80 protein-coding genes and 1 pseudogene are annotated in these 91,732 nt (G+C 50.6%); 22 read left to right on the top strand and 59 right to left on the bottom strand.

Annotation, left to right across the window (positions count from 1 at the left end):
- Positions 1–3,362 (bottom strand): beta strand repeat-containing protein (locus AC9UG7_RS07255; protein ID WP_509586068.1); only part of this gene is annotated, 3,362 nt, incomplete at its 3' end.
- A gap of 381 nt (positions 3,363–3,743) precedes the next feature.
- On the opposite strand from AC9UG7_RS07255, the gene AC9UG7_RS07250 reads away from it, so the two are divergent.
- A complete protein-coding gene (locus tag AC9UG7_RS07250; protein WP_509586066.1) occupies positions 3,744–5,693 on the top strand; it encodes a flagellin N-terminal helical domain-containing protein in 1,950 nt (649 codons plus the stop codon).
- A 59-nt stretch (positions 5,694–5,752) separates the two neighbouring features.
- Here AC9UG7_RS07250 and AC9UG7_RS07245 read toward each other — a convergent pair whose 3' ends face one another.
- The 16 genes from AC9UG7_RS07245 to AC9UG7_RS07170 form a co-directional block, all read right to left on the bottom strand.
- Entirely contained in the window at positions 5,753–7,381 is a 1,629-nt protein-coding gene (locus AC9UG7_RS07245) for a tetratricopeptide repeat protein (protein WP_509586064.1), read from the bottom strand.
- A 49-nt stretch (positions 7,382–7,430) separates the two neighbouring features.
- Positions 7,431–9,380, bottom strand: a complete 1,950-nt coding sequence (locus AC9UG7_RS07240) for a flagellin N-terminal helical domain-containing protein (RefSeq protein ID WP_509586062.1) — start codon at positions 9,378–9,380, stop codon at positions 7,431–7,433.
- Positions 9,381–9,532: 152 nt separating this feature from the next.
- Positions 9,533–9,919: a flagellar protein FlaG gene (locus AC9UG7_RS07235; RefSeq protein WP_509586060.1), complete on the bottom strand. Its 387-nt coding sequence runs from the start codon at positions 9,917–9,919 to the stop codon at positions 9,533–9,535.
- 121 nt (positions 9,920–10,040) lie between these two features.
- Positions 10,041–11,486, bottom strand: a complete 1,446-nt coding sequence (fliD, locus tag AC9UG7_RS07230) for a flagellar filament capping protein FliD (RefSeq protein ID WP_509586058.1) — start codon at positions 11,484–11,486, stop codon at positions 10,041–10,043.
- 53 nt (positions 11,487–11,539) lie between these two features.
- Positions 11,540–12,469, bottom strand: coding sequence for a flagellar hook-associated protein FlgL (gene flgL, locus AC9UG7_RS07225; protein ID WP_509586056.1), 930 nt, complete (start codon positions 12,467–12,469; stop codon positions 11,540–11,542).
- A 14-nt stretch (positions 12,470–12,483) separates the two neighbouring features.
- Positions 12,484–15,585: a flagellar hook-associated protein FlgK gene (gene flgK / locus AC9UG7_RS07220; protein WP_509586054.1), complete on the bottom strand. Its 3,102-nt coding sequence runs from the start codon at positions 15,583–15,585 to the stop codon at positions 12,484–12,486.
- Complete coding sequence (locus tag AC9UG7_RS07215) at positions 15,582–16,106, bottom strand: rod-binding protein (RefSeq protein WP_509586052.1); 525 nt, start codon at positions 16,104–16,106, stop codon at positions 15,582–15,584. The genes flgK and AC9UG7_RS07215 overlap by 4 nt, the downstream gene beginning before the upstream one ends.
- A gap of 13 nt (positions 16,107–16,119) precedes the next feature.
- On the bottom strand, positions 16,120–17,253 hold the full coding sequence (locus AC9UG7_RS07210) for a flagellar basal body P-ring protein FlgI (protein WP_509586050.1): 1,134 nt from the start codon (positions 17,251–17,253) through the stop codon (positions 16,120–16,122).
- Between the two features lie 20 nt (positions 17,254–17,273).
- Complete coding sequence (locus AC9UG7_RS07205) at positions 17,274–17,963, bottom strand: flagellar basal body L-ring protein FlgH (RefSeq protein WP_509586048.1); 690 nt, start codon at positions 17,961–17,963, stop codon at positions 17,274–17,276.
- Positions 17,964–17,983: 20 nt separating this feature from the next.
- Positions 17,984–18,769 carry a flagellar basal-body rod protein FlgG gene (gene flgG, locus AC9UG7_RS07200; protein WP_509586046.1) on the bottom strand — a complete coding sequence of 262 codons (786 nt, stop codon included), beginning with the start codon at positions 18,767–18,769 and terminating at the stop codon, positions 17,984–17,986.
- A 50-nt stretch (positions 18,770–18,819) separates the two neighbouring features.
- Complete coding sequence (locus tag AC9UG7_RS07195) at positions 18,820–19,587, bottom strand: flagellar basal body rod C-terminal domain-containing protein (protein WP_509586044.1); 768 nt, start codon at positions 19,585–19,587, stop codon at positions 18,820–18,822.
- A 22-nt stretch (positions 19,588–19,609) separates the two neighbouring features.
- A complete protein-coding gene (locus AC9UG7_RS07190; protein WP_509586042.1) occupies positions 19,610–23,950 on the bottom strand; it encodes a flagellar hook-basal body complex protein in 4,341 nt (1,446 codons plus the stop codon).
- 33 nt (positions 23,951–23,983) lie between these two features.
- A complete protein-coding gene (locus AC9UG7_RS07185) occupies positions 23,984–24,679 on the bottom strand; it encodes a flagellar hook assembly protein FlgD (protein WP_509586040.1) in 696 nt (231 codons plus the stop codon).
- Positions 24,680–24,698: 19 nt separating this feature from the next.
- Positions 24,699–25,127: a flagellar basal body rod protein FlgC gene (gene flgC / locus AC9UG7_RS07180; RefSeq protein WP_509586038.1), complete on the bottom strand. Its 429-nt coding sequence runs from the start codon at positions 25,125–25,127 to the stop codon at positions 24,699–24,701.
- A gap of 6 nt (positions 25,128–25,133) precedes the next feature.
- A complete protein-coding gene (gene flgB, locus AC9UG7_RS07175) occupies positions 25,134–25,517 on the bottom strand; it encodes a flagellar basal body rod protein FlgB (protein ID WP_509586036.1) in 384 nt (127 codons plus the stop codon).
- Positions 25,518–25,700: 183 nt separating this feature from the next.
- Positions 25,701–26,903 carry a LysM peptidoglycan-binding domain-containing protein gene (locus tag AC9UG7_RS07170; protein WP_509586034.1) on the bottom strand — a complete coding sequence of 401 codons (1,203 nt, stop codon included), beginning with the start codon at positions 26,901–26,903 and terminating at the stop codon, positions 25,701–25,703.
- 72 nt (positions 26,904–26,975) lie between these two features.
- Between AC9UG7_RS07170 and flgA the strand changes: the two genes are divergently transcribed.
- The 3 genes from flgA (at position 26,976) to flgN (ending at position 28,633) form a co-directional block, all read left to right on the top strand.
- Positions 26,976–27,749, top strand: coding sequence for a flagellar basal body P-ring formation chaperone FlgA (gene flgA / locus AC9UG7_RS07165; RefSeq protein WP_509586076.1), 774 nt, complete (start codon positions 26,976–26,978; stop codon positions 27,747–27,749).
- A gap of 133 nt (positions 27,750–27,882) precedes the next feature.
- Positions 27,883–28,200 (top strand): flagellar biosynthesis anti-sigma factor FlgM, encoded by a 318-nt coding sequence (flgM, locus tag AC9UG7_RS07160; RefSeq protein WP_509586032.1) that lies wholly within the window; start codon positions 27,883–27,885, stop codon positions 28,198–28,200.
- A 10-nt stretch (positions 28,201–28,210) separates the two neighbouring features.
- A complete protein-coding gene (gene flgN / locus AC9UG7_RS07155; protein ID WP_509586030.1) occupies positions 28,211–28,633 on the top strand; it encodes a flagellar export chaperone FlgN in 423 nt (140 codons plus the stop codon).
- Here flgN and AC9UG7_RS07150 read toward each other — a convergent pair.
- Genes AC9UG7_RS07150 through AC9UG7_RS07130 form a run of 5 tightly spaced genes read right to left on the bottom strand, consistent with a single transcriptional unit; the run spans position 28,610 to position 32,422 of the window.
- Positions 28,610–28,930, bottom strand: coding sequence for an EscU/YscU/HrcU family type III secretion system export apparatus switch protein (locus tag AC9UG7_RS07150; protein WP_509586028.1), 321 nt, complete (start codon positions 28,928–28,930; stop codon positions 28,610–28,612). The two genes, flgN and AC9UG7_RS07150, sit on opposite strands and share 24 nt — an antisense overlap.
- Positions 28,931–28,940: 10 nt before the next feature.
- Positions 28,941–30,065, bottom strand: coding sequence for a hypothetical protein (locus AC9UG7_RS07145; RefSeq protein ID WP_509586026.1), 1,125 nt, complete (start codon positions 30,063–30,065; stop codon positions 28,941–28,943).
- Between the two features lie 39 nt (positions 30,066–30,104).
- On the bottom strand, positions 30,105–30,776 hold the full coding sequence (locus tag AC9UG7_RS07140; RefSeq protein ID WP_509586024.1) for a type IV pilus assembly protein FimV: 672 nt from the start codon (positions 30,774–30,776) through the stop codon (positions 30,105–30,107).
- A 19-nt stretch (positions 30,777–30,795) separates the two neighbouring features.
- The gene (locus AC9UG7_RS07135; RefSeq protein WP_509586022.1) at positions 30,796–31,839 is read right to left on the bottom strand and encodes a hypothetical protein; all 1,044 of its coding nucleotides are present in this window, start codon (positions 31,837–31,839) and stop codon (positions 30,796–30,798) included.
- 40 nt (positions 31,840–31,879) lie between these two features.
- Positions 31,880–32,422, bottom strand: a complete 543-nt coding sequence (locus tag AC9UG7_RS07130; protein ID WP_509586020.1) for an LPP20 family lipoprotein — start codon at positions 32,420–32,422, stop codon at positions 31,880–31,882.
- A gap of 175 nt (positions 32,423–32,597) precedes the next feature.
- On the opposite strand from AC9UG7_RS07130, the gene AC9UG7_RS07125 reads away from it, so the two are divergent.
- On the top strand, positions 32,598–33,722 hold the full coding sequence (locus tag AC9UG7_RS07125; protein WP_509586018.1) for a sigma-54 interaction domain-containing protein: 1,125 nt from the start codon (positions 32,598–32,600) through the stop codon (positions 33,720–33,722).
- 81 nt (positions 33,723–33,803) lie between these two features.
- On the opposite strand, the gene AC9UG7_RS07120 is transcribed toward AC9UG7_RS07125, so the two are convergent.
- The 8 genes from AC9UG7_RS07120 to flhA all read right to left on the bottom strand — a co-directional run bounded on the left by AC9UG7_RS07120 (position 33,804) and on the right by flhA (position 42,219).
- Entirely contained in the window at positions 33,804–34,859 is a 1,056-nt protein-coding gene (locus tag AC9UG7_RS07120; protein ID WP_509586016.1) for a flagellar motor protein MotB, read from the bottom strand.
- Between the two features lie 2 nt (positions 34,860–34,861).
- Positions 34,862–35,722, bottom strand: a complete 861-nt coding sequence (locus AC9UG7_RS07115) for a motility-associated protein (RefSeq protein WP_509586014.1) — start codon at positions 35,720–35,722, stop codon at positions 34,862–34,864.
- Positions 35,723–35,833: 111 nt separating this feature from the next.
- On the bottom strand, positions 35,834–36,256 hold the full coding sequence (fliS, locus tag AC9UG7_RS07110) for a flagellar export chaperone FliS (RefSeq protein WP_509586012.1): 423 nt from the start codon (positions 36,254–36,256) through the stop codon (positions 35,834–35,836).
- Positions 36,257–36,347: 91 nt separating this feature from the next.
- Entirely contained in the window at positions 36,348–37,085 is a 738-nt protein-coding gene (locus tag AC9UG7_RS07105) for a hypothetical protein (protein ID WP_509586010.1), read from the bottom strand.
- Positions 37,082–37,834 carry an RNA polymerase sigma factor FliA gene (gene fliA, locus AC9UG7_RS07100; protein WP_509586008.1) on the bottom strand — a complete coding sequence of 251 codons (753 nt, stop codon included), beginning with the start codon at positions 37,832–37,834 and terminating at the stop codon, positions 37,082–37,084. Before fliA ends, AC9UG7_RS07105 begins: the two co-directional genes overlap by 4 nt.
- The gene (locus AC9UG7_RS07095; RefSeq protein WP_509586006.1) at positions 37,834–38,658 is read right to left on the bottom strand and encodes a MinD/ParA family protein; all 825 of its coding nucleotides are present in this window, start codon (positions 38,656–38,658) and stop codon (positions 37,834–37,836) included. Before AC9UG7_RS07095 ends, fliA begins: the two co-directional genes overlap by 1 nt.
- Complete coding sequence (locus AC9UG7_RS07090) at positions 38,651–40,084, bottom strand: flagellar biosynthesis protein FlhF (RefSeq protein WP_509586004.1); 1,434 nt, start codon at positions 40,082–40,084, stop codon at positions 38,651–38,653. Before AC9UG7_RS07090 ends, AC9UG7_RS07095 begins: the two co-directional genes overlap by 8 nt.
- A 32-nt stretch (positions 40,085–40,116) precedes the next feature.
- Entirely contained in the window at positions 40,117–42,219 is a 2,103-nt protein-coding gene (gene flhA / locus AC9UG7_RS07085; RefSeq protein WP_509586002.1) for a flagellar biosynthesis protein FlhA, read from the bottom strand.
- A 223-nt stretch (positions 42,220–42,442) separates the two neighbouring features.
- Between flhA and AC9UG7_RS07080 the strand changes: the two genes are divergently transcribed.
- From AC9UG7_RS07080 to fliN, 4 genes are read left to right on the top strand one after another with little or no spacing between them, the layout of a single operon-like run.
- The gene (locus tag AC9UG7_RS07080; protein ID WP_509586000.1) at positions 42,443–44,011 is read left to right on the top strand and encodes a flagellar hook-length control protein FliK; all 1,569 of its coding nucleotides are present in this window, start codon (positions 42,443–42,445) and stop codon (positions 44,009–44,011) included.
- Between the two features lie 25 nt (positions 44,012–44,036).
- A complete protein-coding gene (locus tag AC9UG7_RS07075) occupies positions 44,037–44,624 on the top strand; it encodes a flagellar basal body-associated FliL family protein (protein WP_509585998.1) in 588 nt (195 codons plus the stop codon).
- A 6-nt stretch (positions 44,625–44,630) separates the two neighbouring features.
- Entirely contained in the window at positions 44,631–45,629 is a 999-nt protein-coding gene (gene fliM, locus AC9UG7_RS07070) for a flagellar motor switch protein FliM (RefSeq protein WP_509585996.1), read from the top strand.
- 17 nt (positions 45,630–45,646) lie between these two features.
- Positions 45,647–45,997, top strand: coding sequence for a flagellar motor switch protein FliN (fliN, locus tag AC9UG7_RS07065; RefSeq protein WP_509585994.1), 351 nt, complete (start codon positions 45,647–45,649; stop codon positions 45,995–45,997).
- Positions 45,998–46,087: 90 nt separating this feature from the next.
- On the opposite strand, the gene miaB is transcribed toward fliN, so the two are convergent.
- Entirely contained in the window at positions 46,088–47,425 is a 1,338-nt protein-coding gene (miaB, locus tag AC9UG7_RS07060) for a tRNA (N6-isopentenyl adenosine(37)-C2)-methylthiotransferase MiaB (protein ID WP_509585992.1), read from the bottom strand.
- Between the two features lie 97 nt (positions 47,426–47,522).
- On the opposite strand from miaB, the gene AC9UG7_RS07055 reads away from it, so the two are divergent.
- Both AC9UG7_RS07055 and AC9UG7_RS07050 read left to right on the top strand, forming a co-directional pair.
- A complete protein-coding gene (locus AC9UG7_RS07055) occupies positions 47,523–47,906 on the top strand; it encodes a cupin domain-containing protein (RefSeq protein ID WP_509585990.1) in 384 nt (127 codons plus the stop codon).
- 257 nt (positions 47,907–48,163) lie between these two features.
- Positions 48,164–49,312: a carbonic anhydrase gene (locus AC9UG7_RS07050; protein ID WP_509585988.1), complete on the top strand. Its 1,149-nt coding sequence runs from the start codon at positions 48,164–48,166 to the stop codon at positions 49,310–49,312.
- Between the two features lie 101 nt (positions 49,313–49,413).
- Here the strand turns inward: AC9UG7_RS07050 and ffh are convergent, their stop codons facing one another.
- The gene (gene ffh / locus AC9UG7_RS07045) at positions 49,414–50,787 is read right to left on the bottom strand and encodes a signal recognition particle protein (protein ID WP_509585986.1); all 1,374 of its coding nucleotides are present in this window, start codon (positions 50,785–50,787) and stop codon (positions 49,414–49,416) included.
- A gap of 70 nt (positions 50,788–50,857) precedes the next feature.
- On the opposite strand from ffh, the gene AC9UG7_RS07040 reads away from it, so the two are divergent.
- The 6 genes from AC9UG7_RS07040 (at position 50,858) to AC9UG7_RS07015 (ending at position 57,660) form a co-directional block, all read left to right on the top strand.
- Complete coding sequence (locus tag AC9UG7_RS07040; protein ID WP_509585984.1) at positions 50,858–51,670, top strand: cytochrome C assembly family protein; 813 nt, start codon at positions 50,858–50,860, stop codon at positions 51,668–51,670.
- Entirely contained in the window at positions 51,667–51,888 is a 222-nt protein-coding gene (locus AC9UG7_RS07035) for a PP0621 family protein (RefSeq protein WP_509585982.1), read from the top strand. Before AC9UG7_RS07040 ends, AC9UG7_RS07035 begins: the two co-directional genes overlap by 4 nt.
- 5 nt (positions 51,889–51,893) lie before the next feature.
- Positions 51,894–52,463 carry a 1,6-anhydro-N-acetylmuramyl-L-alanine amidase AmpD gene (gene ampD / locus AC9UG7_RS07030; protein WP_509585980.1) on the top strand — a complete coding sequence of 190 codons (570 nt, stop codon included), beginning with the start codon at positions 51,894–51,896 and terminating at the stop codon, positions 52,461–52,463.
- Between the two features lie 244 nt (positions 52,464–52,707).
- Positions 52,708–55,626 (top strand): ribonucleoside-diphosphate reductase subunit alpha, encoded by a 2,919-nt coding sequence (locus tag AC9UG7_RS07025; protein WP_509585979.1) that lies wholly within the window; start codon positions 52,708–52,710, stop codon positions 55,624–55,626.
- Positions 55,627–55,756: 130 nt separating this feature from the next.
- The gene (locus tag AC9UG7_RS07020; RefSeq protein ID WP_509585977.1) at positions 55,757–56,965 is read left to right on the top strand and encodes a ribonucleotide-diphosphate reductase subunit beta; all 1,209 of its coding nucleotides are present in this window, start codon (positions 55,757–55,759) and stop codon (positions 56,963–56,965) included.
- A 182-nt stretch (positions 56,966–57,147) separates the two neighbouring features.
- The gene (locus tag AC9UG7_RS07015; RefSeq protein ID WP_509585975.1) at positions 57,148–57,660 is read left to right on the top strand and encodes a histone H1-like DNA-binding protein; all 513 of its coding nucleotides are present in this window, start codon (positions 57,148–57,150) and stop codon (positions 57,658–57,660) included.
- A gap of 52 nt (positions 57,661–57,712) precedes the next feature.
- Here the strand turns inward: AC9UG7_RS07015 and AC9UG7_RS07010 are convergent, their stop codons facing one another.
- The 8 genes and pseudogenes from AC9UG7_RS07010 to AC9UG7_RS06975 all read right to left on the bottom strand — a co-directional run bounded on the left by AC9UG7_RS07010 (position 57,713) and on the right by AC9UG7_RS06975 (position 63,263).
- Positions 57,713–58,597 (bottom strand): carbohydrate kinase family protein, encoded by an 885-nt coding sequence (locus tag AC9UG7_RS07010; protein ID WP_509585973.1) that lies wholly within the window; start codon positions 58,595–58,597, stop codon positions 57,713–57,715.
- A gap of 20 nt (positions 58,598–58,617) precedes the next feature.
- On the bottom strand, positions 58,618–59,166 hold the full coding sequence (locus AC9UG7_RS07005; RefSeq protein ID WP_509586078.1) for a DUF3426 domain-containing protein: 549 nt from the start codon (positions 59,164–59,166) through the stop codon (positions 58,618–58,620).
- A gap of 30 nt (positions 59,167–59,196) precedes the next feature.
- A pseudogene (locus AC9UG7_RS07000) lies at positions 59,197–59,301 on the bottom strand (zinc-ribbon domain-containing protein); the annotation flags it as partial.
- A 29-nt stretch (positions 59,302–59,330) separates the two neighbouring features.
- Entirely contained in the window at positions 59,331–60,227 is an 897-nt protein-coding gene (prmA, locus tag AC9UG7_RS06995; RefSeq protein WP_509585971.1) for a 50S ribosomal protein L11 methyltransferase, read from the bottom strand.
- On the bottom strand, positions 60,227–61,576 hold the full coding sequence (accC, locus tag AC9UG7_RS06990) for an acetyl-CoA carboxylase biotin carboxylase subunit (RefSeq protein WP_509585969.1): 1,350 nt from the start codon (positions 61,574–61,576) through the stop codon (positions 60,227–60,229). The genes prmA and accC overlap by 1 nt, the downstream gene beginning before the upstream one ends.
- 9 nt (positions 61,577–61,585) lie before the next feature.
- Positions 61,586–62,044 (bottom strand): acetyl-CoA carboxylase biotin carboxyl carrier protein, encoded by a 459-nt coding sequence (gene accB / locus AC9UG7_RS06985; protein WP_509585967.1) that lies wholly within the window; start codon positions 62,042–62,044, stop codon positions 61,586–61,588.
- 86 nt (positions 62,045–62,130) lie between these two features.
- Positions 62,131–62,673 (bottom strand): TlpA disulfide reductase family protein, encoded by a 543-nt coding sequence (locus AC9UG7_RS06980; RefSeq protein WP_509585965.1) that lies wholly within the window; start codon positions 62,671–62,673, stop codon positions 62,131–62,133.
- Positions 62,670–63,263 (bottom strand): hypothetical protein, encoded by a 594-nt coding sequence (locus AC9UG7_RS06975; protein WP_509585963.1) that lies wholly within the window; start codon positions 63,261–63,263, stop codon positions 62,670–62,672. Before AC9UG7_RS06975 ends, AC9UG7_RS06980 begins: the two co-directional genes overlap by 4 nt.
- Positions 63,264–63,342: 79 nt before the next feature.
- Between AC9UG7_RS06975 and mpl the strand changes: the two genes are divergently transcribed.
- Entirely contained in the window at positions 63,343–64,749 is a 1,407-nt protein-coding gene (mpl, locus tag AC9UG7_RS06970) for a UDP-N-acetylmuramate:L-alanyl-gamma-D-glutamyl-meso-diaminopimelate ligase (protein ID WP_509585961.1), read from the top strand.
- A 96-nt stretch (positions 64,750–64,845) separates the two neighbouring features.
- Here mpl and AC9UG7_RS06965 read toward each other — a convergent pair whose 3' ends face one another.
- The 4 genes from AC9UG7_RS06965 to rodA form a co-directional block, all read right to left on the bottom strand.
- Complete coding sequence (locus tag AC9UG7_RS06965) at positions 64,846–65,964, bottom strand: 3-deoxy-7-phosphoheptulonate synthase (RefSeq protein ID WP_509585959.1); 1,119 nt, start codon at positions 65,962–65,964, stop codon at positions 64,846–64,848.
- 205 nt (positions 65,965–66,169) lie between these two features.
- Complete coding sequence (gene tldD, locus AC9UG7_RS06960; RefSeq protein ID WP_509586074.1) at positions 66,170–67,630, bottom strand: metalloprotease TldD; 1,461 nt, start codon at positions 67,628–67,630, stop codon at positions 66,170–66,172.
- Positions 67,631–67,746: 116 nt separating this feature from the next.
- Positions 67,747–68,628: an NAD(P)-dependent oxidoreductase gene (locus AC9UG7_RS06955; RefSeq protein WP_509585957.1), complete on the bottom strand. Its 882-nt coding sequence runs from the start codon at positions 68,626–68,628 to the stop codon at positions 67,747–67,749.
- Complete coding sequence (rodA, locus tag AC9UG7_RS06950; RefSeq protein WP_509585955.1) at positions 68,625–69,779, bottom strand: rod shape-determining protein RodA; 1,155 nt, start codon at positions 69,777–69,779, stop codon at positions 68,625–68,627. The genes AC9UG7_RS06955 and rodA overlap by 4 nt, the downstream gene beginning before the upstream one ends.
- A 67-nt stretch (positions 69,780–69,846) precedes the next feature.
- Here rodA and AC9UG7_RS06945 point away from each other — a divergent pair, with 67 nt between their 5' ends.
- From AC9UG7_RS06945 to ruvC, 4 genes are read left to right on the top strand one after another with little or no spacing between them, the layout of a single operon-like run.
- Entirely contained in the window at positions 69,847–71,907 is a 2,061-nt protein-coding gene (locus AC9UG7_RS06945) for a ribonuclease catalytic domain-containing protein (RefSeq protein WP_509586072.1), read from the top strand.
- Positions 71,867–72,769, top strand: coding sequence for an energy transducer TonB (locus AC9UG7_RS06940; protein WP_509585953.1), 903 nt, complete (start codon positions 71,867–71,869; stop codon positions 72,767–72,769). The genes AC9UG7_RS06945 and AC9UG7_RS06940 overlap by 41 nt, the downstream gene beginning before the upstream one ends.
- Positions 72,770–72,771: 2 nt before the next feature.
- Positions 72,772–73,512 (top strand): monofunctional biosynthetic peptidoglycan transglycosylase, encoded by a 741-nt coding sequence (gene mtgA, locus AC9UG7_RS06935; protein ID WP_509585951.1) that lies wholly within the window; start codon positions 72,772–72,774, stop codon positions 73,510–73,512.
- On the top strand, positions 73,509–74,057 hold the full coding sequence (ruvC, locus tag AC9UG7_RS06930; RefSeq protein ID WP_509585949.1) for a crossover junction endodeoxyribonuclease RuvC: 549 nt from the start codon (positions 73,509–73,511) through the stop codon (positions 74,055–74,057). Before mtgA ends, ruvC begins: the two co-directional genes overlap by 4 nt.
- Positions 74,058–74,064: 7 nt before the next feature.
- On the opposite strand, the gene lpxC is transcribed toward ruvC, so the two are convergent.
- The 15 genes from lpxC to rsmH all read right to left on the bottom strand — a co-directional run bounded on the left by lpxC (position 74,065) and on the right by rsmH (position 91,731).
- Positions 74,065–74,988, bottom strand: a complete 924-nt coding sequence (gene lpxC / locus AC9UG7_RS06925; RefSeq protein ID WP_509585947.1) for a UDP-3-O-acyl-N-acetylglucosamine deacetylase — start codon at positions 74,986–74,988, stop codon at positions 74,065–74,067.
- A 9-nt stretch (positions 74,989–74,997) separates the two neighbouring features.
- On the bottom strand, positions 74,998–76,245 hold the full coding sequence (gene ftsZ, locus AC9UG7_RS06920; RefSeq protein WP_509585945.1) for a cell division protein FtsZ: 1,248 nt from the start codon (positions 76,243–76,245) through the stop codon (positions 74,998–75,000).
- Between the two features lie 166 nt (positions 76,246–76,411).
- Positions 76,412–77,641: a cell division protein FtsA gene (ftsA, locus tag AC9UG7_RS06915; RefSeq protein ID WP_509585943.1), complete on the bottom strand. Its 1,230-nt coding sequence runs from the start codon at positions 77,639–77,641 to the stop codon at positions 76,412–76,414.
- A gap of 16 nt (positions 77,642–77,657) precedes the next feature.
- Positions 77,658–78,479, bottom strand: a complete 822-nt coding sequence (locus tag AC9UG7_RS06910; protein ID WP_509585941.1) for a cell division protein FtsQ/DivIB — start codon at positions 78,477–78,479, stop codon at positions 77,658–77,660.
- A complete protein-coding gene (locus AC9UG7_RS06905) occupies positions 78,467–79,441 on the bottom strand; it encodes a D-alanine--D-alanine ligase (RefSeq protein ID WP_509585939.1) in 975 nt (324 codons plus the stop codon). The genes AC9UG7_RS06910 and AC9UG7_RS06905 overlap by 13 nt, the downstream gene beginning before the upstream one ends.
- Entirely contained in the window at positions 79,438–80,871 is a 1,434-nt protein-coding gene (gene murC, locus AC9UG7_RS06900) for a UDP-N-acetylmuramate--L-alanine ligase (protein WP_509585937.1), read from the bottom strand. Before murC ends, AC9UG7_RS06905 begins: the two co-directional genes overlap by 4 nt.
- Entirely contained in the window at positions 80,868–81,935 is a 1,068-nt protein-coding gene (gene murG, locus AC9UG7_RS06895; RefSeq protein WP_509585935.1) for an undecaprenyldiphospho-muramoylpentapeptide beta-N-acetylglucosaminyltransferase, read from the bottom strand. The genes murC and murG overlap by 4 nt, the downstream gene beginning before the upstream one ends.
- Positions 81,932–83,179, bottom strand: a complete 1,248-nt coding sequence (gene ftsW, locus AC9UG7_RS06890; protein WP_509586070.1) for a putative lipid II flippase FtsW — start codon at positions 83,177–83,179, stop codon at positions 81,932–81,934. Before ftsW ends, murG begins: the two co-directional genes overlap by 4 nt.
- 14 nt (positions 83,180–83,193) lie before the next feature.
- On the bottom strand, positions 83,194–84,690 hold the full coding sequence (murD, locus tag AC9UG7_RS06885; protein ID WP_509585933.1) for a UDP-N-acetylmuramoyl-L-alanine--D-glutamate ligase: 1,497 nt from the start codon (positions 84,688–84,690) through the stop codon (positions 83,194–83,196).
- A gap of 2 nt (positions 84,691–84,692) precedes the next feature.
- On the bottom strand, positions 84,693–85,871 hold the full coding sequence (mraY, locus tag AC9UG7_RS06880) for a phospho-N-acetylmuramoyl-pentapeptide-transferase (protein ID WP_509585931.1): 1,179 nt from the start codon (positions 85,869–85,871) through the stop codon (positions 84,693–84,695).
- Positions 85,862–87,274 carry a UDP-N-acetylmuramoyl-tripeptide--D-alanyl-D-alanine ligase gene (locus AC9UG7_RS06875; protein WP_509585929.1) on the bottom strand — a complete coding sequence of 471 codons (1,413 nt, stop codon included), beginning with the start codon at positions 87,272–87,274 and terminating at the stop codon, positions 85,862–85,864. Before AC9UG7_RS06875 ends, mraY begins: the two co-directional genes overlap by 10 nt.
- Entirely contained in the window at positions 87,271–88,761 is a 1,491-nt protein-coding gene (locus AC9UG7_RS06870; RefSeq protein ID WP_509585927.1) for a UDP-N-acetylmuramoyl-L-alanyl-D-glutamate--2,6-diaminopimelate ligase, read from the bottom strand. Before AC9UG7_RS06870 ends, AC9UG7_RS06875 begins: the two co-directional genes overlap by 4 nt.
- Positions 88,761–90,497, bottom strand: coding sequence for a peptidoglycan D,D-transpeptidase FtsI family protein (locus AC9UG7_RS06865; RefSeq protein WP_509585925.1), 1,737 nt, complete (start codon positions 90,495–90,497; stop codon positions 88,761–88,763). The genes AC9UG7_RS06870 and AC9UG7_RS06865 overlap by 1 nt, the downstream gene beginning before the upstream one ends.
- Complete coding sequence (gene ftsL / locus AC9UG7_RS06860) at positions 90,494–90,805, bottom strand: cell division protein FtsL (protein ID WP_509585923.1); 312 nt, start codon at positions 90,803–90,805, stop codon at positions 90,494–90,496. Before ftsL ends, AC9UG7_RS06865 begins: the two co-directional genes overlap by 4 nt.
- Positions 90,802–91,731, bottom strand: a complete 930-nt coding sequence (gene rsmH, locus AC9UG7_RS06855; protein WP_509585921.1) for a 16S rRNA (cytosine(1402)-N(4))-methyltransferase RsmH — start codon at positions 91,729–91,731, stop codon at positions 90,802–90,804. Before rsmH ends, ftsL begins: the two co-directional genes overlap by 4 nt.
- Between the last annotated feature and the right edge of the window lies 1 nt (position 91,732).

Genomic DNA, 91,732 nt, shown 5'->3' with positions numbered 1-91,732 from the left:
GCCGCCACTTGCTTGGTGGTCATCGCCGCCAACTGCGAAGTCGTCAAATTACCCACCTGGCCAGTCGTCAATGCCACCACCTGCGCTGTCGTCATCGCCGCCAGTTGTGCCGTCGTCAGTTTCGACGTTTGTAACGACGTCATGGCTGACACCTGATCTGTAGACAAGGAAGCAATCTGCGCCGTTGCAAAACCAGTCAATTGGGTTGAAGTAATGGCAATCAACTGTGCCGTGCTGAATGCATTGACTTGGTTGGTAGTGAATGATCGGATTTGTGCGGTTGAAAGCGTATTCAAACCTGATGTTTTCAGAACCTGAATTTGATTGGTGGTCAAAGACGCCAATTGCGAGGTTTTAAGGTTGGCGGCTTGGTTTGTCGTGATGGCAATGACTTGGTCCGTAGACAGTGCTGCAATTTGCGCAGTTAAAAAACTTTCGAATTGCGCAGAGCTCAGCGTCGCTAAATCACTGGTTTCTAAGCCAGCTAATTGTGAAGTAGTGAATGAAGCTATCTGGGTCGTAGCCAACTTAGAGGCCTGCATGGTCGTCAACGCAGCAACCTGGTCAGTGGTCAAGGCCGCCATATTTGTATTGCTGAGTTGACTCAATTGGCTGGTGGTCAAATTAGCAATTTGACTGACAGTGAATGAGATGATTTGAGCGCTTGTCAAAGCATTCAATTGCGCTGAAGTCAACGACGCAACATCATTGGTCGCCAAGGCAGATAACTGCGATGTAGTAAGTGCTCTTATCTGATTGGTCTTTAAATTACTGAATTGGTCTGTTGTCAAACCCACCAATTGATCCGTGGTTAACGAGGAAATTTGAGCAGTAGACAAGCCTGTCAGTTGAGCGGTACCCATGGCAGTCACTTGGGTGGTGCTCATCGATGACAGGTCTAATGTTTCAATGGCCACTAACTGCTTTGTGCTCAAAGCTGTCACTTGTGCGGTGGTGAGACTACTCACTTGTAGCGATGTCAGGGCAGCTACTTGCGCTGTTGTAAGCGATGAAATATTACTGGTGGTAATCGCAATGAGATCAGCAGTTTCCATTGCGGCGATTTGTGCGGTCGTCAACGCCACCAACTGCGAAGTCATTAAATTCGCAATCTGATCAGTACCCAGAGCAATCAGTTGCGCGGTTGTTAATCGAGCAATTTGTGACGTCTTTAAATTGTTGAGCTGAACCGTAGTTAAGGCAACCGCTTGGTCGGTAGTCAGTGAGGCGATTTGGGATGTTGTCAGTGAGGTAATCTGAGCAGTAGTGATAGCCTGTAAATCCCCAGTTTCCATGCTCGCCAACTGGGCAGTTTTAAAAGAGGACAATTGGATTGTCGTCAGATTACTAATCTGTTTTGAAGTCAACGATTGAACTTGATCGCTGCTCAAATTAATGATTTGTAGCGTACTTAAACTGACCATCTGATCAGTGGACATCACCATCATGTCGCTTGTTTCAATCGCAGCAATTTGTTTTGAAGTCAACGCCAGCACTTGCGCTGTAGATAAATTGGCGACTTGGTCAGTAGTTAGTGCGACTACTTGATTGGTAGTCAATTTTGCTATCTGTGCAGTGCTCAAACTGCTGATCTGATCAGTCGACAGCGTATACAGATTATCGGTACTCAAAGCTATCAGCTGCTTGGTAGTCAGTGCGGCCAATTGCGATGTTCCGAGTGAAACCACTTGATCGCTTGTCAAAACGCCGATTTGAACAGTTGTCAATACAGCTGTCTGGCTGGTGAGCAATTGACTGATTTGGTCTGTACTCAAATTGATGATTTGATCCGTACTCAAGACAGCAATTTGTGCAGTGGTGAATGCTGTGATTTGATCGGTAGAAAGAGCCACTAAATCATCAGTTCGAATTGCTACCACTTGAGCCGTAGTCAACGCTCGGACTTGATTTGTACTGAGTACTGAAAAATCTACAGTTTCCAGTGCGGCAATCTGTTTGACCGACATTGCCACAATCTGTGCAGTACTTAACTCAGCCACTTGATCAGAGGTTAGCGCCTGAATTTGATCTGTCGTCAGCACGGATACTTGTTTGGTACCCAGCACAGAAATCTGATCGGTAGATAAAACAGCTATATCACTGGTTTCTATGGCTGCAACCTGTTTACTTGTAAATGCAGAGACTTGCGCTGTCGTTAAGCTGGCGAATTGATCAGTCGACAAAGCAACTATTTGCGCCGTGTTCATCACAGCCAATTGACTGGTTTTAAAACCTACCAATTGATCTGTTGTCAAACTGGCAATCTGATCCGTTTTCATATTGCTGATTTGATATGTATTCAGCGCATTTAATTGCAAAGTGCTGAATTGCATCAAATCATCAGTTTCGAATGCTGCAACCTGTTTGTAAGACATTGCATTCAGTTGTGCAGTGGTCAGACCTGCCATTTGATCTGTGGTCAAAGACACGATCTCATTGGTGGTCAGACCTGCGATCTGTGCAGTCGTCATTGCAGCCAATTGGGCGGTACTCAGCGTGACGATGTCATCAGTTTCAATCGCAGCAACCTGCTTGCTGGTCAAAGCTGACAGTTGCAATGTTGCCAGTGAACTGACCTGGTCTGAGGTCAAGGCCGCTACTTGCTTGATGGTCAACGCGATGACTTGTGCCGTCGTCAAATTGTTCAACTGGTTTGTCGTCAAGGCTTGCACTTGATCGGTGGTCAGCACTGCCAATTGCGATGTTTTAAGGGCTGCAACCTGGCTGGTTCCCAAGGCAATCAATTGATCAGTGGTGAACGAAATGACCTGAGAAGTCTTGAATCCTTGGATTTGTGCCGTGGTGATTTCGGCCAAATCTTGAGTCTCCAGCGCAACGACTTGCTTGGTACTCATGGCATAAATCTGGTCTGTGCTCAGATTTTTAACTTGCAATGTTGTCAATGCAATGACTTGATCCGTCAATAATGCCGCAATTTGGTAGGTTGAGAATGCATTTAATTGGCTGGTGGTGATCGCCTGCAGGTCATCGGTCTCTATCACCGCCATTTGCTTGGCGGACAACGTGGCCAATTGAGTGGTTGCAAGCTTGCTCATCTGAGCCGTAGTCAAAGCCACGACTTGCGCCGTCGTGAGCACGGCCACTTGCTTGGTACTCATGGCATTCAACTGTGCACTGGTAAGCACGGGGACCTGATAGCTTGGATCAATTGCAGCAATTTGCGAAACAATCAATCCATACATTTGATCAACTGAGATGCTTTTGATCGTGTCCGTGGCCAAGTTGCTGATTGACGACGTGTTGATGGCTGCCACTTGCGCCGTCGACATCACAGCTATCTGTGCTGTGGTCAATCCTGCCATTTCAGTCGAAGTGGTTGCAGCAATAGTGGCTGTACTCAACGCTGAAATTTGCGTTGTCGTATAGCTTGATAAACCGCTTACACCAGTAACCACTTAAGTAACCCCTTGGTCCGGTCAAATGCCAGAACGTACTCTGGAATCGGAACTTGCCCACTATTCTTTAATAGTTACAACCTCCCCCTATAAACCACGTTCTCACTCTCAAAATATGCATTCATGTACCGATTTGTAAAGTGCTAAAAGTCTATGCAGTCAGCGGCAAAACATAGCCATTTTTTTGATTGAAAACGGCAAGAAATTGCCACTTTTTAATTTGTCAAGTTTTTTTTTCATAAAAGTTAAAGCTTGTAAAAACGACTCCGATTCTTTGGCTGTGGGGAGGCACAACCTCCATCTCTTTAACTCTTCAAAGGAAGTACCATGACTGTTGTAAATACGAACGTGAAGTCGCTGGTGGCTCAGGACTCACTCATGAAAAGCGGCCGTTTTTTATCCACGGCCATGGAACGTTTGTCTACTGGCAAGCGCATCAACTCTGCCAAGGATGATGCCGCTGGCCTGTCCATCAGCAACCGCATGGATGCACAAATCCGCGGCTTGACGATGGCTGTTAAAAACGCTAACGACGGCATCTCTCTGATGCAAACCGCTGAGGGTGCATTAGATGAAGTGACCAACTCTTTGCAACGTATGCGTGAACTCGCTGTGCAAGCAGTCAACGGCACCAACAACGCCCAAGACCGCGCCGCACTCGACGCCGAAGTTCAGCAGTTGAAGTCTGAAATCGATCGCACAGCCAAGACCACTCAGTTCAACAGCATCAATTTGTTAGACGGTTCTTACCAGAACAAGCTTTTGCAAATCGGTGACAAAGCCAACCAGACCCTCAAGATTGGTATCGCTGGCGCCAAAGTTTCTGATTTAGGCATGGGCACATCTGCAAATGCAGGCAATGTCTTCATCGGCGGCCGTATTGGCTACACACAATCCGGTGCTACTGTCGGTATCTCTACTTCTTTTGCCTCTGGCGGCAGTATGAGCCTGGTTGTGAACGGCACGGTTATTTCTGCCATCAAATCAAACACCAGTGGATCTAACAACTCGGTGTTGGATATCAATGACATCGTCGTCTCTATCAACAATTCACGTGCAGGCGTGACTGCAAGTGCTTTCAACGAATTTACCGCTGCCACTAAAGGCACAGGCATTATTTCTTCCGGCGCCTTCACCATTACAGTGACACCTCTTGATGGTTCAACCACTCAAACTGTCACGGTCACCAACACGGGTAGCATGCAAGAATTGGTTGACAAGATCAATTCACAAGGCGGCTCTAGCACCGTTCAAGCGCGTACCAACGATGAAGGCAAGTTGGTATTGTTCAATAAATCCGGCGCCACATTCTCCGTGACAGACACGACGGGCACAACTACGGTAGGTTACAACGCAGCTACTGGTTTCCTGAGCACGGCAACAAGCGTCAAAGGTATGTTGCGTCTAGAGTCGCAGACTGACAATCCGATTGCGATTGGTGTTCAAGGAAAATTGGGTACTGTAGGCACCATCACGGATGACGCAGCCAACTCTGCCTTGAAAACCTTGGGCTTGGTCCAAATCAAAGCGATTCGCAGCGGCACTTCTGCAACTGCATCCACAGCGGCCACGGAGACTTCCACAGAGGTGATGAAGGATGCTTATAGCTACGTGGGCTCAAGCATCACCACTTCAACCACCCAATGGATTGCCGGGGAGATCAAGATCAATGGTGTAGATATCTACCGCAACGGGCAAGATACCAACACCACGGCCAAGAAAGTGAATCTGATCAACAGCTTTGCTGACCAGACAGGTGTGTTTGCCAGCTATGGTTCCAACTCATCTGGCAATATTGCCATCACCTTGAACTCTGTCAACAACCGTCCGATCAGTGTGGACCTGGGCAACGATAACGTCAATTCAGCTTACGGTGGCTTTATTTCTCACGGACTGCGCTCTGTCAACGTCGGAGACGATTACTTCGACGCCACTACACCCACAGGCGCAGGAGGTTCGGGTTCTTCGATCACCGGTTTGAATGTACTGTCAGCTTCTTCGGCCACAGATGCGATCAAATCGATTGATAAGGCCATCGAGCAGGTCAGCATGTCACGTGCAGATCTGGGTGCATTCCAAAACCGCTTGATCGCCACGGTCAACAACTTGACCAATGTGGTGACAAACACTGAAGCGTCTAAGAGCCGCATCATGGATACCGACTACTCGAAGGAAACCACCAACCTGGCCAAGAGCCAGATCATTCAGCAGGCTGCAACAGCGATGTTGGCGCAAGCCAACCAGGCGCCGCAGATGGTACTGTCACTGCTCAAGTGATGACCGTCAGCCAGCCGGCTGAATAAGAAACCGGGATGCCAAAAACATCCCGGTTTTTTTTATGTCTTTTGCAGTTGCAACACAACCGAAGTGGCTTGACGGGCGGAAACTTGCATGTCGCCCCCAGACACTTGGTCTACAAACAAATGGATATCAGGGAAAAATGGGTATCTTTGGGTTCCAAATGACGTCCAATGGTATGCGTTAGCACACATTAATGTAGGAATTCCCAAAGCTCCACCAAACTGAGCGACCACGGTTCCAACTGAACACACCACGTCCAAGTTGGAGATGATGGCCACCACCGCTTCAAGATCAGTCTGCAAGTTGGTGTCTTCCCATCGAACAATACGGATGCCGTGCTGTTGTTCTATGGCCAGCAATTCATCTTCGCATTTTCCATATTGCAAATTGACTACGCAAATATCTGGATCTTGGAATAAAGCGTCCCAGTCGCTGAGTAAAGTGTAGGAATTGCCTCTGGTCGGGGAGACCACACCGCTACGCCAACAAATACCCACCAGTTTTTTATCACCGGCCAGTTCACGCAAGCGGCTGGCGTATTCGGCTTTTTTATCAGGGTCTGGTAGCAAATAAGGTGCTGATCGGTCGAAATCTTCTATGTGTTGTCTGTAAATGGCAGCCAAGCTGCCTAATGGAATCTGCAGATCAAAGTCGTCGTAAGGACTGTCGTGCGGGTAAACAGCCCGGTAAAGCTCATGCCGAACCTTGAATTGAGGAAACGATCTGGCCAGCATCTCTACCAGTCTTGGCTCACATTCCAAAATGACTTGACCATCAATGCCAGCCAACTCCGGCAGCATGGACCCGAACATGATTTCATCACCCAAGCCTTGCTCTCGCCAGACCAACAAACGCTTGCCCTTTAAAGGCTCGCCCTTCCAGCGAGGCACTTCAAAATTACGTTGCGGTCGACGCCCCCGGTTGGAATCTATCAGTGGACTAAAACCGTGTTCCAGCCTTTCCCAACCTTTCTCCAACTGCCCTAGTCTCAAATAAGCAAATGCAGTGTTGTGCAATGAGCCTATGCGACTTCGCTCTGGCATCAGTTTCCCGAACTTTTCAACAGTTTCGTTAATGACTTGGATTTTTCGCTCGTCATGATCGACCAGGCTGTTGGCAAGGTTTAAACGCGCAGTGAAATGCTGTGGATTTAAATCTACAGCTGTTTGAAAAGCAATATTGGCATCTTCATTGCGACTGACAGCATGCAGGCTTGCGCCCAAATTGTTGTAAGCGTCGGCATTGGTAGGTGCCAACTGAACAGTTTTAAGCGCAATTTCGATGGCTTTTTGGTTGTTTCCTTGGTTGGCATAGCATGAATGCAAATTAAACATCAAAGCAATGATTTCAGGCGTTCGTGACAGTTGATCTTCTAAAACCTCAATAGCAAGCTCTTCTTTTGCCCTGTTCATCAGGGACACTGACGTGATCAATGCGCCATTGGGATTGAGTGGCTGTAACCTGGTGGTTTCTCGACCTGCACTTTCGGCCAAATAAAAATCTTGGCTCTCCAACGCAGCCAAAGCAAGAATTTCATAAGCGTCACCGTTATCAGGCTCGTGCTTGATGACGGAATTGCAAAGCCGGATGCTCTCAGCATAATTTTTTCGATCGCGTTCTTTTTGTGCTTTGGCAAGCAAATGCAAATATTTATTTTTAATCATAAAAAAAGGGCTGAGATGACTCAGCCCTTATGCTAACACCCGACCCTGTTTATTTCAGCAGGGACAGTACCATCTGCGGCGCCTGGTTGGCTTGCGCCAACATCGCTGTTGCAGCTTGTTGGATGATCTGGCTCTTGGCCAGTTGCGTGGTCTCCTTCGAGTAATCGGTATCCATGATGCGGCTCTTAGACGCTTCAGTGTTGGTCGCGATATTGGAAAGGTTGTTGACCGTGGCGATCAAACGGTTTTGCACTGCACCCAAGTTGGCGCGCGACATGCTGACCTGCTCAATCGCATTGTCAATGGCCTTGATCGCATCTGTGGCAGAAGAAGCTGACAGTACATTCAAACCGGTGATCGAAGAACCCGAACCTCCTGCGCCCGTGGGCGTAGTGGCGTCGTAGTAATCGTCCCCGACGTTGATAGAGCGCAGTCCGTGAGAAGTAAAGCCGCCGTAAGCTGTATTGACGTTATCGTTGCCCAGGTCCACACTGATCGGACGGTTGTTGACAGAGTTCAAGGTGATGGCAATAGTGCCAGATGAGTTGGAACCATAGCTGGCAAACACACCTGTCTGGTCAGCAAAGCTGTTGATCAGATTCACTTTCTTGGCCGTGGTGTTGGTATCTTGTCCTGTGCGGTAGATATCTACACCGTTGATCTTGATTTCCCCGGCAATCCATTGGGTGGTTGAAGTGGCGATGGTTGAGCCCACGTAGCTATAAGCATCCTTCATCACCTCTGTGGAAGTCTCCGTGGCCGCTGTAGATGCAGTTGCAGAAGTGCCGCTGCGAATCGCTTTGATTTGGACCAAGCCCAAGGTTTTCAGAGCTGTGTTGGCTGCGTCATCCGTGATGGTGCCAGCAGTACCCAATTTTCCTTGAACACCAATCGCAATCGGATTGTCAGTCTGCGACTCTAGACGCAACATACCTTTGACGCTCACTGAAGTGGTCAGGAAACCAGTAGCGGCGTTGTAACCCACCGTGGCTGAACCCGTAGTATCAGCAACAGCGAATGTGGCGCCAGATTTATTGAACAATACCAACTTGCCTTCGTCGTTGGTACGCGCTTGAACGGTGCTAGAGCCGCCTTGTGAATTGATCTTGTCAACCAATTCCTGCATGCTACCCGTGTTGGTGATGGTGACAGTTTGAGTGGTTGTACCGTCAAGAGGTGTCACTGTAATGGTGAAGGCGCCGGAGGAAATAATACCTGTGCCTTTGGTGGCCGCGGTAAATTCGTTGAAAGCACTTGCAGTCACGCCTGCACGTGAATTGTTGATAGAGACGACGATGTCATTGATATCCAACACCGAGTTGCTAGATCCGCTGGATGTAGATTTGATAGCAGAAATAACCGTGCCGTTCACAACCAGGCTCATACTGCCGCCAGACAAGAAAGACGTAGAGATGCCGACAGTAGCACCGGATTGTGTGTAGCCAATACGGCCGCCGATGAAGACATTGCCACCAGAAGAACCCGTACCCATGCCCAGATCAGAAACTTTGGCGCCAGCAATACCGACTTTGAGCGTCTGGTTGGCTTTGTCACCTATTTGCAAAAGCTTGTTCTGGTATGAACCGTCCAACAAATTGATGCTGTTGAACTGAGTGGTCTTGGCTGTGCGGTCGATTTCAGACTTCAACTGCTGAACTTCGGCGTCGAGTGCGGCGCGGTCCAATGTGGTGTTGGTGCCGTTGACTGCTTGCACAGCGAGTTCACGCATACGTTGCAAAGAGTTGGTCACTTCATCTAATGCACCCTCAGCGGTTTGCATCAGAGAGATGCCGTCATTGGCATTCTTCACTGCCATGGTCAGGCCGCGGATTTGTGCATCCATGCGGTTGCTGATGGACAGGCCAGCGGCATCATCCTTGGCAGAGTTGATGCGCTTGCCAGTAGACAAACGCTCCATAGAGGTTGCAAGCACGCGACCGGATTTAACGAGCGAGTCCTGGGCGACCAGCGACTTCACATTGGTGTTGACTACTGACATGTTGTGTCCCTTTTCAAGTGTTTAAAAAATCACAAGCAGTAAGCTTGATGTTTCTTAAATCGGAATCAGGGAAAACTTCTTTAGGGCAAAGTGGCAAATATTTGCCGTTTTATTCAAAAAAGTGGCAAGGACTTGCCGATGAACTGATGTTGTTATAAGACCTTGTCAAACAACAAGCCCTTCATCTTCTCGATAGAGTGAGCCACGCGCACCACGACTTCCACAGGAATTTGTCGCACAACTTTGCCCGTGTTGTTGTCTGTGACCGTGATGACCGGACCACTGACAGCGGGATCCTTAGAGAAGCCCAAAGAACGACCAGAGTTATCAGCTAACTTTCTGAGTTCTGCCAACGCGTTTTCAACCTCTTGACGGTTACTCATCAAGGTATCCACCGATTTTTTGTTATTGCTGCTGATCTCAGAAAAGTTTGAGGCAACTTGCGCAGGCGCAGGTGTACTGGGTGGAGAGGCAGCACCAGCAGACAAGCTCAAATTAGGCTTGTTCTGAATAGGTTTTGATGAATTGATAGCGTCCACTTAGTCCTCTTTTCCAATAGGCCATTCGCCCGTGAAAGGATTTTCCACGGACTGTGAATCGGCAGGAAAAAAGATAACTTTAAAAAATAATTGCAGAAAGCGTCATAAATATTCTTAAGTATTACTTTTTGTAGGAATTCATCATGCCATCAAAGGTCGAAGTCAAGCTGGTTTGCATGCTCTTGGATTTACCCACCAAGGCTTCCATGGCGGAAAATTGCTTGTTGTAACGGGCCAATAAGGTCTGCATGCGCGTATCCAAGGTCGCAAGTTTGGCTTGGTAGCCCGTCACCTTCTTCTCATCGCTTTGACTGTTTTGTAACAGTGCGCCACTGGCAGACATGGTGGTGGTCAACCAGCTGGTCAAATCTGTTGCCACGCCCTTTCGGGTTGCGCCAAATTCGTTGGTTAATCCGCTGGTACCTGACAGCATGGTGGCCGCTTCATCGTAATACGCAGTGCTGTTGGTGGTGTAAGTTTTTTCGTCCAGTGTCAAAGAGCCATCGTTTTGCATCTTGACGCCCAAATCGCGCAGGCCGCGAATATGGGTGTTGCTGGTGCCTGAAGCTGTGCCAAACAACATTTGTTTCAAACTGCTTTGGATAGACTTCACGGTGGAATTACCCACCAAGGTTTTGCCAAAGTCAGGATCGCTTGACTTAGGGTCTGTGGCAGTCTTGATAAAGGTGTTCACATCATTGAACGCCGTGATCAAACTCTGGATATTGGCTTTCATGGCGCTGGTGTCGCGCGTGAGCTGAATAGATGAAGCCCCGACGGTCGACCCCAACAAATTCATTGTCAAACCTGGAACAATATCGGTCACCGTGTTTGAGGAACGGTTGTAAGTGATGCCATCAACCACTACCTGTGCATCCTTGGATTTTTGTAATGTGGTCGTCGGATTGGTATCAAAACCCAGACCACTGATTGACGACGTCATGGTGAACGAATTGCTCGCACCCGGCTGGCCGGTCACCATGATTTTGTAACGGTCGGCCGCACCCGCCACGCCCGAATCGACGACTTGCGCAGTCAAACCAACATTGGCTGAATTGATCGCGTCTTTCACGCCATCTAATGTGCTGTTTGAAGGCACAGTGATACTAACAGGAGTGGCACTACCCACCGTCAGGCTCAGAGTGAAATCTGTGCCTGAAATAACAGATGTGTTGTTGTCTGCGTAACCGCTTGCGGTGAGCGAGCGTTGCGCTCTGGCAATTTGATTGATAGTCACATCATGCTGACCTGGCAAAGCACTTGCATTCGTGGTGATATCGAAAGCGCTGGGTTGCGTATTTTTAACAGTCAGGCCAGCAAAATCCGTAGAGTCGTTCAGGTTGGCGACTTTCTTTTTCAGCTCAGACAGCACAAACATCATGCCGCCATATCCGGTGATTTCGGCCTTCACCCCATCTATCTTCTTGTTGATGAGATTTTCTTGAGGCGCGCGCTCAGCGGCAACCAAACTGGTAGCCAAAGACTTGACATCCATGCCAGACCCAGCCCCCAATGCAGAAATGAAATTCGGTGCTGGTGCCGTTGTGCTTGAAGTGGTGGTGGCCATAATTTTTTACCGTCTCATCATGAAGTCGTCTGATCTACTGAAAACTTGAGTCCTTAATTGATGTAATTGAATAAACTGAGTTTTGAAATCTTGGCAAAACTGCTTTGCGCTGACTCCAGAGCCAATTGATCCTTGTTCAGTTTCGTGATAGCTTGGGTGTAATCCAAATCTTGCACGTCAGACAAGGTTGACTTCAGTCGCAACAACATCTCGTCCAACACTTTGTTTTGAGAATCAATGATGTTTTGGTCCGTACCCAATTTGGCAGTGGCGTTGCTCAAGCCCTGATGAAGTTGATCGAGTTCACCCAGTCCACGCTGTATACCGACCCTGTCGCTGCCATTGACTGAGTTGATCAAGTCATCCATCGATTGGAAAAAACCTATACCGGTATTACCGCCTTTGCAATCGGCCCTGACCACATTGTGGAATGCGTCGGTACCCACCATGTTCAAACTCATTTGACGGCTGTCTCCGACGGCCACCTGCATTCTGCTTTGGTCACCGGCATACACAATGAGTCCTTTGGGGTCTGGTTTGAAAGGTATTTGACTTACCTTGCTGCCAGCAAAAAGATAATTTCCATTGGTGTCTTGTGAGTTGGCAAGACTGAGCATTTGATCGCGCAATTGCGTCATTTCCTGCGCAACGGTTTTTCGGTCAGCGGTGCTTAATGTGTCATTGGCGGCTTGCATGGCCAATTCCTTCATGCGGAACATGACATCGCTGGAATTGGTCAACGCGGTTTCTTCAGCACTCAAGCGCGTGCTGATGGTCTTCATATTGTCTTGGTAGGTTGTTTGACGTGCAATTTCAGTATTTAAACGCGTGACACCAGCGGCCTTGACAGGTTCATCGCTAGGCTTGGTGATTTGCATACCCGTGGTTAATTGCTCCTGGGTTTTAGCCAAGTTGGATTGAACGTTTGACAACATCTTGCTGGATTTGTCAAAAAACATGCCCGTAGAAACTTTCATATTCATGGTGGTGACCTCTGTTACCTGATCTGCACGATAGCGTCGAACAATTGCCCAGAGACTTGCAGAGATTTAGCAGCTGCTTGGTAAGCTTGTTGAAAACGGATCAAGTCCGCGGCCTCATCATCCAAGTTCACGCCTGACACCTTGTCGCGAGAGCTTTTGGCCTGATCATTCACCACTGTCAGGGCCTGCTGAGTGATCTTTGCCTGTTGGGCAGTGTTACCCACATCATTGACTTGATTGATATAAGTTTCAGACAAGGTTTTGCTGCCGGTCACTTGTTTTTTGGCCAATTCAGCCATCACCATCATGTTCTGGTTGTTACCCAAGCCATCGTGGTTGCCATCGATATTGAATACTTCACCTACCTTAGGAGCGGCTGAAAACTTGATTTGCAAGCCTTGAAAATTAACTTCAGGCTGAAGTATGGAAGTGTCGTAGTGGGCATCGGCCAATTCTGTGCCCGTCTTGGTGTCCACAATGACATACCGGTCGGCAGCAGTGAATTTGATTTGTAAATTTTGATTACGTAAATTGGTCGACGGGTCCAGGGGCGTGCCTGAGAAACCAGCTGCAATATCGGCTTTACCAGTTCCGGTGACAAACACTTGCACATCATCAGGAACTTGTCCTTTGATATAGGCACCGGTACGAAATCCGACCTGACTCAAGTCAAACGGTGAGCCCATTTGGCGCTTGTCTACAGGACCAAATTCACCAAACGAGAGGCGAATATCTGATTGATCAGGTGCGCCTAATCTGCGGGTGAGCCTCACCATGCCATACAAAGTGCTGTTGACAGGTGATAAATTCATCGAGAACGCATTGGCAGGTTTACCCTCTGCATTGGCGGGACCTAGCTTGATGGCGTCAACCTCATGCCCTGGCAAATTTTCCAACACCAAGTCCCCGTTTGATGCGATACGGGCGGTAACGCCTGTTTTGGGCGTGTTGACTTGTATAGCTTGAACCAAAGACTTGATGTCGTGGTATTGGGTGGGTAATGCATTGCCTGGTGCACGGCTGCCAATCACCACGCCATTGATTTGCAATTCTTCTTGCGGATTAATGCTTTTATTGGCTACCCGAACCTGGTTAAAAACCTGGGCATGCAACATATCGTTGATTTGCACAGGCTGATCCACTGTGTGGTTCGCTATCTTGGCTGGGTCACTGTATTTCACACCCTCTTGGTCATAACTCAAACCACGAATGACACCGGTGAGAATATTTTTATTGCCTGCCAAATCTACAGCTTTACCGCTGTAGTAAATCACTTCCTCACCAATTTTGATGACGCCACCTTCATCAGGCAACGCGTCTGCGTTTTTCAATTGAATGACGCTTGACTGAGTCGATATGGGATAGGACAGCGTCGCTTGGTCTGAACTGAATTGCGGATTGGCATCAATACCGGCATTCAACCAGTCTGCAATGTTTTGCGGGCTGAGCACCTCGCCTTGCTTGAGCGACAACGCACCCAATGCACCACCGTTCAGTGTCAATGCACCCTTAGGCACGACATCCATATCGTGTGTCGCCAAAATAGGGTTGATTCGACTGGTGTTGAGTGTCGCAGGGATCAATGTACTCGGTGCAGGATTTCCAAAAGGGTCAAATTGTTGTTCTAAAAGTGGACTGCCCTTTGCGCCATAAAACACATCCATGTTTTTATAAGCTCGGGTGCCCGATAGATTTAAATAGGCATCGCTGTAAGTGAGTTCGGGGCTGAACCCGTTTTGCGTGCTCAATATTTGGTACTTCTGATCTTCGGTCAACGTTTGACCCAGAAGGTGGCGTCCATCTTTGGTGAGTAACTGTAAATTTTGCCCCGGCTCCATGTTGTCAAGGTAGATAACTGGGGAGCTGGCGCCTGCGGCTATCGATGTGACAAACGCATTCTTGGAGGTACCGACTATGTTCACCATCAATGGATTGTTGGTGAATGGATTGTTCTGCAGGTTCGGGTTGCTCATGATGGTGTCGGGAGCGACCGATCCATCAAAATGAATATCGGCGGTGGTTTCACCTGGGTTGTTGATGCCCTGGCTGATGCGAAACAGTCCGCCTGTGCTGATGCGCATAGGGTCTGTGACCAATAATTTCAGACCGGCTGCAGGTTGTGAAGCGGTGGGATCAATTTTAAATAATGCAGTGCCTACATCGCCATAACCGTCAATACCAGATTGATGAATAGCGTTGACCTGATCTACAAATGTTTTGGCCAAAAAATCCAAGCCTTTTTTCGCAGGCTCCAATACTTGGCTGATGAAGGAGTTCAAACCACCCATGGTGCCACCGCTGGCGCCGGCCAAGGGCACAGATTGACCATAGGGATCTAACAATAAGTCGTTCTTGTTCAGACCGTCAGGACTGAATCCAATGGGATAGCTTTTGATGCCATTCACAACCACAGACTGTTTCATGGAGTCACTCAAGCTGACAGACACCACACCGTTTGGCGTGAATTCGGTTTTTATTCTTGAGAACTCTGACAACTGACGCAAGAGCAAGTCTCTTTTATCTAGCAATTCCGCCGGCTGCCCTTGCAACGTAGGTGAACGGGTCAATTGTTGATTGACCAAAGCCAATTGCTCGGTCAATATATTGACTTGCTGCGCATTGCTTTCCATGGCTTGGTGGGTTTCATCTTGAACCAGTTTCAACTGGCCGCACAGCTCAGAAAATCTCGAACCCAAGCCTTGAGAGGCGGTCACAAAACTGGTTCGCTGAATCACTGAAGCAGGATCAACACTTAAATTGCGTGCCGAAGTGAAGAAGTCGTCCAATGCGGAACTCAGACCAATGCTTTTGTCACCCATGATGTCCATCACACGCTGAGAATATTCCACCAGCGGTGTTTGGGTTGCCAAGTCAGTGTTGCTGTTGCGTAAGTTGGATTCTGCAAACACGTCGAATGAGCGTTTGACCGACTCATACAATGCGCCCGAACCGAAATAGGTATTGCCTTGCTTGATCGGAGACGATTCAACCAAATTGGATGTTTGGCGGGAATAGCCCTCCGTTCCGACGTTGGCAATGTTGTTACTGACTGTGCCCAGCGCACGCTGATAGGCGGCAACGGCCGAACTGCTGATGCCTAATAAATCAACACTCATGGCTCACCTCTGACAGGAGCCAAGGGCATGGATGGATTCATACGCAATGGTTTGAGCACCTGACGCTCAAGCGGTAGGGCTGCTTGAACAGGCTGCTGCAAGCTCATGGGCAATACCGGCTTATTCAGCGGCATCGCAGGTGCTGTCAACAAATTCACCTGCTGGCGCAAGGCCATCATGTCTGCGGTACTGGGTGCCGTTTGTTGTTGGCTTAATTGTTTGACCACCACATCTGCGAAACCAAGCGAATTTCGCTTGGCCATAGACATCGATAATTCTTTGTCGTACATGCCTTGAAAAGTTTCTTGCGCATTCGAATGCAACATATCGCTTTTCATGACGTCCGATGCTTCACGCATGGACTTGAGCATCATTTGGATAAACAATGCCTCAAATTGCTCTGCAGACTCACGCAACGCACCCTTCTCATTGCGCTGGGCTTTGCCGCGCAATTCACCCAAAGCGCCGAAGTCAGCGTATGACTTAGCGCTTGAGGCGGTAGGGTTGGTGATGTCAGCCATGTCAGTGGTTCGGTCAGATGATGATGAGTTCGGCGCGCAAACTGCCAGAGCTCTTCAATGCTTCCAAAATAGCAATCAATGATGAAGGGGTCGCGCCAATTTGATTGACGGCATCCACAATTTCACGCAGATCCACACCTGGCTTGAAGAGGAACATGGGGTTTTTGGGCTCAGTCACAGCTATATCTGCGTTTTGCACAGGTGTGGTTTGACCTTGGCTCAAGGCATTCGGTTGAGAGACTTCGTTCGTCGCAGTGATGGCGACTGAAATCGTGCCGTGCGACACAGCTGCAGCGGTCACCCGCACGGCTCTGTTGATGACCACGGTACCCGTACGTGAATTGATCACCACTCTTGCATTTGGTTCAGCAGGTGTGACCTCGACGTTCTCCAACATACCCATGAAAGTGACCCGCTGATTCAAGTCTTGGGGGGCTCGTACCGATATCGATGTGCCATCGAGTGCTTGGGCCACATCACCACCAAATTTTGAATTGATCGCTGAGACCATGGCGCTGCTGGTAGAAAAATCGTTGTCACGCAAGTTCAGCATCAAGTGTTCTGCTTTTTCAAAAGGTGTATCCACCATGCGTTCAACAATCGCACCGGCGGGAATGCGCGCCGCTGTTGGTACACCAATCGCTATCTTGGAGCCGGCTGCACCTGCGTCAATACCAGTCGCTGTCAATGCACCTTGTGCCAACGCATAAATTTCACCATCCACACCACGTAAAGCAGTCATGATCAGGTTGCCGCCACGCAAATTGGTGGCCTTGCCTATGGCAGAAATATTCACATCAATGCGCTGGCCAGGCTTGGCAAAACCAGGCAAATCTGCGGTCACCATCACCGCCGCTGCATTCTTGATGTCAATGCGACTGGCAGATGTCACTTGTTCGAAATCGGACATAGGTCCATCAATACGCACACCCATCTGCGAGAGCATGGCTTTCATGCTTTGGGTGGTGAAAGGCACAGAGGCGTCGTCGCCCGTCCCTTGCAAACCGACCACCAAGCCGAAACCAATCAACTGGTTGGAGCGCTGTGCAGCCACTGTGGCCAGATCTTTGATACGGTCAGCCCATACCGGCGTTGACAACGCACATGCGAGCATCAAGCAACTTGTTTTCAGCCATTTGTTTGTCATGTCTGTCAGCCTGTGAAAATTTAAAAGGGCCAGTATTTCATTAGGCCGGTCGTACCCCAACCAGGTTTGCTGGCACTGGCCAAATCACCTGAACCGCGGTATGAAATCTGGGCATTGGCCAGACGCAATGAATTGACCGTACCGTTGGGGCCGACATCCTGAGGGCGAATCACGCCTGCGACCTGAATCACTTCAGTGCCTTCAGATAAACCCAGTTTCTTTTCACCGCGAACCACGAGGTTGCCGTTGGCCAAAATTTCAATCACAGTGACTGTGATGGAGCCTGTCAAACTCGCTTTTTGATCAGCCGAGCCTTTGCCTGCGCTCTTGGTGGTGGAGGAATTCAGATTCAGTCCTGTGATGGGGCTATTGGCACCCACCCCGCCTATGAATTTGCTGAAAGAACTTGGCAAAGCTGTGTTTGAGGCATCTTTGCTGATGTCTGTGCCCTGGCTGCGTGCCGCTTGGGTGGATTCGTTCAACATCACCGTGATCAAATCGCCGACTTGGTAATTGCGACCGCGGCCGAACCAAGCATCGCTTTGACGATTTCCGTAAATGCCGCCGGTAGCAGGTTTGCTCTGGTCTTGCACCAAGGGATACACCGGTGCAAAGTCGGGTGAAGATGTCAGTGCGGGCAACATCGGATCGGGTTGTGCGCAAGCCTGCAATCCCACAATCACTGCCACAAGAGATAAGATTTTTTTCATGATGTCAGTTATCCGTTCGATCACAGGTTTTGGTTCAAATACTTCAACATGCCGTCGACTGCTTCGATGGATTTGGAGTTGATTTCATAAGCACGCTGCGTCTCAATCATGTTGACCATTTCTTCCACCACATTGACGTTGGATGCCTCCAACGAACCTTGGTTCAACACGCCGGCGCCGACTGTGCCGGGTTGCAGCAATTGCACTGGACCGCTGGATGCAGTGGCCGCCAATAAGTTGTTACCCAAGGGCTTTAAGCCACTCGGATTGATGAACTTGGCGATCTGAATCTGTCCCAACACTTGCTGGCCTTGGCCGCCAACCAGCTCCACCGACACCGTGCCATCCCGTCCAAGGGTCAAAGCAGATGCGTTATTGGGAATGGTGATGTTGGGCTCTAATAAAAAACCTGTGGAGGTGACCAGTTGTCCTGTTCCAGTCAGCTTGAACGCACCGTCTCGCGTGTAAGCAATCGTGCCGTCTTGTTGCTGAATCTGGAAAAAACCGTCGCCCATGATGGCAACGTCCAACGGGTTTTGGCTGTTGATCAGGTTGCCTTGAATATGTAATTTTTCAGTGGCCACCACTTTGGTACCGGTACCCAGCATCAAGCCGGTTGGCGATTGCGTGTTGGCCGTGGTTTGTCCACCCGCTTGGCGAATATTTTGGTAGAGCAAATCTTCAAAAACAGCACGGTCGCGTTTGAAACCCGTGGTTGATACGTTGGCCAAGTTATTCGATATGACGTTCATGCGCGTTTGCTGCGCGTCCAAGCCGGTCTTGGAAACCCATAAAGCTGCATCCATCGTCTAACCCCTGTTCTTCAAATATTCAATACATCACTGCTGACCCTGGATCAGTTGTTCAACTTCATCATGCTGGCCCCAGCCTGGTCGTTATCGTGGCTGGACTTGATCATGCGAACCTGTTGCTCAAACATACGGGACTGCTCGATCAGTTTCACCATGGCTTCTTGCGGATTGACATTGCTGCCCTCCAGCGCCTGTGGCATAACTGACACCTTCATAGGACCTGATGCAAAATCCGAGCCAGATGGCTTGTCATGCGCCTTAAACAAGCCATCCTCTCGCCTTGTCAACGGGGTTTGGCTGGCGTCTCGCAACATCAAGTTGCCGACCAGCTCCTGGGTTTGGATACCAGGCTGTGACGGGTTACTGACATACACCCCGCCATCGTCTGTGATGGATACTTTCAGGTTAGGCGGAACGGTGATCGGGGTGTTGCCCTCGCCCATGACAGGATGTCCATTACCGGTTTGCAGCACGCCATCGACGGTGACTTGCAAGTCCCCGCGACGGGTAAACGCTGTTTCACCGTTCGGCGCCTGCACACCAAGCACCGTGTGGTCATTCATGTGAATGTCCAGATCGCGACCGGTGGCGATCAGGGGACCCGGCTTCAACTGAATGAAGTCCATGTGCGCGGCTTGTGGTTGAAAGCTGGAATCGAAACCCTCGCCGCCAGCCTTGAACGCTTTCATCGAAACCTCGAATGAGCGTTTAAACCCAGTCGTGGTCATGTTGGACATTTCATTGGCCAACACTTGTCGTGCCAGACGCATTTCAGTGATTGCTGCAGATGAGTTAAAGGCTAGGCGTTCCATGTCGATTCTCTAAGGAGGGGCTTTACGCTCTGATTTGGATAATGGATTGGGTCAGCGTGGTACTGGTCTCAATCGCTTTGGCATTGGCTTGGAAGTTACGTTGCTCGGTGATCAAGTCCACCAATTCCTGCGTCAAGTCCACGTTGGCGCGTTCTGTGGCGCCAGATTTCACCGTGCCATAGCCTGCTGAACCTGCCTCACCGTACTTAGGCACACCAGAATTTGCAGACTTGTAATAACTGGTGTCGCCAATCTGGCGCAAGCCTGAGGGGTTGGAGAAATTCACCAACACCACCTTACCCAGCGATTTTTGTGAACTGTTGGAGTAGGACGCGTTCACCAAACCATCGTCACCGATGGACAATCCGACCAAGTCGCCTTCGGGCGCACCATCTTGCGATTGAGACAACACAGAGTACGGTGAAGACAGTTGGGTGGATTTGCCGTAATTGATATTGATTTTCAATGAGCCTTTGCCATCTGGCAAAAAGACTGTATCGAGTTGTGAACCTACTTTAGGAGATACCAAATTGCCTGAGGTATCAAATGTCAATTCACCTTTTTCCAGATAAACAGGTGACCAAGCTGGTAATTGTTTAAATCCAGAAGGCAGCACTGTTTCTTTGCCAAACTCATCAATGTACATCGCCACCGGTGAACCATTGACGGTTTCTGTATATTGGGTTGGCTTGATCCAAGTGGTTGTTTTTCCGCGGGTACCGTCTAAACTGGCCAATCCCCACTGTGCTGCACCAGACACTTTGATAAAGGAATTGCTGGTGGCCGATCCGGACGTAAAGGCAAGCTTGTTGGTTGCTTTATCGTAAGTGACCTTAACGCCTGAAATATTGCTGCCGGTCAAACCGGGAATATCTGCAGGTCCAGCCAAACGGTTGATGGCGTTTTGTAAAGCTGCCGTGAAACTGTCTATGGTGTAGTTGTCTTTGGGCTCAATATAAATCGTGCCCTTGACATCATCGACAGAGACGATAAATTTGTTGTTCGTGACGTCCACAGAGAAATTGTTATTGGGATTGATACCCATGGGGTTACTCATTAACAATGCTGGCTTGGACTCAATACCGCGAACTGCATCAATAGAAACACCTGTCGAGTAGGTGGTGGCGGGATTCAAACCTAAGCGGTTGGTGGCAAATACATTGCCCGTATTGATGACTTCAATACTTGATGTGTCGCCTGTGGTGCCAGATTTGAAATTGAATTTTTGGTTCACGCCGTCGTACTCGACCACCGCACCGAAACGTTGGTATTTAGGATCTCTCGCCCAGTTGTTACCGTTGGTATCAGGACTGCCATTGGTGCTGATGTATGTGGCTTCTGCACCCATGGTCAGGGTTCCAGCAATGCCCAGTTGGGTATTGATGCCGCCTTCGTTTTTACCAACGCCTACCGTTATGTTATTTCCAGGCAAAGGTTGAAAATTGAATTTCTGTGTGACTGGGTCAAAGCTGGCAGTGACTTGATTGACTGTCGGTAATGGTTTGATGTTGAGTGATTTGCTGCCATTAGATACCAATGATTGGTTGGTTGAACCCGGATTGATATTTAAGCTGAAATTTTTGATTTGCATGCCACCCAAGTCTGATATTTTCAAGTCTTTCCCATTGATGACTGAGACGGTGATTTGTTTGATTCTGGACTCTGGAAATTTGGTCGCGTCCTGAAGCGAGGTCAAATAATCTTGTATCTTGGTTTGCAATCTGTTCGCCAAATCATTCATAGGCGTATTGCTGATCGGTGTGATATCTCCCAACATTTGCGTGGGGAAGGTCGTATCGCCTAAAGTCAGGTTGAAGGATTTAAATTCATCGCCTAATGCAGACGTATCCATGGGATAGCTGACATTGGAGACTTGCAAGTAGCTCGGGTATACGGTTCCTGTGGAACTGGGTTCTTTGTAAAAACTGGTTTCAGCAGACCCCTTTTGAAGCCCCGCGTAATAGGTTGCACCTGGAAGCGTAGCGTCATAGCTATCGTTGGCATTGAGCTGCATTTTTCCAATGAAAAAACCTGCAGCAACAGCGCCAGCAGGCACTTTTTCTTCCATTTTCAAGCCGCCTTTGTCCCAGGTCACTTTAAGGTTCGCTGCACCTGGCACACCACCGAATGCCGTTTGCACTGCCGTTTGTATGCTGGAGGCAAACCAATCGGTGTCGCCAGGGTTGTTGGGATTGAATGTTGCATAACTGTGTGTGCCGTTGGCATCAGTCAAGTCAGGAAAAATCGCTGCTGAAAATGGAATAGTGAATGAAACTGGCGTGTTGGTCGGGCTGGGTGTGATGGACACATCCAGACTTTTGAAATGCGACAACAAACTTTCTTGGTTCAAACCCATTTCGAAAGGACTGGCTGCAAACGCAATGTTTTGCAGACTGATGGTTGAAGGCTCTGTCATCAGCGTTGGATCAAGCAAAGGAATGTCACCGCCGGTACGTGCCGTCAAACTCACGTCCCGAATGGGATTACCGCTGGTGTCTTTGAACACCAATTTCGTAGGGTCTGCGTCATCTACAGAGACTGTGACTTTGGTGACATCAAATAAGGCACCATCGTCAGTCAACGCACTTTGCAACTTGCTAGTCAGTTTGGTGGCAAACGTGTTGAGGTTGCCATTAGGGTCAATGTCAACGGTAGAGATATTGATCGGACTCAATCCATCGATAATGAAAGATAAAGCGGTGTAGTCGCCTTTGACAGGCGTAGTCGACAAGCCAACCAATGCTTTAGAGTTTTCAAATTTATTGGGCTTACCAATGCTGATGGCACTCAGTGTCAGCGAGCTCACAATAGATGCTGGGTCATTGCCATCTGTGATGCGAATTTCACCTTGTTTGGTGGCATCGTTATAGTTTTGTAAATTGACAGTGACTTTAGAGGCTGCCGCGTCTGTGTAACCCAATTCATCGACCAAATCCGCTTGAATGTTGCTTTGCAATGCACTGACCAGGTCTGTCATCGGCTTGGCGCCCAGTGTTTTGCCCAGATCGATTTTTCCTGACACTTGTTTGCCACCAATGGTGAATGCGTAGCCCTTGAACTCATCAGGTTGTGGATCATTACTGAACCCGACATTCGACAGCACACTGCTGCTTCCTTTGAGTTGGCTATTGATTTTGGCAACCACTTGCTCATAGGTCATGTTGTTGTCATCCAATTGGATGGTGCGGGTTTGCGTCAACGTGCCATCTTCGAGGGTAGAGGTGATTTGGAAATTTTGTTGCGCTTTGAAGTTAAACAATTGCTCATCACCGAATTTGCGGTTAATCACATTGGTCAGTTCTTTGGCAATTTGTTCACCATTCAGCACCAAATCATCATTGCCGTTTTTCAAACCAGCCAGATGCTCCAGGCCAATACTCACAGGTTTGCCTGAGCCGTCAATATCGATAGAGAACAAATCTTTCAAATCACTGGGCCTTAAGGTGGTGAAGTCAACCCCTGCCAAACTGCTCAAACCCAGCACACTTTCACCCGTCACGGTTGCGGCCAAGGATGTACGTAAATCTTTCAAGTCATTGAGCGCAAATTTTTGTGTCTTGACGTTCGTTAATAAATCAGCAACTTCATTTTCAGGTTTGAGTTCGCCGTACTTATTGACATACAGCGGTTGTCCATCTGAGTTGGTGGCTTGCTGCAAAGCGGCCGCGACCAAGGTGTCTCCCACATAGACATAGGTTTGCCATTTGTTGGTGGGGTCTGTTTGGCTTGCGTTTTGTGATTTGGCGTAATAAATAGTCGCCAGGTAACCGTTTCCGCCCTTGTCATACACCGTCATCGCTGTACTTTTGTTATAGGTGGCAGGGTCGTTGCGGTTAAACGGTTTAACGATCAAAGGCGCGTCTGCAGGGAAATTCAATCCGAGTTGGACTGAGCTGGTTTCTTTGGCCATTCCTACTGTTTTTTGTGGAATGGTGAGCACGTTCATGTCGTTGAGATTGGCCTTACCGGTTGAATCCACGGTTGCCGCCATCAAGCGTTGGCCAGCGGCGTTCACCACGTTGTACTGGTCGTTCATCATGAACGTGCCGTTGCGGGTAAAAATATCTTGAAACCCGTCAGCAGATTTCAGAGGGAAGAAACCCGATCCAGAAATAGCAAGATCCAATGTATTGGAAGAAAAATTCAAATTTCCTTGACCAAATTCTTGTGTCACACCTTTGAGCGAAACACCTTGACCAATGGTTGCACTGGCTTTTTGCAACGGTGATGTTGCAAAAATATCTCCGAAGTCTGCACGACTGCGCTTGAAACCCACAGTACTCGCGTTGGCAATGTTGTTCGATGTCACGCCCAATTGCGCGGTCGCTGCATTCAAGCCAGTGAGAGATGTAAAAAATGACATGTGTTAACTCCGTTGTATGCGTTGAGCAGATGATTAATAAGCGATGCGCTTGACGTCAGCCATGTTGACGCTCTTGCCGCCGTCCACTTCCAAAATCCAAGCGTTGTCCGCAGTACCGGCGTTGGATACGCTTCTGACGGTGGCCAATGCATTGACTGTCGGTTGCAAAGCTTTGCCCATGCTGCTGGCCAATACTTGCATGGTGTAAGTGCCGTCGGGCATCAGGGCGCCCGCATCGCTGTGACCATCCCAGGTGAGTTTCATGGTGCCCAGTGGTTGTGCACCAAATATCTGTTTACGTACCTGTTGGCCTTGGTCATTGAACACCACCATCTGTACGCCATCGGCGCCGGTCGGTAAGTCGACGTTCGCTTGAACGGGTTCACCGCCTAACAATGTCAAAGGACCATTAGGTACTGCGACACGGCGACCAATCAATGCAGCACCAGCCAGCATCTTGTCGCCGTCCAAACTCTTGACCATCGTCTCCATGCTGGTCTTCATGGAGTTGGTTGCTTCTAACTGTGAAAACTGAGCCAACTGCGCCACGAATGCCTCGTTTTTGACTGGATCTAAAGGGTTCTGGTTTTTCAATTGAGTGGTAAATAAAGTCAGAAATGCACCTTGATCCATGGCGTTATTGGTGGCCTTTACCTTGTTTTTGGCGACATAGTCTTCGTAGCTGACAATGCCGTTGGGCAAAGGTGCTTTGGCTGTAGTGGTTGTCATATCAAACTTCTTTCACGGTTCAAGATTTGGTGATTTCAAGGGTACGCATCATCAGTTGACGCGCTGTATTAACGACTTCAACGTTGTTTTGGTAAGAGCGTGAGGCGGCCATCATTTCAACCATCTCCTGCATTTCATTCACGTTAGACAAATACACATAACCCTTTTCATCTGCAGAAGGGTTTCCTGGGTCATAAATGCTGCGTATAGGGGTGGGATCGTCCACCACCTGATCCACTTTCACGCCGCCTAAATAAGGAAAACCTGCATTGGTAAATTCATCTTTGACCAAGGCCTTGAATACAGGTCTTTTTGCACGAAATGCTTCACCTTCGGTTTTCGCCACCGTGGACGCGTTGGCCAAGTTGGAAGCGGTGGTGTTCATGCGCACCAGTTGTGAATTGAGGGCGGTGCCTGCGATGCCAAACACACTGTCAAGTGTTCTCATGGTTTATCACTCCCCTTTCAAGGCTTTACGGATACCACTGATGCGGTTTTCCAAAAAATTCAATGTGGTCTGGTAATCAGCTGCTGCTTGACCGAACTGGGCCTGCTCGACGCTGATCTCTACGGTGTTGCCATCAAACGTACTGTTGAAAGGCACACGAAAGCGTTTGCCGTCATCAGGCTGCTCTTCCAATGCGGCGTAATGCTTGGCATGCGTGGCAGAGATGTACTCGCGACTGGTTTCTTTGAGCATGGCTTTGAAGTCCAGCTCTTCGGCTTTGTAATTGGGCGTGTCTGCGTTGGCGATATTGCGTGACAGCACTTCCAAGCGTTGGCTGCGTACGCCAAGTGCTCGCTCATGGATGCCTAATGCTCCGCTGAATAAGTCCATCACACCTCTCCCATGTAGTAGTAACCGCCGTTTTCACGACACCTGAGGCTCAAGTTGAGAAGCCTGCGGTCGATACTTGCAAGTTGTGTGCCATCTGTGTGTATACAGATGATGCGTACGTCATCCGATGAACGGGCGGCAACAGTTCACCACCTCGTTTTCATGTCGGCAAGGGCTTGCCGCTTAACGCACGTAATCCTGATTTAAATAAGCACCGATACGCAAAGCCTGTGTACGGCTGACAGCGTTAGCTTGAACTGGCAGGTTGACAGGAGACGGTGTGTTTTGCGCAACCATAGAGAAGTCATGCTTGCCTAAACGCTCGAGCGCATTTTGATAAAGACCTTGCATGATGGAATTGCGAGTGATGGGCGCAGATTTGTCACGGTTGACATAGAGTTGTGTTGCTTGCGAACCGGCAATATTCAAATTCGCATCTGGTGCTTTTTCGCGCCGCGCTGCCGGTGTCAATACTGTCAAGTACAAATCATCCAAACTGGTCGGTCCGCCACTTCTCAAACCGGTTTCATCAAAATACTTGGACACCATGTCCAGTTGTTCTAATACGCTGTGACCCAAAATAGCTTTGGGGTTGCTGCCAAAACCCGCGCTGGCTGCCCCGCGATCTGGGCCGTCGCAAAACTGGATGATGCCGTGGCATCGGTTGTTCGTCGCTTTCGGGTTCATGCCATCGCTTTCCATCAGCGTCAATCTGGCAAAGTCATCGGGTGCGAACTGGTAAGTGCGCGACATATTCAATATCTTGTCATACACTTTTTGTTTGTCTTCAGCAGGAATAAAACCTTTGGACACGGCTCTGTCGAGCGTCTTTTGTAACACTGAATGGTTGTGATTGGTATTCAAAGGCGATTTGTTCAACAAGGACAAGGCCTTGGGCTGGGTCGCTTCATTGGCAGACAACACGGTTTGAGCGCTGGCGGCCTGCGAAGCAGAGGAAGTACCTGTCGAGGCCAAGGCCTGCGGATTCAGCACCGATAAATTCAATCGCTGGCCTGGAAATATCCTGTCTGGGTTGCTGATGCCATTGCTGCGTGCTACTTCCTGGGCCAGTCTTGCGGCCTCGTTGAATGACACTGGGCGACCGATGGCCTGCATTTGGTTTTTCACAATGCCTGTCAGCGTGTCGCCGTCTTGAACAGCCACACTGGGCACACGCGGATTCAATATCGTCGAGGAATTGACACTGGCTCGGCTTTGCAGTTGCGCCAACGTCTGGGCAAAACCAATGCGTGCCACATTGGCTTCGACTGTTTGTCGCGCCGTCATGTTTGCACTATTAGGAATTGCAAAATTGGTCTTGACAAGTGCTTTAGGATCTATATTGAAGTTCATCAGGCGCTCAGCAGGTTGAAATTTGGTTGGCATCGAAATTGCATCGGGTATGAACCTGACGCCAAAAACGTCAAAACTTTCACACTCTTGGAGACTATCTTGCAAATGCTGTGCCGAACTTTTCAAACAGGAAAAAATTCTGGACTGATCGCCTTGGGCTGCGCTGTCTTCTTAATGGGGGCTGACTGGTCTGCAGCGGATGCGCAAAATGCGCCTCCTGCCAACGCCGGCTGGACGGCAGTAGAACAAGGTGCCCGCCAATTTGTGATGGACACCTACAAACTGGAAGCACCATTGGTGACCATACAGCCCATGGACAGCCGCATCAAAATAGAAGTCTGCAGCCAAGATATCGTGTTTGACCAACCTTATGGCAATAAGCAAAGCGTTCGCGCACGTTGTGCGCAACCTGCCTGGCAGCATTTTGTGATGGTGCAGGTCAAGTCAGGACTTGGCGCTCAAATTGCAACCGCCACTCAAACAAACACCGTCAACAAACTGGTGTGGGTTTCCACCCAATCCATCAAACGCGGTACTGTGGTGCAGCCCGGTATGTTCAAAAGCACTGAAGTCAGTGTGCCAGCCCAAGAAACCCGTTTTGTCAGCGATGAACGCGAATTGGTCAATACCGAGCTGTTGCGGGATTTGCCCGCCAATACACCGCTCAAAATGCAAGATTTGAAAGCCTCTGCTTTGGTTCGTCGCGGTCAACAGGTCACGGTTGCAGTGGGCGGTGAGGGAAAAGGGTTTTTGATCACCGTCAAGGCCGAGGCTCAACAAGATGGTCTACTGGGTGAACAAATTCGCTTGAAAAACCCTGAATCGGGACGATCTTTAACTGCTGTGGTGACGGGTGTCAACATGGCACGTGGCTTGTAAAAGAATACTAAAGAAACAATTAAAAATATGTTTAAAAATCTTTCAACCCGCCCTCAAGTTCAATATGCTCGCGTCGATACTAACGATGTCGAGTCATAAGTTTTGCACTCACCTTTGTTAACAAGGATTCAACATGTCTGATCCCATTTCCTCAAACCAAAGCAGAATTTCTAGCTCAAATTCAGCCTCTCGTACCACTTTGGACAAACTGAATAAAAAACCAGTGACTGTCAAAAGTGAATCCGGCACCGAAACCAAAGCGCCCGCCAAGACGCAAGGAAGCGATTCTGTGAACCTCAGCAATGTCAAAGATCGCATCGATGCTCAGCCTGACTTCGATCGCTCAAAGGTCGACGCCATCAAGGCCGCTTTGCAACAAGGCAACTACCCGGTCAATCCGCGTCGCATTGCCGAGAATTTTGTTGCACTTGAAAACATGATCAAAGGCTGAGTGAGCTCCTATGACTGACACCACAACGCTTGATCAATTTGAAACGCTGAAAGAGGCTGATGCATTGGTTGATCAGTTGGAAACATTGCTAGAACGCGAGTTTGAAGCATTGAAAGTTCAGGATCTGGATCAGTTTGAAATCCTTTTAAGTGGCAAGAACCATTTGCTGTCAGCGTTGACCCAGTTGACCGGGGTGAATCAATTCGCAGATGCAGACAAGCTAGGCCCCCACTGGAATGAATTCCGTACGCGCATGCTCAGTTGCAGAGATATGCACCGACGCAATGAAATTCTCATCATGCGCAAGCTGGATGCGATTCGCGGTGCACTGGAAAGCATGAACGTACAAAATCCGTCCAGTTCTGTCGAGATCTACGACAGGCTCGGACAAATCAAACGTATTCGTCGTTTAAGAAACTTTGCCGAAGTCTGAAGCCGTGGACGGTTTGCTTGCAGACTTCATTTTTTCGTCTCCGGGCTGCATGCCCTTGAGCCAATAGACCCAAGACAAAATAACAGCGACAGCTGTGTACATGTCCTGCGTGATCTCCTCGCCCACATCCAGCTTGCTGAGTAACGCCAATAGTTGTGGATCTTCAGCCACATAAATACCTTGTCTCTTGGCTTCCTGAATGATTCGGTGCGCCAACTCGGCTTCGCCTTTGGCTACGACGCGTGGCGTTTTACGCTGACCGTATTCCAGGGCAATGGCTTCAAAAGGTGTTTTCATGCTTGCATGCTCAGGCTCTCGTGTCAATCACAGAACCGCGGGTACCTGCGGATTCCACCGTACGCACCAAAGGTCTGGGCGCATTGAATATTTGAAATGACTGCAAATTCAAGCCAGCGGCACCAAGTTCAAGCCCGAGTTCACCGGCGCGTTGTTGGGCCATACCAGCGACTTCGCCACGCAAGGCCCACATCACCAGATCCACACCCGTACCTTGCGTGATGGTGGTGTTGAGCCAAATTTCACCTAATGAGGAACTGCGCGAATGAATATCCACTGTCAGTGGCGGTTCTTCTTGGTTGGGTTTGCGCGCGGGTTTTTGAAAATGTAAATCTACCGGTTCATGGTCTATGAATGGCAACACCACATGCAAAGATAACTCTGCATTGAGCCACTTTTGCGCACTTTGCACCTGAGCCGATTCGAGTTCACGCACCGCTTGCTCTAGCTCGCTTGTGTCCTCTTTCTCTGTACCTTCCAGTGTTTCTTGCTGAAGTCTGGCCATTATTTGCTTGATCGCACTTTTGGGATCATCTTGTGCAGGTAAGCCTTGAGCCAACAGGTTTTCAACACTTTGGGCTTGGGCGGACACCAGGCGCTTGAGCGTGGTCGGGTTCATTTGCGCCAGCAATGTTCGTTGTTGTAATAAGCGCTTGACCATGTCAGAAAATTCACTTTGCCCCCTGAGCAGTCCCATACCAAGGTTGGAGATCAATCGGGTAAAACTTTCAAATCCACCTGGTTGCGTCAACAACATTCCCAGGGTGGTATTGCCACGCATTTGCAAAATGCCGGCTTGTTGATTGAGACCGAAAGCAGCGGAGGCGGGAGTGGCGCTTGAGGTTTGTCCGTTGGGATAGGCCTGAATCAAAAAACCCCAGCCGCTGGCGTTTTGGGACACCCGCAAAAAAGGCTTGTCGCCCTCTTTCAAAACCCAACCGTTGGGCAATTCAAATGAAAAATCTTTCAACCACAAGCGTATGCGTTGATCACGGACCTCTGCGACAGCTTGCACAATTTGTCCGTCGCGCAATCCTAATTGTTGCGCCACAGGCGTCTGCACCCAAAGAGGACGTGCCTCCATTTGAACAGCCGGTACTCGGCTGCTCGCAGAAACCATATCGGGACCGAGCATGGGTCATGTCCTTTTATAACGACCCGTGTCGGTGGAACATCAGGGGTAGCGAACCCACCCGCGTTTCGGGTCTTGCAAACCCATATTGTGCCCTGAGCTGTGGGCAGCAGCGCCACCGCCGCCGGTCGGGTTTGCGGGTGTCACCACGGGAGCTGCGACAGGGGCTACACCGTTGGATGCGGTGACCGTAGACATCTCTGCAGCGGGTGCGACTGGCAGCAATTTTTTGGATAAATGAAATTGGTCTGGCATGGATAAGGTGGAGCCCATCACCAAAGATTTGGCATTGCCCTTGGGAAATGCCTTGGGGTTATTTTGAATCACGGCATCACGCAATACCTCTGTGCGCAAAGGACTGGCAGGATAAAATTTTTGAATGATTTTTTCCAAGGTATCACCAGAACGGGTTTTATAGCTGGCCATGTCTGGCAACCCGCTTAAGTCCTTGGCAGGAACCGCGGCGGGCTTGGCCGCAGGTATCTCCACAGACGTCACATCACGGGCAGACACAGCCTCGGTTTTGGACATATTTTTTTTCACTGCCTCTGGCTTGGCTTTTTCAGGGGCTTTGTTGGCCTCTTTGTCTATTAACGAAGCAGGGATTTCCAAAGGCGGTTGTTTAGAAGAATCATTGGCCGCAGCCACGTTTGCAAACCCGCTAGACAAGACTGCAATGAACAAGATAAACCGAAAAGCTTGAGACAACGACATGGAAAACTCCTTCAACAATTCAAGGCATATAGGGGACAGCTATCCATTGGGACGTGGTGCTGATTTTGGCCGAAGTTTTTAATTTCAGTTCGGCAGAAAATTCATTCACAGACACCACCTCAGCCATCGCTAAACTGTCGAATGCGCGCGGCTCCAAGGCACGTGAAGGCAATTGTTGTTTATCGGTCAACACCATGCTGGTACCTACCTTCAACCCGCTGCCACTGCCTCCGGCAATGCGAACCATATCATTGCGGACTTTCAAAACCTCAAATTGCGGCACGCGGCAAGACAACACACGCTCCATACCTTGGACCATGTACTGCAGTGCTGACTGGATTTGTGCAATCACCACTGGCTCCAAAGGACGGCTGCTACCAGGCACTGTTTGCGGCTGGTTGATGGTAATTTTCTGGTCACTTTCATACACTGTTAAACCTAGTGTGCGAGATGTCAGTTGCCAGTGAATATCGTATGTGTTCATTAAGTAAGCATTGTCTCGGCTAGGCGAGATACTTATTCTCAATAACCAAGGCACATGGTGCTCGCCTTGTCCCACCAACAGTCTCTCGTAGGTGTCACTCGCAGGCTTGCGGTCATTCAAGTGCCAGATACCGGATTGCTGACCTGCTGCGAACGCATGTTTACGAAGTTGAAATTCAATCTGTTGGGCTTCAAACTGAAATGCGACCGGCATTTGCACAGTTGTCAGGTCCCAGGTCAGCTGATGCCATACTGAAGCTCTGCCCGATTGTTTACAGCCGTTAGGTGGCAAAGGTTTGCTGCTTTCAACACTGAGGCCTCCGGCTTGAGAAGCTGGTTCCATGTCGCGGCCATAAGCCATGACCCGAATACCTCTGACTTCCATGCCTGTCACAAAGCTACTGGCTTCTCTCAGCACGCCGCGACCATCAATGAATGCGCTGGCTCTTACCTCTGTCGGACCTTCCATGGCACGCAACACCAAAGCTTGACGGATTGCATCCAATCGCTCTTCCGGGCTCAATACATCTGCCATGGCTGGACATGCCAGGCCGATGCAAACAGTCCCGATAAAACGCATGAAATATCGCATATCCATCACCACTTATTCAAACCGTGGATTAGCGATTGCTGCGGGATGCGACTTGGGTCAAATACAGCATACGCAGATCTTGCACTGCATTGCGGTCCAATGACAGCGTGGTTTCATACGTGTCGTCGCCCACAGGTGTGATGCTGACCAAGGTGGCACCATAAATCACACCTTCGACGCGGGTGCGGAAAGTGTCGTTCAATACGGTCATGTCCGCCACCGTGGTGGTCGCATCCAATTGTTGTCCGTAGACCTGTTCAGTCAGTGCACGGTATGCATCAAGTTTGGATGCACGAATGGCAAGCAATCGCTGCTGGGCAGGATTTTTATGGTTTTGGATACTGATCACGGCATATCCTGTAGCGACCATGGTTTCTTTACGCTCAAGCATGGGCGTGATCATGGACGCAGGTGCGGGCTCAGATGCGGTTTGCATGGATTTGGGTGAGGCCGCAGGCGCCGGAGAAGCCACTGTGATAACTGGTGCGGGTGCTGCGGCATAGGGGCGAATGGATTCGCAGGCAGTCAAAGAAGCCATCGCTACAAGGGTCAATGTCAAACGGTAAAACATGGTGATTTCCTCTCGATATGAAACATGGCATGACTGGCTCATCCAGACACACCTGTTTCATGGGGTACATGCGAAGAATCGACCGCTTGTGCCTGTTCTTTAAAAACTATTCTGCATGGGTCGAATACTTTTGGCGACTTGCCAGTATCGTGTCATCGGCGACAATCTATGTTGCATGAAGTCGCAATCATTTTTCATCGGTACCAGTCCCATTGCTCAAGCTTTGCGCCGCTTGGTCACGACCATCGCCAACTCGAATGCCACCGTGCTTGTGACGGGTGAAAGCGGCACTGGAAAAGAACTGCTCGCGCGGTCACTGCATGAACAATCGGACCGTGCAGGCAGCGCATTTGTACCCATTAATTGCTCAGCCATACCCAAAGATTTACTCGAAAGTGAACTCTTCGGACATCGCAAAGGTTCTTTCACGGGGGCTGTTGCCGATCGCGTAGGCCGGTTCGAATTGGCGCACGGGGGCACCATCTTTTTAGATGAAATCGGCGATATGTCTCTGGACATGCAAGTCAAATTACTTCGCGTACTGCAAGAGCGACTGATTGACCCGGTCGGCTCAACCCGACAAGTTCCTATCGACGTTCGTGTCATTGCCGCCACACATCGGGATTTAGAAACAGAAATTCAAGCTGGACGTTTCCGTGAAGATTTGTACTATCGTCTTAATGTGTTGCCAGTGGTGACACCACCTTTGCGCGAACGCAAACAAGACATTCCAGAGTTACTTCGTTTTTACGCCGAACACTACAAAGTCGGCCACAACCAAGCCGTCGGATTTTCCACTGAATTTTTAGAAGCCTTGGTGAATTACCCATGGCCTGGCAATGTGCGTGAATTGTGTAATTTGATCGACCGTTTCAGTACCTTGTATGCGGGACAGGTGCTGGACTTGCGAGCCATTCCCGCCAATTTATTACCTAAAGCACTGGTACCGGTGCAAACGGAAATGCTTGAACGCAATGGTCCTGCTGTCGCTCAGGAAATGACGATGCCACCTGAGGTGTTAGCAGAAATGCAAGCGGCAGAACAGGTCGATGTGTTGATGGACCAACCTGAGCCCATGGACAACGAGATCGAAAGCATCATCATGCTGGCCCAAGGCATGCCGCACCTTCCGCCCGAGGGTTTATCTCTCAAAGACCGTTTGGCAGAAATTGAGCGCAACATCATCGAACAAGCCTTAGAGCGTTCACAAGGAAACGTGTCGCGCACAGCCAAGTTGCTGAACTTACAACGCACAACTTTGATTGAAAAAATCAACAAATACGAATTACGTACCGCCTGATCGATTGATCGGCTTTGATTCAACGGCTTGATCATCGCCCTCGCACACGGCTCGTCAGAGCGATGTAGCGAGGGTAAAGATTTATTTAGGATCCTGGTTCAACACCGTGATGCTCATGCGACGGTTACGCGGATCGAACTTGTCTTTAGGATTGAAAGGGTCGGTGTCTGCCACGCCTTCGATGCGTTTGAAGCGTTCTTCCTTGATACCCTTTTTCTGCAAAATTTGACGCGTGGCTTCCGCACGATCCGCTGACAGCGACCAGTTGTTTTTACCCTCAGGGTTCTGGAACGGCACGGCATCGGTGTGACCGCGAATCGCCACCTGGTTGGGCATATCGGCCAACGATGCAGCAACTTCGCCGATCAACGCGGCTGCCTTGCCTTGCATACTGTTACCGCCACTGGGGAACATGGCGAAATCTGCCTTGTCAATGATTTCGATACGCAAACCTTCTTTGTCGCGGGAAATAGAAACCTGGTCCTTGATCTGCTCGAACTTTTTGTTCTCTGACAGTTTTTCCTTGATTTCTTTTTCCAGCTTTTCAAAGTTTTCTTTGTCTTGCTGCTCAGCGATTTCTTTTTTCTGCGCTTTGGTCAGTTTGTCAGGATCGTTGCCGCCCTCGCCCTGGCTCTTGCCCTCACCTTTACCGGTGCTTGCGTCCTTGGCTTCGTTTTCATTTTCTGGTGCAGGGTCGGTGTCCGGATTGGGTCCGCCCTCAGACTTTGGTGTCAATCGCTCAAGCAAACCGGTCTGACGCATCGCATAGGGAAAAGCATCTGGGTCAATGATGGAGCGGCCACCCAACACGCCGTTAGAGCCGGCCAGTTGACCGACAGGTGTCAAACTGTGGGAAGTAGGTTTGAAATAGTCAGCAATACTTTTGCGTTGATCGGCATTCGATGCGCCAAGCAACCACATCAACAAGAAAAACGCCATCATGGCGGTCATCATGTCGGCCAGCGCGATTTTCCAAGCACCGCCGTGGGCGCCGCCATGCCCGTCGGGCATTTTCTTGATGATGATGACCGGCGCCAGTGCCTCGGCAGCCTCGGGCGCCGCAGCAGGTGCTTCTGCTGGGGTGTCCGGCGCTGCGTCGTCGGTCGCTTCGGTCGGCTTGGCTTCTTCGTCAGCCATGTTTATTTGCCTCGCATGCCGTCAAATATTTCACCAAACGATGGTTGGTTATGGTGGTTGATCACCGATCGGGCGGCTTCAATCACCAATGGCATCGGGTGACCGTGCAAGTTGGCCACGATGAGTTGCTGCACACACTTCATCATCTCACCGTCTTCGTCAATGATTTGTGCAATACGCACGGCAAAAGGTCCGGCCACACCGTAGGCCAAAAACACACCCATGAAAGTACCGACCAGCGCACTACCGATCAAAGCACCCAAGACAGGTGGAGGTTGGTCAATTGCACCCATGGTTTTCACCACACCCAACACACAAGCCACAATGCCCAGCGCGGGTAAAGCACCTTCCATGTTGGTCCATACCGCTGCGTTCATCATTTCATGGTGGTGGTGGTTTTTAATCGAAGCCGTCATCACGTCTTCCACAGCGTATGGGCTGAGATTGCCTGAAGACACCACCATCAAACGGATGGTGTCACAAATTAGCGCCAACAGCGCATGGTCTTGTAACAAAGGTGGGTACTCGGCAAAAATCGCACTGGACTCAGGATTTTCAATATGCGGTTCAAGCGCCACGGCGCCTTCTGCTTTGAGCGTTTTCAATATTTTGGAGACCACCAAAATCACCGCCAAGTAATCGTCCTTGTGGTAGATGGGTCCTTTGAATACTTTGCCAGCCGAGCCGAAACCGGCTTTCACTGTGGCGGAGCTGTTACTGATCAATGAAGCAGCGACAGCCGCGCCACCAATCTGTGCAATCTCCCAAGGCGCTGCCTTGATCACAGGCGTCATATCGCCACCGTGCGCGACGAACACGCCGAACACTGCGACCATCAAAACTACCAGACCTACTGCTGCCATGTTCTTACTCCACTGTTAAAGCAAACGGGGTCTTTTGACCCCTTCCGCCCTTTCAAACTGTACGCTAGAGTAACTGAAAAAAATTCTCAGCCTTTCAGCGTCAATCCCCTATCAATTCAACGTCATGCTTGGCTGAGACGTGCGAGGTATCAATGCTGGCACTGTTTCCCAAGCGCTTCTTATTTCAGTCATCAATCCTTGAATTTCATCAAGGGCTTCCAAATCATTATGTGCATTTACGTGCAACAAACGCCGCGTGACATAGTCATAAAGTTCATTCAAATTCTTTGCCAACTCGCCGCCCTTTTCAAAATCCAAAGCACCTTGCAAACCAAGCACGATGCGGCTGGCGCGGGCAATGGATTTGTTTTTGTCGTCCAAACTCTTATGCAGGATGTGGCCTTTAGCGGCAGACATGCTTTCAATCAATCCATCAAACAGCATTTGAATCAGTTCAACACTGTTGGCCTTGGACACCCCGGTGCTGACCTTGACTTGACCGTAGGATTCGATGGCTCGCTGATTGGTTCTCATTTCATAGACTCCTGTGATTCAATATTTGACATTGAATGATTCGGAGCCATACAGCCTAACTTGAGAATGAAAATGAATTTGCATCATGTACTCACGCTAGAACAGGTTTGGCTTCTTGATTTACCGCTGATTCAGTCGGCGGTTCTGCCACAGCAGCGCTTTGCGCCAACGTGCTCAAATCAGGTTGCAAATACGGCGCAGGTTCTGCGACTTGTGCAGGCTCAGTCTGCTGCGCAATAGCTATCGCTTCCTCTGGTGGCGGCAACTCATCGTGAGCCTCATCCTCAGGGTAAATCAGCAAGGTGGCTGAATAGGCTTCAGTCAGTCCAACACCTATGCGCGCATAAATCATGGCCGTCACCTGATCCAACGACTGTTGAATACGCAATAAGTCATCCGGATTGTGTGCAGCAAAGTCCACACCCGCTTGGTAAATACTGGCGAGATGGTGCATCGGCAGCCATGACTCCAAGGAACCACGCGGGGTAGGAATCATGCGGTTATTGGTTGGCACGCCAGCAGTTCCTGCCTTGCCATGCTTGTAGCCTTCCATGAAGACTTGTTCAATATGCTGACGCAAAACCGGTTCATAGTGAGGCTTGAGGGTGCCTACAAATTTTGCGTCCACACCAGGGACTGGAATACCGCTCATGGCATCCCACAGGCTTTTGCCAGACAACTCTCCGAACAAGCCATCGTTATACGTTTGTGGCAGATCGGGTTTGGCATAACTTTGGTAAATCACATTCACTTTGTCAATGATGTAGAGAATCAAAATAAATACCAGCAACAAACCCCAAGCGAAAAAAAGCTGGAAGAAGCTGTTCATGCGACCCTCCTAGTGGGTTTACTCTCTGGCCCTTCCCCTACTTGCAGGGTTCCGCGTAATTTTTTCACCACCGAAGAAAGAATCTGACTGACACGCGATTCACTGACCTCCAGTACTTCGCCGATTTCCTTCAAATTCAATTCTTCGACGTAATAAAGTTGCATGACCAGTTGTTCGCGCTCAGGCAGCAAGGCAATGGCATCGGTCACCGCCTCCATGAATTCTGCTTCTTCCACCATCACATCCGGTTGGTGTGAAGCATCATCCGCAATGCTCATCACTTCCTCTGTCACCACTTCCAGTGAATATGTTTCAAAACGACGGGCCTTGCCCCGTTCTCTTTGAAAATCTTCCAAGTCCTTGCCCATGTACTCGGCAATTTCAGCCTGGGTCGGTGCACGTCCAAGTTCAGAGGACAGTGCGTGCAAGGTTTCGTTATGTGTCTTGTTAAATGCCACCGCCGATCTAGGTAGAAATGACAATCGACGTACTTCGTCCAGCATGGCACCTCGCACGCGACTGTGTGCAAAGTTTTCAAAATCTACGCCTTTGGATGCGTCAAAAACCCTTGAGGCTTCCAACAAACCCATCATGCCAACTTGTATCAACTCATCGAGCTCCATATAAGCAGGCACTCGAGCCTTCAAATGCAGGGCAACACGCTTGACCAAGCCGAGATGAGAAAGCACCAGTTCTTCGCCTTGGGGGCGATTCTGGCTGTACATCTTCATAGGGGATAAGGTACGCATCATTGATTCACACTGCTTTTAAGCAGGCGCTCCATGAAAAATTGCAAACCACCCGACGGATGGTCAATGGGTCTTAACTGAGTGCAAAGCTCTGCCAGACGACGGAAATCACGAGCTGCAGCTGTACCGGGTGCCATTTCCATGACTGACTGGTACTTCTTCAGGGCTGCAAGCACCATCTCATCACGCTCGATTGCAGTCAAGTAGTGAATGGACTCGTTCAAGAACCTGACGCATACATCATTGAGTCGCTGGTAGAGCTTCCAACCTTGGGTCTGGGTTTCCACCAAATTAGGAACCAAGTAAATTTCATCCAGATGCATTTCTTGGGTCATCACTTTGATGGTCCCGTAGGCATCTGCAATAGAAGATGGGTCGTCCTGCACCACCACAAAACGACGATGACAGGCTGACAAAAACGCCAACACCGAAGGTGAAATACCGGCGGCAACATCAACAATCAGATAGTCCACGTTTTTGCCCAAGTTACTGAACGCCTGGACAATACTGGCCGCTTGAATATGACTCAATGCCGCCAACTCCTGCATACCTGATGCACCTGGAATCAACTGAATCCCTTGTCGCGTTTTCAAAGTAATTTCTTCTAATGTTTTTTGGCCGGCAAGAAAATGGCTGAGGTTGTATTCGGCGCGCGCACCTAAAGCTATTTGCGCGTTGGCCAAACCCAGATCAGCATCGAACAACATCACATCGTGGCCTCGTTGCGCCAAAGCCACTGCCAAATTAATCGACACGGTGGTCTTACCCACGCCGCCCTTGCCGCTGGCAATGCCTATGACTTCAGTTGTTTTTTGATTACTCATTGACTGCCCCTGTGTGCTGTGCCGCCAGTCGGCTGATTCTTGCTGAAGCCATGGCCATGGTGCTGCGAAAATCTTCCTGCGCACTTTCGGCATTCGCGACGGAGAGTTGGCCTAATGCCAAACCAACCAGTTCATCTATTTGTAGTTGGCGGCTCCAATCCCCCATGCGGTCGCCACGGCTGACGTGACTCACACCGACATGACCTTCTGTCAATACTTGAATCAACGACCAAGGCTGAGTTGATTCATCAAGCTTGCTGATCATCAAACTTTGCCATTGGATATTTGGCGTTGACAATAAGCGTCGCAACAATGATTGGGATGCATCGGCAGGAATCACTACATGGAACTGCGCTGTTTGAGCGATCTCGGCTATTTCTGCTACCCGCTCTGCCATTTGTACACCTGGAGTATCTATCACTATGCATTTGCGCTGTCCATGCTCTTCTAGCAACAACTTCAACATGGTGATGTTGGTGGCGCGAAAACAGTCAACACCTGACTGTGCACTGAGCAACTGGGTTTGGTTCCATGCTCCGGCCCGTTGATCACTGAAACTGATGACAGCCACTTGTTCGCTGCCCAAAGTGACACTCGCTTGTTGCGCCATGCGCGCCACCATCAATGACTTGCCTGCACCTGAGGGTCCTGCCAACACATGCACCCCTGTATCTTGGACAGCGATATGTGTTTGCTGCATGGAATGACACAATTGGCGTCGAATTTCATCCATGGCAGGTTCAATTTCTTCAAAACTCTGAATGCTGTCAATCAATAACGCGCGCAAGGCTACGGGGATAGCGGCTTCTTGCAACGCATTTCTCAATGGATGCAGATGACGCGACAGACCGGCGCCTTGCCAGGCCATTTGTTGGCTGAGTTTGAATTCGCGGCGCAAAACAGACAGTTCTTCACGAACCATATCTACGATTTCTCGGCTGCGCAATTTGTCGCGTTCTTCTTGCGCCGCCATCAGTTTTTCAGTCAACCCTGTATCGATGACTTGCGCAGCGTCTTGTTTGGGATGGTTTGTTTCTGCCTCTATGGAAGCAGCTACCGCTGGGGTTTCTGCCACCAGCTTATTTTTCATAGTTGATGCCGCCACAAAGCCTTGCGATGACGGCGATTTAGGGGTTTTGGTTTTCTGCTTTTGGTTAGACATGGTTTGGTCAAGCACCTGTCCGAATGAAGAAGTGGTCTCTTCAAGCACTGGCTTGTCAGACAACGCATATGTTTTTTCAGTGGGAACAAACGCTTCTGCCACCGCCACTTCTGCCTCCAACGGTGCCACATCAACCGCGACGATCAATTCAGTTTGACCACGAACCTTGCTGCTCGAGATGACAAGCACGTCGGGGCCAAACATCGCCACGGCCTTTTCGTTGGCGGCCCGGGTGTCGCGTGCCATTATTCGTTTGAGTTCCATGATGTTTCTCTCAAGTCAGTGTTTTATTTATATCAATTTCGATTCAATGCGTTCACGGTGTGTATCACCTTGACTGCTTGGTCATCTGGGATTTCGCTGTAAGACAGCACCGTCAAATCGCTCACACGGAAGCGTACAGCCTTGGACAACCAGCCACGGATCAGCGGTGACACAACGAGTACGGCTGCATGTCCTTCTTCTTCCATGTCATGCGCACTTTGGCGCAATGAATTGAACAGGTTTTCTGCCAAATTGGGCTCCAGCACCACCGGTTGACCTGGCTGGCTTTGTTGCAACACGTTATGCAACAGTTGTTCGAGTCCTGGCTCCAATGTCATGACTGACAAATTATTGGATTCATCGACCAAGGCCTGCATGATCATGCGGCCGAGCTTGGGGCGTACAGACGCCGCTAGTTGTTCGGGGTCGGTACTGCGTGAAGCAGCTTCTGTGAGGGTTTCGACGATAGAGCGCATATCGCGGATGGACACGCCTTCGCCAAGCAATTGTTGCAATACGCGTGTTACCACGCCCAAACTGAGTTTGCCGGGGACAAGTTCTTCCACCAACTTTGGCGATTTGGCCGACAACTTGTCAAGCAACTGCTGAACCTCGTCATGACTCAATAAATCTGCCGAGTTTTCACGCAGCACTTTGTTCAAATGGGTGGCAATGGCGGTGCTGGCGTCAACCACGGTGTAACCCAGTGTGCGCGCCACATCGCGTTGAGACGGTTCAATCCAAACGGCTTCCAGACCAAATGCAGGCTCACGCGTTGGCGTGCCTTGCAATTCGCCGTAAACCTGACCTGGGTTGATGGCGAGTTCACGGCCCACTTTGATTTCACCTTTGCCGCGCACCACACCTTTGAGCACAATGTTGTAACTGTCGGGGTCAATATTCAAATCGTCGCGAATACGGACTGGTTGCACCAGAAAGCCGAGTTCCGCAGACAGTTTTTTGCGTACACCTTTGACGCGACTCATCAACTCGCCGCCGGTATCCGGGTTGACCAAGGGGATGAGGCCGTAGCCGATTTCCAAACCAATCAAATCGACTTGGTCCACATCGTCCCAGTCCAAATCTTTGGTGGCCTCGGTGGTTGCAGCGGCTTGCGCCACCGCTTCCTGCGTGGCTTCCTCTTCCACCTCGTTCTTCACGACCAGCAAACCCAATCCAGCAGTTGCTGCTGCCAAGGTGATGAACATCAAATGTGGCATGCCAGGCACCAAGCCCAGCATGGCCAGGATGATGGAAGAGATAAACATGGCCGAGGGATTGGCCAATTGTGAGCCTGCTTGCTCGGAAATCGATTCTGTCGTGGTAACGCGAGTCACGATGATGGCGGTAGCCAATGACAAGAGCAAAGACGGGATCTGTGCCACCAGACCATCACCGATGGTCAGCAAGGTATAAATTTTGCCCGCATCAGAGACAGACAAACCATGCTGAATCACACCAATGGCCAGTCCGCCGATCAAATTGATCAACAGAATCAGCAAGCCGGCGACCGCATCGCCACTCACGAATTTTGACGCACCGTCCATGGCACCAAAGAAATCGGATTCTTGCGCCAGTTCTTCGCGGCGTTTTTTGGCGGTGGCCTGGTCGATCACACCGGCGTTCAAGTCGGCGTCGATAGACATTTGTTTACCAGGCATGGCATCCAATGTAAAACGGGCATTCACTTCAGACACACGGCCGGCACCTTTGGTCACCACGATAAAGTTAATGATCATCAATATCGCAAAAATGATGAATCCCACCACATAGTTACCAGCAATAACGAATTCTCCAAATGCTGACACCACCTTGCCTGCGGCATCATGGCCCGTATGGCCTTCCACCAGAATGATCCGGGTTGACGCCACGTTCAATGCCAATCGCAACATGGTGGCAAACAGCAGCACCGTGGGAAAGGACGAGAAATCCAGTGGTTTGCGGGTGCTGATGGAGATCATGATGATCACCAAGCTGATCACAATATTGAACGTAAACAAAAAGTCCAGTAAAAGTGCAGGCAAAGGCAGCACCAACATGGCCATGATCAATAACACCAGCAGGGGAATACCCAGACCGGTGAAATCAAATTTTGCCAAATTCTGTCGAATCGTTGACAGGCTCAAGGTGCTCATTGTGACTTTTCTCTTGTTTATGAAACGTTAAGAATTCAATTTCGGGACGCTTTTCAGCGCAGACAAGTTGATCAAGCAATGGGTGTGCCAGCTTATTTGTGGCTAGGTTCTCTGTCAGACCTTCTGGCATAGAAACAGGCAGCGACTACCTGGAACGGCAATCCGTGTCCAGTCACGGTTCTTGCTTATTGACTGGCATCTTTTAGAAAAACATTGACTGGATATGAACTTATCTGCTTTAAATAACTTACCAGCCAACAGCCTGACCGGGACTGCGTCGGAGACTTCTGCCGCCACAACGGTGTCTGAACGCACGAAGTCTTCGTCAATTTCCGGCGCCGATTTTGCAAATTTCCTGCACAACCAAGTTCAAGCGGTGAGATACACGATGCGGCCACATTTGGCCGCTTCAGACAAAGCATTGCCGCCGTCCAACAGCAACGTCCGCAATGAACCAAACCCCAAGAGCGATCCGCGCGAAAGCGATGACGTGAACGCAAACACTGACAAAGCGGATGCCCACAACAACAAAAAAGCATCGGCAAAGCATTCGTCAGTCAAAGAAACCCAAGGTAAAGACACTGAGCCAACCGATTCGGTTCGCGAAGTCAATGCTGATGCACAGGACATCGCCAAATCACCGTTGTCCGACCAGTCCTCTGCATTGACGACCATCGCCGTCAGTGAAAATCTGCAAATCATCACAGCAGCCAAAACATCCGCCAACGAGCAAAGTTTGGCTGACTTTGCCTTGGCCATGGGACTGGACCCGAACCAAGTGAAATCCCTGTTCGGTGAATCTGCGGCCAACGCAGCCACTGCCAAGCTGTCGACCAACAACATTTCCTCTCAGCAAATGTTGGGCCTGAACACCATGTCGCCCCTTTCACCGCTGAACGAAGCCAGCGCTACAGATGCTCAAGGGAAGTTGTTGAATGCATCCTCATCAGAATTAGGCAATATGTTGTCCAACGTCAACAAGCCTATATCCACTGCAGATTTTCAGGAACTCAAAACCCAATCGCCCGCGCCCAACTCGCCAACCGATGCCTTGTTGAGCAAAATAGAAAATCTACAATTTCAAATGGGTGCTGGCGCCGTCGCTCAGCCAACCCAAAACACACAGCAACCGGTGAGCACCTTGGCAGTGTTGTCCATGATGGACGCCCACTTGCGCACCGAAGACATCGAAGCATTGAAAAAGGAATTTGATGCGGGGGTTTCAACAGATAGCCCACTCAATATCAGTAACCATGCCCACGCAGAGCCTCTGCCGAATCTGCCAAACCGAGCCAATACCAACAACACCAGCCAAGCTGCCCCCGCGTTTGCCAACCAACCCGACTTGGCGCAGACCTATGACAATTTGAGCCAAAAACTCTCCACTGAACTGGCTGCCCGCATGCATGAAAAACTCAATGCTGGCGAATGGAAAATGAAATTTGCACTCAAACCTGCCAGCCTGGGACTGGTTGATGTGCAACTGGAAATGAAAGATGGAAAACTAAGTGCTCACTTCCAATCTGATACCAATTTAACTCAAGATTTACTCCAAAATGGCAGCCAGCGACTGAAAGATGCTTTGGCTGATTTGGGTTTGAATAATGCCTCCGTTTTTGTGGCGCAAGGTGAAAGCCAGCGCCAAACCCCACAAGGTTCATCCGACCGTTCAGGGACTGCAACACAAGCTGACGATAATCATGAGAAACTGTCAGAAGAGTCTGGCCTGAAAATTGCTGAGGATTCATTACCTCGGCGCAGCAACCGTTCACAATTTGACAGTTACGCCTGAACATTGAGTTAATTAGGAGATTTACATGGCAACCGCAGCACCAGAAACAGAACCCGAAGCCGGCACCGAAGAGCCGAAGAAGAAAAAACCGATTTTATTGATTGCAGGTATTGCCGTTATTGCCATCGTCTTGTTGGTTGGCGTTGCCTTTGGCACGCTCTATTTCTCTGGTTTTTACGAGAAAAAAGCTGAACTCGCTGCCATGGACAAGCTCGAGGAACTCGAAGCTGCAGCGACCAAGGCCAAGGACGAAGCGCCGGCTAAATTGAAAAAGGAAGCACCCGAAGCCACCCGCTTTGAAAAAAATTACTTCCAAGTTGAAAAAGAGTTGATGACCAACATCACCGGCTCTAAAAAAGTCATGGTGGTACAAATTGCAGTGATGACGCATTACGACTCACGCGTGTTTGACAACATCAAAAAACACGAGTTTGCTTTGCGCTCGGCCATGCTTGATTTGATGCGTCAAACCACTGAAGCAGAAGCCAACAAGCCTGAATTCCGCAAGGAATTGGCTATCAAACTCAAAGACATCATGAATTCACTGCTGGAAGAATATGAAGATTTCGGCGGTATCGAGGAAGTCATGTTCACATCGTTTGTGATGCAGTAAAGGCACATGGCAACCCGTCAAAACTTACTCAGTCCGGAAGAACTGTCTGCCCTGTCAGAAGGGTTGAAAGACGGTTCTCTTGAAACGGACACCGGTTTTAATACCGGGGTGCGGGTGCGCAAGCACGACCTGGCCAGCGAAAACAGCAGTCTAGGTGTGAATGTTTCATCGATCGACATGATCAATGAGCGCTTTATCCGCATGTTCCGTTTGGGTTTACTCGAAGTTTTACGCACGACGCCACGCGTCAACCCCACGCGTGTGCAAATCATAAAGTTTGGTGATTACCTCAACATGCTCAAAGCACCGTTGTCGGTCAACACGATTCGCATCAACCCCATGCGCGGCAATTCGGTGATCATCATCGATCCCAATGTCGTGTTCAGCTCGTTGGACAGTTTTTTTGGTGGTTTCGGCAAAGGTGTTTCAGACCTGCCGCCGGGACGTTTGTTCACGGCGACTGAAACACGCATCATCCACATTATTTTGGAGGTGTTTTTCCGTTCGCTCAAGGAAGCATGGGGACCGGTGCTTGACATTGATTGCGAACAAGTTAGCTCGGAAATCAACCCCCAATTTGCGCAGATTGCAGATGAAAACGATTTGGTTGTTCTCAGTCGATTTGAAGCAGAAGCATCAGCCTCTGGTGGACGCGGCTTTATCGATCTGGTGTACCCCTATGCAACGCTCAAACCTATGCGCGATTTGTTGCGCAACCGGGTGGCTTCTGGTGACGGCAATGAAGAATCAGACAAGATATGGCGTGAAGATCTGGCCGTGGCTGTCGGTGACTCACTGATAGATATCAAAGTCTCCATGGGACACATCAAAACCACACTGCACCATTTACAAACCATGAAGGAAGGCGACATGCTTTTCTTCAAGAAACCTGAATTGGCTCAATTTCTGGCAAATGATGTCCCCTCGTTCGGGGTCAATATCGGTACCCGCGGCTCCAATGTGGCTGTGCGGATTGAAAAACAAATTGTCCCCGGACAGAATTAAGAAGGCAGGAACCTCCTATGAATGACACTACCGCAGAACCCCAGGACCAAGAACCCGAGGCCAACGAAATTCCGCCGACTGCGGAAGAGTTTCTGGTATCGCAACCGGGCAATATCAATCCGGAAGTGTTGCAAAACATCTCTGTCAATTTATCCATTGAAGTTGGGCGCACCAGCATCAAGATCAAAGATTTGATGCGCTTGACACAAGGCAGCGTGGTGGAACTCGACCGGATTGCCGGCGAACCGCTGGACTTGCTGGTCAACGACACCGTGGTAGCGCAAGGTGAGGTAGTGCTAGTTAACGACCGTTATGGCATTCGTTTAACCCGCGTGGTACCTTCAACCGATCGCTTGAAATCGCTGTAAGCGCAGATCTCGCAAGCCATTTCTGCGCATCACAAACCGGAACCAATACCCCAAATTTTTGCTAGAGCATGTTTGTGGGATAGCGTTTTTTTAGTCGGACATTACCAACTCGCCGCGCAGCGAATGCGGCAGGGCTTGGGTGATACGAACATCGATCATTTGACCAATTAAGCGGGCTGACAGCGGTCCGCCATCGAAATTGACAATGCGGTTGCATTCGGTACGTCCCATCAATTCAGCCGCACTTTTGCGCGATGGGCCTTCCACCAAAATGCGTTGCACTGTGCCCAAGCGACTTTCGCTGATGCGTCTGACGTTGTCTTCGACCGTGGCCTGTAAATGTTGCAAGCGACGCAGTTTCACCTCGTGCGGTGTGTCGTCAGGCAGATTGGCAGCTGGCGTGCCTGGTCGCGGACTGAAGATAAAGCTAAACGATGCGTCAAATCCGGTATCGGTGATTAGCTTCATCAACTTGTCAAAATCTTCTTCGGTTTCACCAGGAAACCCGACAATGAAATCTGAACTCATTGCGATATCAGGCCTGACTGCGCGTAATTTGCGAATGGTGCTTTTGTATTCCATGGCGGTGTAACCGCGTTTCATGGCCATGAGTATGCGGTCACTGCCATGTTGCACAGGTAAATGCAAATGACTGACCAATTGCGGCACCTTGGCGTACACATCCACCAAGCGCTGTGTAAATTCATTTGGATGGCTGGTGGTGTAACGGATGCGTTCAACACCGGGTATTTCTGCGATGTATTCAATCAACAATGCAAAGTCGGCGATATCGCTGGTGCCACCCATGCTTCCCCTGTAAGCATTGACGTTTTGACCAAGCAAGGTGATTTCTTTCACGCCCTGGGCACACAAGCCGGCCACCTCGGTCAATACATCATCTAACGGACGATTGATTTCCTCACCTCGGGTGTACGGCACCACGCAATAGCTGCAATATTTAGAGCAGCCTTCCATGATGGAAACAAAAGCAGATGCGCCCTCTACCCGAGCAGGTGGCAAGTGGTCGAATTTTTCAATCTCTGGAAAACTGATATCGACCTGCGGTTTATTCAAAGATTTGCGCTGGTTGAGTAACTCTGGCAATCGATGCAAGGTTTGCGGACCAAACACCACGTCAACATAAGGTGCTCGCGCAATGATGGCGGCACCCTCTTGGCTGGCCACACAACCGCCAACCGCAATTTGCACGCCTTTTTTCTTTAAATGCCTGACACGGCCCAAATCCGAAAAAACTTTCTCTTGGGCTTTTTCGCGCACGGAACAGGTATTGAACACCACCAGATCGGCTTCGTCTATGTCTTGGGTTTGTTCGTACCCCTGGGCGGCGCCCAGGACATCGGCCATCTTGTCTGAGTCGTACTCATTCATCTGGCAGCCGAAGGTTTTGATGAAGACTTTGCGGCTCATACCAAAGTCTCGAGGTCATGGCAGCGGGTCATGGTGTAGATCCAGAGGCTGTGAAAGAAGCCACCATTGTATCGACTGCCTTCTTTATGATGTGCACATGCAAACTTTCATCCGTACCGTTTTATTTACCGACACCGACGGGCGCGCCCGCTTCCGTGAGGAAGAGCTTGCGCTTGACCACGGCACACCATCGTCTCGTCTGAGCGAACTGTTGCCGACCCAAGGTCTGCAACTGAGACGCAGTCCTGTCGGTTTTCGCAGTCAATTTCATGTGACGACCCAAGCTCAATGGGTGTTTATTTTGCAAGGGCAAATGGAAATCGGATTGCAAGATGGAACAGTTCGCCTGTTTCAAACGGGAGCGCATTTTTTCTCTGCAGATACGCTACCCCACGGTGTGGCTTTTGATGACACGCTGCACGGCCATTGCAGTCGACAGGTTGGTGAATATGAACTGATCACCGCCTTTGTCAGGGTCTGAACTTGTCCGGTTGGCAAGTATTTTTTTAATCTTTATTTGTTTTTATAGAAAAATAATCCAAAAGGCTCTATTTAAGACGCGTGAATTTAAGTGCAGCCATTCTCAAGCCGATACCATCAGTGCTCCGGGCGTAGAACTGATTTGTACGCCGCCTTTTCTTGTCATTTTCATTCAAAGCAGTCATGAAAAAATACCTTCGTTTGATATTGGAAATACTGTTGGGTATATGCCTTGTGGCGACATCCACACTTGCTTATATGAATTACTCAGCCAAAAAGCATTTGCTTGCTGAGGTCGGTGAACTCACCGAACAAATCGGTGAAGCCAAAGAAGCATTGGAAAAAATGCACGACACAGAACCTGCCGCAGATGAACACTCTGCCGAAGCAGGCAGCAGCGCTCAAGAACTGGATGCACTCAAGTCGGCATTTTCAAATGGCGTGGTATTGCAAGATATTGAAATGCTCTACAAAGCACAAAAAGCGCTCAGCGCTGAGAGACAAGTCGGCATGGCCTCCATTCGCCTGCTCACCAAAGGAGCGCAGGACGAAGGCACAGTCGCTGCATTCCAAAAAGCGCTAGAGATGGCTGAATGGAGCAACCGTTTGCAAACGGTGTGTGCCGCGCAAAACGCACTTGCTGCTGCCGGACAAAAAGTCAAGGTCTTATCTGACTGTAAAAAATCCACCGAAAAAGAAGAACCCGGCAAAGATTCGCGCGGCAAAAAAGATGACAAAGCACAGGCGGTGCATTGGGGATATGAAGGTGACAACGGCCCTGAGCACTGGGGTGACAATTTCCCTGTTTGCGGTACTGGCAAAAAACAATCGCCTTTGAACATCATCGGGCCATTTGAAAAATCCAAAGATGTACTGAGTGTGGACTACAAGGATGGTCCATTGAAAATGTTCAACAACGGTCACACCATACAAGTGAATGTAGAGCCGGGCAGCACCCTGACCATCAACAAGGAAAGTTATGACCTGCTGCAATTCCATTTCCATCGTCCCTCAGAAGAACAAGTCGATGGAAAAAATTCAGCGATGGTGGCTCACTTTGTACATAAGAGCAAAGACGGTAAGTTAGCTGTCATCGGGGTTCTACTCAATGAAGGCAAGGACAATGCTGCCATTAAAACTTTGTGGGCGAACTTGCCACCCAAAGAAGGCGAAGAATTCCTGCCCGAGAAAGTCAGCTTCAACCCTGGCAATATGCTGCCCAAAGAACTGGGGTTTTATAACTACGAAGGTTCTCTCACTACCCCTCCTTGTACCGAAGGTGTGCAGTTTTATATTATGAAGAAACCCATGGATATTTCCAAGGATCAAGTGGGTAAATTTCCGTTCAAGTTGAATGCACGTCCAGTACAAAGCCTGAATGGCCGCAAGATCAACGCTGGCGGTTGATATACGTTTGACGAAAAAAGCCTGCAATGCGTTGCAGGCTTTTTTCATGGGTGAGGCCATTGCGTTTGAAAAACGACTGAACCAGAACATGACTTCTTGGTTCAGCGCGGCATGCCAGGAAACCCGCCCATGCCTTTCATTCCCCCCAGTTTTTTCATCATCTTCATCAAGCCACCGCCGCGCATTTTCTTCATCATGTCTTGCATTTGACCGAATTCATTGAGCAAGCGATTGACCTCCTGCACTTGCACGCCAGCGCCTGCAGCAATACGGCGCTTGCGTGTGGCTTTGATGATGTCCGGTTTGGCTCGCTCGTAGGGCGTCATGCTATGGATAATGCCTTGCTTTTTCACCATTTCTTTTTCGGCTCGGTTCAAGTCCACGTCTTTGGCCTTGGCCGCGATCTGTCCCGGCATTTTTTCCATGAGGCTTGATAAACCGCCCATTTGTTTCATTTGCTGAATCTGCGACAAGAAGTCATTCAAATCAAACACGTCGCCGCTTTTGAACTTGGCAGCCATTTTTTCTGCGGCCTGCATATCCACATTGGCTGTGACTTGCTCGACTAAGGCCACGATATCGCCCATGCCGAGCATGCGACCGGCGTGACGTTCGGCGTCAAAGGCTTCCAGTCCATCTATTTTTTCACTGGTACCTGCAAATTTGATCGGGGCACCAGTGATCTGACGCACCGACAATGCGGCGCCACCTCTTGAATCACCATCTGTCTTTGTTAGCACAATGCCGGTCAGTGGCAATGCTTCTTTGAATGCTTTGGCCGTGTTGATGGCATCTTGGCCTAACATCGCATCCACGACAAACAAGGTCTCCACAGGATGCACCGCCTCATGTATGGCACGAATTTCATGCATCAAGGCTTCATCAATCGCCAACCTACCCGCGGTATCAATCAGCAACACATCAAAATAATGTTTGCGCGCATAGTCCAACGCAGCCATGGCGATGTCGACCGGTAGTTGGCTGGGGTCACTTGAAAACCATTCAGCCCCAGCCTGCGCGGTTACGCTTTTCAATTGCTCAATGGCTGCAGGACGGTAGACGTCAGCCGATACGGTCAAGACCTTTTTCTTTCGTTTGCTGATGAGGTGTTTGGCGAGTTTGGCTGTGGTGGTGGTTTTTCCTGCGCCTTGCAAACCCGCCATCAAAATCACGGCGGGCGGTTGCGCCGCCAAATTGATATCAGATACGCCTTCTCCCATGGTTGCGCTGAGTTCGCGCTGAACAATACTCACCAGAACCTGCCCTGGAGTCAAAGACCCTATGACCTCTTGACCCAGCGCCTTGTCTTTGACTCGGCCAATAAAGTCACGCACCACCGGCAAGGCCACGTCAGCTTCAAGCAACGCCATGCGTACCTCACGCAACATGTCTGAAACATTGGACTCGGTGATGCGAGCCTGCCCGCTGATCTGACGGACAACGCGGGAGAGTTTGTCGCTGAGTGTGCTTGCCATCATCAATACCTTGCCAAGAAACTTGCCATAAAGAAAACCCAAGCAGTCAGCGAAACGCTAAACTGTCTTCATGATTGTATTCAGCGCTTCCCATTTCAGTCTGGTCTGGGGCCTAGTGGCCGCTGTGGCTTATGCGCTTGGCGCATTGTTCGGCGGTAGATTATCTTCACAGCAAAGCCGCAATTACTTGTGGTTGATTTCTCTTTTTCATGGCTTGAGCGTGCTTGCCAGCCTGATTCCGATGGAAGATGAACTGGCACATTTCGGTTTTGCAGCAGCCTTGTCCGCCACGGCATGGCTGGTTCTGCTGGTCTATACGATTGAGCATCACTGGTTCCCGCAAATGCAAACCCGCTGGCTGATGTCCGGTGTCGGTATGGTGGCTGTCATTCTGCCTTTGCTGTTTCCAGGCCAGGCATTGCACAGCACTTCTTCAGCCTGGCTTCCATTTCACTGGATGCTGGGCATGGCTTCTTATGCTTTGTTTGCTGCCGCGGTGGTGCATGCCAGCCTGATGAACCGCGCTGAACGACAAATACGGCTTGGCGCTGTCGACCCCACGGGTCTTCCATTGATGACTTTAGAAAGGTTGACATTCCGCTTTGTCAACATCGGCTTTGGATTGTTGACGGCCACCTTGCTGGCTGGTTGGCTTTTTGGAGAACAGCTTTATGGACCAGACAAGGCGCTGCGCCTAGACCACAAAACCTTGTTCGCCTTTCTGGCTTGGTTGGTATTTTTAGTACTGATAGGGGGACGCCGCTACCGCGGTTGGCGTGGATCACTGGCCGTGCGTACGCTTTATATCGGCGCTTTTCTACTGCTGCTGTCTTACGCTGGCTCGCGCTTTGTGACTGAGGTTTTACTAGGCCGTCATTTATGAAATACCTGATCCTGCTGGGCCTCATTTTTGCTGTGATCATGTGGTTTAAGTTCAGTCGTCCCAACAGATCAAACCAAGATACCTCAGAATCACCGAGTCAACCTGAGCACATGGTTCGTTGCGCCCATTGCGCTGTGCACTTGCCAGAACATGAAGCGATCACCTCACGCCAGGCCGCTTACTGTAGCGTGGAACATCGCGACTTGGCAGAAGGCTAAAGCCCATGAGCAGTCCTGATTTCTGGCAAAACGGATGGTACAGATTTGCCCGTAGATTGGCTTCTCCCAATTTTGGGCCTCGTCCTGTGGGCGTCGACGTAGACCTGGTGGTGATACATGCCATCAGCCTTCCCCCTGGTCTTTACGCTGGCAACCATGTTGAAGATTTCTTTAACAACACATTGGACCATTGCGCACACCCCTACTTTGAAACCTTGATCGATGTGAAAGTGTCTTCGCATTTCTATATTCGCCGCGGTGGTGAGTTGATGCAATTTGTCAGTTGTGAAGACCGCGCATGGCATGCAGGTGAATCCCATCACCTTGGACGAAGCAATTGCAATGATTTTTCAATCGGCATTGAACTTGAAGGACTTGATGGGGAAAACTTCACCCAAGAACAATACGAAAGTTTGACTGCACTTTTGCCATTGGTTCAATTGCAATATCCCATCCAACACATCACAGGGCATGAACATATTGCGCCGGGTAGAAAAAAAGACCCTGGCAATGCTTTTTCTTGGCGTTTTTTGCAACAAAGTTTGGGATGGGCGGATAGGTATTTTCCTGAATAAGATGAATTTCAACATTGAATTCAAGTCCAGGTTAAATCTAAATGAAGCAAAATTCTTTCAAAAGCACCGCTTATAAAAAAAAATTCCAAAAATACACGAAACACTACGTGTAGTGTGTTGAAAAGAGTTACGACCCCATATATAGTGTGGGGTGTGCACATTTGTGACGCACTCCCCCATTCAGCTGAACAAAAAAAATAAGAAGACACCAAAAGCATTCATGCTCCCACAGGATTTAAAAAAGATGCAAATTGCCTCAACAAAAACACATGTCACGCCCGTTCTCAAATCAGCCGACATTGACCACGCCTCGCAAGCCTCATTGATTTCCTCCTTAAGCCAGTACCAGATCATTCGCCGCAATGGTGGCGTTGTTCCCTTTGAACCGGCCAAAATCGCTGTGGCAATGATGAAAGCGTTTTTGGCAGTGCACGGCACCCAGGGTGCGGCCTCTGCCAGTGTGAGAGAGACAGTGGATCAACTCACTCAAACCGTGACTCGCGCACTTATGCGTTCGCGTCCGGGTGGCGGCACATTCCACATCGAAGATGTTCAGGACCAAGTGGAACTCGGACTGATGCGCGGTAGCCACCACGAAGTTGCTCGTGCCTATGTGCTTTACCGCGAACGCCGTACCCAGGAACGCGCCACGCAAAAAGATGTTCCTCAAAATCAAGGGCCTGTTTTACATGTACTCATCGACGGACAGCGTGTGGTTCTCGACACCGTTCGATTAGAGAAACTCATCGCTGCTGCTTGTGAAAACCTCGGAGACGATGTAACTGCTGCCCCTATTCTTTCGGAAACAATGCGTAATTTGTACGATGGCATCCCCATGGAAGAGGTGCACAAAGCCTCGGTATTGGCAGCCAGGACGCTGATTGAAAAAGAACCAGGCTATACCTTTGCCACCGCTCGCCTGCTGATGTATTCAATCACCAAGGAAGTGTTGGGCCAAGAAGCTACCCACGCAGAAATGGCAGGACACTACCAGAGAACTTTTTCAGAGTTTTTGAACAAGGGCGTGGACAACGATTTGCTTGATCCACGTTTACTGCAGTTTGACTTGCCTCGCTTGGCCAAAGCACTCAAGCCAGAGCGCGACTTTCAATTTGACTATTTAGGTCTGCAAACTTTGTATGACCGCTACTTCTTACATGTGCGCAAACAGCGTATTGAATTACCGCAATCATTTTTCATGCGGGTCGCCATGGGTTTGTCACTCTATGAAGTCAACCGTGAAGAGCGCGCGATAGAGTTTTACGAAGTGCTATCCTCTTTTGACTTCATGTCCAGTACACCCACTTTGTTCAACAGCGGAACTACCCGACCACAACTATCTAGTTGCTACCTAACTACCGTGCCTGATGATTTAGATGGCATCTATGAATCAATCAAAGAAAACGCGTTGCTTTCCAAATTTGCAGGTGGACTAGGCAACGACTGGACCCGGGTACGCGCTTTGGGCAGCCATATCAAAGGCACCAACGGCGAATCTCAGGGCGTGGTTCCCTTTCTTAAAGTGGTCAATGACACGGCCGTCGCAGTCAACCAAGGCGGCAAGCGCAAGGGAGCGGTGTGCACTTACCTCGAAACATGGCATTTGGACATTGAAGAGTTTTTGGAATTGCGCAAAAACACCGGCGATGACCGGCGCCGTACGCATGACATGAATACAGCCAACTGGATTCCTGACTTGTTCATGCGCCGTGTCATGGAAAAAGGGGAATGGACTCTGTTTTCACCTTCTAACACGCCTGATTTACACGACAAATTTGGTGCCGAGTTTGAAAAAGCCTACACAGCTTATGAAGCCAAAGCACGGGAAGGTTTGATCAAACCTAGCAAAACTGTCCAGGCCACCGACTTGTGGCGCAAGATGCTGACGATGCTGTTTGAAACTGGCCATCCTTGGATCACTTTCAAAGATGCTTGTAATGTGCGGTCCCCACAGCAGCATTCAGGCGTGGTGCATTCCTCCAATCTGTGCACAGAAATCACCCTCAATACCAGTGATGCGGAAACCGCTGTCTGTAACCTCGGTTCGGTCAACTTGGTTCGCCACCTCAAGCAAGGCGCTAACGGCAATGAGTTGGACCACGACAAACTCAAACGCACCATCACCATTGCGATGCGTATGTTGGACAACGTGATTGATATCAACTACTACGCAGTCAAAAAGGCCAGGGATTCCAACTTGCGGCATCGTCCGGTCGGTATGGGCATCATGGCTTTCCAAGACTGTTTGTATGAATTGCATATTCCTTATGCTTCACAAGCAGCGGTCGAATTTGCAGACCGATCCATGGAAGCCATTTGCTATTACGCTTACTGGGCATCCACCGAACTGGCACGCGAACGTGGTCGTTACTCTACCTACAAGGGCTCCCTGTGGGACCAAGGCATATTGCCTTTGGACACGCTCAAGCTTTTGGAAAATGCGCGTGGCGGGTACATAGAAGTAGACCGAAGTGTCACACTGGACTGGGATGCATTGCGCCAAAAAATAGCCACTGACGGTATGCGCAATTCAAACTGCGTTGCGATTGCCCCCACCGCCACCATATCCAACATCGTCGGCGTTGATGCTTCCATAGAACCATGCTTTGGCAATTTGTCTGTGAAATCCAATTTGTCAGGTGAATTCACCATCATCAATTCCTATCTTGTGCGAGACCTCAAAAGATTGGGTCTTTGGGACGATGTGATGGTCATGGACCTCAAGCATTTTGATGGTTCCCTACGTCCTATCGACCGTGTGCCTCAAGATCTCAAAGACATGTATGCCACGGCTTTTGAAGTTGAAACACATTGGTTGGTTGAAGCAGCGGCCCGACGTCAAAAATGGATTGATCAAGCCCAGTCACTTAACATTTATATGGCTGGCGCTTCTGGCAAGAAGCTTGATGAAACCTACAAACTCGCCTGGCTCCGCGGTCTTAAAACAACTTATTACCTGCGCACGACCAGTGCGACACAAATTGAGAAATCCACAGTTCAGGCAGGTTCTCATAACGCCGTGTCTTCTGGTAACAGCAATACCGGCTTGAGTGCCATGGAGTTGGCTGCTGCTGCTGCGCGTGCGCAAATGCTTTCAGATACTCCCGCCACCGATGTCAAATTTTGTGGCGTTGATGATCCGACTTGCGAAGCATGCCAATAAAAATTCGCAAGCAGCATTCTTGCTACGAGCGAATTCGATGCAATTCAACAACAATTTGTAAGGCAATAAAGAATGATTCCTTTGCGTTTCATAAGTAAGCACACATAATCAGAAGAATGGAAATACTTTTATGTTGACCTGGGAAGAAGAAGCAAAGCCTGTATCGCCAATCGGCGTAACTATTGGTGACGTTCAAAGTCACCATGATGTCTCACCCTCACCATCTGCACCGCCTGCATCGCGTGTTTTAAATGACGGCGCAGTGCTCCCCACTGCCGCCCATGCTGAGTCCCGCGCTTTCACCTCGTCTGCTCCTACGGCACGTCGTGTCAACGCAGATGACAAACGAATCATCAATGGGCAAACTGATGTCAACCAATTGGTGCCATTCAAATACAAATGGGCCTGGGAAAAATACTTAGCCACCTGTGCCAATCACTGGATGCCACAGGAGGTCAATATGACCCGTGACATCGCTTTGTGGAAAGATCCTAATGGCTTGACTGAGGACGAGCGCCGTATCATCAAGCGCAATCTTGGTTTTTTCGTGACAGCTGATTCACTTGCCGCCAACAATATCGTGTTGGGTACTTACCGCCACATCACAGCGCCTGAGTGTCGTCAGTTTTTACTCAGACAAGCGTTCGAAGAGGCGATCCATACCCATGCCTATCAGTACATTGTTGAATCACTAGGCTTGGACGAAAGTGAGATTTTTAACGCTTACCAAGAAGTTCAGTCCATCCGCGACAAAGACGAATTTCTGATTCCATTCATCAATGCCATCATGGATCCTCAGTTCCATACGGGCACACCAGAAACCGATCAAACCTTATTAAAGTCATTGATTGTGTTTGCTTGTTTGATGGAAGGACTTTTCTTTTACGTCGGCTTTACCCAGATTCTGGCACTGGGTCGTCAAAACAAAATGACTGGTGCTGCAGAGCAATACCAATACATACTGCGTGATGAATCTATGCATTGCAACTTTGGTATTGATTTGATCAACCAGATTAAATTGGAAAACCCGCACTTGTGGAATACTGAGTTCAAATCCGAAATCAATGACTTATTTCGCAAGGCTGTTGAATTGGAATACCGTTATGCAGAAGACACCATGCCGCGTGGTGTGCTCGGTATGAATGCCTCCATGTTTAAGGGCTATTTACGCTATATCGCAAATCGCCGAGCTACCCAAATCGGTCTGGATCCACTGTTTCCTAACGAAGAGAACCCGTTCCCTTGGATGAGCGAAATGATCGACTTAAAAAAGGAACGCAACTTTTTTGAAACCCGTGTCATCGAATACCAAACCGGTGGCGCACTGTCTTGGGATTGAAATTGACATGAACACCATTTGTCCTAAACCCTCGTGGATGCTGCCAACAGTAGCAAAATAAAGGTGTAGGACACACAGCGTTCATGGTGTTGGACCTCGGTTCAGCACCATGAATCACTTGGGCTGAAAAGACCAAGTGTTTTGAACCAACGATCTAAGATCTTGATCTAGGAGAGTATCTAATGGCAACTGCAAAAAAATCCGCTGCAAAAAAACCAGCAGCAAAAAAACCAGCAGCAAAAAAAGCTGCGGCCAAGAAACCTGTCGCTAAAAAAGCAGCAGCTAAAAAACCAGCAGTGAAGAAAAAACCTGCTGCCAAAAAGCCTGTCGCTAAAAAAGCAGCAGCTAAAAAACCTGTCGCAAAAAAAGCAGTAGCTAAAAAGCCAGCAGTGAAGAAAAAACCTGCTGCCAAAAAGCCAGCAGCTAAAAAAGCAGCAGCCAAAAAGCCTGTAGCTAAAAAGGCAGTAGCTAAAAAGGCAGCAGCTAAAAAACCTGCAGCGAAAAAAGCTGTGGCCAAAAAGCCAGCTGCAAAAAAAAAAGTAACAAGTAGCAAGAAGCCTGCAGCTAAACCTGCAGCTAAAAAACCAGCGGCCAAACCGCAAGCAAGCGCTGCAACACATGTTGTTGCACATGTGGCTCAAACCACATTAAATCCTCAGGCAGCTTGGCCCTTTCCAACAGCGACCAAGCCCTGAACAAGCGATTGACGTTTGTTTCCAACCCGGTGTTCAACAAACACCGGGTTTTTTATGTCAGCGTATAGTTTTGCGGACCGCGGCTTGCTATTTTGATAGCGCCTATTTTGTTACCTAGCTCTGCACAACGTAGCAAATCCCAATCCTGATCCAGACCAAACAACAAAGCACTGCGCCATGCGTCTCCGCAACCTGTGGGGTCTACGACCGCAATAGCTTGTACAGGTGGCACTGACTGCATCTGACCTTGTTGCCAAACCTCACAACCGTTGGCACCTAAAGTGACCACCAGTCCTTTGACTTTGGCTGAGATGGCTGCGCTGTCAAGTCCAGTGCGGTCTGACAGCATTTTTCCTTCGTAATCATTCACAGTGACCCAAGTCGCCAAATCAATAAATTGCCGCAACTCTTCGCCATTAAACATAGGTAATCCTTGGCCGGGATCAAAAACAAACGGTATGCCTGCAGCTGCAAACTGTTGGGCATGTTGCAACATGGCGTCGCGTCCATCTGGTGAGACGATTCCTAGACTGATATCAGATCGTTTTTCCACGCTTGTGATGTGTGCTTGCATCATGGCGCCAGGATGGAAAGCGGTAATCTGGTTATTGTCTAAATCAGTCATGATCATGGCTTGTGCTGTGTATTCATCAGCAACCATCTTCACAAAATCTGTTGAGATGCCTAGATGCTTGAGGCGATTGAGGTAGGTTTCACCATCGTTTCCTAAGGTTGCCATGGGCAAGGCATGACCACCTAATAATTTCAATCCGTAAGCTATGTTGCCCGCACATCCGCCGAAATCTCGCTGCAACCGAGGAACCAAAAAGGACACATTCAAAATATGCAGTTGCTCTGGCAAGATTTGTTCTTTAAACCGTCCTTCGAAATGCATGATGGTGTCAAACGCCAACGATCCACAAATTACTACTGCCATAGGTCAATCCAATCAAAAATTTAAGGATAAAAAAGTAAAGCCTTGTAGCCGTCAATTGTCGACGATAGTTCGGGTTCAACAGTAAAACTCAATGAAAAAACATGACTGCCTATCGGCCGTAATGTTTCATGAAACCCAAGTTGATCTGCAGAAATCACTTTACGCACCCGCACAGCATCATCACTGGTCAAGGACAACTCTAAAGCCGGCGGCATGATGACACCTTGACTTGAGTTTTTAATAACGCCATCAAATACAAATGTATTTTTTTCAATCCGTCTAAAAGTACTGGACTCCATTGAAACCAGTTCGATATCCATGGGCGCACTAAGCTGGCAATCAATCGGCTTACATAGCCATTGCAATACAGGTTGCAGTTCAGGCACATGAGCACCAATCACATGGCGTTGAAATAAAGTGATTTGCAACAACAAGGCCATCGCTAACAACGACAACAGCCAACTTGCCATTTGTATATCCTGGTACTGGGCCTTTTCAGACATGGCCTCAGCGTGCTCTGGTCTAGACAATGGTTGAGTAAATTCATAAACAGGTTGTGGGTCGTCCATTTCAAATAAATGTTGGTCCACTTGAAAAACATGCTCACATTTGCCACAACTCACCCATCCATCAGCCGTACTCAAATGTTCAGGCAGCACTGAGAAGCCGGTTTGACATTGGGGGCAAAGAGTAACAATGGCCATAGACTTAGCGTGTCAATTTTCAGATGAGATCACATGGATTTGTCAGTCACTTGCCCATGCATCAAAACCCAACCGTCTTGAACGTCTGCCACCTGTAAAGCCATATAAGGTTGGTAGGCTTGTTGAATTTCGTCGACTTGCCTTTGCAAAATCCCTGCAAGTATCAATGCTCCACCAGTCTTCACATGTGCACAAAGTAAAGGTGCCAGCACTTTCAAAGGCGCAGCCAGAATATTGGCCATGACCAAGGGATAGGTCCCTTGGGCCAATTCAGGCAAACCAGCATTCACGAGGACTTGGTTATCAGCAGCGTTGGCCAGTGTGGCTTTGACTGCATCAGGATCAATATCCACTGCGTCAACATGGGTTGCGCCCAACATGGCAGCACCGATGGCCAATATGCCCGAGCCACACCCGTAATCCAATACCCGTTGCGCCCTTGGCGGATGTTGGGCAATCCAGCGCAAGCACATTCTTGTGGTGGGATGTGTGCCCGTACCAAAAGCTAAACCTGGGTCAAGCCGTAAAACCCATTTGGCCTGGGCGGGCACCTGGTGCCAACTGGGCACCACCCAAAATTCATCTGTGATGGACACCGGTTCAAATTGCGACTGAGTCAAACGCACCCAGTCCTGTTCAGCCACCTCGTCCACACTTTGTAAACTGCAGTTGTCAAAAAAAGGTTGAAGCGCCAGCAATTTACCCGCTTCTTGAGCAGCTTCGTATGTTGAAAATAATGCGATTACCTGTGAGCGCAACCAACCGGTTGCCGGTGCAGGCATGCCAGGCTCACCAAACAACGCATGTTCTTGATCAGTGTGCGCATCTGCATCTTCAACAGAGACACTGAGCGAATCCAATGCCAATAATGCTTCGCTTATCACCTCGACTTGGTCTTGCGGACAATGCAATCGCAATTCAAACATCAGGATTGACGAACCGCCAGCCATTCTTCCAGGTAATGGATATTGGTGCCGCCGCGGATAAAGCCTGGGTCATTCATTAACTCGCGATGCAACGCAATATTGGTGCTGATACCTTCGACTACCGTCTCTCCCAATGCGGTTCGCATACGCGCCAGAGCATGCTCACGTGTATCGCCATACACAATGATCTTGCCAATCATGGAATCGTAGTTGGAAGGCACGAAGTAATTGGTGTAGACATGCGAATCCACCCGCACACCCGGCCCGCCTGGCGGATGCCACATGGTGATACGACCTGGCGAGGGTGTGAATTTAAAAGGATCTTCGGCATTCACACGGCATTCAATCGCATGTCCTTTGATCTGGATCTGCCGCTGTGTGTAAGGCAACTTCAAACCTGACGCGGTCATGATTTGGGTTTTGACAATATCAACACCCGTGATGAATTCTGTGACAGGGTGTTCTACTTGTACCCGGGTGTTCATCTCAATGAAATAAAACTCGCCGTTTTCATAGAGAAACTCAAAGGTACCGGCGCCGCGATAACCCATTTTTTTACAAGCGGCTACGCAGCGTTCACCGATACGTTCAATCAATTTACGTGCAATCCCGGGTGCGGGCGCTTCTTCGATGACTTTCTGGTGACGTCGCTGCATTGAGCAGTCACGTTCTCCCAGATAAATGGCATTTTTGAAGTTATCTGCCAATATTTGTATTTCGATATGCCTAGGGTTTTGTAAAAACTTTTCCATGTAAACAGCTGGATTGCCAAAAGCCGCCCCGGCCTCGGCCTTGGTGGTTTGAACGGCATGTATCAAGGCTGCTTCGTTGTGCACTACCCGCATACCCCGACCGCCGCCGCCGCCGGCCGCTTTGATGATGACCGGATAACCGACTGATTTGCCGATGCGACGAATCTCTGCAGGATCGTCAGGTAATTCGCCATCTGAGCCGGGTACGCAAGGAACACCAGCCTTGATCATGGCTTGTTTGGCAGATACTTTGTCGCCCATGGTGCGTATGGACTCAGGCGTTGGCCCGATAAATACAAATCCGCTTTTCTCCACCCGTTCGGCAAAGTCGGCGTTTTCACTTAAAAAACCATAGCCAGGATGAATAGCTTGGGCGTCAGTGACTTCAGCGGCAGAAATGATGGCAGGCATGTTCAGGTAACTCTGGGCCGAAGCCGCTGGTCCAATACAAACTGCTTCTTCAGCCAGCTTGACATACTTGGCTTCGCGGTCAGCTTCGGAATACACCACCACGGCCTCAACACCCAGCTCTTTGCAAGCGCGTTGAATGCGCAAAGCAATTTCGCCCCGGTTGGCGATCAGAATCTTTTTAAACATGTCCGGGGATCACTCAATGAGGAAAAGAGATTGGCCATATTCCACGGCTTGGCCGTTGTCCACCATGATTCGGGTGACCGTCCCGCTTTTGTCCGCCTCAATTTCGTTGAGGATTTTCATGGCTTCAATAATACAAATGGTGTCACCCTCGTTGACCAGACTGCCCACCTGTACAAAAGGCTTGGCCTCAGGACTGGACGCGGTATAAAAGGTTCCCACCATGGGAGATTTGACAATGTGACCGCTGATGGCGACGGGCTCTGGCGCAGCAGCAGCTGGAAGTGACGAGGGGTCTGTGGGCGCAGAAGCAACCGGCGCAGCCGCCATCACAGGTGCGGCCACCGTGACGGGCGCGCCCACAGGTCCCTTGACGATACGAACCTTGCCCTCGGCCTCGGTGATTTCAAGTTCTGACACATTGGACTCGGAGACCAAGTCGATCAAAGTTTTAAGTTTTCTTAAATCCATATAACTTGCATTTAATTGCTGTTAATAAGACGCTAATTTACACTATTTTTAATCTGTTGCATCTGCACAAGAAAAACCGAACCCGTTCAACGCCAAGCACTGAAATCACCATCATTGAGTTTACCAAGTTTACGCTGCAACAATTCACCGCGTGAATCTATCACTAAAGTAAACGGCAGACCACCTTCAACATTGCCCAGTGAATTCATCAAAGCCGTGCCATTCAAACCCGCCAAACCTACAGGATATTCTACAGGGTGCTGGCTGAGAAAACGCTTGACCGCACTGGGTTGATCTATTGCCAATCCAATAACTTGCCAGCTTTTAGACTTGTTTTCTTGATAGAAAGCGTTCAATAAAGGCATTTCCTCAATACATGGGGTGCACCAAGTAGCCCAAAAGTTGAGCACCAGAGGACGGTTTTTGAAATCTGCAAGCTTGAGAGGTGCGCCATCAGGCTGTTCAAATTCTGCATTCCACAACGCTTCAAGCATGGCTGGCGGCAGGGATTGAGAACGGCTTCGCCACCAAGCAACGCCGACGCCAGCAACCAAGGCTCCTGCTGCAACCGCAAACAAGGTACGCCGACTTTGGCCGGTAGAGGAAAGTGCACCTATTTCTTGTGTCATGCGGTATTGTCCAACAACTGGCGCAATGCATCGGTATCTCCCCGCATAGGCCTGCCTTGGCTGTCAGGCTGAAGCGCACCACGCAAATCGTCGTAGTCGTAAATCATGAGATGCACCCCGATGTCTTCCTTCAAGGTCGGGCAGCGGCTGTGAATGCTTAAAGCATCAACCACTTCGCCGCGAAATCCATTGACCGCATTGACCTCAAAACGTATCCCTTTATCCAAGAGCATCAACTCAGCCTGTTTGCTGTCATCACAAAACAATTGAATGTGAATATCAGATAGTCTGGTGGCGGTGCCGCGCCAGACGGCGCCACTCAGATAAGGCCTGAATGTCTGTAAACGCTGCATCCACACCAAGGCCATACGGCGCAAGGCCAGTAATTCTTGAGGCTGCGTATCTGCACAAAACAGTTGCACATAGTCGAAGACCTCTTTTTCCAGCATATCGTTGTCCGGCAAGGCCTGGCGCGTCGACAAACCAAGTTCACGCAAGGCGCGGCGCTTGGCCGTACCGAACTCCAAACCCTCCTCCACCACCAAGCGCGCGGCAGTCGCGGCAATTTCCTGTTTGATTTCGCTGGACATGGCCCCTATTGTGCCCGCTTCAAATGCATACAACCGTCGCTGCGAGTCAATACGTCGCGCACTTCTACAATACCTTGCTATGCATATACATATATTAGGCATTTGCGGCACTTTCATGGGCGGCCTGGCCGCACTGGCCCGCGAAGCCGGACACCGAGTTACTGGATGCGATACCGGCGTTTACCCCCCGATGAGCGACCAATTGCGCTCCCTGGGCATTGAATTGATCGAGGGCTACGATGCAACCCAATTGTCTTTGAAGCCTGACATGTTCGTGGTCGGCAATGTGGTGTCGCGCGCACGAACTGCCGACGGTTTACCGCGGTATCCGCTGATGGAAGTTGTTTTGGAAGCTGGTCTGCCCTATACCAGCGGACCGCAATGGCTGAGTGACCATGTACTGTGCGCACCGGCTTTGAATCGGCATGTGCTGGCAGTGGCAGGTACGCACGGCAAAACCACAACCACAGCCATGCTCAGTTGGGTATTGGACCGTGCGGGTTTGACGCCTGGTTTTTTGATAGGTGGCGTACCGCTGAACTTTGGCGTGTCTGCACGCTTGGGCGCTTTGGCGAAAGGTCAAAGCCGTCCGCTGTTTGTGATCGAAGCCGATGAATACGACACTGCGTTTTTCGACAAACGCAGTAAGTTTGTGCATTACCGCCCGCGCACCGCGGTGCTCAACAACCTTGAGTTTGACCACGCGGATATTTTTGACAATCTGGCAGCCATTGAACGTCAGTTTCACCATTTAGTGAGAACCGTGCCCGGCAGCGGTTGCCTGGTTGTCAACACCGAACAGGAAAGTTTAAAACGCGTGCTTGACATGGGCCACTGGAGCCAAGTCGCCAGCTTCGGCGCAGCTGGTGAATGGCAGGCGCAAGGCGAGCCACATGATTTTCAAGTGCTCCGTTTCGGCAAACCCGTGGCACAAGTGAGCTGGTCGTTGAGCGGTGTACACAACCAGATGAATGCGCTGGCTGCCATCGCTGCGGCGACACACATTGGCGTACCACCAGAGCAGGCCGGTGAGGCATTGGCGGGTTTCAACAATGTTAGGCGTCGTATGGAGTTGCGTGGCAGCATAGGTAGCGGTTCAAATGCCATTCATGTGTATGACGATTTCGCCCATCATCCGACTGCGATTCGCACCACCTTGGATGGTTTGCGCCGACGTATCGGTCACGCTCGCCTACTGGCGGTTTTCGAGCCGCGCAGCAACACCATGAAGCTGGGCGCGATGAAATCGCAATTACCTTGGTGTCTGGAACAGGCCGATCTGGCTTTTTGCCACACGGGCGGGCTAGATTGGGACGCCTCTGAAGTGCTTGCAACCATGGGCTCACGCGCCAGCGTGGCAAACACCATAGAGGCGCTGGTTGCTCAGATCAAAGCTGTTGCCAAACCAGGAGATCACATCATTTGCATGAGCAATGGCGGTTTCGGCGGCATACATCAAAAAATACTGGATGCCCTGACACCTTGATTGATTCAAGATGGCCGAGTGGATATTCCTAATGACAGAGATCACAAAAAAACCGGACTTTAAGCTATCCGGTTTTCGTTGCAATAACAGCGAAGACTATTTTTTCAGCTTACGCCGCGTCTTGACACCTTCGTCCAAAACCTTAAGTACTTCCAAGGAATCATCCCATGCCAAACAAGCATCTGTGATGCTTTGACCGTAGACTAAATGCTCTACCTTGTCTTTGCCAGGTGTGAATTTTTGGGCCCCTGGCTGCAAGTGACTTTCCACCATGACGCCGAACACGTGGCGCGAACCGTTAGCGAGTTGAGCAGCAATGTCTTTGGCCACGACCAACTGCCGCTCGTGTTGTTTACTGCTGTTGGCATGACTGCAATCGACCATCAATGTCGCCGGCAATTGAGCTGCCTCCAATTCTTTGCAAGCCAAAGCCACACTGGCTGCGTCATAGTTGGGTGCTTTACCGCCACGCAATATCACGTGACAGTCAGGATTGCCTTGGGTTTGTACGATGGCCACTTGCCCGTTTTTATGCACCGACAAAAAGTGGTGGCCGCGTGCAGCGGCTTGTATCGCATCCGTCGCGATTTTGATATTGCCGTCAGTGCCGTTTTTAAAACCTATGGGCGCAGATAAACCTGAGGCCAGTTCGCGGTGCACCTGGCTTTCCGTGGTGCGAGCGCCGATGGCGCCCCAACTGATCAGGTCCCCAATGTATTGGGGAGAAATCACGTCTAGAAATTCGCTGCCAGCAGGCACACCGGTACGGTTGATTTCGATCAGCAATTGACGCGCAATACGCAAACCTTCGTCGATGCGAAAACTTTCGTCCAGATAGGGATCGTTAATCAGTCCCTTCCAGCCGACTGTGGTGCGCGGTTTTTCGAAATAAACACGCATGACGATTTCCAAAGTATCTTTGTATTTTTCGCGCTCTGCTTTCAATCGACGCGCATATTCGAGGGCAGCAGCGGGGTCGTGAATGGAACAGGGGCCCATCACGACCAATAGGCGGTCGTCTTTACCAGCCATGATTTTGGCAATGCGCTGGCGCGTTTGTCCTATCAGTTTTTCGACAGCGGTTCCAGCAATGGGGAAGAAGCGGATCAAATGTTCGGGTGGCGGCAGCACGGTGATGTCCTTGATGCGTTGGTCGTCAGTCTGGCTGGTCTGGTCATCGATCGGTGCATAAGCATCTTTGGGATGGGATTTCATGAAAGACTCCTCGGTCTACAACTGTTGAAATACAAATTCGGCCACAAAAAAAAACCGCCGGGGACCGGCGGTAGGTTGGGGAGTTCAGAGCGTTGTTTGCGTTCAGACCTCTCGACCGCCGGTGGGGCGTGAGAAATAAAAGTAAGCAAAATGGAAACGCAATGAATTCATAGGCTTAAATGTAGCACACGCATCAAGTCAGTCATCAGGCCGTGCCACCTACAGTCAAGCCGTCGATACGCAAGGTTGGCTGACCCACACCAACTGGCACGCTCTGGCCTTCTTTGCCACAAGTGCCCACCCCGGGGTCAAGCGCCATGTCGTTGCCAATCATGCTGACACGGGTCAGCGCATCTGGGCCGTTACCCACCAACGTTGCACCCTTGACAGGGTATTTGATTTTTCCGTTTTCCACCCAATACGCTTGGCTGGCAGAAAACACAAACTTGCCTGAAGTGATGTCAACCTGACCGCCGCCGAAATTGGTGGCATACAAACCTTTTTTGATACTGGCGACAATTTCAGCGGGGTCTTTGTCGCCGCCCAGCATGTAAGTATTGGTCATGCGCGGCATGGGCACATGTGCATAGCTTTCGCGACGTCCGTTGCCTGTCGGAGCCACACCCATGAGACGCGCATTCATGCTGTCCTGAATATAGGCTTTCAATATGCCGTCTTCAATCAATACATTGCGCTGACTGGCGTTACCTTCATCATCTACATTGAGCGAACCGCGACGATCGGCAATGGTGCCGTCGTCCAACACGGTGACGCCTTTGGCTGCCACTCGCTGTCCGATACGGCCGCTGAAAGCGCTGGAGCCTTTTCGGTTGAAGTCACCTTCTAGGCCGTGGCCGATAGCTTCATGCAACAAAATACCAGGCCACCCCGAACCCAAGACCACCGTCATTTCACCTGCAGGCGCAGGTTGTGCCTGCAAATTGGTCAACGCTGCGTTCACCGCTTCGTCCACATAACGCGTCAAGCAATCGGCATCAAAATGCGCCAGACCAAAGCGGCCGCCACCGCCAGCAGAACCACTTTCACGCCGACCCTTTTCCTCCACAATGACGTTCAACGACAAACGCACCAACGGACGAACATCAGCCGCCAAGGTGCCATCGGCACGTGCTACCAGGACCACGTCGTATTCGCTGGCCAAACCGGCCATGACTTGCACCACACGCGGGTCTTTGGCCCGCGCTTGTTGCTCTAGTCGCTCGAGCAAATTGACTTTGGCAGTGCTGTCCAAACTGGCGATCGGATCGTTGTCGCGGTACAGGCTACGCGCAGAGGCTATGCGACGACTCGGGACTTGGGTGCTAGCGTTATGACCAGCAGCGGCAATGCTGCGCACCGTGTGTGCTGCGTCCATCAACGACGCCATGGAAATATCGTCCGAATAAGCGAAAGCCGTTTTTTCACCGCTGACCGCTCGCACGCCTACGCCTTGGTCAATACTGAAGGAGCCGGTTTTGACAATACCCTCTTCCAAGCTCCAACCCTCTGAACGGGTGTATTGAAAATACAAATCAGCATCGTCAATCCGATGGGCTCGGATGGCAGACAAAGCTTGTGTCAAATGGCTTTCGTCCAGACCGTAGGGCGTGAGCAAAAGGCTTTGGGCGATGGCCAGGCGTTCGAGGGTAGGTTCGTGTGAAATCATTTGCACATTGTAGAAGCCGGTCATTCAACAGCGTTTTGACAGGTTATTCATTGAAAAACCCGTTTGCACAAGCTTTCAGCCCATGCCCACAATCTACAGACGTGGATGAAATCTACTCAGGCCTGTTGTACCTGACGGATGAACTCGAGCATCTTGCTGTCGTCCATGTCAGCCATCCCTTGCTCGCAAGCTTGCTTGAATGCCTGGGCGGTCAAGTCACCCAGGCACCCGTCAAAACCGGCTTCATGGGCCGCATCCATGGCCAATCGGGTGTCTTTGGCCAGCAAACGCATGTGTGAGCCGACAGACGTGTCTGCTGCAAACACACGGCGCAAGCGGTCTGAGCCTATCCAGCTTTGTCCGCTGGAACGCTCTATCAAAGACAAGGCGATTTCTGTGTCCAGCCCCATTTTTTCGGCCAACACCATGGCTTCACAAGCGCCAACCAGGTTGATACCAGCAAGCAGGTTATTCACCAGTTTCACCCTGGCGCCATCGCCAACACGGTGGCTGATGAGGACGCATTTGTCAGACAAGGTTTGCAACAAGGCCTCTTGGGCAGACAACACAGCCGCTGGGGCTGCGAGCATCAGACTCATGGTGCCGTTGGCTGCCCGCAGCGGACCGCCGGACATCGGGGCATCCACCATGGCTACGCCAATGGCCTGCAATTGCTTGTCAAAGCTTTCGGTTTGCGCCGGCGCCATGGTCGGGCACATGATCACGGTTTGTCCAGTTGTTAATCCGGACAACAGTCCGTCAGAGCCGGCGAAAACTTGCTCAACCTCAACAGCATCAATCACGCACACTATCACCACATCGGTCACACGTGCCACTTCTGCAGCGCTGCCATGGCCATGCGCGCCCACAGACTGCAACGCGTCTTGCTTGGCCGCATCCAAGTCGTGGACATGTACAGGCCAGCCCGTCTGTAATAAGCGGTGGGCCATGCCAGCACCCATGTTGCCGGTGCCCACGATACCAACAGGTTTTTTCAAGATTGCACCAATTGTTTAGCTTTGGCTACTGACAACAATATGCCGATGCCAAAGCCCAATGTGACCATGGCCGTACCACCGTAACTGATGAAAGGCAATGGCACACCAACCACTGGCAAGATGCCACTGACCATGCCCATGTTCACAAATGCATAAGTGAAGAAAATCAAGGTGACGCTGCCCGCCAGCAAACGGGTAAACAAGGTGGGGCCTTCCATGGCGATGGCCAGGCCACGCAACACCAAAAATACAAAACCAATGATCAACAACAAATTACCCAGCAATCCAAACTCTTCTCCATAAGCGGCAAAAATAAAATCTGTGGTGCGTTCAGGTATGAAGTCCAAATGGGTTTGCGTGCCTTGCATGAACCCCTTGCCAAAAAATCCGCCTGATCCAATGGCAATCATGCCCTGAATAATGTGAAAACCCTTGCCCAAGGGATCGCGCCATGGATCCAGCAAGGTGCAAATCCGCTGTCTTTGGTATTCGCGCATCATGGGCCAGTTGACATCATCTGCGCACAGCGAAGCTTCGAAAATCACCAGAAACACCACGCCCGCCAAACCAATCAGCAGGGGAGGAATAATCCATTTCCAACCCAGTCCAGCAAAGTACAGCACATACAGACCGGCAGATAAAACCAAAATAGCTGTACCCAAATCGGGCTGTCTGGCAATCAACCCCACCGGCATGATCAGCAATACTGTCGCAGCCAAAAAATCCAGCGACCGCAACTGGCCTTCTCGCTTTTGAAACCACCAAGCCAGCATCAATGGCATGCCAATCTTCATGATTTCACTGGGCTGGATAACGATGCCTATATTGAGCCAGCGGCGAGCGCCATTTTTGGTCAAGCCAAACAAAGCCACTGCCACCAGCAAAGCCAGTCCAACCGTATAAACAGGCACTGCAAATGTCATCAACCGTTGGGGCGGGATTTGCGCCACCACAAACATGATGCAAAAAGCCAAGCTCAAATTTCGGGCATGGTCCCAAAACCGCATGCCGTTGGCATAGCCAGAGGCGAACATCGTGATCAGGCCAGCCAGCGCCAACAATCCCACAGCCAATATCAGTTGACCGTCAAATCCACGCAACACATGCGTGAATTGACGCAACATATAAGGTTTTTCATAACTGAATGCCATGTTGGAATTATCAACGTATTCTGAAAGGTGGCCGACTTGACGCATACCGCGTGTGACAATCGCCCGTATGTATGCATTGTTTGAAGAAGCCGGCAAACTCCACAGCGGTCGCGTGCTGTCCGAGGCCGACACATCCGCCCAAATTGAACTTGAATCCGGTAAGAGAGTCAAAGTCAAAGCCGCGCAGATGTTATTGCGATTTGATAGCCCCGCCCCTGCGCAATTGCTGCGGGAAGCTGCATCGCTGGCCAAAGACATTGAACTCGAACTGGCGTGGGAATTTGCACCCCCCGATGAATTTTCCTTCAGTGCGCTGGCCAGCGAATATTTCAGTGACAAAGCCAGCCTGACCGAACAAGTCGCCTGCTTGCTCAAACTCTCAGAGGCGCCCCATTATTTTCGCCGCGCAGGCAAAGGGCATTTCAAAAAAGCCTCCGCCGAAATCATTGCGCAAGCGCTGGCAGCCATAGAAAAGAAAAAGCTGTTGCAATTGCAAATAGAAAACTGGGCGCAATCCTTGGTCGATGGCCAATGTCCTGAACCGGTGCAAACCCAGCTCTACAAAATACTGTTCAAACCCGACAAGAACGCCGCCGAATACAAAGCCGTGGTGCTCGCCGCCAAACAAAGCCAACGCGCGCCGCTGACACTGCTGCAACAAGCCGGTGCCATCCAAAGCGCTTACGATTTTCATTGGCAGCGTTTTTTGTTTGACCACTTTCCCAAAGGGACTGGTTTTCCTGCGCTGCATGCACCTGCACTGCCGCAAGACTTACCGCTGGCGGATGTGCAAGCCTATTCCATCGACGATTCACAAACCACTGAAATTGACGACGCTTTGTCACTGCAAGGTTTGGGCAGCGGCACCGTCGTGCTGGGTATACACATTGCGGCACCGGCGTTGGCATTGCAACCAGGGGATGCTATTGATCAGGTGGCCCGTCAGCGTTTATCGACCGTCTATATGCCGGGTCACAAGATCACCATGTTGCCCGACAGTGTGGTGCAAACCTATACGCTGGATGCAGGCAAGGCATGTCCCGCCCTGTCGCTTTACGTCAGCTTGGATGAAGAAACACTGGACATCAAAAACTCGGTGACGCGTCTGGAACAAGTCCCCATTACCGCCAATTTGCGACACGATAAGTTAGACCACATCGTGACCGAGCGTTGGTTGACAGACCCGACTTTTGCTCACGCGAACCCCGCACTGGATGTTGATTTACCCCGTGCTGAGTTGTCGTTCATGCTCAAATTGGCACAGCAATTGAAAAGCAAGCGTGAACTTGTTCGCGGCAAACCCGAGCAATTTAACCGCCCAGATTTCAACTTCAAATTAGACAATGTCGAGGCTGACGGACCCAAGGGAGAAGAACCCGTGCATCTCAGTATTCGTCCGCGCGGCGCAGCATTAGATTTGATCGTGGCCGAGGCCATGATCTTGGCCAACAGTACTTGGGGCCAATGGTTGTCTGACCTTGGTGTCCCCGGTTTGTACCGCAGCCAAGCCAGTCTAGCGCCGGGTGTGAAAGTACGCATGGGTACTCGCGCTTTGCCGCATGCAGGCATTGGCGTTGCTTGTTATGCCTGGAGCACATCACCGTTGAGGCGTTACACCGATTTGGTCAACCAGTGGCAATTGGTAGCCTGTGTGCGCCAAGGCGCTACTGCTGCACTTGCCGCCCCTTTCAAACCCAAAGATGCCAGCCTGATGTCTATTGTTTCTTCTTTTGAAGACGCCTATAGCGCCTACAACACCCATCAAGGCACCATGGAGAGGTACTGGACTTTGAAATTTTTACAACAAAACCAAGTCCAGGAAATAGAGGCAACCGTCATCAAAGCATTTGCTGGCGAAGCGCCTATGGTGCGCGCCACAACCTTACCTTTGGTCATGACCTTGCAAGCAGCGCCCGCGCTAGAGCGTGGTGCAAATGTCAGGGTCAAAATCGGCCATATTGACACCATGGCTTTGGATGTCACAGCCAGTTTTGTGTGCGTGCTTGAAACATCTGCTGTGCCGGAAGAAGAGAATGGGGATGAAGAGCCTAATGCAGGTCCGTTGACTATCGCCATGGATATCCATGATGCGGACACAGACCCTGGATTACCCACAGCTGCAGACTGAACCCCGTTTCAACGCCATGTTCTTGACCATCACACCCATGCAAGCAGCCATCAGTCTGTCGGTAGCTTTTCATGCAGGTTTGCTGGTATTCAAGATCGCTGACCCGCAAGGCTTCGATCGCATGATAGCCCAAGCGCCACTCGATATCGTGTTGGTGAATGCACGCAGTCCAAGCGCTGCGCCTGATAAACCTCAGGCGCTGGCGCAAACCCATTTGCAAGGCGGCGGCGAAACCGCACAAGGACGCGCTCAATCGCCGTTGCCAGCATCTGAACGAAACCAAACCGGGCAAATAGATGATTCGGGCAAAGTCCCACTCATGCAGATGAAGCAACAACAAACTGCATTGCTTGCACAAATCAAACAACAACTGTCGGCCAACGCGTCTAAAGTCACCAGTTCCTTGGTTGCTTCGCTTGATCAGGATCAACAGCAACGGCAGTTACTCGACATGTTGGCTGAAATTGAAAAGCGTATCAGCGAGCAAAATGCCAGACCACGAACCAGGTACGTCAGCCCTTCCACAGCCCAAGTCAGTTATGCGGTTTACCATCATCAGATGCGCCGTTTGATAGAGGATCGCGGCACACGCTTTTTTCCTCAATCAAACGGGCAAAAGTTGTATGGCAGTTTGACGCTGGTGGTGACGGTGAATGCACATGGCAAAGTGATTTCCTCTGAACTGCTGAAAAGCTCAGGCAATCCTGCGCTAGACCTTGCGGCATTAGACATCGCGACGCACGCTGGACCCTTTGGTGATTTCACACGCGAGATGAAACTTGAGTTTGACCAGTTGGCCTTGGTGTCACGCTATACATTCAAGAGCAACAACACGGTGCAAGCCGATAACTTGGGGCCTTGAATATGCCGTCAGCCACCACTTCTTTAGGATTTGGCGCCATGCTGCGTCGCTGGTTACTGTTGGTTATTCTGAGCGGTCTGGGATTGCAGTTGTATTTTGTTACCCGCGTCATTGCCATGCGTTATGTGGATCCGCAGTCTTCTGCTTTTGAGCGTTCACAAATCATGCAACTGTTGCAATCAGAACAAGCATTCCGTTGGCGCCAACAATGGATGCCTGCCACGCGCATAAATACCTCGCTCAGCCGTGCTGTGATTGCTTCTGAAGACGATTTGTTCGCCAGTCACGACGGCGTGCAATGGCAGGCGATTCAAAAGGCTTGGCAACGCAATGAGAAAGCGCTGGCGCACACTACGGCCAATGGCAAGGCGCCTAAAGTCGTAGGCGGCTCGACCATCACTCAACAATTGGCTAAAAATTTGTTTCTCTCCGGAGAACGCAATTTTGTACGCAAAGCGCAAGAGTTGGTCATCACACTCGCGTTAGAAACTTTTTTAAGCAAGCAACGTATTTTGGAAATTTATCTCAACCATGTCGAATGGGGGAAAGGCGTATTTGGTGCGCAAGCCGCTTCCCAGCATTATTTTTCAAAGCCTGCTGCAGGGCTGACTTCCTGGGAAGCCGCGCGATTGGCGGTGATGCTGCCACGTCCCAAATATTTCGAAAAGTTACCTCAATCGCCTTATTTGGCTGATCGTGCACAAGTGATTCAAGCGCGCATGGCTGCTGCTGAGTTGCCATGAAAGTACTCGGCATTGACCCTGGCTTGCAAACCACTGGATTTGGCGTGGTCGATTTCACAGCTTCAAAACTCAACTACATTGCCAGCGGCACCATCCGCACCACGCATTTGCCGCGTGCAGATTTAGCTGCGCGCATCGGTGTATTGTTTGAAGGCATTCTCGAAGTGATTCATCGATACCAACCGGATGCCGCTGCGCTTGAAATTGTGTTTGTGAATGTCAATCCCCAATCTACCTTGCTACTCGGACAAGCGCGTGGTGCGTGTCTGGCTGCTTTGGTGCATCAACATTTGCACGTCGCGGAATACACAGCTTTGCAAATGAAAAAATCGATTGCTGGGCACGGCAAAGCGGGCAAGTCACAGGTACAAGAAATGGTCAAACGCTTGTTGAATTTACCTGGATTGCCTGGACCCGACGCAGCCGATGCATTGGGGCTGGCGATCACCCATGCCCACGCCGCACGTGGTATGGCTTTGATGCAGGATGCCGGCATGGGACGGGCCAAATCCAGCGGTATGTTGCGCGGCGGACGGGGCGGCTAAGAAAGATTTACCAAGCAGGTGCGAGTTTTGCCATGCCCTTAGGGGCCAGTTTTTCATCTTCAAAGCTGACCATCTCATAGGCTTGAGGACGACTGAGTAACTCTCGCAGCAACAGATTGTTCAAGGCATGGCCTGAACGGAACGCGCGGTAATGACCCAATAAAGGTCGGCCCAACAAATACAAGTCGCCCATGGCGTCAAGTATTTTGTGCTTGACGAATTCATCGTCGTAACGCAAACCATCGCTATTGAGTACCTTGTAGTCATCCATGACAATCGCATTGTCCAAACCACCGCCTAGGGCCAAGCCATGCGATCGCATGCTCTCTACATCGCGGGTAAAACCGAAGGTACGGGCACGCGCAATATCTCTGCTGTAGTGACCTGTGTCCATGTCAAACGTGACGGATTGACCAGTGGTATCCACAGCTGGGTGTTTGAAGTCAATCTCGAAACTCAGTTTGAAGCCATGGTGTGGAAATAAACCTGCCCATTTTTCTTGAGCGCCCTCGCCTTCACGAACCATCACATCTTGCAAGATACGAAAAAAACGCTTGGGCACGTTTTGTAATTCAATGCCAGCGGTCTGCAACAAAAAAACAAACGATGAAGCAGAGCCATCCAGAATAGGTACCTCTTCAGCAGTGATATCAATGTAGAGATTATCCAAACCCAGCCCACTGCAAGCTGACATCAGGTGTTCAACTGTGTGCACTTTGGCGCCATGCGCTTCAATGGTGGATGCCAACCGTGTATCGGTCACGCTCAAAGCGCTGACTGCAATATCTACCGGCTGCGCCAAATCGACACGGCGAAACACGATGCCTGTGTCAGGCGCAGCAGGTCGCAGCGTCAACTCGACGCGTTGACCGCTGTGCAGCCCGACACCGACGGCACGGGTGATGGTTTGAATGGTTCTTTGCTTTAGCACGGTTGCATTTTAATCAGCCTGCTTGCGCAAGAACGCAGGGATCTCGTAATTGTCCATACCCCCTGAAGACAATGCGTCAACTTTTGCGGCAGCTTGCGTTCGGTTGGTACGCCACACACTGGGCACATTGACATTGACGTCCGATCCATGGGTCAAGCCAACGGGTCGTTGTGTGTTGTCAGCACTGGCGCTAGATACGGGTGTCATTTGCACTGGCATCGCGTCTGCAGGATTGGCATACACGGCGTTGTCTGTACCAGTGCGAATCACTGACAATGGTGGTGCGATTCGACGACCTGCTTGGGCCAGACCCGTTGCAACCACTGTGACCCGGATTTGATCATTCAAAGTTTCGTCATACGCTGTGCCGTAAATCACATGTGCTTCTGGGGAAGCAAACGCCCGAATGGTGTTCATGGCTTCTTTTGATTCAGACAATTTCAATGCACCCTTGGCTGCAGTGATCAAAACCAACACACCTTTGGCGCCCGTCATATCCACGCCTTCGAGCAGCGGACACGCCACAGCTTGTTCAGCAGCGATGCGGGCGCGGTCCGGACCACTGGCCGTGGCAGTTCCCATCATGGCTTTGCCCTGCTCACTCATCACCGTGCGGACGTCTTCAAAGTCAACATTGACCAGCGCTTCCACGTTGATGATTTCTGCAATACCGCCGACAGAGTTTTTCAACACATCATTGGCAAACGAAAAAGCCTGGTCTTGGGTGACATCGTCACCCAGTACCTCTTGCAATTTTTCATTCAACACCACGATCAGAGAATCCACATTCGCTTCCAATTCGGCCAATCCGGCTTCGGCGTTGCTCATGCGTCTGCCGCCTTCCCAGTCGAATGGCTTGGTCACCACGCCGACTGTCAATATGCCCATTTCACGGGCCAGACGCGCCACTACTGGTGCAGCACCAGTGCCTGTGCCGCCGCCCATGCCGGCAGTGATGAAGACCATATTGGCGCCCAGTAAGGCTTCGCGAATGCTGTCGACCGCGGCCTCTGCTGCGGCCTGGCCGCGCTCAGGCTTGCTGCCTGCACCCAAACCGTTGTCACCCAACTGAATCACACGGTTGGCTGAACTGACTTTCAACGCTTGCGCATCGGTGTTGGCGCAAATAAATTCAACACCACGCACACCACTGTTGATCATGTGCTCGACGGCGTTACCACCGCCGCCACCGACACCGATCACGCGAATCTGGGTCTCTGGGTTGAAATCACTTTTTTCTATCATTTCAATATTCATCTTTTTTCTCCGAATTGTTTTGTGCAGTTGCCTTGATGTTTTGCTTATGGATGATTTTGTATGTGTCAAGTGGGTGGCGCTCCTCTGAGATAAGGTCGCCATCGGCGGCTCTTCAAACGTTTGGGCGGATCAAGCTGGTGGGCTGTGACGGGTTTGTTGTTCATGTTCAAAAGGTCCCCACCAACCAGTCTTTGACGCGTCCCATTGCCGTCTTGACTGAACCATTTTTTTGCGCCACACGAAATCCGCGCAATCTGGCCAAGCGGGCTTCTTCCAGCAAGCCCATGACTGTTGCCGCACGCGGGTGCGACACCATGTCAGAGAGTGCACTGCTGTAGCGCGGCACGCCTCTGCGCACGGCTTTGAGAAAAATGTCCTCGCCCAGCTCGATCATGCCGGGCATCATGGCGCTGCCGCCAGTCAGCACAATGCCTGACGACAATACCTCTTCAAATCCAGATTCACGCAGCACTTGTTGCACAAGCGCATAGATTTCCTCCACCCGAGGTTCAATCACGCCAGCCAATGCTTGGCGACTGAGCATGCGCGGGCCACGGTCGCCCAGACCAGGAACTTCCACTTGGATATTCGGGTCGGCCAATAACTGTTTGGCATACCCTGACTCCACTTTGATTTCCTCAGCGTCCTTGGTCGGCGTTCGCAGTGCCATGGCTATGTCACTGGTGATTAAGTCACCTGCGATAGGAATGACAGCGGTATGTCGAATGGCACCCCCGGTGAAGATGGCAATATCTGTGCTGCCAGCACCAATGTCCACCAACGCCACACCGAGTTCTTTTTCATCTGCCGTCAACACCGAGTAACTTGATGCCAAGGGATTGAGCATGAGTTGCTCGACGTCCAAGCCACATCTGCGCACACATTTGATGATGTTTTCAGCTGCGCTCTGTGCACCTGTCACGATATGTACTTTGGCCTCTAAGCGAATACCGCTCATGCCTATGGGTTCTTTGACGTCTTGACCGTCAATAATGAATTCCTGCGGCTCAACCAGCAGCAAACGTTGGTCATTGGAAATATTCACTGCTTTGGCGGTTTCCACCACACGCGCCACATCCGCAGCGGTGACTTCGCGGTCTTTGACCGCCACCATACCGTGGGAGTTCATGCCGCGTATATGGCTGCCTGTGATTCCGGTATACACACGCGTGATCTTGCAGTCGGCCATCAACTCGGCTTCTTTCAAAGCCATTTGTATGCTTTGAACCGTTGCGTCAATATTGACCACCACACCACGCTTGAGCCCGCTGCTGGGTGCGATGCCAAATCCCGCGAGTTTGAGTTCTGCCCCAGGTAACACCTCTGCCACCACTACCATGACCTTACTGGTTCCTATATCTAGGCCCACTACCAAGTCTTTGTATTCTTTAGCCATGACAACCTCTTTTTACTTACCTTGTTGCTGTTGAATCCAATGTGCTGACACCACGTAAACGCAGTGCGTAGCCGTTCATGTAACGCAAATCCGCTGATTCCAATGCTTGTGTTTGTCGACCGTAACGCTGACTGACTTGTGCCAATGTTTGTGTGAGACGGTTTACTCTCGCGATCACTTCGTCTTCACTTCCACGCCCGAGTTCAATTTGCGCTCCATTGCGAAAACGCGCACGCCAACTGCCTCTGCCGGTCAACTCCAAACTGTTGATGTTCAATTGCATTTTTTTGAACAGAGGGCCCAAGGTGGCAAACATATGCCAAACGCGCTCAGACTCGTTGTCAGGTCCAGATAAATGGGGCAGGTTTTCATTGTCCAGTTCACCAAAGTTGGCACTGAATACCTGACCTTGCTTGTTCAATAAACGTGAATCTGATTCAGATCCCCAATATGCCACCGGTTCATGTTCGTTGATTTCTACCCTCAAACGATTTGGAAACTCTCGCCTGACTACAGCTTGCCTGACCCAAGGCACATTCTCAAATGCCTCTCGCGCTTTGGCCAGATCCGTTGTGAAAAAACTGCCCTGTAAACGAGGCACGACATTGGCTCGCAATGTCACTTCGTTGTTATGTCTTATGTCGCCATGCACACTGATGCCGGTGATAGCAAATGCAGAATGACGCGCAGCCCACATCACACCCATGGCTGATACCAACAAAGCGCTGAGCGCCAGCATCATCAAACTGGTGATGTTCATCAACCTGATGTCCAAGGCAGTTTCCTGCTTGATCATTTGTCGTTGATAGATGGCGTCGCGTGCTTTCATTCTTGCCATGCCCCCAAGGGTGAATCCAAACGAGCTTGTTGCAATAAACGCAAACACAAGTCTGCGTAACTGATGCCTGCGGCTTTGGCTGACATTGGCACCAAAGAATGGCTGGTCATGCCCGGACTGGTATTCATCTCTAACAAAAAAGCTTTGCGATCACTCGCGCGGATCATCACATCGGCGCGACCCCAACCACGACAACCCAATGCGCGGTAGGCTGCCAGACTCAGGGCCTGAATATTTTTTTCCTCACTGCTTGGCAATCCACTTGGACAGTGGTATTTCACTTCGTCAGTGAAATATTTGTTCTGGTAATCGTAAGCACCATCGGGCGCAGCAATGCGCACCACGGGCAAGGCCACGGCGTTATCGCCTTCACCCAGCACTGGACAAGTGACTTCATCGCCTTGGATAAATGCTTCGCAAAACAGGTACGGATCAAAACCCGTGGCAACCGTTACTGCCGCATCTAACTGATGGGCATGTGACACTTTAGTCACTCCAATGGAGGAGCCCTCGTGAGGAGGCTTGACTATCAACGGCAAGCCCAGTTGGGCGGGAATCGCAGCCAATGCTTGCGGTGTTTGCTCAGAGGGTGGCAACCATAGGGACTCGGGAGTTGATAAACCCTCTGCCATCCAAATGCGCTTGGTCATGTGTTTATCCATTGCAATCGCAGACGACATCACGCCAGAGCCTGTGTATGCAATACCCATCAATTCCAACGCGCCTTGCACTGTGCCGTCTTCCCCGTGTCGACCATGCAATGCAATGAATGCATGGCTGAAACCCAGTTCACGCAACTGCAGCAAAGGCTGATGCGCCGGATCAAACCCATGCGCATTCACGCCATGCGATTGCAAAGCCTCAAGCACGCCTTGACCAGACATCAAAGAGACTTCTCTTTCAGCAGAAGATCCGCCCATGAGCACTGCCACTTTGGCGCTTTGTTTGTCAAATGTTGTCATGACTTCACAACCTTCAGCACAGTCTTGTCAGTACCGCCTGCCTGCGCCAGTAATTTCGCAGGCAACTGACCAATAGAGCCTGCACCCATACACATCAGCACATCGCCGTCCTGTGCTTGTAGACGCACGAGTTCTTCCAATTGCACGAGGTCTTGCGCAAACACCAATTCCTGTTGTCCGGCCACACGCAATGCATGCGCTAATGCACGGCCGTCTGCTGCAGCGATAGGTGTTTCACCGGCGGCATACACCTCTGTCAACCAGACCACATCGGCGAGTTGCAACACCCGTACAAAATCTTCAAAGCAGTCGCGCGTTCGGGTGTAGCGGTGCGGTTGAAATGCCAGCACCAATCTACGGCCAGGGAAAGCGCCGCGGGCTGCATCTATGGTGGCTGCCAACTCGACCGGGTGGTGTCCATAGTCTTCAATCAATGTGTAATGTCCGCCATTTTTGCAAGCAACCGAGCCATGGTGCTGAAAGCGTCTGCCTACACCTTTGAATTCAGCCAGTGCTTGCACCACAGCGGTATCTGGAATATTCAACTCAACCGCAATAGACACAGCGGCCAATGCATTGCGCACATTATGCAAGCCCGGTAAATTCAGATTGATGTGTAAGTCTGGCAAGGTGATGCCGTTGCTGCGAGACACCCGAAATTGCATGCGTGAACCCACCGCTTTGACATCATGCGCTCTGACTTGCGCATCCGCAGACAAACCATAACTGGTGATCGGTCTGGATACTTGGGGAAATATGCTGTGAAGAACTGGGTCATCTGCACACAATACCGCTGCACCATAAAAAGGCATGCGATGTAAAAATTCTATGAACGCTTGTTTGAGTTTGGCAAAGTCATGGCCATATGTCTCCATGTGATCCGCGTCAATATTGGTCACCACCGACATGATGGGATTCAGATTCAAAAATGACGCATCCGACTCATCGGCTTCAACCACGATGTATTCACCCGAGCCTAATTTGGCGTTGGCGCCTGCGCTGATGAGTCTGCCGCCAATCACGAAGGTCGGGTCCATGCCAGCTTGCGCCAACACACTGGCCACCAAACTGGTGGTCGTGGTTTTTCCGTGCGTACCCGCAATGGCTATGCCTTGCTTTAACCGCATCAACTCGGCCAGCATGACTGCGCGGGGAACCACAGGTATGAGTTTGTTGTGTGCTGCGATCACTTCTGGGTTATCGGCTTGCACGGCGGTTGACGTCACCACGGCGCCCGCACCTTCAATATGCCCTGCCGCATGGCCTACGCGGGTACGGATACCCATGGCTTGTAAACGACGCAAGACCGGACTGTCTGAAATATCTGAACCGGAAACGGTGTAGCCAAGGTTATGCAGTATTTCTGCGATACCGCTCATACCAGCACCGCCAATGCCGACAAAATGCACATGACTGATGGCGTGTTTCATACACACACCTCTTCACATGCCTGAACCACTTCAATTGCAGCATGGGTTTTACGCAAGCCATGCGCTTTTTCGGCGACTTGAAGCAATTGCGCACGGGAGATGTTTTGCAAGAAATCGGCCAAGCCCACTGCAGTCAGAGTGGCTTGCGGCATCAACCAAGCGGCGTCTTGATTGACAAGAAATTGCGCATTCAATGTCTGATGGTCATCCACTGCCAGCGGGAATGGCACAAACAAGGCGGCCACCCCGACGGCTGCGATTTCACTCACGGTACTGGCGCCGGCGCGGCAAATCACCAAATCGGCATCAGCAAATGCAGTCGCGGTGTTTTCAATGAACGGCAGCAACTCTGCTTGCACACCCGCTTGCGAATAGTTGTTTTGCAATTGACTGATATGCTTTGTACCCCCTTGATGAATCACCTGCGGACGTTGGTCTGGCGGTATCAAAGCCAGTGCTTGTGGCACGATGCTGTTGAGTACCTGTGCACCCAAGCTGCCGCCCACCACCAGAACCCGCAATACGCCACTGCGGTTGACAAATCGTTCTGCCGGGGTGGGTTGCTGCATGAACGCTGCTCGCATCGGGTTACCCACCCATTGGGCTTTAGGCAATACATCTGGGAAGGTGGACAACACTTTGTCAGCGATGTGAGCGAGCACCTTGTTGGCCAGTCCAGCGACAGAATTTTGCTCATGCAATACCAAGGGCTTGCCGCTCAACACACCCATCATGCCGCCGGGAAAACTGATATAGCCACCCAAGCCAATCACAACATCTGGCTTTATTCGGCGCATGACCTGCAGACTTTGCCAGAACGCCCGCAATAAACGCATGGGTAGCAAAGCAACTGTCAGCCATCCCTTTCCGCGCAAGCCCCCAAAGCGAACCGACTCAAAGACAAAACCATGCGGCGGCACCAATTCACTCTCCATGCTTGGGGCTGGTGCGCCTAACCAATGCACACGCCAACCCCTGCTACGCAACAGCTCTGCCACCGCCAGTCCTGGGAAAATATGTCCGCCTGTGCCTCCTGCCATGACCAAGGCCGTGCGCATATTCATACGCGACCTCCGTGCATCAACAACCGGTTTTCATAATCCACACGCAACACGATGGCCAAGGCTATCAGGTTGAGCAAAATGGCAGAGCCGCCATAACTCATCAATGGCAGTGTCAATCCTTTGGTGGGTAGTGCACCTAGATTGACGCCCATGTTGATGAACGCCTGAAAACCGATCCACACACCCACGCCTTGCGCCACCAAGCCTGCAAAAACCCGGTCCATGGCAATCGCTTGTCGCCCGATAAACATGATGCGGCGTGTCAACCACATGAACACCCCGATGACTATGACCACACCTACCAGTCCAAATTCTTCCCCTAGCACTGCGAGTAAAAAGTCGGTATGCGCCTCTGGCAACCAATGCAGTTTTTCCACGCTGCCACCCAAGCCAACACCAAATATTTCGCCGCGTCCGATAGCAATCAGAGAATGAGACAGTTGGTAACCTTTGCCTAAAGCGTAGTCAGCGCCGAATGGATCGAGGTAAGCAAAAATACGCTCACGCCGCCACGGGGACAATGCAATCATCAAACCGAATGCCACGACCAATATGCTGCTGATCAACAAAAACATGCGCGCATTGACGCCGCCTAAAAACAAAATTCCCATGGCAATGACTGCAATCACCAGAAACGCGCCCATGTCAGGCTCGGCCAACAGCAATGATCCGACGATGGCAATCGCCACCGCCATCGGTGTCACAGCTGCAAAAAACTTTTCTTTCACATCCATTTTGCGCACCATGTAATTGGCGGCATACAACAGCGTGCCCAACTTGGCCAATTCAGACGGTTGAAAATTCATGATGCCTAAACTGATCCAACGTCTTGCTCCGTTGACACTCTTGCCAATGAATGGCAGCACCACAGCTATCAGTAAAACGATAGATGCAATGAAAACCCATGGCGCTACTTTTTCCCAAGTGTCCATGGGGATTTGAAATACCAACAAGGCTGCAACAAAACCGATCAACAACGACAAGCAGTGTCTAACCAGAAACTGTGTCTGCCAGAGATTGCTGGATTGCGCTCCATCATTCAAAGCAATCGATGCCGAATACACCATCACCATGCCCCACATCAGCAAGCCGGCGATAGCCCATACCAGTGGCTGATCAAATCCTTTGATGCTGCCTGGCGCAGCCCCAGTGCGGGCAAACTCACGGCCATGTACGCGCACTGGCAGTGCATCCATGCCCTCCTTAGGTGGATTGCCAAACCATCGGCCGATGCGGTCAGACATACTGATGCTTTCGCTCATGGCTGACCCTCCAACATAGCGATGTCTTGCACAGCCAGCACAAAAGCCTCTGCTCTGGCGACATAGTTCAGGTACATATCCAAACTTGCACACGCAGGTGACAGTAAAACCGCATCACCCGTTTGGGCATGTTGCGCAGCGATCTCCACAGCTTGCGCCATATCCTTGGCATGTGAGCAGTCAACGCCATAAGCCTTTAGCGCTTCTTGCAGCAAGGGCGCATCACGACCGATCAGTACCACCGCGCGTGCATGGCGCTTAAGGGGATCTCCTAAGGGACTGAAGTCTTGTCCTTTGCCATCACCACCTAATATCACCACCAGTTTGCGCTCTGCCCCAAGGCTATTGATCGCCGCCACTGTGGCACCGACATTGGTGCCCTTGCTGTCGTCAAAGTACTCGATATCTTGGATCACGGCAACTGAAGTCAAGCGGTGTGCTTCGCCACTGTATTCGCGCAAGCCGTGCAGCATCTGCGCCAAGTGGGTACTGCAGGTGCCGGCCAAAGCCAAGGCTGCCAATGCATTCAAAGCATTATGCTGACCACGAATGCGTAAAGCATCTGCAGGCATCAAACGTTGAATCTGCAATTCTTCGTCCACGGCGCGACCACGCTTGCCGCCTGTATCTTCAGAAGGCATGGCGCGGACTAGCCAAGTCATGCCGTTCTCAGTGGACAAACCCCAATCGCCGGGGTGTTGCGGCTTATCTGCACCAAAGTGAATGCGCGCACGCGGCACTTCTTTTTTTCGACCTCTGTCCGCTGGCCACATGGCCAAGACCGCTGCATCGTTACGTGGCAATACACCTACCGCATGTTGACCGAATATGTTCGCCTTGGCTTTGCCATATGCAAGCATGTCACCATGCCAGTCCAGGTGGTCTTGCGTGAGGTTGAGCACGCATGCCGCAGTCGGTTCAAAATTGTCAACGCCATCGAGTTGAAAACTGGATAACTCCAACACCCACACCTCAGGTAATGCCTGCAAGTGTTGAGTCAATGTGTCGAGCAGCGCAGGGCCAATATTGCCAGCCACTGCGACTGTCTTGCCAGCACGCTGCATCAACAATCCAGTGAGTCGGGTGACAGTGGTTTTGCCATTGGTGCCTGTGATAGCTAACACCTTGGGTTGGTACGCTTGCTCGCTGTTTTTTAAATGCTCTAGTGCATGGGCAAATAAGCTGAGCTCTGTGCCACACCACAATCCTTTGGCTTGTGCAGCCTGCCACACAGCCGCAACCTCTGTCGGTGTCAATCCTGGACTCTTGAAAACGGCGCGTATGTCATTAGCTTCCAGCAGTGAGGCAGTAAATGGAGAATGCACAAACTCCACACCTGATTTTTCTTCTTTTAACGATGGCAAGCCAGGCGGTTGCTCGCGCGAATCGACCACAGTCACACGTGCACCCTGCAGCAAACACCAACGCAGCATAGACAGACCAGAGTCCCCCAGACCGAGGATAAGAATGTGTTGGTCTTGCAGTAACTTCATGGTCAGCGCAACTTCAAGGTAGACAAACCAATGAGGCAAAGCAACATGGTGATGATCCAAAAACGCACCACTACTTGTGTTTCTTTCCAGCCGGATTTTTCAAAATGGTGATGCAAGGGCGCCATCTTCAACATACGCCGGCCTTCACCGTATTTGCGTTTGGTGTATTTGAAGTAACCCACTTGCAACATCACCGACAAAGCTTCCGCCACAAAAATGCCACCCATGATGGCCAACACGATTTCCTGACGCACAATCACTGCGATCGTGCCCAGCGCTGCGCCCAGGCCCAGAGCGCCGACGTCGCCCATGAACACCTGCGCGGGATGCGTGTTAAACCACAAAAATGCCAACCCGGCACCGGCCATGGCCGCGCAAAATACCAGTAACTCACCTGCGCCCGGTATATGCGGGAAAAACAAATATTTGGAATACACGGCGCTGCCCGCCACATACGCAAACACGCCCAATGCAGAGCCGACCATGACCACCGGCATGATGGCCAACCCGTCAAGACCATCTGTCAAGTTGACTGCATTGCTTGAGCCAACAATCACCAAATAGGTAAGGATGACAAACCCCAACACGCCCAGCGGGTAACTGATTTCTTTAAAGAAAGGCAATAGCAAGCCAGCCTTAGGCGGCAGATTCACATCAAAGCCCGAGCGTACCCAGCTGTAAAACAGTTCGAGCACCCGTAAATTGCTCACCTCAGAAATACTGAACACCAGATAGAGTGCCGCTAACAATCCGATCAGCGATTGCCACAAGTATTTTTCTCGTGAACGCATGCCCTCTGGGTCTTTGTTGACGACCTTGCGCCAATCATCTACCCACCCAATCGCACCAAAGCCCAAGGTGACAGCCAGCACAATCCAGACAAAGCGATTGGATAAATCGACCCACATCAAAGTGGAGAATGCAATCGATAGCAAAATCAATACGCCGCCCATGGTGGGCGTACCCGATTTACTCAAATGCGCCTCGACGCCGTAGCCACGAATCGGTTGCCCTATTTTTAATGCGCTCAAGGTTCGAATCACTACAGGGCCTGCAATCAAACCGATCATCAATGCGGTCAATGCCGCCATCACCGCACGAAACGTCAGGTATTGAAACACCCGCAAATAACCATACTCTGGTGAATTGGCTTGCAACCATTGGGCAAGTGTCAACAGCATGAAGCCTCCTTGTGCGGTTGTTCAACTGCCGATATATGCTTGGCTTGCAACGCCTGCACCACACGCTCCATGCGCATGAAGCGAGATCCCTTGACCAGCACGGTAGAGACAAAAGGTAGCAATGCATCCACACGTTGTTGGAGTTCATCCATGCTGTGGCAATGCCATGCACCAGCGCATGCTTTGGCGGTGTGTTGGCTGAGTTCGCCCAATGTCAACACATGCTCTATGCGTTGATGTTGTGCATAGTTGCCCGCCTCTTGATGAAATGTCTCACCTTGTGTACCCACCTCGCCCATGTCACCCAATACCAACAAGCGCGGCGGCAGGGACTGCGCCAACACATCAATGGCAGCGTGCACAGAGTCAGGGTTGGCGTTATAGCTGTCATCAACCAAGGAAATGTTTTTACCCTGGAGTTGCAACACACTGAGCTTGGAGCGACCATTCACCGGTTCGAAATCGGCTAATCCTTGAGCGATGGCCTCCAGGGGCACGCCGACCGCCAAGGACGCTGCCACCGCAGCCATTGCATTGTGGATATTGTGTGAACCTGGCACACGCAATGACGCGTTTAACGTGCCTGCAGGTGTTGCTATGCTGAGTTGCCAATGCGTCTGCGACCATTGCGCTTGCAACAGATGAACCTGTGCATGCTGCCCAGCAAAATCTATGATGTGACGCGTGGCTGCGTAATCACGCCACAGCGCTTGGTACCCATCTGAAACTGGAAATACAGCCACACCTGTGGCTGGCAGTGCAGTGATGACGGCTCCATTTTCTTGCGCCACGGCTTGCACGCTGTGCATGAACTCCTGATGCTCACGTTGGGCGTTATTCACCAGTGCAACCGTTGGCGCGGCACAAGCTGCCAACTGTGCAATTTCTCCTGGATGATTCATACCTAACTCAAGCACAGCAACACGGTGATGCGCTCGCAAACGCAGCAATGTCAAAGGTACACCGATGTGGTTATTGAAATTGCCTTGGGTGGCCAAAGCATTTTCACCCTGCCAAGCATGCAATATGCACGACAGCATTTGTGTCACTGTGGTTTTGCCATTGCTTCCGGTGACCGCGATCAACGGCAGGTCAAATTGCGCACGCCATGCGTGTGCCAAGGTTTGCAAGGCCTTCAAGCTATCGTCAACCTCCAGTCCTGACAAACCTGCATTTGCCAAACCGCGAGTGGCAATGGCGACATGCACGCCGAGTGCTGGCAACTGCGCCAAAAAATCATGCGCATCAAACCGTTCACCCTGCAATGCAATAAACACATCGCCTGCTTGCACGCTGCGACTGTCTGTATGCACTCTGTGGATGAGCTGATTGCCATCGCCCACCAAGCGACTGCCTGGCAACCACTGATGGATTTGCTGCAAGCTCACATTCATCTGACTCATGGCTGCCCCCATCGTTGCAAAGCCAACAGCACATGGTCGGCATCCGAAAACGGCAGTTTGTGTCCCTTGACTTCTTGGTAAGTTTCATGGCCCTTGCCCGCGACAAGCACCACATCTTGCAAGTTTGCGTGCGCAATACAGTCGGCTATGGCATGGGAGCGGTCCAGTTGTACGCTGGCTTTATCCGGATATTGCATGCCCATCAACATTTGATTCACTATGTTTTGAGGGTCTTCGTGGCGCGGGTTGTCGCTGGTCAGGCACACCACGTCCGCATAGTTTTCTGCAGAACGCGCCATCGGTGCACGTTTGCTGCTGTCGCGGTCACCACCGCAACCCAATACACAATGCAAACGACCGCCTCTGGAATGTGCCCATGAGCGCAATGCCTGCAACGATTTGGTCACTGCATCTGGGGTGTGCGCATAGTCAACCACCACCGCCGGTGTGTCTGCTGTTCCAAATGTCTGCATACGTCCAGGCACGGGTTCTAAGTTGCGGCATGCATCCACTGCTTGTTGCAAACTGTGCCCTGCATCGCACAGCACAGCAATCACGCCCAGTAAATTCATCACATTGAATTCGCCCAGCGTTCGGGTCACCATTTTCACGCTGTCTGGGCCATGATTGACCAGAAATTCCATGCCTTGCGCATGGGTCTGAACATCACTGGCTTGAATGTCAGCGGTTGCCTGCATGGAAACAGTCCATACACGTGTCTGGCTGTCTTTCAAAAGCCTGGTGAGTTCGCGGCCTTTTTCATCATCGATGTTGACCACTGCGACTTGCAACCCAGGCCACTGAAACAGACTTTGCTTGGCTTGCCAATAAGCCTCCATGCTGCCGTGGTAATCCAGATGGTCCTGAGTGAAATTGGTAAAGATGGCGGTACGAATATGGCAACCGGATAAACGGTGCTCCATCAAACCTATGGACGAAGCCTCCATCGCGCAGGCCTGAACCCCATCGTTGACCCAACGTCGAAACTGCGTTTGCAACAGCAAGGGGTCCGGTGTGGTTAAACCTGTGCTGTGCAATGCAGTCGGATCACCCATACCCAAGGTGCCCACCACGGTGCAACGTTGCCCTGATCGACTGAGTGCTTGCGCCAGCCACCACGCGGTTGAGGTTTTTCCATTGGTGCCAGTCACAGCGGTCAAACTCAATTGTTGGCTGGGATGCTCGTAATAGGCATCTGCAATTGCACCGCTGGCCGCTTTCAATCCCAAATAACTGCCAATCGGCGCATCATGCAAGGCCAAATCGTTCAACGCTTCAAAAGCTTCCAGTCCATCGGCCTCGACCAGACAAGCGGTGGCGCCTTGTTGCAAAGCTTGCACCACATGTTGACGGGCATCCGTCTGCTGGCCCGCCCAGGCAAAAAACGCGTCACCGGTGCGCACACGACGGCTGTCAGATTGCAATTGCGCCATCACACGCGAACGCAGCCAGTGGGCTGCTTGCTCGGGACTGTGAATATGCTGCATCAAAACGACTCCGCTTCCGCTTTGGCCACGACCTGAGGCTTGACCGCCATATCAGGCTGAACTTCCAGCATGCGTAAAGTTTGTTGTACTGTCTGACTGAACACAGGCGCGGCCACTTCGCCACCAAAGTAATGTCCATTGCTGGGTTCGTCAATCATCACAGCCACCACAATGCGTGGTTTTTCAATCGGCGCCATACCGACAAAAAATCCACGGTATTTTTTTTCTGCGTAGTTTTTGCCTTCGAGTTTGTGGGCGGTTCCTGTTTTGCCGCCGACTGAATACCCCATGGTTTGCGCTTTGGGCGCGGTGCCGCCAGCGCCAGTCACCAAGTGCAACATATCGCGAACCTGGCTGGCATGTTGAGCGGAAATCACACGCACACCGACGAGTTTGTCTTGGTGCTTGATCAAACTGGTGGGAACCATTTCGCCGTCTCTGGCGAACATGGTGTAGGCCTGCGCCAGCTGAAACAAACTGGTGGATAAACCGTAGCCGTAACTCATAGTTGCTTGTTCCATGGGACGCCAACTTTTATAAGGTCGCAAGCGTCCGGCAACAGCACCAGGAAAAGGAACCTGTGGTTTTTGCCCGAAGCCTACTTGGGTATACATATCCCACATGTCTTTGGGCGGCATTTTCATGGCGATCTTGACTGTGCCAATATTGCTCGACTTTTGAATCACTTCCGACACGCTCAAAGTGCCATGCGGGTGTGCATCGGTGATGGTCATGCCATACATATTGACTTTGCCCGGTGCTGTGTCAATCAAAGTTTCGGGTTTGACCAAGCCCTTTTCCATGGCCAGTCCAATGATCAAGGGTTTCATCGTAGAACCCGGCTCAAAGGTATCTGTCAATGCTCTGTTGCGTAGTTGCGCCCCGGTGAGGTTGCTGCGTCGGTCAGGGTTATAGCTGGGGTAATTTGCCAACGCCAACACATCCCCGGTTTGTGCATCCAACACCACCACACTGCCTGCCGCGGCTTTGTTGAGCAACACTGCTTCGCGCAATCGCTGATATGCAAAGTACTGCACCTTGCTGTCTATGCTGAGTTGCAAGTCTTTGCCCTCTTCAGGGGGCACCAAATCTCCTATGCCTTCGACGACCTGGCCTTGTCCGTTTTTAATCACCCGTCGCGTACCGTTTTTGCCGCCCAGATGGGTATTGAATGTCAGTTCAACGCCTTCTTGTCCGATGTTTTCCACGTTGGTAAATCCGACCACATGCGCTGCTGCTTCACCTTGCGGATACATACGCTTGTATTCCATGGTGGTGTAGATGCCATGGATACCGAGTTCTTTGATTTTTTTACCTGTGGCGTCATCAAGTTGCCGACGCAACCAGACGTGTTTACGTTTCGTATCGCTGACCTTTTTCTGCAATTCGTTCAATGGCATGTCCAGCAACACGGCCAATTCTTTGAGTTGCTGCGTATCTACATCCATTTCCTCTGGGCTCGCCCAGATGCTGGGCATGGGCACACTAGAAGCCAGAATCAATCCATTGCGGTCCAGAATGCGGCCTCGGTTGGCGGGAATATCAAGCTGCCTCTCAAAGCGAACCGTGCCTTGTTTGATAAAAAACGCATTGCCCACCACTTGCACGTACACCGCACGAACCACCAGCCCGATGAAACCCAATGCAATACATGCCACGATAAATTGACTGCGCCAAATCGGCGTCTTGCTCGCCAGCAAGGGGTTGGTGGAGTATTGAACGCTGCGACTGCTCACTGCTGCTCCTTTTGAGCGCTGGCTGCTGCACTCTCTACAGAAGTGGTCTCAGGCGCGGCGTATTGGGTGATCGCAGGCGAAATGGTTCGCATATTCAATTGTTCATGCGCGATTTTTTCAACACGCAACGGTGTGGCTTGCGAGCCTCTTTCAATATCAAGTCTGTCGTATTCATTTTCCAAACGCTGCGCCTGTGCTTTGGCTCGGTCCAACTCTGTGTACAAGCGACGCGATTCGTACTGCGTACGCACCAGATACAGTGCACTGAACAAGACAGCCATCAACAGCACAGCAGCTACCCTGGTCATGCGAACTCCTGTGCGCTGGGCAAACGCTCTGCCACGCGCATGATGGCGCTGCGACTGCGCGGGTTGGCTTTGACTTCTTCGTCGGACGGACGTTGCCTTCCCAACGCACGCAACGCCAAGTCAGGAGCTACAGCAAAAGGTGTGCGCCGGTCATACACCTCACGCGAATGTTTGGCGATGAATTGTTTGACGATGCGGTCCTCAAGCGAATGGAAACTGATCACCACGAGCCGCCCCCCGGGTTCGAGCACATGCAAACTTGCATCAAGCGCTTGTTGCAGTTCGTTGAGTTCACCATTGATAAAAATACGAAACGCCTGAAAGGTGCGGGTTGCTGGGTTCTGACCGGGCTCGCGGGTTTTAACCACTTCAGCAACCAGCGCAGCCATGGCCAAAGTGGTGACAGGCAATTGCCCTGCATCACGCTTGGCAGTGATGGCCTTGGCAATGCCATTGGCAAATCGCTCTTCGCCCAGTTCACGAATCACCTGTGCGATTTGTTCGGTTTTTGCTTCTGCCAGCCACTCGTGCACGCTTTGGCCTCGGCTGCTGTCCATCCGCATGTCCAGGGGGCCGTCGTTGCGAAATGAGAACCCGCGTTGCGGGTTGTCGATTTGTGGCGAGCTCACGCCCAGATCCATCAACACGCCTTTGACGCTTCGGTGGGGCAATTGGCCCAGGTTCGCAAACCCTTGGTGAAGTATGTGTAATCTCGGATCGTTGAGCGCTTGTGCACTCTGTACTGCCTGTGGATCCTTGTCGAAGGCAATCAATTTTCCTTTGGGTGACAGACTGTCCAAGATGCGCTTTGCATGCCCGCCTCGGCCAAAGGTTGTGTCGACATAAGTGGCTTCGGCCTGGACGTCCAGCGCCTCGACCGCCTCCTTCAACATGACGGTGGTGTGTGCCCATTCAGTTGTTGCCATT

It is taken from the genome of Limnohabitans sp. (assembly GCF_046052765.1).
Taxonomy (GTDB): Bacteria; Pseudomonadota; Gammaproteobacteria; order Burkholderiales; family Burkholderiaceae_C; genus Limnohabitans.
The sequence above is the reverse complement of the archived record's forward strand: the minus strand, read 5'-3'. Positions and strand labels throughout refer to the sequence as shown.

Bases quoted from the DNA above. Each gene is read 5' to 3' on its own strand.
- AC9UG7_RS07250 (WP_509586066.1), top strand. From the start codon at position 3,744: ATGACTGTTGTAAATACGAACGTGAAGTCGCTGGTGGCTCAGGACTCA.
- AC9UG7_RS07245 (WP_509586064.1), bottom strand. From the start codon at position 7,381: ATGATTAAAAATAAATATTTGCATTTGCTTGCCAAAGCACAAAAAGAA.
- AC9UG7_RS07240 (WP_509586062.1), bottom strand. From the start codon at position 9,380: ATGTCAGTAGTCAACACCAATGTGAAGTCGCTGGTCGCCCAGGACTCG.
- fliD (WP_509586058.1), bottom strand. From the start codon at position 11,486: ATGGCCACCACCACTTCAAGCACAACGGCACCAGCACCGAATTTCATT.
- flgL (WP_509586056.1), bottom strand. From the start codon at position 12,469: ATGAATATGAAAGTTTCTACGGGCATGTTTTTTGACAAATCCAGCAAG.
- flgK (WP_509586054.1), bottom strand. From the start codon at position 15,585: ATGAGTGTTGATTTATTAGGCATCAGCAGTTCGGCCGTTGCCGCCTAT.
- AC9UG7_RS07215 (WP_509586052.1), bottom strand. From the start codon at position 16,106: ATGGCTGACATCACCAACCCTACCGCCTCAAGCGCTAAGTCATACGCT.
- AC9UG7_RS07210 (WP_509586050.1), bottom strand. From the start codon at position 17,253: ATGACAAACAAATGGCTGAAAACAAGTTGCTTGATGCTCGCATGTGCG.
- AC9UG7_RS07205 (WP_509586048.1), bottom strand. From the start codon at position 17,963: ATGAAAAAAATCTTATCTCTTGTGGCAGTGATTGTGGGATTGCAGGCT.
- flgG (WP_509586046.1), bottom strand. From the start codon at position 18,769: ATGGATGCAGCTTTATGGGTTTCCAAGACCGGCTTGGACGCGCAGCAA.
- AC9UG7_RS07195 (WP_509586044.1), bottom strand. From the start codon at position 19,587: ATGGAACGCCTAGCCTTTAACTCATCTGCAGCAATCACTGAAATGCGT.
- AC9UG7_RS07190 (WP_509586042.1), bottom strand. From the start codon at position 23,950: ATGTCATTTTTTACATCTCTCACTGGCTTGAATGCAGCGACCGCGCAA.
- AC9UG7_RS07185 (WP_509586040.1), bottom strand. From the start codon at position 24,679: ATGACAACCACTACAGCCAAAGCACCTTTGCCCAACGGCATTGTCAGC.
- flgC (WP_509586038.1), bottom strand. From the start codon at position 25,127: ATGAGAACACTTGACAGTGTGTTTGGCATCGCAGGCACCGCCCTCAAT.
- flgB (WP_509586036.1), bottom strand. From the start codon at position 25,517: ATGGACTTATTCAGCGGAGCATTAGGCATCCATGAGCGAGCACTTGGC.
- AC9UG7_RS07170 (WP_509586034.1), bottom strand. From the start codon at position 26,903: ATGCCAACCAAATTTCAACCTGCTGAGCGCCTGATGAACTTCAATATA.
- flgA (WP_509586076.1), top strand. From the start codon at position 26,976: ATGCTGTGCCGAACTTTTCAAACAGGAAAAAATTCTGGACTGATCGCC.
- flgM (WP_509586032.1), top strand. From the start codon at position 27,883: ATGTCTGATCCCATTTCCTCAAACCAAAGCAGAATTTCTAGCTCAAAT.
- flgN (WP_509586030.1), top strand. From the start codon at position 28,211: ATGACTGACACCACAACGCTTGATCAATTTGAAACGCTGAAAGAGGCT.
- AC9UG7_RS07150 (WP_509586028.1), bottom strand. From the start codon at position 28,930: ATGAAAACACCTTTTGAAGCCATTGCCCTGGAATACGGTCAGCGTAAA.
- AC9UG7_RS07145 (WP_509586026.1), bottom strand. From the start codon at position 30,065: ATGCTCGGTCCCGATATGGTTTCTGCGAGCAGCCGAGTACCGGCTGTT.
- AC9UG7_RS07140 (WP_509586024.1), bottom strand. From the start codon at position 30,776: ATGTCGTTGTCTCAAGCTTTTCGGTTTATCTTGTTCATTGCAGTCTTG.
- AC9UG7_RS07135 (WP_509586022.1), bottom strand. From the start codon at position 31,839: ATGCGTTTTATCGGGACTGTTTGCATCGGCCTGGCATGTCCAGCCATG.
- AC9UG7_RS07130 (WP_509586020.1), bottom strand. From the start codon at position 32,422: ATGTTTTACCGTTTGACATTGACCCTTGTAGCGATGGCTTCTTTGACT.
- AC9UG7_RS07125 (WP_509586018.1), top strand. From the start codon at position 32,598: ATGAAGTCGCAATCATTTTTCATCGGTACCAGTCCCATTGCTCAAGCT.
- AC9UG7_RS07120 (WP_509586016.1), bottom strand. From the start codon at position 34,859: ATGGCTGACGAAGAAGCCAAGCCGACCGAAGCGACCGACGACGCAGCG.
- AC9UG7_RS07115 (WP_509586014.1), bottom strand. From the start codon at position 35,722: ATGGCAGCAGTAGGTCTGGTAGTTTTGATGGTCGCAGTGTTCGGCGTG.
- fliS (WP_509586012.1), bottom strand. From the start codon at position 36,256: ATGAGAACCAATCAGCGAGCCATCGAATCCTACGGTCAAGTCAAGGTC.
- AC9UG7_RS07105 (WP_509586010.1), bottom strand. From the start codon at position 37,085: ATGAACAGCTTCTTCCAGCTTTTTTTCGCTTGGGGTTTGTTGCTGGTA.
- fliA (WP_509586008.1), bottom strand. From the start codon at position 37,834: ATGCGTACCTTATCCCCTATGAAGATGTACAGCCAGAATCGCCCCCAA.
- AC9UG7_RS07095 (WP_509586006.1), bottom strand. From the start codon at position 38,658: ATGAGTAATCAAAAAACAACTGAAGTCATAGGCATTGCCAGCGGCAAG.
- AC9UG7_RS07090 (WP_509586004.1), bottom strand. From the start codon at position 40,084: ATGGAACTCAAACGAATAATGGCACGCGACACCCGGGCCGCCAACGAA.
- flhA (WP_509586002.1), bottom strand. From the start codon at position 42,219: ATGAGCACCTTGAGCCTGTCAACGATTCGACAGAATTTGGCAAAATTT.
- AC9UG7_RS07080 (WP_509586000.1), top strand. From the start codon at position 42,443: ATGAACTTATCTGCTTTAAATAACTTACCAGCCAACAGCCTGACCGGG.
- AC9UG7_RS07075 (WP_509585998.1), top strand. From the start codon at position 44,037: ATGGCAACCGCAGCACCAGAAACAGAACCCGAAGCCGGCACCGAAGAG.
- fliM (WP_509585996.1), top strand. From the start codon at position 44,631: ATGGCAACCCGTCAAAACTTACTCAGTCCGGAAGAACTGTCTGCCCTG.
- fliN (WP_509585994.1), top strand. From the start codon at position 45,647: ATGAATGACACTACCGCAGAACCCCAGGACCAAGAACCCGAGGCCAAC.
- miaB (WP_509585992.1), bottom strand. From the start codon at position 47,425: ATGAGCCGCAAAGTCTTCATCAAAACCTTCGGCTGCCAGATGAATGAG.
- AC9UG7_RS07055 (WP_509585990.1), top strand. From the start codon at position 47,523: ATGCAAACTTTCATCCGTACCGTTTTATTTACCGACACCGACGGGCGC.
- AC9UG7_RS07050 (WP_509585988.1), top strand. From the start codon at position 48,164: ATGAATTACTCAGCCAAAAAGCATTTGCTTGCTGAGGTCGGTGAACTC.
- ffh (WP_509585986.1), bottom strand. From the start codon at position 50,787: ATGGCAAGCACACTCAGCGACAAACTCTCCCGCGTTGTCCGTCAGATC.
- AC9UG7_RS07040 (WP_509585984.1), top strand. From the start codon at position 50,858: ATGATTGTATTCAGCGCTTCCCATTTCAGTCTGGTCTGGGGCCTAGTG.
- AC9UG7_RS07035 (WP_509585982.1), top strand. From the start codon at position 51,667: ATGAAATACCTGATCCTGCTGGGCCTCATTTTTGCTGTGATCATGTGG.
- ampD (WP_509585980.1), top strand. From the start codon at position 51,894: ATGAGCAGTCCTGATTTCTGGCAAAACGGATGGTACAGATTTGCCCGT.
- AC9UG7_RS07025 (WP_509585979.1), top strand. From the start codon at position 52,708: ATGCAAATTGCCTCAACAAAAACACATGTCACGCCCGTTCTCAAATCA.
- AC9UG7_RS07020 (WP_509585977.1), top strand. From the start codon at position 55,757: ATGTTGACCTGGGAAGAAGAAGCAAAGCCTGTATCGCCAATCGGCGTA.
- AC9UG7_RS07015 (WP_509585975.1), top strand. From the start codon at position 57,148: ATGGCAACTGCAAAAAAATCCGCTGCAAAAAAACCAGCAGCAAAAAAA.
- AC9UG7_RS07010 (WP_509585973.1), bottom strand. From the start codon at position 58,597: ATGGCAGTAGTAATTTGTGGATCGTTGGCGTTTGACACCATCATGCAT.
- AC9UG7_RS07005 (WP_509586078.1), bottom strand. From the start codon at position 59,166: ATGGACGACCCACAACCTGTTTATGAATTTACTCAACCATTGTCTAGA.
- prmA (WP_509585971.1), bottom strand. From the start codon at position 60,227: ATGTTTGAATTGCGATTGCATTGTCCGCAAGACCAAGTCGAGGTGATA.
- accC (WP_509585969.1), bottom strand. From the start codon at position 61,576: ATGTTTAAAAAGATTCTGATCGCCAACCGGGGCGAAATTGCTTTGCGC.
- accB (WP_509585967.1), bottom strand. From the start codon at position 62,044: ATGGATTTAAGAAAACTTAAAACTTTGATCGACTTGGTCTCCGAGTCC.
- AC9UG7_RS06980 (WP_509585965.1), bottom strand. From the start codon at position 62,673: ATGACACAAGAAATAGGTGCACTTTCCTCTACCGGCCAAAGTCGGCGT.
- AC9UG7_RS06975 (WP_509585963.1), bottom strand. From the start codon at position 63,263: ATGTCCAGCGAAATCAAACAGGAAATTGCCGCGACTGCCGCGCGCTTG.
- mpl (WP_509585961.1), top strand. From the start codon at position 63,343: ATGCATATACATATATTAGGCATTTGCGGCACTTTCATGGGCGGCCTG.
- AC9UG7_RS06965 (WP_509585959.1), bottom strand. From the start codon at position 65,964: ATGAAATCCCATCCCAAAGATGCTTATGCACCGATCGATGACCAGACC.
- tldD (WP_509586074.1), bottom strand. From the start codon at position 67,630: ATGATTTCACACGAACCTACCCTCGAACGCCTGGCCATCGCCCAAAGC.
- rodA (WP_509585955.1), bottom strand. From the start codon at position 69,779: ATGGCATTCAGTTATGAAAAACCTTATATGTTGCGTCAATTCACGCAT.
- AC9UG7_RS06945 (WP_509586072.1), top strand. From the start codon at position 69,847: ATGTATGCATTGTTTGAAGAAGCCGGCAAACTCCACAGCGGTCGCGTG.
- AC9UG7_RS06940 (WP_509585953.1), top strand. From the start codon at position 71,867: ATGCGGACACAGACCCTGGATTACCCACAGCTGCAGACTGAACCCCGT.
- mtgA (WP_509585951.1), top strand. From the start codon at position 72,772: ATGCCGTCAGCCACCACTTCTTTAGGATTTGGCGCCATGCTGCGTCGC.
- ruvC (WP_509585949.1), top strand. From the start codon at position 73,509: ATGAAAGTACTCGGCATTGACCCTGGCTTGCAAACCACTGGATTTGGC.
- ftsZ (WP_509585945.1), bottom strand. From the start codon at position 76,245: ATGAATATTGAAATGATAGAAAAAAGTGATTTCAACCCAGAGACCCAG.
- ftsA (WP_509585943.1), bottom strand. From the start codon at position 77,641: ATGGCTAAAGAATACAAAGACTTGGTAGTGGGCCTAGATATAGGAACC.
- AC9UG7_RS06910 (WP_509585941.1), bottom strand. From the start codon at position 78,479: ATGGCAAGAATGAAAGCACGCGACGCCATCTATCAACGACAAATGATC.
- AC9UG7_RS06905 (WP_509585939.1), bottom strand. From the start codon at position 79,441: ATGACAACATTTGACAAACAAAGCGCCAAAGTGGCAGTGCTCATGGGC.
- murC (WP_509585937.1), bottom strand. From the start codon at position 80,871: ATGAAACACGCCATCAGTCATGTGCATTTTGTCGGCATTGGCGGTGCT.
- murG (WP_509585935.1), bottom strand. From the start codon at position 81,935: ATGAATATGCGCACGGCCTTGGTCATGGCAGGAGGCACAGGCGGACAT.
- ftsW (WP_509586070.1), bottom strand. From the start codon at position 83,179: ATGTCTGACCGCATCGGCCGATGGTTTGGCAATCCACCTAAGGAGGGC.
- murD (WP_509585933.1), bottom strand. From the start codon at position 84,690: ATGAAGTTACTGCAAGACCAACACATTCTTATCCTCGGTCTGGGGGAC.
- mraY (WP_509585931.1), bottom strand. From the start codon at position 85,871: ATGCTGTTGACACTTGCCCAATGGTTGCAAGCCAATTCACCAGAGTAT.
- AC9UG7_RS06875 (WP_509585929.1), bottom strand. From the start codon at position 87,274: ATGAGTCAGATGAATGTGAGCTTGCAGCAAATCCATCAGTGGTTGCCA.
- AC9UG7_RS06870 (WP_509585927.1), bottom strand. From the start codon at position 88,761: ATGCAGCATATTCACAGTCCCGAGCAAGCAGCCCACTGGCTGCGTTCG.
- ftsL (WP_509585923.1), bottom strand. From the start codon at position 90,805: ATGACCAGGGTAGCTGCTGTGCTGTTGATGGCTGTCTTGTTCAGTGCA.
- rsmH (WP_509585921.1), bottom strand. From the start codon at position 91,731: ATGGCAACAACTGAATGGGCACACACCACCGTCATGTTGAAGGAGGCG.